The sequence below is a fragment of the Azospirillum halopraeferens DSM 3675 genome (assembly GCF_000429625.1).
Taxonomy (GTDB): Bacteria; Pseudomonadota; Alphaproteobacteria; order Azospirillales; family Azospirillaceae; genus Azospirillum; species Azospirillum halopraeferens.
Genome location: NZ_AUCF01000013.1, coordinates 56,489 through 169,831 on the forward strand (window position 1 = coordinate 56,489; position 113,343 = coordinate 169,831).

Genomic DNA, 113,343 nt, shown 5'->3' on the forward strand with positions numbered 1-113,343 from the left:
ACGATGGCGCAGGCGCTCGGCCGGATCGGTGGGCATGTCCACCAGGAAATGGCAGACCAGCCCCTGCACCAGTTGCACCAGCGTGTCGCCCGACGGCGGCAGCGCCATCAGGCGTTCCAGCTCCTTGTCGCCATCCAGGCAAGTCCGGAAGATCGCCTCGTAGAGCGCCGCCTTGCTCGGGAAGTGCTTGAAGATCAGCGCCTCCGACACACCGGCCGCCTGCGCGATCTCCTTCGTCGTCGTCGCCGTGAAGCCCTTCTGCGCGAACAGGGGCAGCGTGGCGTCGATGATCGCGGCGCGGCGTTCGGAGCTGTCGAGGCGCTGACCGCCGGCACCCGGCTTTTGCGCTTGCTCAGTCAGTAAGTGCTTACTCACCATGCAGGGAGATGTATGCCGCCGCAGCCGCTCTGTCGACCGGAAACTCAGACCCTTTTTTCGCAGGCGGTATGCGAAAGGGGCATGGCAGCGGCAATCCGTCGCACCCCCGAGTGCCATAGCGGGTCTCGGGCCGTTGTCACCCGCAGCCCCTCAGTGAACGCCCGCCCCATGCCAGGGATCGGGCCAGCCTTCGGAAACGCCGCATGGAGCGCATCAACAAGACCGTCTCGTTCACCGCCGGCGGCATCATCCTGTTGTTCGTGGTTCTGGCCGCCGCCCTGCCCGACCGACTTGGCGGCGCCATTGCGGCGTTGCAGGACATGATCGTCGGAACCTTCGGGTGGTTCTACATTCTTTCGGTCGCCGGCTTCCTGGTCTTCGTCCTGTGGCTGCCGCTCAGTCCCTACGCCGGCGTGAAGCTGGGCAAGGATGCCGACGAGCCGGAGTTCAGCTACCCCACCTGGTTCGCCATGCTGTTCAGCGCCGGAATGGGGATCGGCCTGCTTTTCTATGGCGTGGCGGAGCCGGTGCTGCATTTCGCCAACCCGCGCATCGGCGAATCCCGCTCGGTGGAGGCGGCGCGCGAGGCGATGAACATCGCCTTCCTGCACTGGGGCCTGCACGCCTGGGGCATCTACATCGTGGTGGGGCTGGCGCTGGCCTATTTCGCCTACCGCCACGACCTGCCGCTGACCATCCGATCGACCCTGTACCCGCTTCTGGGTGAACGCATCCACGGCTGGGCCGGGCACACGGTCGACATCTTCGCCATCTTCGGCACGCTGTTCGGCGTCGCCACGTCCCTGGGGCTGGGCGTCATGCAGATCAACGGCGGGCTGGAGTATCTCGGCCTGATGGAGGTGGGGCTCGGCAACCAGCTTATCCTGATCGCCGTCATCACCGCCGTCGCCACCACCTCGGCGGTCAGCGGCGTCGGGCGCGGCATCCGGCGGCTCAGCGAGCTGAACATGCTGGCCGGGGTGGCCCTGCTGGTCTTCGTGTTCGCACTGGGTCCGACCGTGTTCCTGCTGGCGGCGTGGGTGGAGAGCGTGGGGCGCTATCTGTGGACCCTGCCCTTCACCAGCCTGCGCACCCTGCCCTTCGCGGGAGCCGAATGGCAGGCGAGCTGGACCATGTTCTATTGGGGCTGGTGGATCTCCTGGGCGCCCTTCGTCGGCATGTTCATCGCCCGCGTCTCGCGCGGGCGCACCGTCCGCGAGTTCGTCGCAGGCGTGCTCCTGGCGCCCGTCCTGCTGACCTTCGTGTGGTTCGTGGTGTTCGGCGACACGGCCATCCACATGGAGCTGTTCGGCACGGGCGGCATGGTGGAGGCGGTGGAGGACAACGTGCCGACGGCGCTGTTCGTCATGCTCGACCGGCTGCCCCTGGCGACGCTCACCTCCGCCATCGCCACCTTGATGGTGGTGACCTTCTTCGTGACCTCAGCGGATTCGGGGGCGCTGGTCATCGACATCATCGCATCCGGCGGCGACCCCGATCCGCCGGTCGTCACGCGGGTGTTCTGGGCCGTGCTGGCCGGGGTCGTGGCGGCGGTGCTGCTGGTGGCGGGCGGGCTGAACGCCTTACAGACCGCCGCCATCACCACCGCCCTGCCGTTCTCCCTGGTGATGATCCTGATGTGCCGCAGCCTGGTGGTGGGGCTGCGGGCCGAGCGGCTGGGCGGCGTGCGCCGGGACCGTCCGGCCGGAGCGGTCCTGCCGGACGGCGGCGGCCCGCCGGGCAGTGCGCTCGCCCACCTGCCCGACACCGACTGGCGCAACCGCCTGTCCGCCATCGTCGGCCGCAAGGAGGCTGCGGCGGCGGCCCGGCACACCGGCAGCGCCGGGGTGCGCGGCGACGTCGCCGCTTTCCTGTCCGGCGTGGTCGTCCCCGCCTTCCGCGACATCGCGGCGGAACTGGAACGCCACGGCCGCACGGCGGAGATCGAGGCCAACCCCTACAACGCCACCCTGACGGTGCTGCGCGGCGGCGAGGAGGAATTCTCCTACACCGTGCGCGGCCGCATCCACCGGCCGTGGACCTTCGCCTTCCCCGAGATGCAAGGCGGGGACGGCTGGGAACCGCGCGCCGAGATCCTCGTGCGCGCGGGTCTCCAGCGCCAGTTCGATCCCCGCCGCTTCACCGCCGACCAGGTGGTGGAGGATTTCGTCCACGAGTATGCGAAGTGGATGGGGTGGTGAGAACGGCGCGCTGCCCTTCCGTTACGACTGCGGCATCGCGCCGGTCACCCAGTAGTCGATGCGCTGCGGGTTGTTGGCGACATAGGCGTCCACCGCCTGCTCGTACGAGGTGTTGCTGGCCTCCAGCATGATGGCCTCCAGGTCCTCCAGCGGCAGGTGCATGCGGGCCAGGAACTCGGCGACGCGGGGATGGTCCTGGTAGAAGTTCCGGCGCGCCATGACATGGACGCGCTCCAGGCCGCCCAGCACGCCCTCGGGGTCCTCCAGATAGCGCAGGTCCCACTTGGCGAACTTCCAGTGCGGGCTCCACGCCGTCACGACGATCCAGTCGTTGCGGTCCACGGCGCGGCTCAGCGCCGCCGTCATGGCGGCACCGCTGGCCGACACCAGCTCGTAACGGTCCAGGTCGTAGGCGTCCATGGCCTTCTCCGACGCCTGCATCAGGCCGGCGCCGGGGTCGATGCCCTGGATGCGCCCGCGCAGCTTGTCGCGCACCTCGGGCTTCTTCAGGTCGGCGATGGTCTTCACCTGGTCCTCGGGCACATAGGCCGGCACCGCCCAGCCCAGGCGGGCGCGGGTGTAGAGGATGCCCAGCGGCACGATGTCGCCGCCGACCTTCTCCAGATAGGCGCCGTGGGTCAGCGGCAGCCAGGACATCATCATGAAATCCAGATCGCCCTTGGCCAGGCCCTGGTACTGCAGGCCGATATCGGCGAGCACCAGTTCCACGTCGGTGTCCAGACGCTCCCTGATGATCTTCTCGGCCAGCTTGGTCACCGCCTCGGCGTCGGACCAGGCGGTCCAGCCGATCCGCACCGGTCCGCGGGGGTCGGCGGCCGATGCCGGCGCGGCGGTCAGGGCCGCTCCGACCACCACCGCGGCGCCGATGGCCAGCATCCTGAGAAATCCACGTCGCATAGCGCTCTCCTTGTTCGGAATTGAATAACGGCCGGGGTCACCGCGCCGGCGTGACACCGCCGGCGGTCGGCCGGGAAACGGCCGTCGGGATCGGTCGCCCGGCCAGGCCAAGCCGCTCGCGCAGGCTCGGCCGCACGCGGCCGGTACCGAAACTCTGGGTGATGCGGTCCAGCAGGACGGCGAGGATCACCACCGCCAGCCCGCTCTCGAAGCCGAGGCCGATGTCGAGGCGCTGGATGCCGCGCAGCACCTCGTTGCCCAGCCCGCCCGCTCCGATCATCGAGGCGATCACCACCATCGACAGGGACAGCATGATGGTCTGGTTGACGCCGGCCATGATCGACGGCAGGGCCGTCGGCATCTGCACCTTGAACAGGAGCTGGCGCCCGGTGCAGCCGAAGGCGATGCCCGCCTCCACCAGTTCGCGCGGCACCTGCCGTATCCCCAGGCTGGTGAGCCGCACCGCCGGCGGCATGGCGAAGATGATCGTGGCGAAGGTGCCGGGCACCCGCCCCAGCCCGAAGAACATCGCCGCCGGGATCAGGTAGACGAAGGCCGGCATGGTCTGCATCAGGTCGAGGATCGGCCGTACCGCCGTCTCCACCCGGTCGCTGCGCGCCGCCCAGATGCCGAGCGGCAGGCCGATGGCCAGGGCCAGCCCGGTGGCGGTCAGCACCAGGGCGAGCGTGTCCACCGTCTGCTTCCACAATCCCAGACCGGCGACCAGCAGCAGCGAGGCCGCCGCGAACAGAGCGAAGCGCCAACCCAGGCGCCAGAAGCCGATGAACACGATCAGACCGGCCAGTGCCAGGCCCGGCATCGACGACAGCATGGTCTGGACGCCGTCGGCCAGCGCCCCCACCACGGTGTCGATGGCGTCGAACACCCCCTGCCCGTGCGTCAGCAGGAAGGAGACGACGGCCTCGGCCCAGTCGCCGAGAGGAATGCGGAAGTCCATGGCTCAGCGTGTCCGTCCCAGGGTTTCCAGATAGGCGGTCTTGGAGATCGCCCCGACATAGGCGCCCGCCTCGTCCACCACCGGCAGGGGATAGGGCGCCGCGGTCAGGCGGGTCAGCACCTCCTCCATCGCCATGGCGGCGGGCAGCGGCTCGACCCCCGGCAGCAGGGCGTCGTCCAGCGTCGCCCCGCCGTTGCCCCGGTCGATGGCGGCCAGCAGGGATTCCACCGACACCACACCGTGGAACCGCCGCTTGCCGTCGCGGACGTAGCCGAACTCCCGGTCGCGTTCACGAAGCTGGCGGACCGCGGCGCGCGGTCCCTCGCCGGTGTGGCGGATCAGCGTCACCTGGTCACCGCGGGCGATGTCACCGGCCGTCAGGCACTTGGTGACATCGATGTTGCGGAAGAACGAGCGGACGTAGTCGTTGGCCGGGTTCTTCAGGATCTCGTCGGGACGGCCGATCTGCACGATCCGCCCGCCCTCCATGATGGCCAGGCGGTCGCCGATGCGGATCGCCTCGTCCAGGTCGTGGCTGATGAAGACGATGGTCCGCTGGCGCTCCGCCTGCAGGCGCAGCAGCTCGTCCTGCATTTCCGTGCGGATCAGCGGATCCAGCGCCGAGAACGCCTCGTCCATCAGCAGCACGGCGGGTTCGTTGGCCAGCGCCCGGGCCAGCCCGACCCGCTGCTGCATGCCGCCCGACAGCTCGTGCGGCCAGCTTTCGGCGTGGGCGCCCAGCCCCACCGCCTCCAGCGCCGCCTGCGCCCGGTCGCGCCGGGTGCGGGCGTCGACGCCGGCGACGTCCAGCCCGAAGGCGGCGTTCTGCCAGACCCGCAGGTGGGGCATCAGCGCGAAGCTCTGGAACACCATGCCCATGCGGCGCCGGCGCAGATCGATCAACTCGTTCCGGTCCATGCGGTTGATGTCGCGGCCGTCGATCAGGATCTCGCCGGACGTGGCGTCGATCAGGCGGTTCAGCAGGCGGATCAGCGTCGATTTGCCGGACCCCGAAAGCCCCATGACGACGAAGATCTCCCCCGCCTCCACATCGAAGCTGGCGTCGTGGACACCGACGGTCATGCCGGTCCGCGCGAAGATCTCGTCGCGCCCCAGCCCGTCGGCCAGCATGGCAAGCGCGGTGTCCGGCCGGTTGCCGAAGATCTTGGTGACGCCCCTGGCGGCGATTTGAATGGCCATTCGCAGTCGCTTTCCCTCGGCCGGAACGGGTCCGGCTCCGGAGCCCCCCGACGGCCCCGGCTGTGTGTCATCAGTTGGTTCGAAAAAGCGGGCCGCCGGGCACGGCTGAGGACCGGAGTCCCAATGCGGCGCGCACGAGCGGTCGCGGCGCCACGAAGTCCCGCATAGTTCTTCCGGCCGAGCCAATCAAACAAAGGCTCACGCCAAACAGGATGTACCGACTCCGCATCCGCCGGGATGGAAGATCCGTGAGTCCAGAATTAAAGGAAACCAATGATCGGTTCCGGTATTCCTCCTTCCAGTTGGCGACCGGCGAAGCGCCGACAGCGCACAATGGACGCCGGAGTGGCGCCGGAACGGGCAAGTCATGCCCGATTCGGAGATCACACTACCAAAGCCGGACGGGGATTTGAAGCCTTTTATCCCAAAAGGGGCAGAACCACCACAAACGGGGAAGAGGCGAGCCTATTTAAAGGCCAAAAATCCTTTTTCTAAGACTTTGATCCGGTATTTGCGGAGGTGTTGGGTGCAGGGTCCTCTTCCTCGGGAGCGCTCCGCGGGTCCAGGGGGGCGGCGACCGGCGTGGTACGGGTCAGCACATGGAACGGCCCCTGCCGCTCCGCCGGGACAGGGTCGCGGGCGGCCATCCGCCACAGGCCGAACGCGACGGAAGCGACGGCGACGATGGCGCAGAACAGGAACAGACCCGGCGGCCCGGCAAGCGTCATGGCGATGGACGCGCCGAACGGGCCGGCGGTGGCACCGATGGAATAGCCCAGCACCAGGCCGCCGCTGGCCGACACCATGTCGGCGGGATCCAGGTGGTCGTTGGTGTGGGCGACGCACAGGGGATAGAGGGCGAAGGTGATGCCGCCGAACAGCGACACCAGCACCAGCAGCCACGCGAAGCCGATGCCGCCGGCCAGCGCCATGGCCGCGCTGACCGCCACCAGGGCGGCGAACAGGACCACCAGCACCTTGCGCCGGTCGAACACGTCCGACAGGCGGCCCAGCGGCCATTGCAGCAGCACGCCCCCGAGGATGGCAGCACTCATGAACAGCGCGGTGTCGGCGGTGTCGTAGCCGAGCTGGCGGGCGTAGGCCGGCGCCAGGCTGTAGAGCGCGCCGGTGACCAGACCGCTGATCAGGGTGCCGAAGACGCCCAGCGGCGAGGCCGCGTAGAGGCGGGCGAACCCGAACGACCGCACGTTCGGCAACTGAGGCGGCGTCTGGCGGGTCAGCGCCACCGGCACCAGGGCCAGGGCCAGCACTATGGCGATGATGGTGTAGAGCAGCCGCCCGGTCTCGTCCTGCAGGTTCAGCAGGAACTGCCCGCCGCCTTGCCCGCCGTAGACGCTGATCATGTAGAAGGACAGGATCTGCCCGCGGGTCTGCGCCGTGGCGTTGTGGTTCAGCCAGCTTTCGACGCAGACGAACAGCCCGGCCATGCAGAAGCCGGCGATCAGCCGCAGCACGCCCCACAGCACCAGGTTGCCGCTGATCGAGTGGCCCAGCGTCGCCGCCGCCAGGATGGCGGCCAGCGCGCTGAAGGCACGGATGTGCCCGACCGCGCGGATCAACGTGAAGGCGCGCAGCGACCCGATGGTCAGCCCCGCGAAATAGCCGGCCATGACGACGCCGATGGCCAGCGGCGGCTGTGCGGCGTCGGACATGCGCACGCTGAGCAGGGTGCCCAGCGTGCCGGTGCCGGCCATCATCATGGCCATGGCCACCAGAAGGACGAGAACGGGGCGGACCAGGGCAGCCATCGCCGGATCACCCGCCGCCGGAAGACGCTGCGGCCCGGGCCAGATCGGCCCAGCGGGTGCCGACGGTGCGGGCGAAGGCCTGCTGAGCCGGCAGGTGGCGGGGAATCTGATCGGCGATGCCGGCGACATGGCGGGTGTCGTCCTCCCGGTGCTCCTCGCCATAGCGGTCGACCCAGTCGCGGATCACCGCCTCGGTCGCCTCCAGGTGGAACTGGAAGCCGTACACGCCGCGCTCCATGCGGAAGCCCTGGTGGAGCCCGCCACCCTCGGCCAGCAGGACCGCGCCGCCGGGCAGGTCGAAGGTGTCGTAATGCCACTGCATCACCACCGCCCCATCGCCCAGCCCGCCGAGCAGGGCGTCATCGCGGGCCGCCGCGGTCAGGCGCACGGGGTGGAAGCCGATCTCCGGTTCGTCATGGCGGTACACCCGGGCCCCGCGGGCGCGGGCGGCAAGCTGGGCTCCCAGGCAGACGCCCAGCACCGGACGGTCCTGCGCCGCGAAGGCGCGGATCAGGTCGAGAAGCGGCGGGAACCACGGGGCCCGCCGGTCGTCCCAGGCGTCCTGCGGGCCGCCCAGCACGACCAGGCCGGCGTAGCCGCCGGGATCGGCCGGCAGCGGTTCGCCGCCGTCGGCGTGCAGCAGGACCGGCTCGGCCCCGCGCTCGGCCAGTGCGTCGCCGAGAACGCCGAGGGGGGAGGTGTGATGGTTCTGCACGACGAGGATACGCATCGCTCTCCAACCGGCCGGGGGCTGCGGAGATGCACAGATGAAGGCCGGTGGCCGCCAAGGTCAACCCCGTGCACCACGCATGCGCCGTCCGGCCCCTTGCGCTACACTCCCGCGGCGTTGCCCATCCCCCGGAGATCGTCCGCATGGTCCGCCCGCTCCGCGCCCTCGCCGTCGCCCTCTGCGCCGCCCTTGCCCTCGCCGCCGGGACGGTGCGAGCCCAGGACGGCACCCTCACCTTCCTGCACATCAACGACCTCCAGGAGGTCACGCCCGTGCAGGGCCACGGCGGCTTCGCACCGCTGATGACCCTGCTGCGGGCCGAGCGGGCGCGCAACCCCGATGCCATCACCACGCTGGGCGGCGACTTCCTGTCGCCGTCCCTGCTGTCGGGCATCACCCGCGGCGCCCACATGGTGGATCTGCTGGGGGCTATGGGCACCGATGTGGCGGTGATCGGCAATCACGAGTTCGACTTCGGTCCCGAGGTCGCCCGCGCCCGCTACGGCGAGTCCGCCTTCCCCTGGCTGGCCACCAACGTGACGGGGGCGGACGGGCGGCCCTTCGGCGGTGCACCGGTCACCTGGACGCGCACCGTGGGCTCCGTCACCGTCGGCGTCTTCGGGGTGACGACGCCGGACACCGCTGACCTGTCCAGCCCCGGTCCGGCGGTGCGCTTCGCCGACCCGGTGGAAACCGCGCGCGACGCGGTGGCGGCCCTGCGCGCCGCCGGCGCCCACGTGGTGGTCGCCCTCACCCACCAGAGCATCGCCGAGGACCGGGCTCTGGCCCGCGCCGTCCCCGGCATCGCCCTGATCCTGGGCGGTCACGACCACGAGCCGCTCACCCTCTATGAAGGCGGCACGCTGATCCACAAGTCCGGGTCCGACGCCCATTTCCTCGGCGCCATCGACCTGGAGGTGCGCACCCGGACCACCGACAAGGGGCCGGTCACCACCACCGTGCCGGCGGGCTGGCGCATGCTGTCCACCGCCGGCGTCGTCCCCGATCCGGAGATTGCCGCCCGGGTCCGCACCCACACCGACCGCCTGGACGCAGAACTGGCCGGCGTGATCGGCCGCACCGCCACCGACCTGGACAGCCGCCGCACCGCCGTGCGCGCCGGCGAGGCGGCCATCGGCAACCTCATCGCCGATGCCCTGCGCGAGGCGCTGAAGGCCGACGCGGCGCTGATCAACGGCGGCGGCATCCGCGGCGACCGCACCTACGCCGCCGGCAGCGAACTGACGCGCCGCGACATCCTGGCCGAGCTGCCCTTCGGCAACGTCGGCGTGCTGGTGGCGCTGAGCGGTGCCGACCTGCTGGCGGCGCTGGAGCACGGCGTGTCCCGCGTCGGGGAGATGGCCGGCCGCTTCCCCCAGGTGTCCGGCCTGCGATTCACCTATGATCCGAAGGCACCGGCCGGCCGCCGCGTGGCCGACGTGACGGTGGGCGACCGGCCGCTCGACCCGGCGGCCGTCTACCGGGTTGCCACCAACGACTTCATGCTGAAGGGCGGCGACGGCTACACCATGATCGCGGCGGGCGGCATCCTGGTGGACCGCAAGGACGCCGTCCTGCTGGCCACCACCGTGATGGACCACGTCGCGTCCGCCGGCACCGTCGCCCCGGCTCCCGAGGGGCGCATCCGCACGCGCTGAGCCCGGAGCCGCCCCGCCTCCATCCATTTCCGAGAATAACTCATGCCGCGAACACGTTTCGCGGCATGAGCGCGCATGGACGCGATTGAGAGGTGGTATATCCTCTCGGGTCGTGGTAAGTAAAGAAGGGCGTCAAGTCGGTTCTCAGGAGTGATAATTGTAGTTCCTGGACTGACTACATTGGTATTTCGAGCTGGGACATTGCTACCGGGGCCATTGGCCATCCGGTACCGGGGGCCGTGGGATCATCGATCTCTTCACGGAACGGACCGGTATGCGCGCGCCACCATCAGGGGAGACAAGGGGCCGTGTACATTCCATTCGTAAATGTGCGTGAGTTCACGCCCAACACCCGCATCAACTGGGTTCCGGTCGGCACCATCGGGTCCGTGCAGCGGTCGGGGGACCGCTTCACGCTGGCCCTGGACGGTTCCGCCGGGCTGACCGTCGAACTGTCGTTCCTGTCGGCCACCTGCTTCCGGGTCCGCTTCGACCCGACCCGGCCAACTGCGCAGGCGCCGGACGTCTCGCCGGCAGTGGTTGCCGCGTCCCTCGGCCCGGTGTCCCTGTCGGTGGTGGAGGAATCCGCCACGGCGCTGGTGATCGACACCGGGGCCATGGTGGTGCAGGTCGACCTCCGTCCCTACCGCCTGCGCGTCTACCGCGGCGGCCAGCTCGTCTCGGCCGATCCGGACGGGTTCAATCTTGTCTACATTCCGGGCCAGCAGGTCATCGCCAACTTCAAGACCATGCCGCCGGGCGCCCTATACTGCGGGTTCGGGGAGAAGGCCGGGGCGCAGGTCCTGAAGAACCACTTCACGATGACGCAGTTCAACTTCGACAATTTTTCCTACACGCAAGCGCCGCTGCCGCCCGATAATGAGCCAGGACCGCTCAACCCTTCGGAAGCGCTGTACGCCTCGATCCCTCTGCTGATCGAGATGAACCCGCAACCGTCGGGTGACTACGCCGGCGCGCCGTTCGCCTGCGGCATTTTCTTCGACAATATATCCCAGTCCTACTTCAACATCGCCACCAACGACTACTCGGACATGACGGGCCTGTATTATTACGGGGCGCTGTTCGGGACGATGAACTACTACTTCTTCCTGGGCGACGGGGCGCCCGACGTGCTGGAGCAGTACACCGCGCTGACCGGCCGCGGGCCGATGCCGCCGAAGTACGTCTTCGGCTATCACCAGGGCTGCTACGGCTATTTCGACCGCGCGACGCTGGAGTCCGTGGCCGACGCCTTCCGTCAGGCCCGCATCCCCTGCGACGGACTGCACATCGACGTCGATTTCCAGGACAACTACCGCACCTTCACCCATTCGGAGAAGAAGTTCCCCGACGCCCGCGGCATGCTGGACGGGCTGCGGGCCAACGGCTTCAAGTGCTCCACCAACGTCACGCCGTTGCTGACCGACAACAGGCTCGACGAGAACGGTGCGTACGCGACCTACTCCCAGCGCGACGCGCTGCTGTCGGCGGGCGGCCTGATCTACGCGACCTATGCCGGCCAGGGACCCAACCCCGGCCTGTTCCAGGGCCGCATCAGCTACGGCATGTGCAACCGCAGCAATCCCTATCAGTATGAGCCGCACAACGCCTATCCGCCGCTCACCCCCAACCAGGACGGGGCGGTGCCGCTGAACGCCACCGGCAACTACTGCGACTACGGGCGCGCCGACGTCCGCCGCCTGTGGGGCGACCAGTACGAGCACCTGGTCCGGGACCTGGGCATGGACATGATCTGGCAGGACATGATGGACCCGGCCCAGGACCGTGCGGTAGCCGGCAACATCCTGACCTTCCCGCTGAACCTGATGATGAACGACGGCGCGGCCTACGTGCCCCACGGCTACATGCACAACGCCTACGCCCAATACCTGCTGGAGGGGACGTGGGAGGGGCTGAAGCGGCTGCGGCCGGACCGGCGCAACTTCATCATCGCCCGCGGCGGCTATGCGGGCATGCAGCGCTACGCCGCCCTGTGGACCGGCGATTCGGCGTCGAGCTGGGATTTCCTGCGCATCAACATCCCGGAGGTGCTGAACATCGGCCTGTCCGGCGTGCCGATCTCCGGCTGCGACATCGGCGGCTTCGCCAACGGCAGCGGGTCGGTGGGTGACGTGGTCTATCCGTCGCAGGTCGGCGGCGCGGTGCAGGGCGGCGTCACCAATTACGAGCTGCTGACCCGCTGGATGCAGGTGGGCGCCTTCCTGCCGTGGTTCCGCAACCACTACAACGGCTACACCAAGGCGTTCCAGGAACCCTACGCCTATGGCGAGCCGGTGCCCGCCAACTGCCGCAAGGTGGTGGAACTGCGCTACCGCCTGCTGCAGTTGTTCTACGACGCCATGTACGAGTGGACGCAGACCGGCATGCCCATCGCGCGGGCGCTGTTCCTCAACGACCCCGGCGATCCCGGCGTCTACAGCCGCCTCGACGACCAGTTCTTCGTCGGCCGCGACCTGCTGGTGGCCCCGGTGCTGGGACAGTTCGACTCCCTGTCGCCGCCGCAGGTGCCGCGCCGCGACATCTACCTGCCGGCCGGCAGCGACTGGTACGCGTTCCGCGACGACGCCCCCCTGGACGCGCCCATCGCGGGCGGAACCACGCTGCGGGACGTGGTCGCCGGGCTCGACACGGTGCCGCTGTACGTGCGGGCCGGCGGCATCCTGCCGCTGCGCCGCCATGTGGAGCAGTATGTGGGCGAACGGGCGCAGAACCCGCTGGTGCTGACCTGCTACCCCGGCCCGGACCGGGAGTACCGGCTCTATCAGGACGACGGGATCACCACCGGGGCGGAAACCGCCGGCCTCTACCGGACGACCCGCGTCACGCAGCAGACGGTGGATGCCAGCCGGACCGTGCGCCTTCAGCGCCTTCATGACGGCTACTCCCCGCCGGAGCCCTATGTGCTGGTGGCCCTGCCCGGCAGCATCCGTCCGGCGCGGGTGGAGGTGCAGGGAGAGGCCGTGCCGGATGCGGGCAGCCTGGATTCCCTCGAACGTTCGTCGGTGGCCGGCTACGTCACGGATGGCGCGACCGGCACGGTCTACGTCAAGCTTCCGGACACCGACGCCGACGCGACCGTCGTCGTGACGGTCTGAGCCGCGATGCCCCGCGCCGCGGCGCCGCATCCCGACGCCCCCGTTCCGTTGCAAGGAAGACACCGATGAATGCGCGCCATTACCTGGACAAGCCCGCCCGCATCACCTTCACGTCGGACGGGCACGAACTGTTGACCGGCGATCTGGTTCCCGGGCGTTCCCTGCACATCCACTACGATCCCCGCCGCATCGCCTCCGCCGGCGAGGCGGAGCTGCCGGGCCGCTGGCTGTCTCAATTGGAAGTGCACGCCCGCTTCCACCCCGACGGCGCCGTCCGGACCGTCCCCATGACGTCGCCCGCCGGGCATTTCGACGTCTACATCGACGAGACCACAACGCGCGCGGCGGTGCTGTGCGCCGAGATCGACATTCCCGCCGACGCCGTGCAGGTCAGCCTGTGGTTTTCCGCCGTGACCGCCGACGGCAATGCCTGCGTCGACGACGACGACGGCCGGACGTACCTGTTCCGCTTCCCCTCCCGCGACCTTGCGCAGGTCACGGGCTCGGTCGTGCCGGCCAAGGGGCCGAACGGCGCCGGCGTGTTCCTGGTGGATGTCACCACCGCCCCCGGGGTGGACCGGGTGCAGGTGAACTACCGCGTGGTGAACGCCCGCGAGCGGCTGAAGGAGGTGATCGAACTGACGCGTGCCGCCGGCGGCGAGGGCAGCGATACGTGGCACGGCCGTGCGCCGGTGCCGTCCACCCGGTCGGTGGTGCGCTACAAGGTCTACTATTGGATCGCCGGCGTCCGCTTCAAGGAGGACAACGCCAGCGCCTATTTCCTGGCCCCGGAACCGCCGGAGGAGCGGGTGCCGCCCCCGCCGGCCGAACTGCTGGCCGCGGCGCGCGCCTTCGAAGCGCCGCCGGCGGCACCGTCCGAGGACGATCTGCTGCGCGGCCGCGCCTACGAAATCTGGCAGGAGGAAGGCCACCCCGAGGGGCGCGCCGCCGAGCACTGGCACGCCGCCCGCGAGGAACGGGCGCACAAGGCGCTGGGCGATGGCACCTACTCAGCCTGGCAGGTCGGTGACACCGTCACCGTGCGCGCCACCGGCACCCTGCCGCGCCGGGGCATGCGGGCGACGCTGGAGGCCGACCATGGCGGGCCGGGCCTTGGGTTCATGCTGCTGTTCCGCACCTACGCCCCGGCCGGCGCCGCCGTCCTGACGCCGTTCACCGTCGAACGCCGGTTCGAGCACCGCAGCCCGGTGGCGGAGGTGACGGTGCACGACCGCACCGGCCCGCACCGCGTGACGGTGGCCGACGGGCCACCGCGCTGACCCCCGCACCGGGACGGCCGCGCCCGGCCGTCCCGTTCCTGCCCAAACGGATTCTGGCTGACCGAGAGGACATCCCCATGGCTTCACCGCCGCATCTCCGGCCGACGCGGCCCGGCCGGGCCCTGGCGCCCGCCGCGCTGCTCGCCCTGGCGCTGGCCGCGCCGACCGCCGCCCTGGCCGACACGGCCGAGCGCCTGCTCGCCAACCCGTCGGAGATCCCGATCGAGCGGCCGACGCGCCCCCGCATGACCACCAACGCCGAAGGCGAGGCGGTGGTCCGCATGGTGCCGGGCGGCGAGGCGCTGCTGGATCTCAACGTCGTCCTGTCCAATCCGGAGACGACGCGGATCTTCAACCCCTCCACCAATTCCTACGACAAGGTCAGCCTGCGCACGTACAACGGCAAGCTGGTGGCCCCGACCATCCGCGTGCAGCCGGGCGAGACCGTGCGCATCAACCTGAACAACCGCCTGAAGGCGGAGACCTGCGTGGTCCCCGACGGCAACATCAACACGCCGCACTGCTTCAACAACACCAACCTGCACGCCCACGGCCTGTGGGTGTCGCCGACCGGCAACAGCGACAACGTGCTGCTGACCGTCGAGCCCGGGGTGTCCTTCCAGCACGAGTACAACATCCCGGCCGATCACCCCGCCGGCATCTATTGGTACCACCCGCACGTCCACGGCTCCACCGCGCTCCAGGTGGCGGGCGGCATGGGCGGCGCGCTGATCGTGGAGGGCAACCGGCCGCCGACGGCGTCGACGCCCGGCGACATCGACACCATCCTGAAGTACGGCCGCGGCGAAGCGTTCCCCGAGCGCGTCCTGCTGATCCAGCAGATCCAGTACGCCTGCCGCGACGCCGAGGGCAACATCAAGAAGAAGGTGGTCGACGGCAAGACGATCGCCTGGATCTGCGACCCCGGCGACGTCGGCACCATCGAGGGATACGACCAGTTCGGCCCGACGTCGTGGCAGGAATCCAACCGCTTCACCACGCTGAACGGCGAGGTCCAGCCCGTATTCGCCGATGTGCGGGCCGGCCGGATCGAGCGCTGGCGCATGGTGCACGCCGGCGTGCGCGACACGGTCAACCTCGCCGTCGTCAAGGCCAGGGCCGGCGCCGCGCCGATCAGCCCCGGCATGGGCCCGGCCCAGACCCTGTGGATGCAGGAGAACTGCGCCGACCCCGCGGCCGCGATCAACACCCCGGCCGATCCGGCCCTGGTGCAGTGGGAGGTGGCCTCCGACGGCCAGACCCACAGCCGCATCATCGGGCTGAAGACCAACGTGATGCAGCCGGGCTACCGCAGCGACTTCCTGATGGTGTTCCCGGAACCCGGCCTCTATTGCGTCGTCGACCGCGGCGCCAACGCGGACAGCGTCGTCAACAATCAGGCCAAGTCCGACCGCCTGCTGGCCCTGGTGCGGGTGACCGGCAAGCCGATCAAGGGCGACACCGGCACGGTGGTCCTCAACGCGCTCAAGGCCGCCGCCAAGCGGCTGCCCAAGGAGGTGCGCGCCGATGTTCTGCGGGACCTGGACGACGGGATGAAGACCACCCGCTTCGCCCCGCACAAGCCGGTGTCCGATGCCGAGGTGAACGGCCGGAGCCAGACCATGACCTTCTCCATCGGCGACCCCAACGGCAAGACCGAGTTCATGGTCGACGGTAAGCCCTTCAGCATGGACAACGTGCGCACGGTGATCCTGGGCACCGCCGACGAATGGACGCTGTCGGCCGCCAATCAGTTCTCTTCGCCGCCCACCAGCAACGCCGTGATCTCCCACCCCTTCCACATCCACGTTAACCCGTTCGAGATCGTCAGCATCCTCAACCCGAAGGGTGAGGACGTCACCGACCCGCGCATCCCGCGCGACCGGCGCCTGGCCATGGAGAACGGCGACCCGCAGTACCTGGACCTCTGGGGCACCTGGCGCGACACGGTGTTCGTGAAGCAGGACTACAAGGTGATCATGCGAACCCGCTACGAGCGCTACATCGGCGACTTCGTCCTGCACTGCCACATCCTGGACCACGAGGACCAGGGCATGATGCAGATCGTCCGCGTCGCCCTGCCCGCCTCGGGCGGCGGCGTTGCGAGCGCCGGCCACACGGGTCACGCCACGCACTGAGACGGCAACGGGGGCACGCACGCGCCCCCGTCCGCCACCGCCGTTAACGCCCCGTAAAGCCTGCCGCAGGCAGGCTGGCCCCGCCCGGCACCGAACCGCCGGGAGGTGCGAGCGGGGGATGACGGCATGGCGTGCAAAGGCCCGGTGGGTTGGCTGGCGGGGCTGGCGGTGGCCGCCGGACTGGCGGGACCGGCAGCGGCGGACACCGGAACGCTCGCACCCTGGAACCCGCAGTGCACCGGCGACGGCGGGGCGCGCCGGTGCAGCGTAGGCACCACCCTGACCGCCTCCGGCCCCCGCGGCGACGGCGCTCTGTCGCTGCGGCTGGTCAGCGACGGGGACTGCACCACGCTGCACGTGGTGTTCGACGGCACCATCGCGGTGGACCGCCCGGTGTCCCTGGCGGTGGACGATGACGACCCTCAGCACTTCTACACCGGGGCGGAGCTGGAGACGCTGGCGGCGGCTCTCGACGGAGGCGACGCCCCGGCGGAACTCCCGCCGGAGTTCCGCCTGTTCCTGGCCCGCGCCGGCAGCGGGGCCTTCGGCGCCGCCGCGCCGGCGGACGTGATGATGGACCGCTTCGCCGCCATCAAGGAGCCGTGGCGGCTGGGCGTCTCCTGCGGCCCCATGGAGCGGCTGATGCCGCGCATCGCGGCGGGCCGCACCCTGCACCTGGAATATTCGGCCACCCCCGCAGGCACCACCGAGTTCTATCACTGGCCGGCCCTGCTGCAGCGCCGCGTCGCCGTCGACCTGGCGGGGGCGGCGGCGGCGTTGGACAAGGCGTTGCACAACGGCACCGCATCGGCCCCGCGCGCGTCCGCGCGCTGACGGCATCTCGCAACCGCAGCGCCGGCTCCCCAAATCCTCGCGGATGACGATCGGATGACACGGAGGGAGCGGGTGCTGTTCGGTCTGGGACGCCGGGGATGGACGAAGGACAGTGTGGCCGGCGGTGCCGCGGCCGCCGTTCCGCGCGGCCTGCGGGTCTACGCCGTGGGCGACGTGCACGGTCGGCTCGACCTGCTGGACCGTCTGCTGGCCACCGTGGCGGATGATGCCGCATCCGCGCCCGAACTGGTCAAGTATCTGGTCTTCCTCGGCGATTACGTGGACCGCGGACCGGAATCGGCGGGCGTGATCGACCGCCTGGCGGCCGGCCCGCCGCCCGGCTTCGGTGCCGTCCACCTGAAGGGCAACCACGAACAGGCGCTGATCCAGTTCCTCGATGACGTGTCCGTCGGGCCGGGCTGGCTGAAGTTCGGCGGGCGCGAGACGCTGGCCAGCTACGGCGTGCCGCCGCCGCCGGCCACCGCCCCCCGGGAGGTGCTGGGGGTGATCCAGCGGCAGTTGAGCGCCCGCCTGCCCGACACGCACCGGCGCTTCCTGGCCGACCTGCGACCTTACGTCGCGATCGGCGACTACCTCTTCGTTCACGCGGGCATCCGCCCCGGCGTTCCTCTGGCCGACCAGGGGGAGCGGGACTTCCTGTGGATCCGCAAGGACTTCCTGGACAGCGACGAGGATCTGGGCGCGGTGGTGGTGCACGGCCACACCATCCGCGAGGCCCCGGAGGTGCGGCACAACCGCATCGGCATCGACACCGGCGCCTACGCCTCCAACCGCTTGACCTGTCTGGTGCTGGAAGGTACGGAACGGCGCTTCCTCAGCACCTGACGGGATGATCATGTCCGAGAGCTTCCAGGCGGTTCACGAGCGGGTGGCGGCGGCGCTGGAGCGCGACCTGTTCTTCATCGCCGGCGCGCCCCACGCCGGCACCACGGCGGTGCAGCTCGCCCTCGACGCCCATCCGGAGATCCGCTGCGCCGGCGAAGGACATTTCACCGACTGGATCGGCACCCCGCTGAAGGATCTGCTGGGCGCCTACAACGCCAAGCTGGAAGCCAACAACGCCGCCCTTTACGGCGGCGCCGGCGCCTATGGCGGCTTCACCACCGGCGACTTCCGCCACCTCCTGCGCACCGCCATGGGCCTCGCCCTCGCCCGGCTGGAGGTGCCGCCGGGCACCCGCCGGGTCGGCGAGGCGACGCCCGCCTACGCGCTGCGCCTCGACGTGCTGGAGGCCCTGTTCCCCACCGCCGGGGTGCTGCACGTGGTGCGCGACGGCCGCACCGCGGTGGCGGCGGCGCTGGCCGCGGTGGACGCGGTCCGGCCCGATTCGGAAAGCTGGTACGGCCTGGTCGAGACGGTTGCCCGCGACTGGACCACCGCCGTGCAGAAGTCGGTCGTTTTCGGCGCCAGCCGCCCCGACCGCTACCACGAGGTCCGCATCGAGGACCTGACCGCCGACCCGGCGCCGCACCTGGCGGCGGTGCTGCGCTTTCTCGGCGTGGACGACACCGTTCCTCTGCCGGTGCCCGCCCTGCCCGAGCCGCCGCCGCTGGACGACCGGGCCACCGCCATCGTCCTGCGCCACCAGGAACCGCTGCTGCGGCAGTTCGGGTATCTTTAGGGGGCCCGCCCCCTACTCAGCCGCGTCCCCGTACGTCTCCAGCCCGCGCACGCCCGCCTCCGTCAGGGTGTACGTGCCGCGCGCCACGCGCTCGAACCAGCCGTAGACGTTGCGCTGCAGGATCGCCGCCACATCGGCCGGCGCGCCGGCGGTGCGCAGGGCGCGCACCGGCGCCGGGCCGTCCCGCAGCAGGCGGGCGCAGCGCAGGGCGTCCTGGCGGTAGGCGGTGACGATGGGTACACGGGTCGAGCCGCCGCGGTTGGGGTCGCCGATGCGCCGCGCGTGCTCGCTTAGCAGACGGGCCGTCCGCTTGCGGTCCTTGCGCGGCGCGTACGGCACGGGATCGACCACCACCTCCACCGCCCGCTCCCCCGTACGCGCGGCATCCACGGTCAACAGGCCTAGGCCGAGACGGCGGCACAGGCGGCGCACCTCGGCACTCTCCGGCGAATGGGGGCCGGCGCGCCGGCCCGGCTTGGGCACGGCGACGTAGACCGCGTCGCTGAGCGCCAGGCGGTCGATGCCCTGAAGGACGAGGGCCAGGGTGAAGCGGGTCTTCAGCTCGACGATCACCGGCGGCTCGTCGCCGCGGACGCCGACGATGTCGCAGCCCTGCACCTCCCCCTTCACGGCGTAGCCCAGGGCTTCCAGGAACGCCTTGACGGGGAGGTACAGGTCGGTTTCGCGCAGGTCGGGCACCTCTCCCTTACGCCGCCGCCTTCTGCTTGCGCAGCATGGCCAGCACGTCCGCGGCGGCCTTGGGGATGTTGGTGCCGGGGCCGTAGATGGCGGCCGCGCCCGCCTTGTACAGGAAGTCGTAGTCCTGGGGCGGGATCACGCCGCCGCACACCACCAGGATGTCGCCCGCCCCCTGGCGCCGCAGCTCCTCGACCAGTTGGGGCACCAGCGTCTTGTGGCCGGCCGCCTGGCTGGACACGCCGACGACGTGCACGTCGTTCTCGATGGCCTGGCGGGCCGCCTCTTCCGGGGTCTGGAACAGCGGCCCGATGTCCACGTCGAAGCCGATGTCGGCGAAGGAGGTCGCAATCACCTTGGCGCCGCGGTCGTGGCCATCCTGGCCCATCTTGACCACCAGGATGCGGGGCCGCCGGCCCTCCTCCTCGGCGAAGGTCTCGATGTCCTTCTGGATCGCCCGGAAGCCCTCGTCCCCCTCATACGCCGCGCCGTAGACGCCGGAGACCGAGCGGATCTGCGCCACGTGGCGGGTGAACACCTTCTCCAGCGCCTCGGAGATCTCGCCCACCGTGGCGCGGGCGCGCGTCGCCGCGATGGACAGGGCCAGCAGGTTGCCCGACCGGTCGGCCGCGGCCCGGGTCAGCGCCTCCAGGGCGGCGCGGCAGGCCGTCTCGTCGCGGGTGCCCCGGACCGTGTTGAGACGGGCGATCTGCGACTCCCGGACGGCGGTGTTGTCGATGTCCAGCACGTCGACCATCTCCGGGTTCTCCGGGCGGTACTTGTTGACGCCGACGATCACCTCCTCGCCGCGGTCGACGCGGGCCTGACGGCGGGCGGCCGCCTCCTCGATCAGCAGCTTGGGCATGCCGCTGTCGACGGCCTTGGTCATGCCGCCCATCTCCTCCACCCGTTCGATCAGCTCCAGCGCCGCCTGCGCCAGGCTGTGGGTCAGGTGCTCGACGTAGTAGGAGCCGCCCAGGGGATCGACCACGTGCGGGATGCCCGTTTCCTCGGCGATGATGAGCTGGGTGTTGCGGGCGATGCGGGCGGAGAACTTGGTGGGCAGGCCCAGCGCCTCGTCGAAGGCGTTGGTGTGCAGCGACTGGGTGCCGCCCAGCACCGCGGCCATCGCCTCGACGGTGGTGCGGATGACGTTGTTGTAGGGGTCCTGCTCGGTCAGCGAGACGCCCGAGGTCTGGCAATGGGTGCGCAGGGCCAGCGAGCGGGCGTCCTTCGGATCGAACTTCTCCTTCATCAGCTTCGCCCACAGCAGGCGCGCGGCGCGCAGCTTGGCGATCTCCATGAAGAAGTTCATGCCGATGGAGAAGAAGAAGGACAGGCGCGGCGCGAACTTGTCCACCGGCAGGCCCTTGGACATGGCGGCGCGCACGTACTCCAACCCGTCGGCGATGGTGAATGCCAGTTCCTGCACCGCCGTGGCGCCGGCCTCCTGCATGTGGTAGCCGGAGATGGAGATCGAGTTGAACTTCGGCATGTTCAGTGCCGTGTACTCGATGATGTCCGCAATGATCCGCATCGAAGGTTCGGGCGGATAGATGTAGGTGTTGCGGACCATGAACTCCTTGAGGATGTCGTTCTGGATGGTGCCGCTCAGCTTGTCCTGGCTGACACCCTGCTCCTCCGCGGCGACGATGTAGCCGGCCAGAATGGGCAGGACGGCGCCGTTCATGGTCATCGACACCGACATCTTGTCGAGCGGGATGCCGTCGAAGAGGATCTTCATGTCCTCGACGGAATCGATGGCCACGCCCGCCTTGCCCACGTCGCCGACGACGCGGGGGTGGTCGCTGTCATAGCCGCGGTGGGTGGCCAGGTCGAAGGCCACCGACAGGCCCATCTGCCCGGCCTTCAGGTTGGCGCGGTAGAAGGCGTTGGACTCCTCGGCGGTGGAGAAACCGGCGTACTGGCGGATCGTCCAGGGCCGGTGGGCGTACATGGTCGCGCGGGGACCGCGGGTGTAGGGCGGGAAGCCCGGCAGCGTGTCGGTCTCCAGCCCTTCCAGGTCGGCGGCGGTGTAGAGCGGCTTTACGGCCAGTCCTTCCGGGGTCTTCCAGGTCAGGTCCCCGAGCGAGCCGCCGGCGCCGATGTCCTTCGCGGCCAGCGCATCCCAGTCGGCCATGGTTTTCTTCGGAAAGTCGGTCATGAAACCCTCACTCGACACCGGATGGAGCCGGAGATGCCCCCAGCCGTGATGATGTTACTCGGCCCCGCGGCGCTTCGCCAGTGACCACGCCGCCTGCATCAGCGCGGCACCCAGCACCGTCTTCAGCAGGGACGCCGCCCAGAACGGGGCGAGGCCGACGGCGACCGCCTTTTCCGTCCCGAACAGCACGGCCAGCCAGGCCACGCCCGGCACGAACAGCAGCGCATGCCCCGCCGCCATGGCGGCCAGCGCCGTCAGGGGCGAACGGTCCCAGCCCCGCTCGGCCAGCAGGCCGGTGGCGTAGGCCCCCAGCACGAAGCCGACGAGATAGCCGCCGGTCGGGCCCGCCATGTAGGCGGGACCGGCGCCGGCACCGGCGAACACCGGCAGGCCGGCCAGCCCCTGGGCCAGGTAGAGCAGCACGGTCGCCGCGGCGAGGCGGCTGCCGTAGGCCATGCCCAGCACCAGCACGACCATGGACTGCATGGTCATCGGCACCGGCCAGAACGGCACCTGCACCTTGGCCGAGGCGGCCAGCAGCAGGCTGCCCAGGACGGCCGCCGCCACCGCCCTGGCCACCCCGCCCTGCGGCAGGACGGTGTCAAGCAGCGACACCGGGCGGCCGCCGGTCATCGAAGCATCACAACCCATGGTTCAGTATCCCTTGCTGGCGCCGCTCACGCGAACTCGACGATCTTCTGGTCCACCGCCAGGCTGGCGCCCGGGGTGGCGTGGATCTTGGCCACGATGCCGTCGCGGGCGGCGCGCAGCACGTTCTCCATCTTCATGGCCTCGACCACGGCCAGCACTTCGCCCGCCTTGATCTCCTGGCCCTCGGCCACGGCCAGCGAGACCAGCAGGCCGGGCATCGGCGACAGCAGGTACTTCGACATGTCCGGCGGCGCCTTGACCGGCATCAGCGCGTCGAACTGCGCCGCGCGCGGCGTCAGCACCTTGATCAGGGCCTGCGAGCCGTTGTGGATCAGCTTGTAGCCGATGCCCTCGCGGTCGATCTGGACGCACACGTGGTGGCCGTTGATGGTGCCGCGGAACAGCGGCTGGCCGATGCACCAGTCGCTCCACACCGTGTGCTGCCGGCCGTCGACGCTGACCAGATAGCCGATGCGCCGCGGGCTGTCGGAGGTGGGCTCCACATGCACGGGGTGCTGCGTGCCGTCCAGCACCACCACCCAGTCGGACCGCACCCGCGCCGTCGCACCCGGCATCCGGCCGCTGATGGCGATGTTGCGGTCGTACAGGCAGCGGTGGATCACCGCGGCGATGGCGACCAGATAGGCGGGATCCTCGGGCGGCAGGTCGCCGGCGTGGAAGCCGTCCGGATACTCCTCGGCGATGAAATTGGTGGTCAGCCGGCCCTCGACGAAGCGCTGGTGCGCCATCAGCGCCGCCAGGAAGGGGATGTTGTGGCTGACGCCGCGGATGTAATACTGGTCCAGCGCCTCGCGCATGCGCAGGATGGCGCTGTCGCGGGTCGACCCCCAGGTGCACAGCTTGGCGATCATGGGGTCGTAGAACATGGAGATCTCGCCGCCCTCGAACACGCCGGTGTCGACGCGCACGTGCGGGTCGTCGGTCGGCGGGACGTAATGGGTGAGGCGGCCGGTGGACGGCAGGAAGTTGCGGAACGGGTCCTCGGCGTAGACGCGGGCCTCGATGGCCCAGCCATTCAGGCGCACGTCCTCCTGGCGGATGGTCAGCGGCTCGCCGGCGGCGATGCGGATCATCTGCTCCACCAGGTCGAGACCGGTGACCAGCTCGGTCACGGGATGCTCCACCTGCAGGCGGGTGTTCATCTCCAGGAAGTAGAAGTTGCGCTGGGCGTCGACGATGAATTCCACCGTCCCGGCCGACTTGTAGTCCACCGCCTTGGCCAGCGCCACCGCCTGCTCGCCCATGGCCTTGCGGGTGGAGGGGTCCAGGAAGGGCGAGGGCGCCTCCTCGATCACCTTCTGGTGGCGGCGCTGGATCGAGCACTCGCGCTCGCCCAGGTAGATGGCGTTGCCCTTGCCGTCGGCCAGCACCTGGATCTCGATGTGGCGCGGCTGCTGGACGTACTTCTCGACGAACACCCGGTCGTCGGCGAAGCTGGAGCGCGCCTCGTTCTGCGCCGAGACGAAGCCCTCGCGGGCCTCCTCGTCGTTCCAGGCGATGCGCATGCCCTTGCCGCCGCCGCCCGCCGACGCCTTGATCATCACGGGGTAGCCGATGTCACGGGCGATGGCGGCCGCCTCGTCGGGATCGGCGATGACGCCGAGATAGCCGGGCACGGTCGACACGCCGGCCTGCTTGGCCAGCTTCTTCGACTCGATCTTGTCGCCCATGGCGTGGATGGCGTGGGCGTCGGGGCCGATGAAGGTCACCCCCGCCTCGGCCAGCGCCTTCTGGAACTCCTGCTTCTCGGACAGGAAGCCATAGCCGGGGTGCACCGCCTGCGCGCCGGTGCGGCGGCACGCCTCGACGATGCGCGCGATCTGCAAATAGCTCTGCGCCGAGGGCGGCGGGCCGATGTGGACGGCCTCGTCGGCCATTTCCACGTGCAGGGCGTTCTTGTCGGCGTCGGAATAAACCGCCACCGTCCTGATGCCCATGCGGCGGCAGGTGCGGATGACGCGGCAGGCGATCTCGCCGCGGTTGGCGATGAGAATCTTGGAGAACATGGTCGCCGACCTCACAGCGGGATGTTGTCGTGCTTGCGCCACGGGTTCTGAAGAGCCTTGTTCTTCAGCATGGCCAGCGCCTTGCAGATGCGCCGCCGGGTGCCGTGCGGCATGATGACGTCGTCGATGTAGCCGCGCGACGCCGCGACGAAGGGATTGGCGAACTTCTGCCGGTACTCCTCGGTGCGCGCCTCGATCTTGCCCGGGTCGCCGATGTCGGAGCGGAAGATGATCTCCACCGCGCCCTTCGGGCCCATGACCGCGATCTCGGCCGACGGCCACGCGAAGTTGACGTCGCCGCGCAGGTGCTTGGACGCCATCACGTCGTAGGCGCCGCCATAGGCCTTGCGGGTGATGACCGTGACCTTGGGCACCGTCGCCTCGGCGTAGGCGAACAGCAGCTTGGCGCCGTGCTTGATGATACCGCCGTACTCCTGCGTCGTGCCGGGCATGAAGCCGGGGACGTCGACGAAGGTGACGATGGGAATGTTGAAGGCGTCGCAGAAGCGCACGAAGCGCGCCGCCTTGCGCGAGCTGTCGATGTCCAGGCAGCCCGCCAGCACCATCGGCTGGTTGGCGACGAAGCCGACGGTGGAGCCGTTCATGCGGCCGAAGCCGATGATGATGTTCTTCGCATAGTCGGGCTGCAATTCGAAGAAGTCGCCCTCGTCGACCACCTTCAGCAGCAGCTCCTTCATGTCGTAGGGCTTGTTCGGGTTCTCCGGCACCAGCGTGTCGAGCGAGGCGTCGTCACGGTCGAGCGGGTCGGTGCAGGGCAGCTCCGGCGGCTGCTCCTTGTTGGACGCCGGCAGGAAATCCACGAAGCGGCGCAGTTGCAGCAGCGCCTCCACGTCGTTCTCGAACGCCAGGTCGGCGACGCCGGACTTGCCCGTGTGGGTGACCGCACCGCCCAGTTCCTCGGCGGTGACGACCTCGTGGGTGACGGTCTTCACCACGTCCGGGCCGGTCACGAACATGTAGGAGCTGTCCTTCACCATGAAGATGAAGTCGGTCATGGCCGGCGAGTACACCGCACCGCCGGCGCACGGCCCCATGATCAGCGAGATCTGCGGGACGACGCCCGACGCCATGACGTTGCGCTGGAACACCTCGGCGTAGCCGCCCAGCGACGCCACGCCCTCCTGGATGCGCGCACCGCCGCTGTCGTTCAGGCCGATGACGGGGGCCCCGACCTTCATGGCCTGGTCCATCATCTTGCAGATCTTCTCGGCGTGCGCCTCGGACAGGGAGCCGCCGAACACCGTGAAGTCCTGGCTGAAGACGAAAACGAGGCGGCCGTTGACGGTGCCGTAACCGGTGACGACGCCGTCGCCGGGCACCTTCTGGGTCTCCATGCCGAAGTCGATGCAGCGGTGCTCGACGAACATGTCCCACTCTTCGAAGGACCCTTCGTCGAGGAACAGCTCGATGCGCTCGCGCGCCGTCAGCTTGCCCTTGCCATGCTGCGCGGCGATGCGCTTCTCGCCGCCGCCCAGGCGGGCGGCGGAGCGCATCGCGTCCAACTTCGCCAGAATCTCTTGCATCAGCGGATTCCCAAGATTGAAGACCTGCCGCAGGAGCATCCGCGCCCCCGTCTTGTCGCGGGGTGACGCGGACGCACACGGCGATTCCCCCCGGAACGCGCGAATTATTCACAAGATTCGCAATGGGGCAACGCTGGTCCCGGCAAAAAAGTGCGAAGTTGCAAATTCCTTCGCAAACGCGGAATATGGTTTGCAACGGTTGCGAAGGGGACGATGCAGAAGAAGCTCTATCTCGGGTACAAGCTGCGCCGCCTGCGCGAGCAGCGCGGCCTGACTCAGGCGGCGCTGGCCGCGACGCTGGGGCTGTCGCCCAGCTACCTCAATCAGTTGGAGAACAACCAGCGGCCCCTGACGCTGGCGGTGCTGCTGAAGGTGACCAACACCTTCGAGGTGGAGCTGACCAACTTCATCGAGGACGAGGAGGCCCGCCTCGTGTCCGACCTGCGCGAGTCCCTGGCCGATCCGCTGCTGGGGGGTGCGCCGCTCGGCAGGTCGGAACTGCGCGGCGTGGTCAACGCCTCACCGGAGCTGGCGCGCCGCGTGCTCGTGTTGCACCAGGCGTACCAGAAGCTGCACGAGCGGGTGCAGTCCCTGGCCGATAGCCTGGCCCACCCCGATCCCGGCGGCGACCTCACCGGGGCGCAGTTCCCCTACGAGGAGGTGCGGGACTACTTCCATTACTGCAACAACTACGTGGGTCCGCTGGACGAGGCGGCGGAACGGCTGTGGGAGACCGAGGGGCTGCGCTCCGGCGAACTGGCGGCCGACCTCGCCGCCTACCTCAAGCGCCGCCACGACGTGCGGGTCAAGGTGGTGGCCGACGGCGGGCCGGACGACACCGCCATGCGCCGTTACGACGAGACGACGGGGACGCTGCGCCTGTCCGCGCTGCTGAACGGGCCGAGCCGGGCCTTCCAGCTCGCCCACCAGATCGCGCTGCTGGGGCACGGCGAGATCATCGAGGACATCGTCGCCAGGGCCAGCTTCTCCAGCGAAGACGCCAAGTCGATCTGCCGGGTGGGGCTGGCCAACTACTTCGCCGGGGCGCTGGTCATGCCCTACCGGCCGTTCCTGCACGAGGCGCGGGCCCTGCGCCACGACGTGGAGCAGTTGCAAAGCCGCTTCGGCGCCAGCTTCGAACAGGTGTGCCACCGGCTGTCCACCCTGCAACGGCCGGGGGCGCGCGGCGTGCCCTTCTACTTCGTGCGCGTGGACATGGCGGGCAACATCACCAAGCGCCACTCCGCCACCCGCTTCCACTTCGCCCGTTTCGGCGGCGCCTGCCCCTTGTGGAACGTGCACGAAGCCTTCGCCCAGCCGGGCAAGATCCTGGTGCAGTTCGCCCGCATGCCCGACCGCACCACCTACATCGGCATCGCCCGCACGGTGACCAAGCGGGCCGGCGCCTATCGCCTCCCCTCGCGCCGCTTCGCCGTCGGTCTCGGCTGCGAGGCGAGCCATGCCCACGAACTGGTCTATTCCGCCGGCATCGACATCTCCGACGAGGACGCCGCCGAACCCATCGGCGTCAACTGCCGCATCTGCGAACGCACCGACTGCCAGCAGCGCGCGTTCCCGCCCATCGGCAGCCAGATCTCGGTGGACGAGCGCCACCGCAGCTTCGTGCCCTACCTGTTCAACCGGCCGGGCAAGCCGGACGCGGGGTGACCCGCTCATGGAAGCAGCGCTTAAATTGCCCTCCCTTGCCTATGACGGGAAAGGGAGGAACCCGCAAAGCGGGCGCGTGGGGCAAGGTCTCGCAAGCATTGTGCGGCCTCGACCCCGCCTTCTCAACCTGCGGTCCGGCCCTTTCCTCCCCCGCCATAGGCGGGGGAGGAGTGCGTCGACGCATTGCCGCAATGCGGCACGCCCCGTATTACTTCGGCAGCTTGCCGACCACGCCCTCGACGAACCAGTCCATCTTCAGGATCTCCTCGTCGCTGGCGTGCTTGCCCTCGGCGATGACGACCTTGCCGGACTGGTCCTTGACCGGACCGTCGAAGGAATGGCGGCGGCCCTCCATGATGTCGACGCGGGTCTTCTCGACCATCTCCACCACGTCGCCGGGGATGGCGGGGTTGTAGGGGGCCATGAACAGCATCTTGTCCTTCAGGCCGCCCCAGGTGTCGATGGGCTGCCAGGTGCCGTCGAGCACCGCCTTGACCCGGTCGATGTAATAGCCGTTCCAGTCGTCGACGATGGCGGTCAGGTGCGCCTTCGGACCGAAGCGGGTCATGTCGGAGGACTGGCCGACCGCCCATTTGCCGGCTTGCTCGGCCACCTGGATGGGCGCCGGGCTGTCGGTGTGCTGGACGATCACGTCGGCGCTCTGGTCGAGCAGCGCCTTGGCCGCCTCCGCCTCCTTCGGCGGATCGTACCAGGAGTTCACCCACACCACGCGCACCTGCGCCTCGGGGTTCACCTTGCGCAGGGCGATGGTGAAGGCATTGATGCCGCCGACCACCTCGGGAATAGGGAACGAGGCGATGTAGCCGATGACGTTGCTCTTCGTCATCTTGCCGGCGATCTCGCCGGCGATGGTGCGGCCCTCGTAGAAGCGAGCGGAATAGGTGGCGACGTTGGCGTCGCGCTTGTAGCCGGTGGCGTGCTCGAACTTCACGTTCGGGTAGCGCTTGGCCACCTTCAGCGTCGGGTTCATGAAGCCGAAGGAGGTGGTGAAGATCAGGCCGTGGCCCGAGGCGGCAAGCTGGTCGATGACGCGCTCGGCGTCCGCGCCCTCGGGCACGTTCTCGACGAAGGTCGTGGTCACCTTGTCGCCCAGCGCCTCCTCCACCGCACGGCGGCCGACGTCGTGCTGATAGCTGTAGCCGTGGTCGCTGACCGGCCCCACGTAGACGAAGCCGACCTTCAGCTTGTCCTGAGCCGCCACGGCGCCGGCGAAGCCGCCGATGCCGAACGAAAGCGCGACCGCGGCCGCCGTAAGGCCGAGGATGGTCTTCCCGAACGTCCGTCTGTTCACGGTTGTGCTCCCTGATTGTTCGGTCCCGAAGGTCCGATTGACACCCGTTGTGTAACCGCCGGACGCCGTCAGGCGTCCGGATGGAATATCTTGCCCAGGCTGGCCGGCGCGTTCAGGCGGATGCGGGTGACATCCCGCGAGATCGCCACCAGGACGACGACGGTAGCCAGATAGGGCAGCATGGACAAGAGTTGCGACGGAACCGCGAACCCCAGCCCCTGGACGTGGAGCTGCATGATCGTCACGCCGCCGAACAGCCAGGCCCCCACCAGCACCCGGCCCGGCCGCCACGTCGCGAACACCACCAGCGCCAGCGCGATCCAGCCGCGCCCCGCGGTCATGTTCTCCGCCCACATGGGCGTATACATAAGCGACAGGTAGGCGCCCGCAATACCGCTCATTGCGCCCCCGAAAAGAATGGCCAGGAACCTGATGCGCAGCACCTTGTAGCCGAGCGCGTGGGCGGCCGCGTGGTTCTCGCCCACCGCCCGCAGCACCAGCCCGGCGCGCGTGCGGTAGAGGAACCAGGCGACCGCCGGGACCGCCAGCAGCCCCAGATAGACCAGCGCGTCGTGGGCGAACAGGGCCGGCCCCAGGATCGGCAGGTCCGACAGCACGGGGATGCGGATCACCCCGGCCTTCGACATGGGAATGCCCACATAGCCCTGCCCGATCAGCGCCGACAGCCCGACCCCGAACAGGGTCAGGGCCAGCCCGGTCGCCACCTGGTTGGTCATCAGGAACAGGACGAGCAGCCCGAACAGCGCCCCCAGCAGCGCCCCGGCCAGCGCGCCCCCGACGACGCCGACGACCAGGCTGCCGCTGGAATAGCCGGCGGCGAATCCGCACACGGCACCGGTCAGCATCAGCCCCTCGACGCCCAGGTTCAGGACGCCCGATTTCTCCACGACCAGTTCGCCCAGCGCAGCGTAGAGCAGCGGCGTGGCGGCGACGATCATGGAGCCGATCACCGGCCCGAGGATCAGCAGGTCGGTCATGCCGCGGCCCTCCGCCGGCCGAAGCGCACGCGGTAGCGGATCAGCACGTCGCAGGCCAGCAGGAAGAACAGCAGCATGCCCTGGAACACCCCGGTGATCGCCTTGGGCAGGCCCATGGCGATCTGCGCCGCCTCGCCGCCGATGAAGGACAGGGCCATCAGCAGCGCGGCCAGCAGGATGCCCACCGGGTGCAGCCGCCCCAGGAAGGCGACGATGATCGCCGTGAAGCCGTAGCCGGGCGACACCGTGGGTGTGATCTGGCCGATGGGCCCCGCCACCTCGCCCAGCCCGGCCAACCCGGCCAGCCCGCCGGAGATCAGCAGGGTCAGCCAGATGATGCGCTTCTCGTTGAAGCCGGCGTAGCCCGCCGCGGCGGGCGTCAGACCGATGACGCGGATCTGGAAGCCGATGAAGGTGCGGGCGATCAGCACCCAGCCCGCCGCCACCGCCAGCAGGGCGAACAGGGCGCCGAGGTGGATGCGCGTGCCCGACACGATCACCGGCAGCAGCGCGTCGTCCTCAAACAGCCGTGATTCGGGGAACGAGTAGCCGTCCGGGTCCCGGTACACGCCGTGCACCAGGAATTGCAGCAGCAGCACCGCCACGTAGGTCAGCATCAGGCTGGTCAGGATCTCGCTGGCGTTGAAGCGGGTGCGCAGCAGCGCCGGGATGGCCGCCCACAGCATGCCGCCGGCGATGCCGGCCAGGATCATCAGCGGCAACAGCCACCAGCCGCCGTCCCCGTAGAAGGCCAGCGCCACCCCGCCGCCGGTGACGGCGCCGAGCGTGAGCTGCCCCTCCGCCCCGATGTTCCAGACGTTGGCACGGAAGCCGATGGCCAGCCCCACCGCGATCAGCACCAGGGGAGTCGCCTTGACCACCAGCTCGCCGATCCCGCGCACGCTGCTGACCGGCTGCACGAAGAAGGCATGGAGGGCGCGCAGCGGGTCGAAGCCCATCAGGCCGAACAGCACGAAGCCGCTGGCCAGGGTCAGACCGACCGCCAGCAGCGGCGTCAGATAGACCATGGCCGGCGACGCGCGGCCGCGCGCCTCCAATCGCACGAGGCTCATGCCCGCGGCTCCGTCATCGTTCCTCCTCGTCCGTGGCGGTGCCGAACAGGCCGCCCATCAGCAGGCCGATCTCCTCCACCGTGGTGCTGTGGGTCGGCCGGCTTTCCGACAGACGGCCGTGGAACAGCACGGCGATGCGGTCGCTCAGCACGAACAGTTCGTCCAGGTCCTGGCTGACCACCAGCACCGCGGTTCCGCCGCGCGCCAGGTCGATCAGCGCCTGGTGGATGGCCGCGGCCGCACCGGCGTCGACGCCCCAGGTGGGCTGGCCGACGACCAGCAGCTTCGGCTTCTGCAGGATTTCGCGGCCGATGATGAACTTCTGGAGATTGCCGCCCGACAGGGACCGCGCCTCCGCCCGGTGGCCGTGGGCGACCACGTCGAACAGGTCGATGATGCGTTCGGCGAAGCCGCGGGCACGGCCGAAATGGACCAGGCCCCGGCGCACCAGCCGCTCGCGCGCATAGCCCGACAGCAGCGCGTTCTCCGACAGGCTCAGCTCCGGCACCGCGCCGCGGCCCAGCCGTTCCTCCGGCACGAAAGCGAGGCCGAGGTCGCGCCGCCCGCGCGGCCCCAGGTGCCCGACGGCGCGGCCGTCGATCAGCACCGCCCCCTGGTCGGCGGCGGGCAGCTCCCCCGACAGGGAGGCCAGCAGCTCCGCCTGGCCGTTGCCGGCGACGCCGGCGATGCCCAGGATCTCCCCCGGCCGCACGGCGAACGACACGTCCTTCAGGTTTGTGGCGAAGGGATTGTCGGTGGTGGTGGAGAGGTGACGCACCTCCAGCCGCAGCGCCGTCCCGTCGGCCCCGGCGACCTGCGGCGCGCGCTCCGGCGCGGTCAGCTCCTCGCCGATCATCATCTCCGCCAGTTCGCGGGCGGTGCGGGCGCGCGGGTCGCAGGCCGCCACGACCCGGCCGCCGCGCAGCACCGTGGCGCCGTCGCACAGGGCGCGGATCTCCTCCAGCTTGTGGGAGATGTACAGGATGGTGCGCCCTTCCGCGGCAAGGCGCCGCAGCGTCTCGAACAGCTTGCCGACCTCCTGCGGGGTCAGCACCGAGGTGGGCTCGTCCATGATGAGAAGGCGGGGATCCTGCAGCAGGCAGCGCACGATCTCCACCCGCTGCCGCTCGCCCACCGACAGGTCGAAGACGTGGCGCTGCGGGTCGAGGGCCAGGCCGTAGCGCTCCGACACCGCGCGGATTCGGCCCTCCAGCGCCTTCATCGGTCCGGCGTCGTCGAGGCCGAGTGCGATGTTCTCAGCCACCGTCAGCGTGTCGAACAGCGAAAAGTGCTGGAACACCATACCGATGCCCAGGCGGCGCGCCGCCGCCGGGTCGGCCACCGACACCGGCGCACCTTCCCACAGCATGGACCCGGAGTCGGCGTGCTGGATGCCGTAGATGATCTTGACCAGCGTGCTCTTTCCCGCCCCGTTCTCGCCGAGCAGGGCGTGGATCTCGCCGGGCAGCAGCGTCAGGTCCACCGCGTCGTTGGCGAGGCAGCCGGGAAACCGCTTGGTGATGCCGCGGAGCGCGAGCCGGGGCGTGACGGTGTCTGTCAAGGGGCGGCAGGGGTCCGGAGGATGGCGGGCGGGCTGCGGCGACGCCGGCGGCGTGCCGGTGCGCGTGTGCACAGTAGGCCGGGGCGCGGGGCGTCCGTCAACACCCACGCGCAGCGCGCGTGCGCGCCGGGGGGCAAGGGCGACACGCCCCTTGTCCCGGCGCCGGCCGTCGCACACCTTTGGGCGCGGAGTCATCCTAATGAGGGAGAGAACGATGGGCACGGCGGCCGGCTACACGATCCTGGATCAGCGCGGCGTGCTGGCGGTGGGCGGCGAGGACCGGAGCGGTTTCCTTCAGGGGCTGGTGTCCAACGACGTCCGCCGGGTGGCGCCGGACCGGGTGATCTACACCCTCTTCCTCACCGCCCAGGGCAAGTACCTGCACGACTTCTTCCTGGCGGCCGGCGACGACGCCCTGCTGCTGGACGTGGAAGCGGCGCGACGGGACGACCTGCTGCGCCGGCTGAAGATGTACAAGCTGCGGTCCAAAATCACCCTGGAGGATCGCACCGACCGCCTCGCCGTCGCCGTGGCCTTCGGGGATGGCGCGGCGGAGCGCCTGGGTCTGCCGGCCGAGGCGGGGGCGGCGCGCCCCTTCGCCGGCGGTCTCGTCTTCACCGACCCGCGCCTGCCGGCGCTGGGGGTGCGCGCCCTGCTGCCCCGCGACGCCCTGGACGCCCTGGCCGACGCCGGGTTCGCACCGGCGCCCTTCACCGTCTACGACACCCTGCGGCTGCGCCAGGGCGTGCCCGACGGCAGCCGGGACCTGGAGATCGAGAAGGCCATCCCGCTGGAGAACAACCTCGACGCGCTCAACGCCATCTCCTGGGACAAGGGTTGCTACATGGGTCAGGAACTGACGGCGCGCACGCGATACCGCGCCCTGATCCGCAAGCGCCTGTTCCCGGTTGTCCTGGAGGGCACCCCGCCGGACCCCGGCACGCCGGTGACGCTGGGCGACAAGGCGGTGGGCGAGATTCGCAGCACCTGTGACAATCGTGCGCTCGCCCTTCTGCGCCTGGAAGACGTGGACACTGCCACACAAGAAAAGATAAGCCTGAGCGCCGCCGGCACGATAGTCGTGCCGGAGCAACCCTCCTGGCTCGCGTCTTGACCGTTTCTTGTGCATCACAAGGAGGTGCCCCCAAAGAGACGGGCTGCGCGGTGAATGGATCGGCTTCCGACGGTGTTGTTCCCCGTGCCACTGGCAACGCTCAAGCACACCGAAAGGAGTTTACGATGCGGAGGGAACTGATCACGGCGGCGTCCGTGCTGGCGCTCATGACCGGCGCCGCCTATGCGCAGGCCACCGGGACGGATACGATGGCGACCGACCCCGCCGCCCAGCCGCAGGTGATCGAGAACGAGGCGGATTCCGCCCGCAATGATGCCGACGTGAACGTCCAGGTCGAAGAGGGCGCGGACGTGACGGTGGAGCCGATGGACGACACCGCCGCCACCGGCACCGTGACCACCGACAGCCCGACGGCCGGCACGGACACCATGGGGACCGGCACCATGGCCACCGATTCCGCCGCCACGGCGGGCGCCGGCGCGGCCAGCGCCGACCAGATGCTGGGTGCCAACGTGGTCGGCGCCGATGGCGAGGATCTGGGCGAGGTGGAGGACGTCATCCTCGATGCCTCCGGCAACGCCCAGCAACTCGTCATCTCCTCGGGCGGCTTCCTGGGCATCGGCGAGCGCCAGGTCGCCGTCGATTACTCCAGCGCCACCTGGGATGCGGCCGAGGAGCGCGTCATGCTCAGCGGCGTCACCCGGGACCAGTTCCGCGAGATGGAGCAGTTCGAGTACTCGGACACCACCACCTCGCTGAACCGTCAGCGCGACGCCGCCCCGGCGGCCCCGGGCGCTTCTCCGGGCGCCGTCCCGCCGGCCGGCGCGCAGTAACCGTCCCTTCGGGAATCGGTGGGCGACACCCCCGCGGGGCAACCCGCGGGGGTGTCGTCGTGCGCCGTCAGTGTTTGCCGCCGGTCAGCGCCTTGCGGATGCGGCGCACGCCGATCCACACGAACCCCAGCACCACCGGGATCATCAAGCCGACCAGCAGGTCGGGATCGACCTTCCAGCCTGCCCCCTTCAGTGCCTTGGCGGCATAGCCGACGATGCCGATCAGGTAATAGCTGATGGCGACCACCGACAGGCCCTCGACGGTTTCCTGCAGGCGGAGCTGAAGGTCGGCGCGGCGGTCCATGGACTTCAGCAGTTCGGCGTTCTGGCCTTCCACCGCGATCTCCACCCGGGTGCGCAGCAGGTTGCTGGCGCGTGCCAGGCGCTGGGACAGCGACTCCAGCCGCAACTGCACCGCCTCGCAGGTGCGGATGGCCGGGGCGAGGCGGCGGTCCATGAACTCGGCAATGGGCGGCGTGCCCTCGATGCGCGCTTCGCGCAGTTCAGCGATGCGGCGCTCCACGATGTCGTAGTAGGCGCGCGCCGCGCCGAAGCGATAGGACGTCTCGGCGGCGATCTGCTCGGTCTGGGCCGACAGGCGGGTCAGCCGGTCGAGCACGTCACGCTCGTCCTCCAGCCCCTTCAGGGCCGGGGTGCGGGCGGTCAGCGCCGCCAGTTCCGTTTCGATGGTCCCGATGCGCGGCAGCACCTCGCGCGCCACCGGCAGGGCCAGCAGCGCCATCACCCGGTAGGTCTCGATCTCCAGCAGGCGCTGGACGACGCGGCCGGTCTGCCGCACGGTCAGCGACCGGTCGTGCAGCAGCACCCGCGAGAAGCCGTCGCCGTGGATGCGGAAGTCGGTCCACGCCGCCCCCGCCCCGCCGGAGATGCGGGCACCCACGTAGTTGTCGGAACCGAACAGGGCGGCAAGCTGGCCGGGCGACGGCTCGGCCGTGTCGCGATCGAGGACGGCGATGTGGACGCCGACCATCAGTTCGCCGGGCAGCCCGGCCAGCCAGTCGTCCGGCAGGGCGTCCAGGGCGGGCTCGGCAAAGGGATCGCCGACGGCGCCGGGGCGGAACACCGTGTAGGTGGAGAACTCCGTGTGGCGTTCCCACTTCAGGCGGAAGCTGCCGAAATCGCCGCTGTGGTGGGTGGCGCCGCGCGACGGCGGCGGTGCCCCGGCCCATTCGCACAGGCGGGCGAGGTAGCGGCGTTCCAGCTCCCCCGCTGTTTCGCCCGACAGCATGGCCAGGGTGGAGGCCCGCACCGGCGCGCTCAACGCCTCGGGCGGGCGGGCGTGCACCTCGTTGGTCAGGGTCACCCGCAGGGTGTGCTCGCGCAACGGGCGGCGGGTGGCCGCCAGGGGGGTGATCCGGCCGGGAAAGGCCGTCGTTTCGGTCGTGTCGTCCGCGCTCACCCCCGCCCCCACCCTGTTCCTTCGGTTACCCCGGCCTTGCCGGGCCGGCATCGGCACGCCACACTATAGACCACATCCCGGCGGCGGGTGCGAGCGCATCGCCCGCGTCTCCCCCGCACGCGGATCTTTCGTCGAGCCCGAGACTCCGGAGCAAGCATGAGCGCCCTCGCCGTCACCGATGACCTGTTCTTCAACCGCGCCGGCCTGGACCGCCCCCGGGTCGAGGGGCTCGTCGCCGATGCGCTCAAGGGCGCCGACGACGGCGAACTCTATCTGGAATACGCCCAGTCCGAGAGCCTGGGCTGGGACGACGGGAAGTTGAAGGCGGCGAGCTTCGACACCACCCAGGGATTCGGCCTGCGCGCCATCGCCGACGAGGCAACGGGTTACGCCCATGCCTCCACGCTGTCGGAGGACGCCATGCGCCGCGCCGCCGACACCGTGCGCGCTGTTCGGTCCGGCCATGGCGGCACCGTCGCCGAGCCGCCCACCGGCACCAACCGCGCCCTCTACATTCCCGACAACCCGCTGCACGCGGTGGAGTTCGAGGCGAAGGTGAAGCTGCTGGCGGCCATCGACGCCTACGCCCGCTCCCGCGACCCGCGGGTGCGCCAGGTGAGCTGCTCCATCAGCGGGGAATGGCAGGCGGTGCAGATCCTGCGCGGCGACGGCGTGCGGGTGGCCGACCTGCGGCCGCTGGTGCGCCTGTCCGTGTCGGTGGTCGTCGCCGACGGCGACAAGATGGAGCACGGCAGCTACGGCGGTGGCGGCCGCGTGCGCTACGACCACTACATGCAGCCGGAAACCTGGCAGGGCTTCGTCGACGAGGCGCTGCGCCAGGCCCTGGTCAACCTCGACTCCGTGGCCGCGCCGGCCGGCGAGATGACCGTGGTGCTGGGTCCGGGCTGGCCGGGCATCCTGCTGCACGAGGCCATCGGCCACGGACTGGAGGGCGACTTCAACCGCAAGAAGACATCGGCCTTCGCCGGCCTGATGGGGCAGCGCGTCGCGTCGCCCGGCGTCACCGTGGTCGACGACGGCACCATCGAGCATTCCCGCGGCGCCATCACCGTGGATGACGAGGGCACGCCCGGTCAGTGCACGACCCTGATCGAGGACGGCATCCTTGTGGGCTACATGCAGGACCGCATGAACGCCCGCCTGATGGGCATGCGCCCCACCGGCAACGGCCGGCGTCAGAGCTTCGCCCACCATCCGATGCCGCGCATGACCAACACGGTGATGCGCTCGGGCAGCCACACGCCGGAGGAGATCATCGCCTCGGTCCGCAAGGGCCTTTACGCCAAGAACTTCGGCGGCGGCCAGGTGGACATCACCTCGGGCAAGTTCGTCTTCTCCGCCTCCGAGGCGTACCTGATCGAGGACGGCAAGCTGGGAGCGCCGGTCAAGGGCGCCACGCTGATCGGCAACGGCCCGGACTCGCTGACCCGGGTCGCCATGATCGGCAACGACAGCCGCCTGGATCCGGGCATCGGCACCTGCGGCAAGGACGGCCAGGGCGTGCCCGTGGGCGTCGGCCAGCCCACGTTGCGCCTGGATGGCCTCACCGTCGGCGGCACCGCGGCCTGACCCGCGCCGCCGACCGTATCATACGGCTTCCGGCAGATCCGTAGGATCTGTTGGAAGCCGTTGAACCCGACAGATGAAGGCCGCAGGCCTTCATTGAAAGGGGCATTCGGTTGAAGCCTTCAGGCGGAAACCGTATCACTCCACCGGGCACCCCGCCCGTTCCACATAGTTCATGAAAAGCCGGCGTTCGCGGTCGCCGAGGTCGGGGCCGGCCTCGGAGCCGGCCAGGCTCTCCAGGGCGGCGGCCGAGGCGACCAGGTCGAGGCCGACACTGGCCAGCGCCAGCTCCAGCGAGATGAAGCTCAGCGCGTAGGTGGAGCCGAGCATCACCGTCAGCGCGGCGGCGGTCACCGTCAGGGTGGACGGGCCGACACCGGGCACCACCAGATAGGGCCCGGCCGGAACCCCCAGCGCGCACACGCCTTCGGAGAAGTACCGCTTGTTCCGCGGCACGCCCATCGCATCGGCCACGTCGAAGGCGCCCAGCAGGCCGGCGGTGGAGTTGACGGTGAAGCGCAACAGCGAGCGGCCGGCGTTGGCCGCGTCGCCCGACAGACCCCAGCTCAGCGCGCTCACCGGTTCGGTGAGGTTGGCATGCAGGTTGCCCGCCACGGACCGGCCGACGGGCGGCAGGCTGCGCACCGCCTCCATCACCGGGGCGACGGCAAAGGTGCCGACCACGCGGTTGAAATCGTCCGCCCACACGTTGAAGCCGCGCAACGGGTCGGCGTCCTGCGCCGTCGCGGCGCCCGACGCCAGCCACATCATCCCGCCGAACACAACGCCGACCAGCGTGCGCCCCATCGTCGTTTCCCTTCCCCTTCATCCCGGATGATCGGTCGAATGCTGCGCCTGTGCCGCAGGCGTAGCAAGCGGCACGTATTCGCACCGGCCATGTGAATATTCCATGAATATGTCGTGACAGTTCACGATTATCCGCCGCGACAACAGGAAGCATCCGTTGCCGTCGCCCGCTGATGCCGCTGCCGCTATACTGCGGGCGTTCGGCACTTGCGACGGATGGAGACGTCCCCATGGCGACCATCGCCACCGGACCGCGGCCGGGACGGCGCGCGATCCTGCGCATCGCCCTCGGCCTGGTGGCCGCCGGCATCCTCGCCCCTCTTGCCCGGAGCGCCGCAGCCGCCGCCGACCCGCGGCTGAAGGAGCTCTGGCGCTGCCGGTCCGGCGAATGCCCCGGCTACACCTACGACCCCATGGAGGGGGATCCCGACAGCGGCGTCCCGCCGGGAACCGCCTTCCAGGACCTGCCCGACGACTGGTACTGCCCGCGCTGCGGCGCCGGCAAGGACGAGTTCAGCCGGTTGGGCGCCTGAACGCCCATCCCGGTCACGATTTAGAGGGGGTTGGCCACCGGCCCCGGCCGGCGTACCTTCCCCCTTTGAACGAACAGGCTGAGGGAGGCGGGTGTGGGAACGCTGGCGCAGGTGTCTACGATGGGACCCGACCGGGTCGGGCTGGTGTCGGCGATCACGGGAACGCTGTTCGACAACGGCGTCAACCTGCGCGACGCGTCGTTCACGGTGCTGGGTCGCGGGGCGGAGTTCACGGCGGTGTGCGAACTGCCCGGCACCCTCGACCTGGCGGCCTTGCAGGAGGACCTGGCAGACCTGCCGGAACTGGCGGACGCGCAGGTGCGGGTCACCGCCTTCGCCTTCGATCCGGCCCCCGGGCCGCTGGGCCGCGTCACCCACCGGGTGGAGGTCAGCGGCGGCGACCAGCCCGGCCTGATCGCGCGCATGTCGGAGATCTTCACCCAGTTCGACGCCAACATCGTGCGCCTGGACGCCCAGACGCTGCCGGAGCCCGACGGGGAGCGCTATGCCATCCGCTTCGCCGTGTCGATCCCCGAGGAACGCCGCACCCCCTGCCTGGCCGCCGTGTCCAACACCGCCGAAAGCCTGGGCCTGACCTGCCGCACTGAAGAGCTGTAGGGGCGGAGGCCTACTGCCCCGGAGACCGCGTGATCGACTTGATGGGGCCGCGGGGGTTGCCGGACATTTCGGCGACCTTGCGGTCCTGCTCCTCGATGAAGGCGCGGGCCGGCGCGTCGCCGTCAAGGCCGCCGAGTTCGCCGGCGGGCACCCGGCGGTTGGAACTGCGCGCCCCGTCCTCATAGATGACGTCGAACAGAATGAAGGCAGGCGCCGCCGCCGGTTTCTTGCGAGCCATCGGAATCTCCCTTTAAAACAACAGCAAAAGGGCACCAGTTTCCTGGTGCCCTCCCAAAATCCGGAAGTTCGGTCGATCAGACCGCCTTCAGATTCTCCGCCGAAGTCTTGCCGCGACGGGGGTCGCGCTGCTCTTCGTAGGAAATCTTCTGGCCTTCGTTGAGACCGTGCAGACCGGCGCGCTCCACCGCGGAGATGTGGACGAAGACGTCCGGGCCGCCGCTCTCCGGCTGAATGAAGCCATAACCCTTGGTGCTGTTGAACCACTTCACGGTGCCGACGGGCATCGTATCCCTCCATGTTGCGGGTTGCGCCGGCCGCCGGCCGACACGAAGACTGTGTCCAGGAGTAGCGTCGATCTGGGCACCCCAAGAGGGAGCAGGCCGGCAATCCGAATCACAACGTCCGTCAGAACATGGGTCGCCCCCCCGCCATTGCAAGACGGATTTTTTGCCGCAGCGCCCGGGATTTTTAGCCCCGCTCGGGCGAAGCGCGGAAGAATTCAGGATAAAATCCTTGTAACCGTCCATTGATCGGCATATTTTGCGGCCATGGACGACATTGACAGAAAAATCGCCGATATCGCTCAGAGGGACGGCCGCGCCTCGTACGCCGAGATCGGAGCGACCGTGGGCTTGTCGGTGTCGGCGGTGAACGAGCGGTTGAAGAAGCTGCAGGCGGCCGGCGTGATCACCGGATGGGGTGCCCGGGTGGCGCCGGGGGCGCTGGGCCTGGACGTGCTGGCCTTCGTCCAGGTGCTGCTGGAGCGGCCGGAGCACGACGCCCCCTTCCGGGCGGCGATGATGGCGGCCCCGGCGGTGCAGGAGTGCCATCACGTGACCGGGGAATGGTCGTACCTGCTGAAGGTGCGCGTCGCCGGCACCGCCGACCTCGAACGCTTTCTGGCCAACACCCTGAAGGCGCAACCCGGCGTCGTCCGGTCCCACACGGTGATCGCCCTGTCGTCGCCCAAGGAAACCCCGATCCTGCCGGTGGAGTAGAGATCATGGACATCGTCGCCCCGCTGGTGAAGGGGCTGGTCATCGGCCTGTCGATCGCCGCACCCGTCGGCCCGATCGGCCTGCTGTGCATCCGCCGCACGCTCGCCGACGGGCCGGTGCACGGCCTCGCCACCGGCCTGGGCGCCGCCAGCGCCGACGCGGTCTACGGCGCCATCGCCGGCTTCGGCCTGTCCGCCGTGTCCGACTGGCTGATCGGGCGGGAGGGCGGCTTGCGCCTGTTCGGCGGGTTGATGCTGCTGTGGATGGGCATAGCCACCCTGCGCGCCCGCCCCGCCCCGGCGGCGGCGGGTCCTGCGGTGGCGCGGGCGGTGGGCGACACCGGCGGCCTGCTGCGCGCCTATGGGAGCACGTTCATGCTGACGCTGGCCAACCCGGCAACGATCCTCAGTTTCGTGGCGGTGTTCGGGGCGCTGGGGCTGGCCGGCCCGGCGGGGGCGACGCACCTGGCGGTGGCGCTGGTGACGGGGGTGTTCCTCGGATCGGCCCTGTGGTGGCTGGGCCTCAGCACCGGGGTTGGTGCTGTGCGCCATCGCGTGACGCCGGCGGCCATGGTGTGGATCAACCGCGCCTCGGGCGCGGTGCTGGCGGGGTTCGGCCTGACGGCCCTGGCAAGCCTGCTCGCCTGACCCCCGCTCAGAGCAGGGCCAGCGTCACCGGTCCGCCCAGCGCGGCGGACGCGGCGAACAGCAGCATCACGGCCACCACCCGCTCGACCCGCGACCAGCGCTTCCAGTCTTTCTTCAGGCTGGTCTTCAAGCTCGTCAGTTCCCGGTCCATAGCCGGCCTCCACGACGAAGGAAAGTCAACACCTGCGACGATATTGCGCGTTGACCAGTTGATGACGGGTTAACGCGGCACCGGGACTGCCCGGCCTACCCCTTTTTCGTGATACTACCCTTGCTCCCGCGCTTCGCCGTTGATACGGATCAAATGTCAGACGTTTTTACTCCCTTTTGATTTCTTTTCGTCGCCGGGTGTGTCATCGGAACCATCCCGTTCCCGGCATCGCGCCCGCCCGCTCCAGGGCACGGATGGCGGCGAGCAGCCGCTCGTCATCGCCGGCGGGGGCGGACAGCAGCAGGCTGGTGGGCAGGCCGTCTGCGTCGGTTCCCGTCGGCAGCGCCACACCCGGAAGGTCGAGGTAGCTGCCGATCATGGTGTTGCGCAGGGTCAGCGCGTTGACCCGGGCGAACGCCTCCGCGTCCCGTTCCAGCGGTGCCCGCGGCGGAGCCGTGTGGACAACCGTCGCGCAGGCCAGCATCGCGCTGTCCAGATCCGCTGCCAGATGCCGGATCAACCCCTCCCGCTCCGTCAACAGATGGACGTAGGAGTCGGCCGGGATGTCCGCGCCGGCGTCCAGCCGCGCCCGGATGCGCGGATCGAGCCGTCCGGCATCCGGACCATCGAGGATGGCTCGGTGCAGCCGGTACGCCTCGGCGGCGACGATGGTCCCGTGCTCCCGCATGAGGGTGTGCGCCGTCTCGACGGCCGCCACCCGGCGCCGCACGATCCGGTGACCGGCCCGTTCCATGCGCCGGAGCGCCGCTTCCAGGTTCGCGGCGACTGCCGGCGCCATGCCGTCGGTCATGATGCCCTCCGGCACCACTACGTCGGGGCGGCCGGTGCCGGCGCCGGTCTCCCGGACGCCGCCGTACAACGCATGGTCCAGTGCGATGATGTCCGCAACACTTCGGGCGATGGTGCCGACGCGGTCGAGCGTGCGTGACAGCGGGAACACGCCACCCCCCGGATAGCGGCCGCGGGACGGGCGGAACCCGATCAGGCCGTTGAAGGCGGCGGGGACGCGAACCGATCCGGACGTGTCGGTGCCGACCGCACAGGGTACGACCCCGGCGGCGACGGACACCGCCGCACCCGACGACGAACCGCCGGGCGCCACCGGCGTGCCACGGGCGTGCGGGTTCGGCGGCGTCCCGAAATGCGGGTTGAGGCCGAGGCCGGAGAAGGCGAACTCGCTGAGGTTGGTCTTGCCGATGCACACCGTCCCGGCCGCGTCGAGCCGCACGACGCAGTCGCTGTCGCGGTCCGCCGGCGCCGCCCCGGCGCGCAGCGCCGCGCCGGCCGTGGTGACCGTCCCGGCGACGTCGAAGAGGTCCTTCCACGACACGGGAATGCCGTCGAGCGGACCGCGCGGCCGGCCGTCGCGGTACCGCCGGGCGCTGTCGCGCGCCGCGGTCAGGGCGCGTTCCGGGGTCAGGGTGATGAAGGTTGCGGCGAGCGCCGGCTCGGCCGCCCGCGCCAGGGCGGCTTCGGTCACCACGACCGGATCGAGCCCGGAGCCCGGATCACGGTAGGCGCATAGAAGGTCGCGGATGCCGGCCGGACCGGTGCCGTCGGGGCATGTCGGGGCCATGGGGCTCCTCCGGTGTGCGCGGTGTCGCCCACCTCATCGCCGCCGGGTCCGGTGAGCGCAATGGAGAAAAGGTCAACCGGCCTTGAGCGGCGCCCCCTCAACCCGGTTGCGAAAATTCTCAATTGTCCGCCGGGGCTCGGCGGAGCGACCGTTCGCCGGACAAGGTGCGGGACCCGCCCGACCACGGCGCCCGCGAGACGGACGGGAGGAAAGATCATGCACGGAACGGCACAATCCGGCCGCGGATACGGCAATGAGCCCGACGGGCTGAACGACACGATCACGTCGGCCATCGCGCCGGCCGGGATTCCGCAACCCGGCCACCGCTATCGTCTGCCGGCCCGTCAGGGCCGTGCGGTGCGGCTGGCGGCCGGACAGGTGCTGCGCCTCATCAACACTGCGGGAACGCAGGTGTGCGATCTCTGGGCCTTCAACGCCGACGACGACACGGAACACCTGTCGATGGAGCACCTGCGCACCGCACTCGGGCGCATCACCGTGCGGGAGGGTGACCGCCTGGTCACCAACCGGCGGCGGCCGATCCTGACGGTGGTGCGCGACACCTCGCCCGGCGTGCACGACACGCTGATCGCCGCCTGCGACCTGCACCGCTACCGCCAACTCGGCGTGGCGGGGTACCACGACAACTGCACGGACAATCTGCGCATGGCGATGATCGCCATCGGCACCCCGGTGCGCACGGTGCCCGCCCCGCTGAACGTCTGGATGAACACGCCCGTCCGGGCGGACGGCGGGATCGCGTGGCTGCCGACGGTCGCGCGGCCGGGCGACGTGTTCGAACTGCGCGCGGACATGGCGTGCACGGTGGCGATGTCCGCCTGCCCGCAGGACATCGTGCCCATCAATGGCGAGGGCCTCACCCCCGCCGACCTGAACTTCGAAGTCGTCTGAGGGAGGTCGGGATGAAGGAGATCCTGGTTTCCTATGGCATCGACCTCGACGCGGTGGCGGGCTGGCTCGGCTCCTACGGCGGGGAGAATTCGCCGCGCGACATCTCGCGCGGGCTGTTCGCCGGACAGGTCGGCGTGCCGCGGCTGCTGGAGCTGCTGCGGCGGCACGACATCCGCGCCACCTGGTTCATCCCCGGCCATTCCATCGAGACCTTCCCCGATCAGGTCCGCGCCGTCGCCGACGCCGGGCACGAGATCGGCCTGCACGGCTACTCCCACGAGAACCCGCTCTCCATGAGCCGCCGGCAGGAGGCGGACGTGCTCGACCGGTCCATCGACCTGGTCACCGCCCTCTCCGGCCGGCACCCGCGCGGCTACGTCGCTCCGTGGTGGGAGATGAGCGAGAACAGCGTGGACCTGCTGCTGGAGCGGGGCATCCGCTACGACCACAGCCTGATGGAGCACGACTGCCGGCCGTACTATCTGCGCACCGGCGACCGCTGGACGCGGATCGACTACTCCGGGCCGGCGGCGGACTGGATGACGCCGCTGGTGCGCGGCCGCGAGACCGGATTGATCGAGATCCCGGCGAACTGGCACCTGGACGACATGACGCCGCTGATGTTCATCCCCGCCATGGCGAACAGCCAGGGCTACGCCAGCGCCCGCCAGGTGGAGGAGATCTGGCGCGACCATTTCGACTGGATCTACCGGGAGCACGACTACGCCGTCTTTCCCATGACCATCCATCCCGACGTCTCCGGTCGGCCGCACGCGCTGCTGATGCACGAGCGGCTGATCGCGCACATGACGGCGCACGACGGGGTGCGGTTTGTCACCATGGAGGAGATCGCCGAGGACTTCGCCCGCCGCAGCCCGCGCGCCTGACCCCCGCCCGCACCGCGACGCCCGGCACCCCTTCCCGCGGGAGGGGCGCCGGGCAATCGCGCGCGTGTATTCGCCAAATCACCCTGATGAAAATCTCAAGCCGGCTTGAGAACCGGTCAATTGTTCGCATGATCAACCAGCGACATCCTGCCGGTGCGTCCCCGGCGGGACGCCGACAACGATCAGGGGAGGAGACGACGATGGGCGCGCAAGACAACCGGCAACCGGGCGGCATCAGCCGCCGCACGGTCCTCGGGGCGGGCGGAGCCGTGGCGGGCCTGGCGGCGCTGGGACCGTCGATGCCGCGGATCGCCGGCGCGAAGGAGCCGACCGAGCTGACCATGCTCGCCTGGTACGGACACGGCGAGCCGGACGCCGTGGCGGAGTTCGAGCGGACTTTCAACGTGAAGATCCGGCCGAAATATTACGTGGGCGGCGACCAGATGCTGGCCCTGATGGCGCAATCACCACCCGGCACCTACGACATCATCCACGCCGACGCCGAATACGTGGCGCAGCTCAAGGAGGCGGGCTTCCTGGAGCGCCTCGATCCCGCCGACTACCCGTTCGATGACTTCTGGCCGGAACTCCGGCGGTTCGACGGGCACTGGTTCGACGGCGAACTGTACGCGGTGATGACGCGATTCGGTTTCCTCGGCGTCTCGCACAACACCGACGCCGTATCGGAAAAGGAGGCGCGCAGCTACCGCGTTCTGTGGGACGCCGGCGTAAAGGGCCGTGTCGGTCATCTCGACTGGCATCTGCCGAACATCGCGTGCATGAGCCTGTACAACGGCAACACCGCGCCGTTCGACCTGACCGACGCGGCATGGGCGGAGACGAAGACGACCCTGCTGTCCCTGAAGCCGCAGATCCGCGGCATCTATGATTACGGCGGGCTGCTGTCGGCGCTGAAGACCGGCGAGGTGGCGGTGGTGCCCGGCATCGGCGACTGGATCACCGGCGTGCTCGCCCGCGACGGTGCCCGCGTCACCACCACCATCCCCGAGGAAGGCGGGTTGCAGTTCACCGAATCCTTCTCCATCGGCCGCGGCAGCCGGCGCGCCGAGCTTGCCCGGGAGTTCATCCGGTACGCGCTGTCGCCGGAGGGGCAGGTGCGCCAGGCCATGCTGAAAGCGTACCCCGCGCTGATCCCCAGCCGGAGCGGCTGGAAGCGTCTCAACGACCTTCACCCGGACGAGGCGAAGCGTCAGCGCATGGCGCTGAACGGCCCGAATGCGCTGGACGACATCCGCCGGGGCCGCATCCACGTCCGCCGCCTGCCCGTCCGGCAGTCGCTGGAGGACTGGAACGACCTCTGGTCCCGCTACAAGAACGCCTGATCCGCACAACCCGGCGGACGGCGCGAACACGGCTGCCGTCCGCCCGTCATCCGACCGGGACACACCATGACCAAAGGACCCCTTGCCCTGCCCGTCCGGCTGCGGCGGGCGCTCTACGGTGCGCTGTGGGCGGCGCCGATGCCGGCGTGGCAGCTCGTCTTCTTCGCCGCCCCCTTCGCCCTCCTGACGGCGCTGTCGTTCTGGAGCGTGCGGAACTTCCGCCTGGTGCCGGACGTGAGCACGGCCGCCTGGGACTGGTTGCTGACCACCGACTATGTTCGGGACACGCTGCTGCGCACGCTGGCCTATGCGGGTGGGGCGGCGGTGCTGGTGACGCTGCTGGCGTTCCCGGCGGCGCTCGCCATCGCCTTCGTGCTGCGTCCGCGGGCCCGGGCGGCCGTTCTGGCGCTGCTGGTGGTGCCCTTCTTCACCAGCTATCTGGTGCGCGTCTATTCCTGGCAGACCTTCCTGGCCGACAACGGCATCGTGAACGCCGTGCTGCGCCCGCTGGGGCTCGAGGTGGCGGGGATGCTGAACTCGCCCTTCGCCATGATGGTCGGCTACGCCACCCTGTGCCTGCCGCTGGTGGTGATCCTCCAGTCCATGTCGCTGCTCGCCATCGACCGGACGCTGATCCACGCCGCCCACAACCTGCGCTGCGGGCCGCTGCGCACCGTCGGCGCAGTGATCGTGCCGGCGGCGCGTCCGGGCATCGTGGTGGGTGCCGTCTTCGCCTTCATCCTGTGCTTCGGCGACTTCGTCACGCCCCTCTACCTCGGCGGCGGCAAGCACCCGACGCTGGCGATCCTCATCGCCGACACCGTCAAGGCCGGACAGCAGTGGCCACGCGCCGCCGTGGTGGCACTGGTGATGATGGCCGTCCTGCTGACCACGGCGCTGGCCGCGCTGTCCTTCGCCTACCGCCGGAGGGGATCATGATCGCCAACCGTTTCGTTCGCCGGGCGTTGCTGGCCTACCTGGGCCTGGTGCTGCTGTTCGCCTTCGCGCCGATCGCCGCCGGTTTCGTATTCTCCGTCAATTCCGACCGCTTCCCGTCGCTGCCGCTGGGCTCCTTCACGCTCGACTGGTACCGGGCGGTGTTCGAAGACGCGCTGGTGGTCGAGAGTTTTCGCAACTCTCTGCTGGTCGGTCTCGCCGCAGCGCCGCTGGCCACCCTGATCGGCTTCGCCGCGGCCTATGCCGACTACCGTTTCCGCTTCTTCGGCCAGCGGGCGGTGCTGGTGCTGGGCCTGCTGCCGCCGACCATCCCGGTGGTCATCCTCGGCGTGGCGATGCTGGCCTTCCTGGCGCGCCTCGGCCTGGCCGGCACGCTGACCGCGGTGATCGTCTGCCACGTGGTGGTGTGCGCGCCCTTCGCCATGGCGGTGGCCCGCCTGCGCTTCGCGCAGATCGACCCCGACCTGGAGATCGCCGCGCAGAACCTCGGTGCCAGCGACTGGCGCGCCTTCGCCGCGGTGATCGTGCCCATGGCGTGGCCCGCCCTGATGGCCGCCATGTTCCTGTCCCTGGCCGTGTCCTTCGACGAATACATGATCGCGTGGTTCGTCGGCGGCCTGAACGAGACGGTGCCGGTCCGGGTTCTGGGCTTCCTCCAGGGACAGGTCAGCCCGCGCATCCACGCCATCGGCGCCGTCAGCTTCCTCGTTTCCATCCTGCTCGTCGCGCTGGCGCAGATGCTGACCAGCCGCATGACCCGCCACTGACCGATCGGGGAGACACGATCATGGACACCAAGCCGCTCGTCGAACTGGACGGGGTGAGCAAGCGCTATGGCGCCGTCGCGGCCGTGGACGGCCTGGACCTGACCATCGACGCCGGGGAATTCGTCGCCATCATGGGGCCGTCCGGCTGCGGCAAGACGACCACCATCAAGATGCTGGCCGGCCTCGAAACGCCGAGCGCGGGGGAGATCCGCCTGGCCGGCCGCCGCGTCAACGACCTGCCGGTGTGGGAGCGCGACACGCCCCTGGTCTGGCAGTCGCTGGCCCTGTTCCCGTTCCTGACCGTGCTGGAGAACGTGGAGTTCGGCCTGAGGATGCGCGGCGTCGATCGCACCGGGCGCCGCCGCCGGGCGCTGTCCTGGCTGGACCGGCTGGGCCTGGCGGAGTTCGCCGGACGCAACGTCGCCGACCTGTCGGGGGGCCAGCGGCAGCGCGTGGCGCTCGCCCGTTCGCTGGTGACCGAGCCGCCGGTGCTGCTGCTGGACGAGCCGCTGAGCGCCCTGGACGCCCACCTGTCGGTGCGCATGCAGGCCGAACTGAAGCGCTTGCAGCGCGAGATCGGCATCACCTTCGTCTACATCACGCACAGCCACTCCGAAGCTTTCACCATGGCCGACCGGGTGGTCATCATGAACAAGGGCCGGGTGGAACAGATCGGGGCGCCCAAGGACATCTTCCTGCGGCCGGCCAGCCGCTTCGTCGCCCGCTTCCTCGGCGGCAACAACCTGTTCGCCGGCCGGGTGGCCCGCATGGAACGCGACGGCGCGGTGGTGACCACCGCCGACGGCAGCTTCCGCGTGGCGCGCGCCGCCGCCGCCGGTGTCCGGGTCGGCGACGCCGTGGACCTCAACGTCCGCTCCGACCGCATCTCGCTGACCCAGCAGACGGGATGGTCGGGCAACGAGGTCCATTGCCGGCTGGTCAGCGAGGAGTTCGTCGGCGCGCTCGTCAACCTGCACCTGGAGACGGCGGCGGGGACCGAGATCGTGGCGCAGCTCCAGCAGCGCGACCTGGAGATGCTGGACCTCTCCCCCGGCACCGGCTTCGTGGCGTCCTGGCATCCCGAGGACGGCCACCTGATCGTGCCCGAGGCGCCGCAGCCCCTCGCCCTCGCGGCGGAGTGAGGGCATCGGAAAGTGCTTTCCACACCAATGAAATCGGCGTTCCATAGCGGCGAGGCCCGCCACGGGGAGGAGGGGGATGAGGAAGCTGCCGCCGCTGAACGCCATCCGCGCCTTCGAGGCCGCGGCACGCCATCTCAGCTTCACGCTGGCGGCGAACGAGCTGAACGTGACCATCACCGCGGTCAGCCACCAGATCCGCCACCTGGAAGCGACCCTCGGCATGAAGCTGTTCGAGCGCAACGGCGGCTCCGTCACCCTGTCGGCGGTGGGCGAGCGGCTGTTCCCGGCGGTGCGCGACGGCTTCGACCGGCTGGCGGAGGCGTTCGAGGAGATCAACGACCGCCGCTCCGCCTCCACCGTCGCGGTGACCACCACGCGCGCCTTTGCGGATCGCTGGCTGCTGCCGCGCCTGGCGGGGTTTCAGCGTCTGCACCCGGACGTCACGGTGGACGTCGATGCCTGCGAGGACATTGTCGACCTGCGCAGCGAGGGCGTCGACCTCGCCATCCGCTATGGCCGGATGGCCGCGGACGGCGACGGTGCGGAGGCGCTGATCGAAGACCGCTACGGGGTCGTGGTGTCGTCGCTGGCCTGGACCGAGGAGCGGGACCCGACGGCGCAGGATGTGTCCCGCTTCCGGCTGCTCGGCTACCGCTGGCGCAACCGGACGCTCGGCGGGCCGGACTGGCCCGCCTGGCTGCACCTCAGCGGGCTGGGCGACGCGGCCGGCCACCGGATCAACTGGTTCAGCGAGGAGACGCTGGCCATCCGGGCCATGGAGCACGGACACGGCATGCTCCTGTGCAGCATGGTGCTGGTCGCCGACACGCTGCGCGCCGGGCAGGTCCGCCGCATCGCCGAGCCGACGCTGCCCGGTTTCGCCTTCCGGCTGGTGTCGGGGCCGCTGGCCCGCCGCAAGAAGGCGGTGCAGGCCTTCTCCGCCTGGCTGCGGGCGGAGGCCGAGGCAGAGAAGGCCGGCGCCATGGCACCGGCCGCGCCGCCGGTCGGCTGAGGTCAGGCGGCCGCGCCGCGTCGGGCGTCGGTGCCGGCGACCAGCCGGTCCACCAGCCGGTCCACCGCCGTTTCCGCGTCGGCGATCGAGCGGGCAAGACGGTCGTCGGCGAACTCGTCGTATTCGATGGCGACCTCGTGCACGTCGGTGATGCCGATGTAGCCGAAGGCGGTGCGCAGGTGCGGCTCCACATGGTTCATGGCGGCGATCCGCCCGCCCGTCCCGTAGCCGTAGTCGCCGCGCGACCCCAGCAGCACCAACGTCTTGCCGTACGGCGTCAGGAGCGGCCAGTAGGGCTCGCCCTCCCGCGCCCGGTCGAAGCCGAAGGTGCGGCCGACGCGCACGATGTTGTCGACATAGGCCTTCATCTGCGCGGGCATGCCGAAATTGTACATGGGCACGCCGGCGACGATCAGATCGGCGGCGAGCAGCTCGTCCACCAGCTCGTCGCTGACGCGCAGCGTCTCGCGCATGGCATCGGTGCGCGCCGCGGGCCTGGTGAAGGCGGCGTGGATCCAGTCGCCGGTCACCGGCGGCGGAGGGGCGAAGCCGACGTCGCGGCGCAGCACCGTGTCGTGCGGCCGCAGGGCGCACCAGCGCGCGACAAAGCGGGCGCTGAGGCGGCGGGTATGGGAGCCGTGGGGGTCGGTGCCGGAACGCCCGGCGCGAGCGCTGGAGTCGATGTGCAGGACGGTCGTCATGACGCGGGTGTCTCCCGGTTGGAGGCTGGTGTCGACACCGAGAGTCACCGTAACCGGTGCTTGCGACAAACTCGAACTCCTCAGCCTGCGGATGAACGGAATTCAGCCATGGAGGGGGCATGAGACGCCTGCCGCCGCTCGCCAGCCTGCGCGCCTTCGAAGCCGCGGCGCGGCACATGAGCTTCCGGCGCGCCGCCGAAGAACTGGGGGTGACGCCGACCGCCATCAGCCACCAGATCAAGCTGCTTGAGGCCACGCTGGGCGTGCGCCTGTTCGAACGGCTTCCGCGCCGACTGGTCATCACCGCCGCGGGGCTGGCGCTCCACCCCGGCCTGCGGGAGGGCTTCGAGGCGTTCGAGAAGGCGGTGCGCACCGCGACGGCGGCCCGTGGACGCCGCACCGTCACCCTGTCGGCCACCACCGCGTTCACGGCCATGCGGCTGGTGCCGATGGTGGCGGCGTTCCGCGCGATGCATCCGGACATCGACCTGCGGCTGCACGCCTGCGACGCGCCCGCAGACCTGCGCGGCGGCACCGCCGACATCGCCGTGCGCTACGGGCGGGGGCCCTATCCGGGGCTGCACAGCGAGATCCTGGCAGCCGATCGCTTCGCGCCGGTGTGCAGCCCCCGCCTCGGCATCCGCTCGGCGGAGGACCTGGCGCGGGCCACGCTGATCCATTTCGAGTGGCGGCATGTGGAGCCGGAGACTCCGGTCTGGCGCCGCTGGCTCGATCACGCCGCGATCGGCCGCACCGTCGACCCCGACGGCGGGCTGGTGTTCAGCGACGAGGGGCACGCCATCCAGGCCGCCGTCGCCGGCCACGGCGTGGCGCTGCTCAGTCTCGTGCTGGTCGCCGGCGACCTGGCGAACGGCGCGCTGGTTCAGCCGTTCGGCCCGGTGCTCGGCGGGTACACCTACCACCTCGTCCATCCCGTGGACCCGGCGGACGGCGACGCCGTCGCGGCGGTGCGGGACTGGTTGAGGACCGTCGTTCCGGACACCCCCGCCCCATCCCCACAGGCGTTAGCACGGAAAATCACCCCTTCCGCCGCCGCCGCGCGGGCCCCAGAATAGGGAGGAGTTGAACGGGTTGCCGGGGTGTGCCTTGTCGGGCTTGAAGATCGGACTGGCGCTGGGCAGCGGCGCCGCGCGCGGGTGGGCGCACATCGGCGTGCTGAAGGCCCTGTCGGAACTGGGGATCGAGCCGGACATCCTCTGCGGCACCTCCATCGGCGCCTGCGTCGGGGCGGCCTACCTGACCGACCAGCTCGACGAGTTGCAGAGCTGGGCGCAGAGCATGGGGCTGCTGGGCATCCTCGGCATCGTCGACGTCACCTTCCGCAAGGGCGGGCTGGTGGCGACCGACCGGGTGTACGAGCGGTTTCGCAACGACCGCACCAACGTGCGGATCGAGGAGTTGCGCAAACCCTTCGCCACCGTCGCCTGCGACCTTGCCACCGGCCGCGAGATCTGGCTGCGCGAGGGACCGCTGCTCGACGCGGTCTGCGCCTCGGCGGCCATGCCCGGCCTGTTCCCGGCGGTCCGCTCCGAACAGCACTGGCTGGTGGACGGGGCGCTGGTCAACCCGGTGCCGGTGTCCCTGTGCCGGGCGCTGGGGGCCGACGTGGTGATCGCGGTCAACCTCAACAGCGAGCTGTCGTCCCTGCCCCGCCCGGTGACGGTCGCCGAGGTGCCCGAGGCGGAGGAGGTGACCCGCAGCCTGCTGCCGCCCTCCATCTCCGCGTGGCTCGGCCGGCGGCCCGGCGACCGCACCCGCTTCCTGGCGGCGGAGATCGCCGGGCAGCCGGCACCGGCGCCGGGCGTGATGGAGATTCTCGCCGGGTCCATCGACATCATGCAGGACCGCATCACCCGCTCCCGCCTCGCGGGGGAGCCGCCGGACGTGCTGATCACCCCCCGCCTCGGCCACATCGGCATCCTGGAGTTCGACCGCGCCCACGAGGTGGTGGAGATCGGCTACCGCGCCGCCTCCGTCATGCGCTCCGCCATCGAGATCGCGCTGAAGCGGGCGTAGACATTACGACGCCACCGGCCACATCCACGTCAGTTCGTGCTTGTTGTGGTGGAGGTGCACCAGCCGGCCGCCGGGGATGGCGGCGAAGGCGGCGGCGGCGGCGTGGTCGGTCTCGCCCTGGAACTTCAGGGTGCAGACGAAGCGCCGCGCCAGGCCGCTGGCCATCCAGCCCTCCACCAGCCGCAGCAGGCGCTGCGGATAGCAGATCACGTCGCAGGCCAGCCAGTCCACCGGGCCGATGTCCTGCGGCCGCAGGCCGAAGGCGCTCTCCTGCCGCACGGTGACGCGGGGCAGCGCGGCCACGGCCGGGTCCAGGGGGGCCTTGTCGACGCTGATCACCGACGCGCCCAACTCGTGCATCACCCAGGTCCAGCCGCCGGGGCAGGCGCCCAGGTCGAGGCAGCGGTCCCCCGGTCCCGGATGCTCCCCGAAGCGGGTCAGCGCCTCCCACAGCTTCAGATAGGCGCGGTTGGGCGGCGCCGTGCGGTTCTCCACGAACGTCACCTCGCCGTGGCGGAAGGGGCTGGAGCAGCGGGCCGCCGCCAGCAGCGTGTGCTCGTCCAGCAGCGTCCAGGACCCCAGCGGCGCCGTCGGCGCCGGTGCCGGGAAAACCAGGGGCCGGGCCGAGACGTGCGGCAGGTTCTCCGCAATCAGCGCGGCGCGGCGGTGATGGCGCAGCGGCCACAGGGCCCAGTTGCGCTGGATGGCGCGCAGCGCCCGCGCCGCCTCCTTGATGGACGCGAAGGGGATGCGCACGGGGTCGTGCCAGACGTTCTGCGCCCAGGCCGCCGGCCGGGCCGGGCCGGGGGCGAAGACCAGCCGGTCCTCCACCGCCGACACCTCCCCCAGTTCGGCGACGAGGTCGTCGACGAAGCCCTCGGGGGCGAGGTAGATGGTCTGGCCAAGAGGTTCGGTCATCGCGGCACCGTCGATCCCGGAGGGCGTGGAAAGGCGCCCTTGTAGCGCTACTCCCGCCGGCGCGCAAACAATGCCCCCCACGGCCCCAGCCGCACCGCGCCGTCGTCCGGGGCGCCGTCCAGGCCGGGCACGGACAGCGGCAGCCAGCGGTCGGCGTCGGCAACGGCCGCCCGTGCCGGCTCCGGCGACGGGTTGAACAGGCACAGCAGCGCCTGTCCGTCGTGCTCCCGCTCGAACGCCAGCACCGGCGGCGCGACGTCGCGGAACCGGATGGTGCCCAGACGCAGGGCCGGCTGGGCCGCCCGCCACGCCAGGAAGACGCGGGTGAAGGCCAGCACACTGTCGGGATCGCCCTCCTGCACCGCCACCGCGCGGGCGCGGTGCTCGTCGGGGATGGGCAGCCAAGGCTCGACGTCGGAGAAGCCGGCGTGGACGCCGTCGCGGGACCACGGCATGGGCGTGCGGCAGCCGTCGCGCCCGGCCGCCTCCGGCCACAGGGCGATGCCGAAGGGATCGCGCAGCCGCTCGAACGGCACCTCCGCCTGGGGCAGGCCCAACTCTTCCCCCTGATAGAGGAAGGCGGTGCCGCGCAGCGCGGTCAGCAGGGCGATGTACAACCGGGCCGCCGCCGCCGGCGCGTCCGGTCCGCCCCAGCGGCTGGCCACCCGCGGCACGTCGTGGTTGGAGAAGGCCCAGGACGGCCAGCCCTGCCCCGGCTGCGCCTCGAACGCCTCCACGGCGGCGCGGATGGTGGCCGCCCCGTTCTCCGTCCCCAGCAGGGCGAAGTTGTAGGCGGTGTGCAGCAGGTCGGGGGCGGCCACGTACTCCGCCGCGCGCATCACGCTGTCGTCGTCGTGCACCTCCGCCACCGCCATGCGGTCGGGGTAGCGGTCGAGCAGGGCGCGCAGGCGCCGCAGGAACCACAGGGTTTCCGGCTGCGACTTGTCGTGGCGGTGGATCTGGCGACCATAGGGGCTGGCGGGCGGCACCCCGTCGGGCCAGCGTAGACCCGGCGGGCGCGGCGGGTTGTCGCGCAGCATCGGGTCGTGCAGGTAATAGTTGGCCACGTCCAGCCGGAACCCGTCGACGCCGCGGTCCAGCCAGAAGGCGCACTCGCCCAGCACCGCCTCTTGCACCTCGGGATTGTGCAGGTTGAGGTCGGGCTGGCAGGCCAGGAAATTGTGCAGGTAATACTGCTGCCGCCGGCCGTCCCAGGTCCAGGCGGGGCCGCCGAAGACCGACAGCCAGTTGTTGGGAGGTGTGCCGTCGGCTTTGGCGTCGGCCCAGACGTACCAATCCGCCCGCGGCCCCTCGTGGCCGGCGCGGCTGTCGCGGAACCAGGGGTGGCTGTCGGAGGTGTGGCTCAGCACCATGTCGATGACAACCTTCAGCCCCAGCCCGTGAGCCCGCGCGAGCAGGCGGTCGAACCCGTCCAGCGTGCCGAACAGCGGGTCCACGTCCCGGTAGTCGGCGACGTCGTAGCCGAAGTCCATCATCGGCGAACGGAAGAAGGGCGACAACCAGATCCCGTCGACCCCCAGACCGGCCACATGGTCCAGCCGGCTGACGATGCCCTCGAGATCGCCCACCCCGTCTCCGTCGGAATCGCAGAAACTGCGCGGATAGATCTGGTACAGGACGCCGCCGCGCCACCACTCGGTCATGCCGTTCTCCCCATCCCGACCGTTGCCACACGATAACGCCTCGCTGTGACAAAACGGCTCACACCCCGGTCCGTCCCGCCTGTTTCGAATTCAGGAGATTGACAATCATTCTCATCTCCCTTAGCTATAGGCCATAGGCACTCCGGGGATATCGGACATGTACGTGTGCATCTGCCACGCCTTCACCGACAAGCAGGTCAAAAAGGCCCTGGAGGGTGGTGCTCGCACCACGGCGGCCGTCTATCGCACGCTCGGCCACAAGGTCCAGTGCGGCAAATGCGTTCCCTATGTGCGCGGCATGGTCGAGGAACACCGGCAGGAAACCTTCGGCACCTGTGCGGGCGGCGGCAATTGCGGCGGCTGCGCCAACCACCACGACATCCCCGCCAACGATGAACCCGCGGTCGCCTACGCCATCGCCGCGGAGTGATGGCGACGCCCCCATAGTCCCCTATTCCGCCGCCCCCATCTGTTCTTCCAGCGCCGAGCCGAGCTGCCGGGGCGTTACCGGCTTGTAGACGACGCGCAGCCCGTGGCGGGCGGCGTCCTCCAGGCATTCCGGGCCGGTCTCGCCGGTCAGGATGACACCGGGGATGTCGGCGCCGGCCAGTTCGCGCACCCCCAGGATCACCTCGGTTCCCACGCGGCCTTCCCGCAGGCGGTAGTCGGACACGATGATGTCGGGCCGCCGGCCGTCGGCGCGCAGCCGCTCCAGGGCCTGTTCCGGCGTGCCGGCGATCAGCACGTCGTAGCCCCATTCCGTCAGGATGGCCCGCAGCCCCATCAGCACGATGGCGTCGTCATCGACCAGCACGGCGAAGCGCCCCCGCCCGGCCGCGGGAACCGCCGCGGCGGACGGGTCCGCGCCGGCGTCCCGGGCCTCACCCGGCGGCACGGTGATGGCGAACGCCGACCCGCCGCCCGGTGCGGAGCGGACGGTCACCGGGTGGTCCAAAAGCTGTGACAGGCGACGCACGATAGCGAGACCGAGGCCGAGCCCCTGGGCGCGGTCGCGTTCGGGGTTGGCGACCTGGTGGAACTCCTCGAAGATGCGTTCCAGTTGATCGGGCGGGATGCCGATCCCGGAGTCCTGCACGGTGATGATCACACCGGCGGGCTCGTGCTCACAGGTAACCGCGACCTCGCCCGCCGGCGTATAGCGGATGGCGTTCTCCACGAGGTTGCGCAGCATCCGCTGCAGCAGGGTGCGGTCGCTGCGCACCGTGGTGCGGCAGGAATCGACCCGCCAGTCGATGCCCTTCCCGCGGGCGATCGGGGCGTAGGCGGCCCCGATGTGATCGAGGATCTCGCCGATGGCGAAGTCCTCCACCGTCGGTTGGACCAGCCCGGCGTCCAGGCGCGAGACGTCCAGCAGGCTGTCCAGCAGTTCCTTCAGGGAGTCGAGCCCGCGCTCCACATGGCGCAGCACGTCGCGGCCCTTGCCAGCCCCCACATGGGGAGCGAGCGCCGCCACGAAGAAGAACAGCGACTGCAAGGGCTGGCGCAGATCGTGGCTGGCGGCGGCCAGGAAGCGGGTCTTGGCGCGGTCGGCCTGCTCCGCCTCCTCCCTGGCGCGGGTGACCGCCTCCTCCATGGTCCGGCGTTCGGTGATGTCCTCCACCACCGCGATGCGGTACGCCTCCTCCGTCCCGGTGATGCGCGCCAGCGACGAGGACACCCGCACCCACAGCAGGCGGCCGTCGGCGTGGCGGTAGCGCTTCTCGATGGCGTAGCTGGACAGCTCCCCGGCGAGCAGGCGGTCCAGCAGCGCGTCCTCCGCCGCGCGGTCGGCAGGATCGGTCAGATCCCGGAACCCGGTCCCCAGCAACTCCGCGCGCGACCGGCCGAGCATGGCACACAGCCGGTCGTTGACGTCGAGCAGCCGCCCGTCGAGCCCGATCCGCTCGATGCCGACGGCCGCCTGCTCGAAGACGGCGCGGAAGCGTTCCTCGCTGCGCCGGCGGGCGGCCTCGGCATCCCGCAGTTCGGTGATCTCCACCACCACCGCACCGACGGCGACGATGGCGTCGTCGTCGATGACCGGATAGAGGCTGGTCAGCCAGTGCCGCCGCGCGTCGGGTTCGGCAACGGTTCCGGTCATTACCTCCAGGTTCCGCACCGACGTGCCGGCGGCAAAGATCCGGTCGACGATGGGCCCCATCACCGCGGCCGCGTCGGGCAACACCTCGTCCAGCCGCCGGCCCACATGCGCCTCCGCCGACAGCCCGTTGAGCGCTGCCAGCGTGTCGTTGATGCGCAGGTATCGCCGGTCGCGGTCGAAGAAGGCGAAGCCGACCGGAGCGTGCTCCAGCAGGGCGTTGAGCTGGGCGAGCGCCGCGGCCCGCTCTCGGCTCGCCTCCTCGCGCAGGCGCGCCTGCTCCTGCAGGTCGGCGGCCATCGCATCAAAGGCGCGGGCGAGATGGCCGATGTCGGAGCGGGTGCGGTCCAGGCCGCTGCGCGCCGAGAGATCCCCGGCCCGCCACCGCTCGGTCGCGGCGATCAGGGCGGCCACCGGCCGGCGCAGGAAATGACGGCCGCCCCACCACACCACCAGCAGGGTGATCGCCGCGACCAGCGCGATGGTGGCCAGCGAGCGGAGCATGGCGTTGCGCAGGGGGCGGACCGCTTCCTCCTTGTCCAGGCCCACGGCCATGAAGGTCCCGTCGTCGCCGCCCAGCGGGCGGTAGCCGACGACGCGGGTGACCCCGTCCAGCCCGACGATCTCCGCCGTTCCCGGCGCGCCGGCCTCCAGGAAGCCGCGCAGCCGCTCCGGCACGGCGCCGCCGACGGCGCCCGGCAGTTCGGGCACGCGGGCGAACACGGTGCCGTCCCGATCGGCGATCGTCACCGACGTGCCGGGCGGCAGCGGCTTGTCGGCGAGATATCGGTTGAGCCAGTGCAGTTCCACCAGCGCGGTGACCACTCCGGCGACCTCCCCGTCCGCGTCGGCATAAGGCAATCCGAACGGCAGGGCGGGCCGGCCGTTGGCGCGCTGGCGGATGTGGCCGCCGGCGCGGAATCGTCCACTCTCCAGGGCGACGCGGACATGGGGGCGGTCGGCCACGTCGATCCCCATGGCACCGCGGTCCGTGGCGCACCGCACGCGTCCGTCCCGTCCGACCACATGGATGTGCTGGTGATCGGGATACTCCGGGCGGAGCCGGTCGAGAAGCCCCTGGCAGCGGGCATCGTCGCCACTGCGCACGGCGTCGGTCCCGGCCAGCGTGACCAGCACCTGCCGCACCCCTTCGACGAGGCGCAGATGCTCCGCCTCGACCAGGCCGACGAGACGGGCGGCGTCGCGGTGGATTTCCTCCTCGCGCACCGCGTGCAGGGTCAGTTCGTTGTCGATCTCGATGACCGTCGCCGGGATCAGCGCGACGATCACCAGCAGGATGAGGCGCTGCATCAGGCTCATGGCCGCGCCCCGGTTGCGGTTAATAAGGGATCACCGTCCGGTCCCGCGCTATCCATGTGCCCGCCTCGCCATGGACGCCGGCCTCACGCCGGCAAGTTGGCGCGCAACGCGTCGACCGGCGGAACCAGCGCGGCCAGGCGGCGGGAGCGCAGGCCGGCGCGGATGAACAGGGCGCCCACCACAACCGGCAGCAGCAGCACGCCGACGATCATCTGCCGCTTGGCCCGGTCGCGCGCCGCGGCGGCGAACAGGCGCACCAGCGACAGGTCCTGCACCAGACCGGTCGTCCCCTCCCCGGGCTCGCTCGCGGCGGCCTCCGCTCCGACGGGGCGGGCGGCGTAGATGATGCCGCCGCGGGTGCCGCCGCTCTCGATGGACACCACCCACAGCTCCACCGTAGCACCCTCGACCAGGCAGGCGGCAACGGCGTTGCCGGCGCTCATCTCCGTCAGGGTGGCGGTGCGGCCGTCGGCGTTGCCGATGGCGATGGATTCGAAGATCGTCGCTCCGGCCATTTCGTGCCGCCGCCCGACGCGGTCGACGCGGGCGACGCACGACCAGGTTCCTACCTCCACACCGGAGACCGCACCGCCCTGCGACACAGCACTCACCGCCCACCCTCCCTTCGTTCCCTCGCCCGGCGCGGCCCGGCCGGACTCCATTCCTCAGCCTAACAAACAATCAATCAACCTGTTAAGCCCGCCGTCAGGCGGCGATGACCTCGAACCGATCGACATCGACCAGCCCGCGGTCGGTGATCTTCAGGTGGGGGATGACCGGCAGTGGCAGGAAGGCCAGTTGCAGGAACGGCTCGGCCAGGGGACAGCCCATGGCGCGCACCGCGCCCCGCAGCGTGCGAAGCTGATGCTCCACCGTCTCGAACGGTTCCAGGCTCATCAGCCCGGCCAGGGGCAGAGCGATCTCGCCGATCACCCGGCCCTCCGCAACGGCGACGAACCCGCCCTGAAGCGCGATCAGACGGTTGACGGCGACGGCCATGTCTGCGTCGTCGGCCCCGACGACGCAGACGTTATGGCTGTCGTGCCCGACCGAGGAAGCGATGGCGCCGCGCCGGAACCCGAATCCGCGCACGAAGCCGCGCCCGATGTTGCGGTTGGTGCCGTGGCGGGCCAGCACGCAGACCTTCAGGATGTCGCGCTCCGGGTCTGCCACCGCCTGACCGCCGCGCTGCGGCACCGCCAGGGTCAGGTGCTCGGTGATGATCTTGCCGGGCAGGATGCCGATCACCGGGCGGCTGCTCCCGGCGACCGGCACGGCGAAGTCGGCGGCCTCCACCGGGTCCAGGCGGATGGACTCCAGCCCCACCGGCGCCACCGCCGGACGGCCGGCGAAGGTGTCCGGTCCGACCGGGCGGCCATCCTTGATGACGCGGGCGACGGCGCAGTCCTCCAGGTCGTGCAGCAGCACCAGGTCGGCGCGCTGGCCGGGGGCGATCAGGCCGCGGTCGTGCAGGCCGAAGCCGCGCGCCGCCGCCCAGGTGGCGGCGCGGTAGACGTGGGCCACCGGCGCGCCGCGGCGGATGGCGGCGCGGATGAGGTGGTCGAGGTGCCCTTCCTCGGCGATGTCCAACGGGTTGCGGTCGTCGGTGCAGAAGCCGAGGAACGAGGAGGTCTCCGGCCGGATGATTTCGGCCAGGGCGTCCACGTCCTTGGACACGGAGCCGTCGCGGATCAGCACCTGCATGCCCTTGCGCAGCTTCTCCCACGCCTCGTCGGCGCCGGTCGTCTCGTGGCAGTTGCGCACGCCGCAGGAGAGATAGGCGTTCAGCTCCCGCCCGCGCACCAGTGGGGCGTGGCCGTCGATGGGGCGGTCCTGGAAGGCGGCGAGCTTGTCCAGCACCTCCGGCAGCTTTTGGAACACGCCGGGGAAGTTCATGAACTCGGCCAGGCCCAGCACCTTGGGATGGTCGCGCCAGCGCACGAGGTCGGCGGCGTCCAGGCGGGCGCCCGACGTCTCCAGCTCCGTCGCCGGCACGCACGAGGAAAGCTGCACCCGCAGGTCGATGGCCAGTCCCCCGGCGCTGTCGAGCATGTAGCGCAGTCCCTGCTCACCCAACACGTTGCAGATCTCGTGCGGGTCGCAGATCGCCGTCGTGGTACCGCGGGGCAGCACGCAGCGGTCGAACTCGGTGGGGGTGACGCAGGTGGACTCGCAATGGACGTGGGTGTCGACGAAGCCGGGCACCACGGTCAGGTCCCGGCCGTCGATCTCCTCCACCCCCTCATAGCGGTCGTAGGTGCCGACGATGCGGTCGCCGCAGATGGCGATGTCGCTGTCCGCCACCTCGCCGGTGACGACGTTGAGGAACCGGGTGTTGCGAATCACCAGGTCCGCCTTGCCCCGGCCCAGCGCCTGGTCGATGCGCCGCGTCAGTTCGTCCCGCCCGATCGCCATGCCGCCGCTCTCCTGCCGTCCGTTCGGTTAAGGTGGCGGCCGCGGCCGGAGGCGTCAATCGGCGCGGAAGGTGGTAACGGTCGTATTCCCCGGCGCCCAGTCGTTGCCGTCGCAGGCGTCCTTCTCCTCCACGCGCAGCAGTTCCAGCGCCGCGGCCCCGGCGCGGAACACGGTCCGCAGACCGCAATCGCCGATACCGCGGTAGAGAGTCAGCACCGACACGCGGGTGCCCTCCACCACGACCATGCCGGTCGGCCGCCCCTGCGGATCGGCCGCGGGCGTGCCGCCGGCCGCCGGCACCTCCACCGCCGCGCGCACCGCCGTGCCGCCCGCGGGGTCCAGCAGGAAGGGAACGACGGTGCACTGGTAGGCGCCGCAGGAGTCCGGCACGGCCATCAGCAGCCGTCCGTCGGCGAGCGGCGCCACCAGCGTGAAGCCGGCGTAGCGGTCGTAGGTGGGCAGCCCCACCTCCTCGTCCTCGTCGGGCGGAGCGGGCCGGTCGAGCAGGGTGGTCAGGACGAAGGCGGCGAAGGCCGCTTCCTCCTCCCCTTCCGGCGTCGTCTCCGCCAGCGGATCGATGGGCCGGACCGTCGCCAGAGCGTCGGCCAGCGCCAGCGGCCCCGCCGCGGCGATCAGCGCCCGCAACCGGTCGCGGTAGGCGACGGTGAGCGGCCCGTAGTCGGTGGGATCGGCGGCCAGCAGCCGGTCCCGGCCCGCCAGCCAGGCCCGCTGCTCCGCCTTCACCGCGTCGGCGCTCGCGCCGCGCAGGGCCAGCCGGTAGGCTCGCGCCATCAGGCGGTCGACGCCGGCCAGCGAGTCATCGGCACAAACCGCCTTTTCCGCCGGCCGCGCCGCCCGGGCACAATCGAAGGACGGCCCGCGCGCCGCCTGCGCCGCGGCGGGCGCGGGCACGGCGGCGACAAGCGACAGGATCGGCAGGAGAACGGCGGCGGCGCGGCGCATGACCGGAGGTTCCGTGCGGTGGATGGGCGCCACCAGACACACCGGCGGGGACCGCGCTGTCAACGGGCGCGGCTTATGAACCGGATCGGAAGGAAAGCGGGGGGGGGGGGGGAGCGAGATGGTGCCCAGGGACGGAGTCGAACCGCCGACACGGGGATTTTCAGTCCCCTGCTCTACCAACTGAGCTACCTGGGCGCCGGACGCCGGGCCGGCGGGTGTGGCCCGCCGCGGCCTGTCGAGGCCGCCGCTTATACACACTCCGGCGGCCCCGTGCCAACCCCTTTTTGAAGCCCCCGAGAGCCGTCGGAATCAGTCAGTCAGCAGATGCTCGTAACGCCGGTCGGTGAGGGTCTTCATGAAGGCGACCAGCGCCTTGATGCGCCGGTCGTCCAGCGCCGGGCCGGTCTCCAGCTCGGTCATCGACAGGGTGCCGGACACCTCCGGGTCGCCCCAGGGACGGCCGGTTTCCGGGTTGATCCGGCTCGATTCGGCGATGCTGTTGTACTTGTTGTAGAAGCGCACCACCGTCTCCAGATCGGAGAAGACGCCGTTGTGCATGTAGGGGCCGGTGACCGCGACGTTGCGCAGGGTCGGCGTCTTGAACTTGCCGGCCTGCGCCGGGTCGCTCACCGCCGGGTTCTCCAGCAGACCGGTGTCGACGTGGCCCGCCCCCTTGCCGTTGCGCGCCCGCAGGTCGGCGTTCGGCGGCACGCCGATGTTGTGATACTCGTAGTTGGTGAAGGTCTCGTTCTTCGCCGCCGGCACCCGGGCAAGCTGGTGGCACAGGTTGCAGTTGGTGAACTGCTGCGAGAAAAACAGGGTCATCCCCAGTTCCTCCTGCGGCGTCATCTTGTACTCGCCGCGCAGGTGGCGGTCGTACCGGGAATCGAAGGGGGCGAAGAGATCCGTTTCCTCGAACCGGGCGATGGCGTCGGCCATGGCGTCGTAGGCGGCGTCGGCGTCGTCCATCACCTGCGGCCCGTAGAGCTTGGCGAAAGCGGCAACGTAAGACGGATTTTCCTTCAGCCGTTCCAGCACCTGCGCCCTGGACGCCATGCCCATCTCGTCGAGGTTCAGGGGCGGTCCGGCCGCCTGGTCCGCCAGGGTCGCCGCGCGCCCGTCGTGGAACTGGCCGCCGACCGCCTTGCCCTCGGGCGTCAGCGTGAAGGCCGGGCTGAAGCGGGCATAGGCGGCGGTGGGCGCGTTGCGGTCGCCCAGGGACGTACCGTTGTCCCCCAGCGACGCCGCCCCGCCCCGCCCGTCGGCGAATCCCGCCTGCGGATCGTGGCAGGTGGCGCAGGACTGGGTGCGGTTGGCCGACAGGTTGACATCGAAATACAACGCCTGCCCCAACGATTCCCGACTGGTGAGAGCCCCGCTCTCCCCCACCGCCGCCCCGGCCAACGCCACCAGGAGCAGACCCGCCGCCGCGCCGGAGCGCCCGATTTCCGACATCCGAAGCCGCACCTTCAGCACTCCCGTCCCTTCGCACACCGTAATAGCGAATCATTCTTATTTGCGCAAAGGATGCATTGAGGTGGATCAAGCCGGGCGCCGTTGGTTTCATACCTCATAAGGTGTGCAGATTCGGATGGCTGGCGAAAGGGTAGGTTGATGGGCCAACCCGCTCTGGTTAGGTTCCCACGCTTACGTATGAACTGGAGGATACCGGCCCGCCCGCCATGAATCGCACCCACCATCACGGCCAACCCCGGCGATGCCTGCCCCGGCGACGATGACCGGCAACGGGATGCCCGGCCGCCACGGAGTGCCGCCCGAGCGCACCGTCCTGCGCCGTGTCGCCCTGTCGCTGACCGGCGCTGTCGTGCTGGTGACGACGCTGCTCGGCATCGGTGCCTACTGGACCTACCACCTGGCCCATGCGGAGGCGCGGGCGACCACCCATGGCATGACCCGGCTGGTGGCAAGCCAGGTGGAACGGCTGCTCGACGCCGCCGACCTGATGTTGGGGCAGATGGCGGAAACCGCCGCCGCGACCGATTGGGCCCGTCCCGGCGCCGGCGTTGCGGCGCGGGACCGGTTGCGGCGATTGCAGGCATCCCTGCCCATCTCCTTCCGGCTGTTCGTCTGGGGGCCGGAGGGCAAGCTGCTGGCGACGACGCTGGACGGTGCCGGTGCAACACCCGATGCCACCGGGCGGGACTATTTCGAAGCGTTGCGGCCGACCGACCGGGGCCTGTACGTCAGCGACCCGCTGTACGCCCGGATCGACGGCCGGCCGATCCTGGTCTTCAGCCGGCGCGTCTCGGGCGTCGACGGCCGCTTCCTCGGAGCGGTCTCCTTCTCGGTGGAAAGCGCGGAGATCGCGCGGCTCTACAGCGCCACGGGGCTGCCGGAGCGCTGGGTCTTCGCCTGGGTGGACCGGGTGCGGCGCACCCTGCTCCTGCGTGAACCGGCATCACCCTCTTCCATAGCCGCGAATGCGGCGCTTCCGCCGGAGGTCATGGACGCCATCACGGCACCGCGGGCCGAGGGATGGGTGTCCTACCGCTCGGTGGTGGACGGCGAGGGCCGCACCGCCTTCTACGTCGCCCTCGACCAGCACCCCATCGCCGCGTTCGTCGCCATGTCCGACGCGGCGGTGCGGGAGCAGTGGCTGAAAAGCTCCCTGCCCTACTTCGCGATGGGACTGCTGGCCGCTGCGGCGCTCGCCGTCGCCGGTCGATTCGCGCTGCGCTGGGCGCAGGGGGAGGACGGGCGGCGCCAGGCCCTGGCCGGTGCCAACGCCGACCTGGAACGCATGGTGGCGGCCCGCACGGCCGAGCTGGTGACCCTGCTGGATGAACGCGATGGTCTGATCCGCGCGAAGGACACGCTGATCCAGGAGGTCAACCATCGGGTCAAGAACTCGCTCCAGCAGGTGGCGTCCATGCTGACGCTGCAAGCCGCCACCCTGCCGACCGGCCAGACGCGCCGGGCGCTGGAGGACGCCTGTTCCCGCGTCAACGCCATCGGCCTCGTCCACGGCCGGCTTTACGAATCCGACTTCACCGGGCGTGTGGAGGCCATGGGCTACCTGCGCGACCTCTGCGCCAACATTGCCCGGACCGCGTCCCCGGCCTGCCGGATCACGCTGGAGGGAAGCCCGGTGGAGCTGCCGCTGGCCCGCGCCGTGCCCCTGGCGCTGCTGTTGAACGAATTGCTGACGAACGCGATCAAGCACGCCTGCACGCCCGACGCCGCCGCGACCATCCGGGTCTTCCTGGAAGACGCCGACGACGGTACGCTAAGGCTGACGGTGGCGGACGAGGGGCCGGGCATCGACCCCGCCGTCGATCCGCTGACCACGAACAGCCTGGGGATGCGGCTGATCCGCACCTTCGTCCGCCAGCTCGGCGGCGCATTCACGGTCTCCGCCGCCGCGCGGGGAACGCACATCGTCGTCACCTTCCCGCGGGAGGCACCATGAAGGGGTTGCGCATCCTGATCGTCGAGGACGACCTGCTCATCGCCATGGGGCTGGCCGGCATGGTGGAGGAGCTGGGTCACCAGGTGTGCGGCCAGGCCGTCGACGCCCCCGGTGCCGTCGACGAAGCCGGCCGCCGGACGCCCGATGTGGTGCTGATGGACGTGCGCCTGGCCGGCGGCACCAGCGGCGAGACGGCGGCGGCGGAGATCCGCCGCCGGTTCGGCATCCGCTCCCTGTTCGTCAGCGGCAACCTGGACCGCGCCTTCGTCGAACGCACCGCCCCGCTGGACCCCGTCGGCTACGTCGCCAAGCCGGTGGACCGCGGCACACTGCGCATGGCGCTCAGCGTCGTCACCGACGAGGGGGAGCGCTGAGCGGCCGCTCCCTTGAGATGGCGGATGAGCGCCAGTGCGTCGGGCGGCGGCGTCCGCTCGACGCGGCGGTATTCCCGCCCGTCGCGCGTCCGGATGAGAAGCCCGCGGTCGACCAGCTCCCGCCGCAGCAGGGCATGGTCACCGAAGCCATGGTTGGCGTTCAGGATGCGGTTCACGCCGGCCTCGTCCATCACCCGGCCGGCGGGGATGCGGGACCACATCACCCACAGGCAAGGCAGGCGGTCTCCGAGCTTGCCGGGCCAGCGGGCAAGGACGCCGGCGGCGTCGAAGCACCGGGCGACCTTCAACACCCGCACCGGATCGGCGGGTGACGGCGGCGGCGGGGGCTCCCGGTCGAGAGCGGCCCGGGCGGCGGCCTCTTTCCGGTAATGCTGGAAGTTCCGGCAGCCGGCCGCCCTGGACAGCATGTTCAGCAGCTCCACATGGCCGGGCGGATCGCTGCGCCCGGCAAGCTGGGTGCGCAACGAGCGCGCGAGCGCGGACATGTCCGCTGCGCAGAAGGGCAGTGACGTTCTGGTCATCGATCGATCCTCACGGCGCGCCAATCCCGCCCGGGACTGCCGGTGGTCGCCGACTTCCGACGCGGCACGCGATGAGGTGGCCGACGAAGGGTAAGGATGGGCAGGTTTAGCTCCCCGTGAGGGGCGGCGACGCCTCGGTGAACTGCCGACCGGGGCGGACCATAGCGCGCCGCACCGCCGCCGGCAAGACCGTGCGTGGCGCCGTCACGGCAAGCCGCCCCCCGGTCACGCCGCCGCCCCCTCCCCCGCCTTGCGGCTGAGGCGGCGCAGGTCGAGGGCGGCGCGGTCGGCGATGCGCTGCGCCTCCACCAGAACCGACGCCAGATCGCCGACGTCGGGTGCCACCTCTCCGGCAGCGTCCGACAGCTCGTCCAGCGCCCTGGCGGCCGTCTCGATCAGCCTGATGACGAGCCCCTGCGGCCCGTCCGCGTCGTCGTACCCGGCCATGCCATAACCCTCCGGAAAGTGGTGGTAATGGCGCCAGTGTCGATCGGAACCGGGAGCCGCGCAACGGCTATGTTGCGGCGCAAGACGTGGCCCGGAGCACGACCGCCCGGCCCCGGGGTCAGCGGCGCGCGTCCGTCGCCATGCGCACGGCCAGCCCGGCCAGCACCGCACCCATCAGCCAGCGCTGCACCAGCAACCACATCGGACGGCGGGCAAGGAACCCGGCAATGGTCCCGGCGGTGATGACGATCAGGAAGTTGACTGTCACGCTCACGGCGATCTGGACGGACCCGAGGACAAGGGACTGGACCAGCACGTCACCCCGTGACGGGTCGATGAACTGCGGCAGCAGGGAGAGATAGAGCATCGCGATCTTGGGGTTCAGCAGGTTCGTTATGGCCCCCATCGCGAACAGTTTGCGCGGGCTGTCAGCGGGCAGGTTGGCCACATGGAACGGAGACCGCCCGCCGGGCCGCACGGCCTGCCAGGCGAGATACGCGAGATAGGCGGCCCCGGCCAGGCGCAGGGCATCGTAAGCGTAGGGCACCGCAAACAGCAGCGCCGTGATGCCGAGGGCGGAGCACAGCATGTAGAACACGAATCCCAGGGCCACGCCGCCCAGGGAGATCACCCCGGCGCCACGCCCCTGGCAGATGGAGCGCGAGATCAGATAGATCATGTTGGGGCCGGGCGTCAGCACCATGCCGAGCGCCACGAGAGCAAAGGCGAGGACCGTCGTCGAGGTCGGCATGGGGCATTCTCGTTCGGTGCAGCCGCAGGACAACGCATCCTACCGCTCGCCGAACAATGCGGATAGGGGTCAGCCGACCCGAAGATCCGGTGCACAGGGGAGAAGATGGTGCCCAGGGACGGAGTCGAACCGCCGACACGGGGATTTTCAGTCCCCTGCTCTACCAACTGAGCTACCTGGGCATCCGGCTGCCGCTTATCGAGCCTTTTCAAGGCCCCGCGGCGCGTCGAGGCCGTGCTTATAGGCAAATTCGCCGGGCCTGTCCAGCCCCTTCCTTCGCCTAAATGTCATCATTGCGCGGGTCAGCGCCGGGCTCCTCGGGCGGATCGTCGGTTTCCACGCGGTAGACGCCGCCCAGCCAGCGCGCCAGGTCGACGTCGGCGCAGCGTTTGGAACAGAAGGGGCGGAAGGGTGCGGCGGCGGGGCGACCGCAGATCGGGCAGGCGGCGCCCTTGGACGTGGCCGTGTCGCTCATGGCGTGCCTCCGGGTGCGGGGGTCAGCAGATCGGCCAGGGCCGTGCCGCGGCGGGCCCGCGTCAACTCCACCAGCCCCAGCTTCGACAGGCCGTACACCTGGGTCTGCGCGGGGTCGTCGGCGACGGCGCGGGACAGGGCGTTCAGCAGCCGCTCGCCATCGCTGCGGCCGCGCATGTTGACGAAGTCGACGACGACGATGCCGCCGACATTGCGCAGGCGGAGCTGGCGGGCGATCTCCGCCGCCGCCTCCAGGTTGACGTCCAGCGGGTTGCCGCGCTCGCCCGCGTTGACGTCCACCACGGTCAGCGCCTCCGTCCGCTCGATCACCAGGGAGCCGCCGGCCGACAGCGGCACCCGCGGCCCGCTCAGCGTCTCGATCTCCGCGTCAAGGTCGCGCAGCTCGAAGGGGCCGGGGCGGCCGTCGACGGCGGTGATCCGGCCGGCAAGATCCGGCGCCGCGGCGGCGCACCACGCCGCCAGATCCGCGGCCAGGGCGCGCCCGTCCACGGTGATGCGCTCGACGGGGCCGCCGCCATGCTCCAGCACCGCACGGCGCGGCGCATCGGGGCCGTCGTGCAGGCGGGCGGGCGGGATTGCCGTCGCGGCGGCGGCGGCAATGCTGCGCCAGGCAACGGCCAGCGAATCCGCCTCGGCGGCCAGCGGCTCGGCCGCGGCGGCGGCGGCGCCCGAGCGGGCGATCCACCCCTCCCCCACCAGCACCGCTTCCAGCCGGCGCAGCAGATCGCCGCGCGCCGCCCCCTGCGCCAGCCGCTTCGACACGGCGATGCCCGCGGCGAGCGGGGCGTGCACCAGGAAGCGGCCGGGCAGCGTCACGTCCATGGTCAGCGTCGGCCCCTTGGCGCCCGCCGCATCGGCCTTCACCTGCACCATCACGGTCTGGCCGGTGCGCAGCAGGGTGCCGATCCGCTCGGGCTTGCCGCGGCGCCCGCCCGCTTCGGCGCGGACGTCGGCGGCCCCCAGCAAGCCGGAGACACCGCCGCCCAGATCGACGAACGCGGCGTCGAGGCCGGTGGCGATGCGCTCCACCCGGCCGAGGAAGACGGCGCCCAGCAGCGACGGGCGCCCGGTGTTGTCGACGTACAGGTCGGTGAGGCGGCCGGCCGTCAGAACGGCGGCGCGGGTCAGCGGCCCCGACCGGTCCACCAGGATCTCGACTCCGCCGCGGGTCCCGGTCATGGCAGCCGGAAACCGGCCCCGCGCAGCAGGCCGGCCACCTCGAACAGGGGCAGCCCCACCACGTTGGAGTAGGACCCCCCGATCCAGCGCACCAGCGCCGCCGCCCGGCCCTGGATGGCGTAGCCGCCGGCCTTGCCGTGCCATTCACCGCTGGCCAGATAGGCTGCGACCTCGTCCGGCCCCAGCGCCTTGAAGGTGACGTCGGTGCGCACCAGCCGCGTCAGACGGCGGGGCGGGCCGCCATCGGCGGCGGGGACCAGCAGCGCCACGCCGCCGATCACCCGGTGGCGGCGGCCCGACAGCAGGTCGAGGCAGGCGCGGGCCTGCGACTCGGTCTCCGCCTTGGGCAGGATGCGGCGTCCCACCGCCACCACCGTATCGGCGGCGAGGATCGCGGCGCCGGGATGGCGCGCGAACACGGCCTCGGCCTTGGCGGCAGCAAGGCGCGCGGCATGGGTGGTCGGAAGCTCGCGCGGCAGCGGGCTTTCGTCAATATCGGCCGGGTCCACCGCGTCGGGGACCACGCCGATCTGGCGCAACAAATCGACCCGGCGCGGCGAAGCCGACGCCAGGATCAGACGTTGCGTCCGGGGCTCTTCCATGAGGTGCTGCCGTGCGACGGGACGGCGATCACTTGAAGCGGAAGGTGATCCGACCCTTGGTCAGATCGTAGGGAGTCATCTCCACGTTCACCCGGTCGCCTGCCAGGACGCGGATGCGGTTCTTGCGCATCTTCCCCGACGTGTGCGCCAGCACCTCGTGCTCGTTGTCGAGCTTCACGCGGAACATCGCGTTCGGCAGCAATTCGACGACGGTCCCCGAGAACTCGATCAAATCTTCCTTGGCCATATGCCCTTCGGTCCGATGTGGATTCAGCGCAATAACTGACGATCCCGAGCGCCCGGGTCAAGTGGGATTACCGATTCCGAAGTCCCCCATGCTTCCGCCGCATGGGAAAAATCACGCCAGGCCCGAGTCGGCTTCATCGTCGGGTGCCGATACCGCCCGGAAGGACCCCATGGGGGACGGCCCGCCGTCCAGCACGGTGCGCCCTTCCGCCGCCCGGTCCATGGCGGCGAACAGAGCGCGCTGCTCGGTGTCCATGCGGTGGGCCAGGCGGCCGATCGTCTCCGACGCGCTCAGCGCCCGGCCGGAGGCGCGGTCGTAGAACAGGTTGTGGTTGGCCTTGGCCGCGGCCGGCAGCAGTTCCGCCGCACGGGCGCCCGGCGTGGTTTCGGCGGCGCGGATCAGCTTGGCGGCGCCGGCCACGCCCATGACGTAGGCGATGCGGCTCTCGGTCTCGCTGACCGGACGCTTGAGGCGCGCCGTCAGCCGTTCCCGCCCCTCGGCCAGGTAGCGGGCGGCCATGCCGGCGGCCAGGTCGATGTCATGGCGCAGCTCCAGGATGCGCTTGCGCGCCGCGGCGTCCTTCACCACCGGCAGGCCGTTGCGGTTCTCGATCTGGCGCGCCAGGTCGCCCAGCCCGTAAGCGGAGCCGTGACGGCGAATCAGGTCGAGCCAGGTGCGCTCCAGGAACTGGAAGGCACCGGCGGCGCTGCTGGTGCGGCTCCTGGCGGCGGGGTTCAGGCCGCTCTCCTGCGACGCCTGGGCGAGGATGGCGGCCGGGCTGTGGCCCGACAGCCCCGACACCTGGCGGCTGGCCAGCGCCAGCCGTGCCGCCGCGGTCTCTCCCGGCGGCGGCGGAACCGCGGGCTTGGCCTCCGGCAGCGGCGCGAAGGCCAGCGCCGGCGCGGTCTCCGGCTTGCGCCCCGGCAGCGGCGGCGTTCCCGCGCCGGCGGTGTTGGCGAGGAACAGGGAGGCCACCGGCTTGGTGCCCGGAAGCGGGGGCGATGACGGCACCGGAGATGCCGGAGGCTCCGGCTTGCGGGCCGGCGGCGGCGGCGCCTTGCGGGAATCGGCCAGCACCGCCCGGAAGCCGCTCTCCGCAGCGGCCGCCTGCGGCAACGGCGGCGGTTCCGGCTTGCGCTCGGGAACGGGGGCTACGGGGGGCTGCACTACCTTCATGACACGCGCCGACAAGGAGGAAGCATCCGGCACCGCGGACGGGCCGCCGGCTCCGGTACGCACGAGTCGGACCGTATCACGGTTGGTTAAGGAAATCCTGAATGGAGATCACGGAACACCACCACCCCCGTGCCCGGGCCGGTGCCCGGCTTGCGCGCCGGCCGGATGTCGGCACCGAAGGGGCGCTTGCGCACCTCGGTGCGGGTCGGCCGGGAGGACCGCGCGGCGAACCCCGGGGGCACGATCTCCTGCACCGTCGCGGCAAAGGGGTCCAGGCAGTTCCCCCGCGTCTTCTCGAAGGCGAGCGCCGCCCCGTCGAGCCGCCAGCAATCGACCGTGCGCACCGCCGCACACCCCGAGAGCCCCGTCAGCACCACCGCCAGCACCACCAGCCGCATTCCGGCCCGCTCCCGCTCGTTCCCGCCCCGCGGTGAACATGGGGACCGGCCACCGGCGCCGGGAGGACGCGTTGCGCGAAGGTTCGGGCGACTGCGAGGTAAGCGGGACGCGGTGGGGTATCCGCTGCCGTCGGCATCACGGGGATGCGTCGGCAACCTCCAGCAGCGCCAGCAGGGCCGACAGCAGGTCCTCCGGCCGCGGCGGGCAGCCGGGAATGCGCAGGTCGACGGGAACGACGGCCTCGACGGGGCCGACGCACGCGTAGCTGCCGGCGAAGACACCGCCGCTGACGGCGCAATCGCCGCAGGCCACCACCCATTTCGGATCGGGCGTGGCGTCCAGGGTGCGGCGCAGGGCCTCGGCCATGTTCTTCGTCACCGGGCCGGTGACCAGCAGCACGTCGGCGTGGCGCGGCGAGGCGACGAACCGGATGCCGAAGCGTTCCAGGTCGTAGACCGGGTTGTTGATGGCGTGGATTTCCAGTTCGCAGCCGTTGCACGAGCCCGCATCCACCTCGCGGATCGCCAGGCTGCGGCCCAGGCGCACCCGGGCGGCGCCGGCGACGCGCTGCCCCAACTCCTCCAGGGCCGCGGGGGACGGCGCCGGCCCCGGCATGGTCACCGGCCCCTCGGTGAGTGCCTTCAGGATGTGCTTGAGCATGGGGCGGGGCTCCTCACAGGTCGTGCCCGGAGTAGGAACAGTTGAAGGACTTGTTGCACAATGGGAAGTCGGCAACGATGTTGCCCTCGATGGCGGCCTCCAGCAGCGGCCACTGGAACCACGACGCGTCGCGCAGATGGCAGCGGTCCACCGTGCCGTCGGCGCCCACCCGCACCCAGACCAGCATCTCCCCGCGGAAGGCTTCCACCAGCGCCATGCCCTCCCCCGCCCGATCCGCCGTGACGGGAACCAGCGGCAGCGGCGTGGTGCCGGCCACGTCGCGCGGCACGCCGGGCATGCGCCGGACGATCTGCTCCAGAAGGCCGAGGGACTGTTCCACCTCGCGGATGCGGATCCAGACGCGGGCGTTGACGTCGCCCTCGGTCAGCACCGGCACCTCGAACTCCAGATCGTCGTACGGCGGATAGGACGGGCTGCGCCGCGCGTCCCCGCCGCGGCCGGAGGCGCGCCCCACGTGGCCGCCGGCACCGAACCGGTTGGCCAGGCCGACCGACACCGTGCCGGTGCCCACCGTGCGGTCCTGCAGGGACGCCTTGTCGTCGTAGATGCGCACCAGCGGCGGGAAGCGGCGGCGCAGTTCCGCCGCCAGCTCCAGCACCCGCGCCGGGCCGTCGGGCGCGATGTCGACGGCAACCCCGCCGGGCACGATGCGGTCCATCATCAGCCGATGGCCGAAACAGGCATCGGCGGTGCTCAGCACCGCCTCGCGCAGCCGGCCCATCTCGGCCAGCATGAAGGCGAAGGCGGCGTCGTTGCAGATGGCGCCGATGTCGCCCAGGTGGTTGGCGATGCGCTCCAGCTCCGCCATCAGGGCGCGCAGCCAGACGGCGCGCGGCGGCGGCGTCACCTCCAGCGCTGCCTCCACCGCGCGGGCGTAGGCCAGGGAGCCCGCCACCGTGCTGTCGCCCGACAGGCGGGCGGCGAGGCGCGCCGCGTCGGCCACCGTGCGGCCCCGCATCAGCCCCTCGATGCCCTTGTGGACGTAGCCCAGCCGCTCCTCCAGCCGCACCACCGTTTCGCCGTTGGCGGTGAAGCGGAAATGGCCGGGTTCGATGATGCCCGCATGAACCGGGCCGACGGGGATCTGGTGCAGCCCCTCCCCCTCCACCGGCAGCACCGGATAGGGCTCCGGCAGCGGTGGCGCGGCGGCCGGCACCGGTGCCGCGGCCAGCGGCGCCCGCACGCCCCAGACGCCATGATCCAGCCATGGCCGTCCGTCGGGCGCGCCTTCCGGCACCAGGCCGAACAGGTCGCGGATCACGCGCTCCGGCCGGATCGCCGCGGGGCGCACCGCACCCACCGATGGAAAGCGCCCGTCCGGGCAGTCCAGCGACACCACGCCCAGGTCGCCCGACAGATCCTCGCGCAGGGCAACGTGCACGGCGCCCGGCTCGCCCCACAGGCCGACCAGCGTCCAGCGGTTGCCGGCCAGCGTGTCCAGCAGGGCGCGCCAGCCGTCGGGAGTCGTCGTGTAGCGCGGCCACGGCCGATGGTCCGCCACCGGCCGGCCGATGCGCCCGAGAACGCCGTGCAGGGAGTCCTCCTCGACGTGCATGGGGTCCCCCTTATCCGAGAATGGCGGCAACGGTCCGGAACCACGCCACCAGCGGCCCCGGCAGCCAGATGCCGGCGACCAGCACCAGGGCGAGGTGGGCGTACAGCGGCACCAGCGAGCCGTGGATCGGCCGCACCTCGCCGCTCGGCTCGCCGAAGCAGATCTGCTGGAGGCGCAGCACCAGCGCCCCGAAAGCGATGAGGATGCCCAGCACCAGCGGCACCGCCAGCAGCGGTTCGCGGGCGAAGGTGGTGGTGACCAGCAGGAACTCGCTCATGAAGATGCCGAAGGGCGGCAGGCCGGCGATCGCCAGCACCCCCACCAGCAGCCCCCAGCCCAGCGCCGGATGGCTGACCGTGAGGCCGCGGATCTTGTCGATGCTCTGGGTTCCCGTGGCCTGGGCGACGTGGCCGACGGCGTAGAAGATGGCCGACTTGGTCAGGCTGTGCATGGCCATGTGCAGCAGCCCGGCGAAGTTGGCCAGCGGCCCGCCGATGCCGAAGGCGAAGGTGATGATGCCCATGTGCTCGATCGAGCTGTAGGCGAAGAAGCGCTTGATGTCGCGCCGGCGGTACAGCATGAAGCCGGCCAGCAGCAGCGACCCCAGCCCCATGGCCATCATCAGCGGCCCCGGCGACAGGGCCTCGCCGTTGACCGCCAGCAGCATCTTGAACCGCAGCACGGCGTACAGCGCCACGTTGAGCAGCAGCCCCGACAGCACCGCGGAGATGGGCGTCGGACCCTCCGCATGGGCGTCGGGCAGCCAGGCGTGCAGCGGCGCCAGCCCCACCTTGGTGCCGTACCCCACCAGCAGGAAGACGAAGGCGAGGTTCAGGATGTCGGCGTTGATGGAGCCCATGTGGCGCAGCAGCTCCGTCCACGTCATCGCCGCCATGCCCGGCCCCATCACCGGCTGGGCCGCCAGATACATCAGGATCGTCCCGAACAGGGCCAGCGCGATGCCGACGCCGCAGAGGATGAAGTACTTCCACGCGGCCTCGATGCTCTCGGCCGTGCGGTACAGGCTGACCATCAGCACGGTGGTCAGCGTCGCCCCCTCCACCGCCACCCACATCACGCCCAGGTTGTTGGCGGACAGGGCCGCCAGCATGGTGAACATGAAGCCCTGGTACATGGCGTGATAGAAGCGCAGGCTGCGCGGGCTCAGTTTGCCCGATTGCAGCTCATGGCCGATGTAGGAGGCGGAGAAGACGCTGGTCGTCAGCCCGACGAAGCAGGTCAGCACGATCAGGTAGATGTTGAGGGCGTCGATGACGAACAGCGCCGTCGGCTCCGGCTCCGCCACGAACAGGAACAGGGACGCCGCCAGCGTCGCGGCCGACGCCGCCACGTTCAGCCACGCCCCCGTCCGGTAGCCGGGAACCAGCACCAGGACCGCGGCGGCGGCCAGCGGCAGGCCGACGATGGCGTAGACGGGGTTCACCGGTGCTCCCCCCGGAACGACTCGATCTCCTGCATGTCCAGGGTGTCGAAGCGCTCGCGGATGTGGAAGAGGAAGATGCCGAAGACGATGAACGCCACCATGACCGAAAAGGCCACGGACATCTCCACCACCAGCGGCATGCCGGCGACGCCGACCGCGGCCAGGATCAGTCCGTTCTCGATGGACATGAAGCCGACCACCTGGCTGACGGCGTTGCGCCGCGAGATCATCATCAGCAGGCCGAGCAGCACCACCGACAGGGACAGGGCCAGGTTCTCCCGCGTCAGCGCCGTGGCCTCGGCCGTCACCGGCAGCACCAGCAGGATCGACAGGGTCACCAGCGACACGCCCGCCACCATGGTCAGGCCGATCGACAGGGCCGGCTCGATGGCGCGCTGGATGTTCAGCTTGACGATGATGCGGTGCAGTGCCAGCGGCATGACGATCGCCTTCAGCGTCAGGGTCAGCAGCGCCGTGACGTAGAGGTGCGGCTCGCCGTGGGCGTAGCCCTGCCACGCCGCGGCGGCGGACAGCGCCAGCGCCTGCAGGGTGAAGACGTTGAGCAGCGAGAACAGCCGGCGCTGGTAGAGGAGCGCGAAGCTCATCAGCAGCACCACGGCTCCCAGCAGGTGCGAGGCGTCGTATGCGATATCCGGCACGGCTCTCAGACCCCCCGCGACACATAGAGGAAGATGGCGCCGAGCAGGCTGAGCAGCAGCGCGCCGCCCAGAAACTCGCTGACGCGGAAGACACGCATCTTGGCGATGGAGGTTTCGAACACCGCCAGCAGCACCCCCGCCACCCCCAGCTTGGCCGTGAAGGTGGCCATGCCCAGCAGCACCGCCCCGCCCCCGCCGCCCGGCCCGGCCATGCCCCAGGGCACGAAGATGCAGGCGATCAGCGCCGCGTACAGCAGCAGCTTCAGCATGGCCGCCGCCTCCACCAGCGCCAGGTGGCGGCCGGAATACTCCAGCACCATGGCTTCGTGGACCATGGTCAGTTCCAGGTGGGTGGCGGGGTTGTCGACGGGGATGCGGGCGTTCTCGGCGATGGCCACCATGACCAGGGCGATCACCGCCAGCGCCAGCGAAATGCGCAGCCCCACCGCCCCGGACATCATGAAGGTGGCGATCTCCGCCAGCGAGGTGGTGCGCACCAGGATCGACACGGAGAAGACGACCATCAGCATGGCCGGCTCCGCCAGCGCCGCGATCATCATCTCCCGCGACGAGCCGATGCCGCCGAAGCTGGTGCCGGTGTCCATGCCCGCCAGCGCCAGGAAGAAGCGCGCCGCCCCCAGCAGCGCGATCAGCGCGATCAGGTCGGCGGTGGGGGCGAGGGCGAGCTGCGTGGTGAAGGTCGGCACCAGACCCGCCGCCAGCCACAGGGCGGTGAACATCATGTAGGGGGTGGCGCGGAACAGCCAGGACGCGTTGTGAGCCAGCACGGCGTCCTTGCGCAGCAGCCGGGCCAGGTCGCGGTAGGGCTGCAGCACCGAAGGGCCGCGCCGGCCCAGCAGGCGCGCCTTCACCAGGCGGACGAAGCCGGTCAGCAGCGGTGCCAGGGCCAGCACCAGGGCCATCTGCACCATCTGAAGAAGGACGTCGGCAAGGGCGTTCATCGCTGGGTCACCGCAACCATGACCAGCAGCACCACCAGCGCCAGGAACATCAGCGTCAGGTAGCGGCGGATCGTCAGGAACTGAAGACGGTTGATGACGTCGGCGGCGCGGTCGACGGCCCGCCCGACGGGACGGAACAGCCAGCCCCATGCGGGGTCGATCATGGTGACCGTCAGGCGGGCCGGCCGCGTGTCGCCCGGCTCCGGCATGTCCACATGATCCTTCGCGGCGAACACGGTGGAGCCGAAGGCGCGCCGGATCGGCTGGGCGAAGCTGGAGGCGGTGTACTGCGACACCGCCTGCGGGTCGGGATCGGCGAAGCCGCAGCCCCACGGCTCCGACCGGCGCACCCGCGCCGACGCCCAGCGGTGGATCACCAGCACCAGCAGCACCGACAGGATGGCGATGGTCACCAGCATGACCAGCCCGTTGTAGGAGTTGCCGATGGCCGAGGTGGGGGCCAGCCGGATCCACGGCTGCAAGGCGCGGTCGTCGAAGGGCCCGGCCTCCACCAGCAGGCGGGTGGCCGGCTCGAACAGGCGGATCAGCGGGGTGGGCAGCACGCCGATCACCACGCACAGCGCCGCCGGCACGGCCATGCCCAGGGTCATGGCGCGGTTGGTCTCGTGCGCCTGCGCCGCGGCGGCGCTGCGCGGCCGGCCGAGAAAGGCGGTGCCGTAGAGGCGCACGAAGCAGGCGGCGGCCAGCGCCGTCGCCAGCGCCAGGGCGGCACCGACCACGGCGATGCCGATCTTCAGCGCCCACTGCGGCAGGGCCGGGGCGTTGAGAATGGCCTGGAACAGCAGCCACTCCCCCACGAAGCCGTTGAGCGGCGGCAGGGCGGAGATGGCCGCGGCACCGATCAGCATGAGGAAGGCGGTGGCCGGCATGCGATGGATCAGCCCGCCCATGCGGCCGAGGTCGCGGGTGTGGGTCGCCGCCAGCACCGACCCGGCGCCGTAGAACAGCAGGGTCTTGAACAGGCTGTGGTTGACCACGTGCAGCAGCGCCGCCGACATGGCGAGCGCCGCGATGACGGGAACCGAACTGGCCTTGAACACCAGGGCCAGCCCCAGGGCGATGACGATGGCGCCGATGTTCTCGACGGTGGAATAGGCCAGCAGGCGCTTCATGTCGTCCTGCATCAGGGCGTAGAGCACCCCCATGACCGCGGTCAGCGCGCCGAAGGCCAGCAGGATGCCGCCCCACCACCACTGCGGCTGGCCGATCAGGTCGAAGGTGACGCGGATGATGGCGTAGATCGCCACCTTGGTCATGACGCCGGACATCAGCGCCGACACATGCGAGGGCGCCGCGGGGTGGGCGAGCGGCAGCCACACGTGCAGCGGCACCACGCCCGCCTTGGAGCCCGCCCCCACCAGCACCAGCAGCACCCCGGCCGCCGCCGCCCCGGCCTCCGGCGCGTGGGCGCGGATGGCGGTGAAGCTATAGTCGCCGTGGGCGCCGGCCAGCAGCCCGAAGGCCAACAGCAGGCAGGCGGTGCCGAAGCTCGCCATCACCAGATAGACGCGCGCGGCGCGCGGCGTCTCCGCCTCCCGATGGGTGGACAGCACGAGCAGCCAGGAGGCCAGCGACATGAACTCCCACGACACCAGGAAGACGAAGGCGTCGTCGGCGATCAGCACCAGGTTCATGCCGGCCAGGAACAGCGGGAACAGCGGCAGCACCGGCCCCGCCCCGGGGTCGCGGTGCGCGTTCCCGTACCCCCAGCCGAAGAGACTGGCGGTGGCCCCGCCGAAATTGATCACCAGCAGGAAAAAGGCGGACAGGGAATCGACCCGCAGGTGCGCCGAGAGCCAGGGCAGCCCGACCGGCAGGACCAGGGTTTCGGTACCGCCGCCGCCCGCCAGATGAGCGACCGCCCACAGCGCGGCAAGGCCGCAGACGACACCGGTGCCGCCGTAGACCAGGGCCTCCGCGTGCGCCCGCGAGGACCGTGCGGTGGCAAGGCCTGCCGCGGCGAGCAGCAGGAGCAGGGCGATAGCCGTAACGACGAGGGCCAAGGCACGAAACCGTTCATCAAGGCGGGGTAACCAGTAAGGATCTTTCTCCTTCCCGGCGCAAGGGGGATTCCCGGAAAAATGTGACGGTTCCGCTTGACGGCATCGCGAAGTGTCGGATGCACAAACAAAAGCGGCTCGTCGAAGCCGGCGAGCCGCAGAACGAAGTTCGGGAGGAAACGCGTTGCGTTCCGGTTCGTTATAGGCCGTTTTGCGTAAAGAAGAGATTAAGTCCGACCGACTCGGGACGCGCCCCGGCGGTCCGTTTCGAATGGGTCCCGGACAAAAAGAAAGCGGCTCAGCCGTTTCCGGTGAGCCGCCGAGGTGATTTGGGAGGATACGCAACCAAGTTGCCGGACCATTTGTACGCCTGAAGGATGAATCCATGGTTAACGCCTTAACCAATTTCATAAACCATACGCATGGCCTTCATGCGCATAGGTCATGGGTCGACGCGGCGTCCTCGCTTCCGGTCCGGTGAGGCTGGCCAGGGCGGGCGGTTTGAGGGTATAGGGGCAGCCTTTCGGTCCACGACGCCCGAGACGGTCTCACGCATGCTCTCCATCACCCAGCGCATCGCCGATGAACTCCGGGTCCGCGAATCCAGGGTCGCGGCCGCGGTCAAGCTGCTCGACGAGGGGGCGACGGTGCCCTTCATCGCCCGCTACCGCAAGGAGGCCACCGACGGACTCGACGACACGCAGCTCCGCACGCTCGAAGAACGGCTGGGATACCTGCGCGAACTGGAGGAGCGGCGTACCGCCATCCTCCAATCGATCGAGGAGCAGGGCAAGCTGACCTCCGAACTGGCGGCGCAGATCCGCGAGGCCGACACCAAGACCCGGCTGGAGGACCTCTATCTCCCCTACCGGCCCAAGCGGCGCACCAAGGCGCAGATCGCCCGCGAGGCGGGGCTGGAGGCCCTGGCCGACGCGCTGCTCGGCGATCCCTCCCGCAACCCCGAGGCCGAGGCCGCCGGCTATGTGGACGCCGGCAAGGGCGTGGCTGACGCCAGGGCGGCGCTGGACGGCGCCCGCCACATCCTGGTGGAGCGCTTCGGCGAAAGCGCCGAGCTGGTGGGCCGCCTGCGGGCGCTGATCGCCGACCAGGGGAAGGTGATCTCCCGCGTGGTGGAGGAGAAGAAGGCCGAAGGCGCCAAGTTCTCCGACTATTTCGACTTCGCCGAGCCGTTCGCCAGGGTGCCGTCGCACCGCGCGCTGGCCCTGTTCCGCGGCCGGGCCCAGGGCGTGCTGGACCTGCGGCTCGACCTGGAGGTGCCGGAGGGCGAGCCGCACCCGGCCGAGCGCATCATCGCCGTCCACGCCGGCATCCGGGACCAGGGGCGCCCGGCCGACAAATGGCTGTCCGACGTCTGCCGCTGGACCTGGAAGCTGAAGATCGGTCCCCATGTGGAGACCGACCTGATGGGCACCCTGCGCGAACAGGCGGAGGACGAGGCCATCCGCGTCTTCGCCCGCAACCTGCACGACCTGCTGCTGGCCGCGCCCGCCGGACCGCGCGTCACCATCGGCCTCGACCCGGGCATCCGCACCGGCGTCAAGGTGGCCGTGGTGGACGCCACCGGCAAGCTGGTGGACACCGCCACCATCTACCCGCACGAACCGCGACGCGACTGGGACGGCTCCATCGCCGTGCTGGCGGCCCTGGCGCACCGCCACAAGGCGGACCTGATCGCCATCGGCAACGGCACCGCCAGCCGCGAGACGGACAAGCTGGCCGCCGATCTGATGAAGCGCCATCCGGAGCTGACACTCACCCGGATCATGGTGTCGGAGGCCGGCGCCTCGGTCTATTCCGCGTCGGAAACGGCGGCGGCGGAGTTCCCGAACCTGGACGTGTCGCTGCGCGGTGCCGTGTCCATCGCCCGGCGCCTGCAGGACCCGCTGGCCGAGCTGGTGAAGATCGAGCCCAAGTCGATCGGCGTCGGCCAGTACCAGCACGACGTGTCGGGGGGCAAGCTCGCCCGCTCCCTGGACGCCGTGGTGGAGGACTGCGTGAACGCGGTGGGCGTCGACCTCAACACCGCTTCGGTGCCCCTGCTGACCCGCGTGTCCGGCCTCAACGAGACGATCGCCCGCAACATCGTGGAGTTCCGCGACCGCAACGGTGCGTTCCGCACCCGCCGGCAGCTCCTCGACGTGGCCCGCCTCGGGCCCAAGACGTTCGAGCAGGCGGCCGGCTTCCTGCGCATCCGCGGCGGCGACACCCCTCTGGACGGGTCCGCCGTCCACCCCGAAGCCTATCCGGTGGTAGAGCGCATCCTGAAGACCACCGGCAAGGACCTGGGCAGCGTCATCGGCGACGCCCGCTTCCTGCGCTCCCTCAACGCCGGCGACTTCACCGACGCGCGCTTCGGCGTGCCGACGGTGGAGGACATCCTGAAGGAGCTGGAAAAGCCCGGCCGTGACCCCCGGCCCGAGTTCCGCACCGCCGAGTTCAGGGAGGGCGTCAACGAGCTGAAGGACCTGGTGCCCGGTATGGTGCTGGAGGGGGTGGTCACCAACGTCACGGCCTTCGGCGCCTTCGTCGATGTGGGCGTCCATCAGGACGGACTGGTCCACATCTCGCAGCTCACCAACAGCTTCGTGAAGGACCCCCACAGCGTGGTCAAGGCGGGCGACGTGGTGAAGGTCAAGGTGCTGGAGGTCGACCTGCCGCGCAAGCGCATCGCCCTGACCATGCGCCTTCAGGAGGCCGCCGCCCCCGCGGCACCCCGTGCACCGGACCGCGCCGCCCCCGACCGGTCGGCCCGCGACGACCGCCGCGGCCCGCCCCCGGCGAAGAAGGGGCCGGGCAAGCCCGCCCCACGTCCCGCCGCGGAGGCTCCGCCGGCCAACAACGCCCTGGCCGAGGCGTTCGCCCGGGCCAAGGCGAAGGGCAAGGGGTAGCCGGCGCCCCCTACAGCAGGCCGAGCGCCGTCAGGTCGCCGCGCAGCCGCGCGGCGCCCGTGAACGGCAGGGCGTGCATGCCCAGCGACCGGGCGGCTTCGACGTTGGGGAGCGAGTCGTCGATGAACACCGTGTCGGCCGGGGTGAGGGCAAAGTCCTCGAACAGCCGGTGGAAGATGGCCGGGTCGGGCTTCACCAGCCCGACCGCGCCCGACACCACCACCCCGTCGAACCGATTCAGGACATCGAAGCGCCGGCGCGCCAGCTCCAGCTTCTCCACCGAGAAGTTGGTGACGGCGTAGACGGGCGTGCCCCGCTCCTTCAGTTCCACCAGGATGTCGGCGGTGCCGGGGATCTCCCCCGGCACCATCTCCTCCCACCGCTCGTGATAGGCGCGGATCAGTTCGGCGCAGTCCGGATACTCGGCCGTCAGCGTGCGCACCGCCTCGTCCCACGGCCGGCCGCGGTCCTGCTCCAGGTTCCAGGCGGGCGTGCAGACCGTCTCCAGGAAATGCTCCATCAGGTCCTCGTTCCCGTCGAACAGGTCGCGGTAGAGGTGCCGCGGGTCCCATTCGATGAGGACGTTGCCGATGTCGAAAACGACGGTGCCGGGAGCCATGGGATCGCTCATCCTTCCTTGCGGACCTTGGCGACCAGCGCCTTCATCTGCTCCAGGCGGATGGCGCCGGGCACCAGTTCGTCACCGATGACGAAGGCGGGGGTGCCGCGGATGCCCATGGAGTCGGCCAGCGCGTGGTTGGCGGCGATCGCCTTCTCCACCTCGGCCGAGGCCATGTCGGTCTTCAGCTTCGCCGTGTCGAGCCCGACCGAGCCGGCCAGGCGCAGGATCGTCGCCTCGTCGTACTGCCCGCGATGCCCCATCAGGGCGTTGTGGAACTCCAGGTACTTGCCCTGGGACTGCGAGGCCAGCGCCGCCCTGGCCGCCACCAGCGATCCCGGGCCGAGGATCGGGAACTCCTTGAACACGAAACGCACCTTGGAGTCGCCGTCGATCAGCCGCTGGACGTCCCCCATCACGGTCTTGCAGTAGCCGCACTGGTAGTCGAAGAACTCCACCACCGTCACGTCGCCCTTGGGGTTGCCGGCGACCGGATCGGCGGGGTTGGCGATCAGCGCGTCGCGGTTGGCGGTGATCGCCTGCCGGGCCTTCTGCTGCTCGGCAAGCTGCTCGCGCTTCTGAAGCTCCTCCATCGCCTCGACGATGACCTCGGGATTCTTCATCAGGTAGTCCCGCACGATCTGCTCGACGGCCCGGCGCTCGGCCTCGTCGAAGCTCCGGGCATCGGAGTGGCCGGCCGGCGCGAGGGCAAGCAGGGCAACGGCCGCGGCGAAAAGGGCGGTGCGGATGGGGGGCATGGGGGGAACACTCCTGTTGACGGCACGGGCTACCATGGCGCGAGTGACCGGCGCGGGCAAGCGCCGGACGCGACGCCTGACGCGGTTGTGACGAGGCCGTGTGTCAGTTCCGGCCCGGCTCCTTGCGGCCGGCCTCGCCGCGGATGTCCTGGGCGCGCAGCCACGCCGGCGAACCCGCCGGCAGCATCCGCTCCGCCCGCTCGGCCAGCGCCAGAGCCATGGGCCGGTCGCCGCGGGCCAGCGCCTCTTCCGCCGAGGCGTAGGCGACCATCGCCTCGTTCCCCTTCATGTTCCAGGCCTGCGCCATCAGGCGCCACAGGAAGGCCGAGCGCCCCTCGGTGCGCGACGCGGTCTGCAGGTTGCGGATAGCCTCGTCGGCCACCGCCGGATTGTGCTGTTCCAGCAGGGCGTGGGCCAGGGACACCCGGATCGGGTTGGCGTCGGGCGCGTACTCCACCGCCTTGCGGTACGGGGCCACCGCTTGCACCGCCCGTCCGGTCTGCAGCAGCAGATCGCCCTTGGTTTCGTGGAAGAAGGCGTTGCGCGGCTCGTCGGCGATCAGCCCGTCGATCAGGGGCAGGGCCCGTTCGACCTCGCCGCGCCGCAGGAACGCGTACGCCCGCCCGTAGCGCGCGACCGAGGAGGTGTCCTCGGCCCGGTAGCGGCGCAGCGCTCCGCCCGGGTCGAGGTAGGCGTACAGCTTGGCCTGTATGCGCTGGTAGCGCTCCACCGTGTCCGCCGGCAGGCGGCGGTCGGAATAGCGCGACCGCTCCACATGGGCGCGTACGGCCTGCATGCGCTCCCGGCTCAGCGGGTGGGTGAGCTGGTAGGGGGTGTCGGCGTCGCGCTGGGTCAGCAGCGGTTCGCCCGCCCCCAGCTTCTCCAGGAAGTCGTACAGGCCGCGGGCGGAGATGCCCGCGTGCTCCATATAGGTGAGCGCCGCCTGGTCGGCCGCCGCCTCCTGCCCGCGCGAGAAGGACAGGAAGTTGCGCTCCGCAAGATGCTGGCCCAGCATGACGCCGGCCGCCCCCGCCCCGGCGTTGCCCGAGGCGATGCCCCCGACGATGCCCAGCCCCATGCCCAGCAGCGACGACAGCAGGGCGTTCTCCATCGCCTCCGACCCGCGCACCAGATGGCCGCCGGCGATGTGGCCGGTCTCGTGGGCGATGACGCCGATGAGCTGGTCGGCGTCGGCGCTGAGCAGCAGGCCGGTGTGCAGGAAGATGTTCTGCCCCCCCGCCACGAAGGCGTTGAGCGACGGGTCATTGACCAGCAGCACATGGACCGAATCCGGATCGACGGCCGCAGCCTCGAAGATTGGCCGTGCCATGCTGCGGATGGTATGTTCCGTCTCGGCGTCGCTGAGGAGTTGGATCCCGCCGCGGCGCTGCGCGCCGGCCGGCGCCGTCCCCGACACCAACAGCATGGCCACAATGGCAACGACTGAAACGAGCCTGCTGGGCTTGCGCACCTGTCCGACCTCCGTCTCCGGGTCTCGCGGGTTCTTCCCTGGACCGGAAATTTGGCGACGATTGGGCGCGATTGCGATAGCCGCGGCCGTCACGCAGGGCTGCGTCAACACGAAATTCCAGAGCAACGCCCCCGATCACGGGCTGGTGGTGGCCGACGAGCCGCTGGCCGCCGCGATCGGCCGCGAGGTGCTGATGGAGGGCGGCACGGCCGGCGACGCCGCCGCGGCCATGGCTCTGGCGATGACGGTCACCCTGCCCTCGCGCGTCGGCTTCGGCGGCGGCGGCGTCTGCGTCGTCCACGATTCGCGCACCAAGGAGGTGCGGACCATCGACTTCCGGCCCGGTCCCGCAGGGGGTGGCGGTGCGACTCCGGCCTTCCTGCGCGGCATCTACGCCCTGCACGCGCAGACCGGCACGCTGCGCTGGGAACAGGTTGCGGTGCGGGCCGAGGCGCTGGCGCGAGCCGCCACGCCGGTCAGCCGCGCCCTGGCCGAGGATCTGCGGGCCGCCACCGGCGGCCTGGACGGCCCGGCCCGCGCCCTGTTCGCCCCGTCGGGACGGCCGCTGTCCGAAGGCGCGCCGCTCGCCCGGCCGGACCTGGCGACGACGCTGTCGCGCGCGCGGCGGGAGGGGATTACTCCATTCTATATGGGCACCGGCGCCGAGAGCTTCGCCGCCGCCCTGGGCGTCGATGCCGGCGCGGTGCGCGGGGCGCGCCCGCTCTGGGGTGACACCGCCACGGTGCCGCTGGGCGGCGGTGTCGCCCTGCACTTCGCCGACCCGCAGCCGGGTGACACGGGCGCACGCCGGGCGGCCGCCTTCCGCGCCGGTGCCGACGCCCCGCGCGACCAGCGGGGCGCCCGCGCCGTTCAGTCCCTGGGGGCGGAGGGCGAGGCGCCACCCGCCGCCGGTTTCGCCGTCATCGACGGGAGCGAGGGGGCCGCCGCCTGCACCTTCACCCTGGGCGGGCTGTTCGGCACCGGCCGACTCGATCCGGCGACCGGCGTCGTCACCGGCCGGCCCGCCGGGTCCGCCGGTTTCGGGGCGCAGGCCCTTGCCACCAGCCGGCTGGGCCGCACCCTGTTCGCGGCCGCCGCCGGCGCCAACGGTGGTGGGTCAGGGGGCGGCGCCACGCTTCTGGAAACGGCGGTGCCCGTCATCACCGACCAGCGGCGCCCGAGTGAGGTGCTCGCCGAGCGCCCGGCGGCCGCGACGGCCGGCCGCGTCGCCATGGTCGGCTGCACGGTGTCCATGGACAGCGGTCTCAAGCAGTGCCAGCCTGCCGCCGACCCGCGCGGTCACGGCATCGCTTTCGACGTGGAACTCCCGCGGGAGGATTGACGGAGAGCGGAGCGGAGGGCATCGCGCGTTCGGCGCGGTCCCTCCCCACCTGCGGCAAGCCGAAGCGCAGCCGCACGAAGGCCATGCTGAAGATGGTGAGGACCAGGGCCGCGAAGGTCCACAGGGTCGGCACCTGGCGCAGCAGTGCCTCGACCGGCCATGCGCCCGACCGAAGCCTTCAGGCCGCGGACGTCCGATTCCAGACCGTCGAGCCGACCAAGTCAAGAAGGCACAGCCGAAAAGAAAGGGCCCGCCACGAGGGCGGGCCAAGGCTAGGGAAAAACGTTCCGAATTGGACGCACCCAATCGGCAGGACATACGGTAGGCGGCGACGGCACCCCCGGCAATCACGACACGGAACGGTTTCCGCATGGTGGAACCCGGCCGTCGACCGGGCCTGCGGGCGGTGAGATCCCGGGCCGTATCAATCGTCGCGCTGGGTGCGTTCCATGCGCTCGTGACGCTCCTGCGCCTCGAGGCTGAGGGTGGCGATGGGGCGGGCGTCGAGGCGGCGAACGCCGATCGGCTCCCCCGTTTCCTCGCAATAGCCGTAGGTGCCGTCCGAAATGCGTTCCAGCGCCGCGTCGATCTTGGCGATCAGCTTGCGCTCCCGGTCGCGGGTGCGCAGTTCCAGCGCCCGGTCGGTTTCGGCGGAGGCACGATCGGCGATGTCCGGTTCCTGGATTCCGCCCTCCTGCAGGCTGTGCAGGGTCTCGTTCGACTCCGCCAGCAACTCCGCCCGCCACCGCAGCAGCTTCTGGCGGAAGTATTCCCGCATGGACGGATTCATGAACGGTTCGTCTTCCGACGGCTTGTAGTCCGGTGGCACGAGCGGCGAGGACATCCGAGGGCTTCCAAACTCGATTAGGGTAATCAAAGCGGCGCGGAGTATATGGACGGCGCGCCCCCGCTGCAACCCTGCGGATGAATGCTGCAATGCGCAAAAAAAGCCGGACAAGGGCCCGGCCCGTGACATTTGGATGATCCCGCGGTGACCGGCGGGGATCAGGACTGCAGCTTAGCCAATTCAACCTGCGCGCGCAGGTCGATCTCGTCCAGGATCTCCGCCAGGCGCGGGTCGTCGACGTGGACCTTGCGCGTCTGCACGATGCGGGACAGTTCCATCACCTTGTCCCGCGGCAGCGCGCCGCCGAGGATGCCGAGACGGATCTCCTCCATCTTGTCCAGCATCTCCTGGGCGCGCATCTTCCCGCGCGAGGCTCGGGCGGCCGCATCATCCACCTCCTGCACGGCCAGGATGCCGGCCACGCCGTGAACCGATGCCGTGGGGGACACGCCCTGGGAGGGCGCGGTCTCGGCGGTCAGCTGCTTGGCGAAGGACGCGCCTCCGGTCCCCTCGGACCGGCCGGTGCGCCGGACCTGGGAGCTGCCGCGAAGATTGCCGGGGCCTTCGACTTTCATGGTTTGCGCAACCGAATCGCTGAAACACCGTACCGTAATGGTGGATAAACCTTAACATCCGGTCAAGGCTTGCCGCAATCGGGCAAATTTTGCCGGGCGGGCAAGTCAAACCGGTCCGGAGCTGCCGGCGAATTCGCGGTAAACCCTCACCTTTTTCGGTGATTCACGGCTTCGGCGGGCTCTGGCACGGGGATCGCATAGGACGGGTGACCGTTCGACAGGGACAGAACCGCCATGATGACCCAAGCCACCGTCCGACTGCTGCGCACCGTCCGCCGCGCCGCCTGCGCGCTGGGCCTGGCCGCGGCTCTGGCGCTGCCGCTTCCCGCCGCCGCCGCGTCCGCCCGCATCAAGGACATGGTGGACGTCGAGGGCGTGCGCGACAACATGCTGGTGGGGTATGGCCTGGTGGTCGGCCTGAACGGCACCGGCGACAGCCTCAACAACTCTCCCTTCACCGAGCAGAGCCTGACCGGCATGCTGGAGCGCATGGGCGTCAACGTGCGCGGTGCCAACCTGCGCACCAAGAACGTGGCGGCGGTCATGGTCACCTCCACCCTGCCGCCCTACACCGCCCAGGGCACGCGCATCGACGTGACGGTCAGCGCCATGGGCGACGCCAAGAGCCTGCTGGGCGGCACCCTTCTGGTGACGCCGCTGATCGGCGCCGACGGCGAGGTCTATGCGGTGGCCCAGGGGCCGATCGCGGTGTCCGGCTTCTCCGCCCAGGGCCAGGGGGCCAGCGTGACGCGCGGCGTGCCGACCTCCGGCCGCATCGCCTCGGGCGCCCTGGTGGAGCGGGAGATCGAGTTCTCCCTGGCGGAACTGCCGGTTCTGCGCCTGTCCCTGCGCAATCCGGACTTCACCACGGCGCAGCGGGTGGCCACGGCCATCAACATGCAGCTTCGCGGCAACCTGGCGCAGGCCACCGACCCGTCGTCGGTGCTGCTGACGGTGCCGGAGACGCGGCGCGGCGACGTGGTCGGCCTGGTCACCGAGATCGAGCAGCTCCGCGTCATCCCCGACCAGATTGCCCGCGTGGTGGTGGACGAGAAGTCCGGCGTCATCGTCATGGGCGAGAACGTGCGGATCTCCACCGTTGCCATCGCCCAGGGCAACCTGACGATCCGCGTCACCGAGACGCCGCAGGTCAGCCAGCCCGGCCCGTTCAGCGACGGCGAGACCGTGGTGGTGCCGCGCACCGACATCCAGGTGGACGAGCAGTCCGACCGCCGCCTGGCCGTCATGCAGTCCGGCGTCTCCCTGCAGGAGTTGGTACAGAGTTTGAATGCGCTTGGCGTGGGACCGCGCGACATGATCTCGATCCTCCAGTCGATCAAGGCCGCCGGTGCCCTGCAAGCCGCTATCGAGGTGATCTGATGGACGCCGCCCTTTCCCTTCCCGCGCTGCCCGCCCCCCGTCTGCCGCCGCTGGTGGAGCGGCTGCGCCACGGCGGTTCCCCGCGCGACGCCGCGGCCGCGGCCGCCGACGAGGGCCGGGTGGACCCGGCGGTGCAAGCCAAGCTGCGCCGCTCCGCCAGCGAGTTCGAGGCGATGTTCATCGGCCAGATGCTGACCCCGCTGTTCGACAGCCTGCCCGTGGACGACCAGTTCGGCGGCGGCAAGGGGGAGGAGATGTTCCGCGGACTGCTGGTCCAGGAATACGGCAAGCAGATCATGGCCCGCGGTGGCTTCGGCCTCGCCGACCAGGTCTATCGTGAACTTCTGCGCGCCCAGGAGGCCAGCCATGGACAAGGTTGATGTGCGCTTTCCGACGGCCAAACGGGCCGCCAAATCCGACGGTCCGGCGCTGCCGCGCACGACGGCCGAACGCGCCGAGGCGCTGGCCGGCCTGATGGAGCGGCTGTCCGCCCATCTGGACCGGGAAACCGCCGCCGTGCAGGGGCGTCTGTCCACCGCCGACCTCTACGCGCTGGCCCGCGACAAGCAGCCGATGGTGCTGGTCTACGAGGAGGTGGCGCGCCTGCTGCGCCTCGACCCCGACGGCATGCGGGCCCTGCCGCCCGAACTGAAGCAGCGTCTGGGGGATGCGACCCGCGCCCTGACCGCCAGCGCCCGGAGCAACGCCGAAGCCCTGGAGGTGAACAACGCCGCCCAGCAGCTTCTGGTGGACACCATGGTGGCCGCGGTCAACCGCGCCCGCCAGGTGCAGCCGGGCGTGGCCTACGGTCCCGCCGGTCCGGTCAAGGGCTATGGCCCGATCGCCCGCGGCTACGGGCCGCCGGCCCACGGCCCCGGCACCGCCGCGACGCTGAACACCCGCCTTTGATCCTTCGTCGGTTTCCGCACCTGCCATCCGAAACTCCGGGCCGCCTCGTGCGGCCCGCTTCTTTTGCGGACCACCGGCAAGAACGCCCGGGACCACCCGGCCAAAATTGCCGCCCGCCGGCCGCTTTTTCCCGCCGGAACCGCGCGGCGCGCGGGCGGGTGGGCGGCGGAGGGCCGAACCGGGCCGAGGGCGGTTGGCCCGCCTCTTGCTTCAGTTGTTGGCGGTCACCCAGTCAGGAATGCGTCCCATGGATATCCGGTCGATCCTTTCGTCCTCCCTGCCCGACGCCGTTGCCCCGGCCGCTCCGGCCACGGTGCGGGACGACGCGTTCGCCACGATGATGGACCGCCTGATCAAGGAGGCTGCCGACCGCCGGCGCGAGGCCGCCCGCACCGACGCGCGCGATCCGCTGCGCCCCGGCGCGGACAAGCCGCTGCTGCGCCCGGTCGCCGACCGCCCCGAACCGCCGCCCCGCGCCGAAGCGCCGGCCCGCCCCGCCGCGGAGCCGCGGCGCCCCGAGCGCGCCGCCGAGCGCACCTCCGACCGGCCGGCCGACCGACCGGCCGCCGCGAAGGACGGGGCCGCTCCCCGCGACCCGGCGTCCGGCCCTGCCGCCGCGGGCCAAACCGACACCCGCACCGCCCCGGCCGCGAAGGCCGACGGCGCCGCCGCCGCCAAGGCCGCGACGGAGTCGACCCCCGCGACGACCGCCACGCCCGCCCCCTCGACCGCCCCGACCGGCGACGCCGCCGCGGCGGCCGGCGAGGGGACCACCGACGGTCAGGCGCAGGCGCAGCCCGATCCCGGCGAAGGCGAGGGCGAGAGCACCGCCGGCGACGGCGAAACGGACGCCCTGCCGGTCGTCGAGATCGCGGCGGCGACCGAAGAGCCGCTGCCCGAAGAGACGGACCCCGCCACCGTCCCGACCCTCCCCCGGCCGGAGGCCGCCGGCGCCCCGCCGCCGGCAGAGCCCACGGAGCCCGTGGAGGATGACGCCGCCGCCGTCGCCGCTGTGCAGGCCGCGGCCCCCGTCGCCCCGCCGGCGCCGGAGGAGGACTCGGACGCCGCCGCCGCGGACCGCGTCCGCGCGGCGTCCGGCGACCCGGCCGCGGCCGCGGCGGCTGTCGCCGGCCGCGACCTGCCGGCCGGCGAAACTCCGGCCGACGCCCCGGCGGATGATGACGAGCCCGGCCTGCGCGCCATGGCCGGCGTGCCCTCCGACGACGCGGCAAGCCGCGGCGCGGAGCGGGCGTCGGGCCAGGGCGCCGACTCCGGCAGCGACGGCCGCGGTCAGCCCCGCGATCAGGGTCAGCCGCAGACGCCCGTCGCGGATGACGCGGAGTCGCGAGCCGCCGTTGCCGCCGCCAAGGCGGCCGTCGAGGCGATGAAGCCGGCGGCGGAGGCCGTGGCCCCGCCACGCGACGCGGACCCGGCGGCGCTGCGGGCCGCGGCGGCGGGCGACGCCCTCGCCGGCGATCCCGCCCAGAACCCGTTGACCGGGCTCGACGGGCTGCGCGGCCTGAACGGCGCCGACCCGACGGCCTCGCTGGCCCATCTGCGCGCCACCCGCGCCCACCCGCACCTTCCCATGGGCGTGCCCGACCAGGTATCGATGCACATCCAGAAGAACGTGAAGGACGGCGTCGACCAATTCACCATCAACCTTCGGCCCGACGAGCTGGGCCGCATCGAGATCAAGCTGGAGTTCGGGCAGGATGGCCGCGTCCACGCGATCGTCGCCGCCGACCGGGCTCAGACCCTCGAGCTGCTGATGCGCGACTCCCGCGCCCTGGAGCGGGCGCTCCAGGAGGCCGGGCTGAAGGCCGACTCGAACAGCCTCAGCTTCAACCTGCGCGGTGAGGGCGGCCGCGACGGCAGCGACGGTGACGGCCGCGGCGGCAAGGGCCGGCGCGGTCGCAACGGCGGCGACGGGCCGGACGGGCCGGAGCACGCCGCCCCCCACTACTCCCTGACCCTGGCCCCCGGACGGGTCGATTTCCGCGTCTGATCAACGACCCCGACCCCCGAACCGGCACCCCCCGTGCGATAAGGACCCGGACCATGAGCGTCGATACCAACAACGGCCTTTCCCAGTACGGCCTGACCCCCTACGGCACGGCCCGGCAGAACACCACCGGCGCGTCTAAGACCACCGACACCCGGACCGACGACGAGAAGAAGACCGACGTCGCGCTGAAGGGGCTGGGCGACAACTTCACGAGCTTCCTGCGCCTGCTGACCACGCAGATGCAGAACCAGGACCCGCTGAAGCCGATGGACACGAACGAGATGACCAACCAGCTCGTCCAGTTCGCCAACGTCGAGCAGAACATCGCGACCAACAGCCGCCTGGACAAGCTGATCAAGTCGCAGCAGACGGCGGCGACGGCCAGCAACCTGTCCTACCTGGGCCGGGTGGTGGAGTATGAGGGCGACGTCTTCCCCTACATCCAGGGAATGGAAAAGGCGGAGCTGAGCTACGAACTGGACCGCGCGGCGGAGAAGGTCCGCATCGACATCCTCGATTCCAAGGGCCGCATCGTCCGCTCCATGCCCGGCGCCACCGACGCCGGGAAGCAGAACGACGTGGTCTGGGACTTCAAGGACGACCAGGGTATCGCCGTGCCGCCCGGCAATTATCGCATCAACGTGGCGCCGTCGGGCAAGTCCGCGGATGATCACATCAAGGCCACAACGACCACCTACGGCTATGTGGCCGGTATCGACTATTCAAAGTCCGGCGAACCGATGCTCGCGGTGGCGCAGGACCTCCAGGTGCCCGTCTCCAGCATCAAGCGCATCCACTGAGGGCCGGCAGCGGGACGCAAACCGGTTTTCCCGCCGCCCCGCCCCGCCGCCCCCGGAAACCGGCCGGCCGCGCGGCCATCCCAACCGGGATCGGGATATTTTATAGTTAAAGCATTAACCCTATCGATTAGGTATTTTTTAAGCGGCCGCCCGTACACTCCTTTCCGTCGAAGACACTTGGAAGTGGTGGAGCGTCCGCGCATGTCCTCTCACGATAAGGAGCTGAGCGACGATGGCTCCGGTGGAGCGTCGGTCGTCGGTCCGGTCGGTCGGCCCCTGACGGAGAACGACCTGCCCCCGCCGGACACCAAGCGCTGGGTCATGCGCCGCAAGGCGGAGGTGGTGGCGGGCGTGCGCTCCGGCCTCATCAGCCTTGAGGAGGCGTGCCGCCGCTACACCCTGTCGGTGGAAGAGTTCCTGTCCTGGCAGCGGCTGATCGACAGCCACGGTGTGCGCGGCCTGCGGGCGACGCGACTCCAGGACTACCGGCAGAACGAGCCGGCCCTGCCCCAGCGCCAGCGCGCGATGAGCGGCCCGGTCGGGTGACGGCGCTCCCCCGACTCCGGGGGACTGCGCGATTCGCGACCCGCGGCTGACGGATCGCAATGCCGATCGCGTCCGGGCGCGTAGGGTATCGGGAACCAACCCCTGTCGAAGGTGGAGCGTTCCCATGGAATCGACCGGTGACACCCTGACCGCCCTGGTTCTGCTCGTCCTGGCCGTCGGCGCCATCGTCGGCAGCCTGCTGATCGACCCCGCGCTGACCGTGTGGCTTGTCGTTCTCCTCACCGCCATCAACGGCGCGATCCTGGTGAAGCTGACGCTGCTGTCCCGGAAGGAATGACGGCCGCGGCGGGACGGCGGTAAGGGACGATAAAGCAGGGGACGGTTAAGGTACGCCCCGGTTCCGCGTCCGAATCCCGGGGGTTTCATGCCGTCGCCCTTCGCCGCCGCCCGCCTGTCCGCCCCCTGCGCCTGCCCCACCTGCCGTCCCGCCGGCGACGGTGCCGCGGGCGCCCTGCCGGGGGACGCCTTCCAGGGGGACGCGGCCGGGCGCCCCGGCGGCCTGCCCAACCACATCGACGCGCTGCTGATCGACCCGCACGGGACGGCGTACGGCAACACCTGGCACGCCGTGCCGGGCACCGTCGGGCAGCCGGTGGCGTTGACCTACAGCTTCCTCCAGGCGGCCCCCGCCTACGCCGCCACCTATGGAATCCAGGATGTTCGCCCGTTTTCCGAGGTGCAGATGGCGGCGGCGCGCGAGGTGCTCGGGCTGTGGGCCGAGGTTGCCAACGTCACCTTCACCGAGGTGGCGAGCGGCGGCGACATCGGGTTCGCCACCGCCGGGAACGGCCCGTCGGGATTCGCCTTCGCCCCCGGCCGTTCGGCCGAGTCGGGCGACGTCTATCTGAACCAACTGGTGGGCGAGAACACCACGCCGATCGCCGGCTTCACCGCCTATCGCCGGCTGATGCACGAGGTCGGCCACGCCCTGGGGCTCAAGCACCCCGGCCCCTACGACGTCAACGAGCCGCCGTTCCTGCCGACGGCGCAGGACACCTATCAATACACGGTGATGTCCTACTACGCCCACCCCACCACGGGCTTCAACCCGACGGGGCCGCAACTGTTCGACATCGCGGCGGTGCAATACCTGTACGGCGCCAACCGCGCGACTCGCGCGGGTGACGACACCTACAGCTTCAGCGCCACGCAGGAGCAGATGCGGACCATCTGGGACGGCGGCGGGATCGACCGCTTCGACCTGTCGAACCAGACCGTCAACCTGTGGGTCGACCTGCGCGCCGGGCATTTCAGCAGCATCGGCGTGGAACGCGGCGGCAGCCCCAGCGAGGCCAATGTGGCCATCGCCCACGGCGTGACCATCGAGCACGCCACCGGCGGCAGCGGCTGGGACATCATCTTCGGCAACGACGCCGACAACGAGCTGCGCGGCAATGTCGGCAACGACTCGCTGACCGGCTTCGACGGCAACGACGTGCTGTACGGCAACCAGGGCGACGACCGTCTGGAGGGCAACGTCGGCAACGACACGCTGTTCGGCGGCCAGGACTCGGACATGCTGTGGGGCGGCCGGGGCAACGACCTGCTTTACGGCAACCTCGCGTCCGACATCGCGTGGGGTGGCGAGGGCGACGACACCCTGTTCGGCGGCCAGGGTGACGACACGCTGGACGGCGGCCCCGGCGACGACGTTCTGGCCGGCAATCTGGGCAACGACGTCCTCACCGGCGGGGCCGGGGCCGACCGGTTCCTGGTGGGCTACGGCACCGGCCACGACACCATCACCGACTTCGACGCCGCCGCCGGCGACCGCATCCAGCACCTTCCCGGCCAGACCTGGTCGGTGACCGCCACCACCGCCGGGGCCCGCATCGACTTCGGCGGCGGCACGACCGTCACCCTCTCCGGCATCGACGCCGACCGCGTCGCGGCGTGGTGGTTCGTGTAGGGGGTGAGGTCGGCTTTCGCCGGGAAAGAAACCCAGATGATAGGGCTGCTCTTTCGCTCCCGGTGGGTCGGCGCGGCCGGTGGGAAACCCGAAACGCCGGGCAGGCCGTCCGGATTTGGGACGAATGGTGCGTCCCGCCACAGACGACTTATCATCGGCCGTCATGAGATGCTATAGCATGGTTTGCCTTTGACGATCGTTAGTCATGTTCGCAGCCGCCTGGCAAATCGCTTGGCCAAAAGGTTGCCAAACGACTTTGAGGGAAAAGACATTGCAGACGGATTTCCTGAATGCGCACGAACGGCACTTGGATGATGCCGAGCGTCTTTTCCAGGCAGGCCGTTTAGCAAATGCCGATCATCTCTATGGCATGGCCTCGGAATGCGGTCTCAAGCGGCTGATGGCAGCATTCGGTATGGCCGTTGACTCCTCCGGAAGCCCACGGAATACGAACGATCGCAAACACGTCGAATCGATATGGATGCGTTTCGAAAGCTACAGGAGCGGCCATCATCATGGCACGGGATACCCGTTATCCGGTTCCAACCCCTTCAACAATTGGAAAGCGGAGCAACGCTATGCCCACCAGGGGAGTTTCGATGCGGCTCGGGTGGATCCCCATCGAACTGGCGCGCTGGAGGTTCGTGATCTGATCAGAAAGGCACTTCGGGAGGGGCTGATATGATCACATTCGACCGGATTCTGCCCATTACCATCGAGGTGCTGCGGACACACCGCGACGTGATTGCCCGGCTGGAATGGTTATTGGTGAACCGCGACCTCAACGGACGCGTGCGCCTGATCCTACCGGACAGCGCGGCCTCGGATACTGATCTTGAGCAACAACTTAAGGCCGTGTACGGGGAACTGGCCGAACGTATCAAACCTCATGCGCATTCGACGGAAGCGGGGCTTCTCTATGAAGCCTCGCGCGATGGGGCTTGCCATGGGACATCGGCGTTTCCGCTGGGTGATATCGAAAAGGTTTGGGTCATCGACCGCCTGGCAACCGAAAGCCGCTGGGAAACGATAGCGGAGGTATCCTCCGGCGCACCGCGCATCGTGTTCTTTTCCATCAAGGGTGGGGTCGGCCGATCGACAGCCCTTGCTGCCAGCGCATGGTCTCTGGCGATGCAGGGAAAGAGGGTGCTCGTCCTGGACTTGGACCTCGAGTCGCCCGGACTTTCCAGCGCATTGCTTCCACCGGACAGACAACCTGCTTATGGCATCACCGATTGGCTGGTTGAAGATCTGGTCGACAATGGAGATGCGCTGCTGGCCGATATGTATGGGACCAGCGATCTCCCGACCAGTGGTTCAATTTATCTCGTGCCGGCCCATGGGCGGGCAATGGGGGAGTATGTATCAAAGCTGGGCCGCTGCTGGATGCCGAAACGCAACCACCGGGGAGCGCCGGAATCCTGGTCTGTGCGCCTGAATCGGCTGGTCGAGCACCTGGAATCTCTTCATCGGCCGGATGTTATCCTCATCGATTCGCGCGCCGGCATCGATGAAGTGGCTGCGGCTTGTGTGACCGACCTGGGGGCGCACACGGTGCTGATGTTTGCAATCCAGGGCCAGCAGACCTGGACAGGATATCAAGCACTGTTTTCTTATTGGATGCAGCGCGGTGTCATCACCGACATTCGGAATCGGCTGCAATTGGTTGCGGGCCTTGTGCCGGATGACGAGCGCAGATTGGAGTATCTGACAGCTTTGCGAGGAGATTCCTACGCATTGTTCGAGGATACCTATGACGAAGTCGAGCCGGGTGAAATCAGCCACTGGAATTTCGAGGAAGACGACGATGTCGCCCCCCATTCACCCCTGGCCATTCGCTGGAATCGCGGCTGGTACGGCATGATGAGCTTGCAGCAGCGAATGGTTCACGTGGATCAGACTGAAGTTACATCCGCATTCGGAATGTTGCTGGATTTCCTGGATCGCGCTGTCGGCCAAGGGAGGCCAACGTGAATAATCCCCAAGCAATACGGCAGGCAATCCAAGAGGCCCCGTTTGAGCTGGACAGCACGGGTGATGTTCCCAAACCGGGTACGCTTCACATTCCACCGGCTCATCGCAAAGCGCTGTCGCGGGAAGCCGTGCTGGTCATCGGCGCGCGTGGGGTTGGCAAGTCGTTCTGGACCGCTGCGTTGGGCGCCCGTGAACTGCGTTCGCAGATTGGTGCGACCGTGCCGGAACTGATCGACACAACCATCCACATCGGTCATGCGGCGAAGCCGAACCTCCGGTCCTACCCGGACCCCGACACTTTCAGGTCCATGGTTAGCCAGGGGCATGAACCTTATAGCGTCTGGCGGGCGGTCGTTCTGAGATGGCTGGCGGAGATTGCCGGTCATCAGGTTCCGGTCACGACATGGATGGACACGGTGGCATGGGTGAAGGGGAACCCGGAACCCTTTGCCCGGATTGTCGAAGCCGCCAATCAGAAGCTGGTCGGTGAGGGTCAGTTCGGTCTCATCATCTTTGACGCTCTGGACCGTACGAGCCATGATTGGGGAACGATGAACCTCATCGTCCGCGATCTGCTCCGGGTCGCCTTGTGGCTGCGCGATCTTTCGAGGGTCCGTGCGAAAATATTTCTGCGCCCCGATCAGATGGAACGTACCGTCACCTCTTTCCCCGATGCATCGAAAATCACATCCACGACCGTCAATCTCACCTGGGATCGGCATGATTTGCATGCCATGCTCTGGCAACGGCTCATAAATTCCCCTGCTTCGCACGGCGCATGTCTGCGATCCGTCGTGTCATCGGTCTTGCCACCACCCGATGGATTGATCGAACATAAGGATTACTGGTCGCTGCCCCCGGTCCTGACGTCGGACTCGCCCTATCAGCGGCGTCTGTTCGAGGCTTTGGCCGGAGACAAGATGGGCAAGGATGCTCGCCGCGGCGTGCCTTATGTTTGGAGCGTCGGTCATCTGGCCGACGGTCATGGCTGGACGTCCCCTCGCTCATTCCTGGCCGCTATTGCCGGTGCTGCGGAGGATAGCGCTCAACGCTATGCCGACTACCCATTGGCGCTTCACTACGAGAGCTTGAAGCGCGGCATTCAGAAGGCATCACAGATTCGCGTCGAGCAGGTCGCGGAAGATGACCCCTGGGTACCGGAAGCAATGAAGCCGCTAAAAGGAAAAAACGTTCCTTGTGATTTTCAAACAATATTTGAAGCTTGGTCGGAAGCTTTTCCGGGAGGAGCTGGCGCAATTCCATCGGATCACCTACCTCCCCAGCATGCCGAAAGCTGGGATGGGGTTCGGAAGGATCTGGACCGTCTCGGTATTCTTGTAACCCGGAAAGACGGGCGCATTGACATGCCTGATCTTTATCGCGTGGGTTTTGGCTTGGGGCGTCGCGGCGGTGTCGCGCCTCGAAAGTGATTATTTTCAGAAGTTGTAACTGCCCGGATGGCCCCGACGCAAAAGCTGGTTGGCGCGGGGATGGGGGTGTGGGTCAACTTTCCATGACTCGCGCCGGTCTCCCCCGGCGTCGCCTCAATCTCGGCGATCTGCGCCAGCATCTGGAAGATCATCGCCGCCTGCGCCAAGATGGGTGCATCCCGTCAAGAAGCGGGGTCTCCAGCATATCCGGGGCGGTTCAGCCACAGGTGGCTCCACCGATGAAAGATTGGATCTCAATGAGCATGCAGCCATGGGAAGGACGTGACCGGCTGGTCGCAATCGATATCGAGACGACCGGACGGCGCCTGCCGAGCCTCCGGGACATCCGTAAGGCGCCCAAGGGCCTGCGTCAGCCCGGCATCATCATCGAAATCGGGTGTCTTGAAATAATCCGTGAGGGCGATGGCTGGGGGAAAGCGCGCAGCTGGGAGTCGCGGGTCAACCCCGACGCCCCTCTCCATCCCGACGCCATCAAGGTGCACGGCATCAAGCCCGCCGACCTGAAGGCGGCGCCCCGCTTTTCCGAAGTGGCCGACGCGTTTCTAGCCTTTCTGGGCGAGGATCTTCTGGTGGCGCATGCCTATGAGAACGAGATGGACTTCCTGAACTACGAGTTCGCGCGCTGCGGACGCGCCGCATGGGGTGCCGACACGTTCCCGGCGGATCGGTTCATCTGTACCAAGGAGATGTCGCACGCGGTCTTCCCCGGCGCTTCTGGCTCGCTCGATGCCCTGTGTGATCGGCTGTGGCTCGACCGGAGTGATCGCTTCGCCCACCATGGTGCGCTGCTCGACGCAGACCTGACGGCTGACGCCTTCGTCAAGATGGCGTTGGGAGATACCGGCCCGCGCGACGCCGTGTATGAGTGAGGCACAGCGCCAGGCATTCGGATATCGTCCCGCGCGCCACTGACGGGTGGAAGGCGTCAAGGTCGCGATCGGGCCGGCTTGCGCCGAACGGCGCTGGCTGCTCCTGGCGCAAAGCAGCCCTTTCCACCTCTCCAACGTCCCCACCCCCCAACGCGAAAAGCCCGGCACAAGGCCGGGCTTTGCGGTGTCGCCGGAGCGGGAGGGGCGGCGATGGTGGGTGCACAAGGACTCGAACCTTGGACCCGCTGATTAAGAGTCAGCTGCTCTACCAACTGAGCTATGCACCCATCGCCCGCCGTCGTCGCCCCCTTGGGGGCGCCCCGTCCGGGGAGGGCGGCTGTATAGCAAAGGGGTGCGGGGCTGTCGACAGGAAAAATCAGCCCCGCTCACCCGCACCGCCGCCTCATTCCGCCACCTCATTCCGCCGCCAGGGACGCGCCGCCGGCGGAGCGGTTCGACGGTGGTCCGTCCGCCGCTCCCACCGCCGCGGCGGCCGGGGCCGGGACGCGGTACCAGGCGGCGTAGAGGGCGGGCAGGAAGAAGATGGTCAGCACCGTCGCCCCGGTCAGGCCGCCCATGATGGCCACCGCCATGGGGCCCCAGAACACGCTGTGGGTCAGCGGGATCATGGCCAGGATGGCGGCGGCGGCGGTCAGGACGATGGGGCGGGTGCGGCGCACCGTCGCCTCGATGATGCCGGCCCACCGGCTGTGGCCGGCCCGCACGTCCTGCTCGATCTGGTCCACCAGGATGACCGAGTTGCGCATGATGATGCCGGCCAGCGCGATGACCCCCAGCATGGCCACGAAGCCGAACGGCAGGCCGAACAGCAGCAGGGCCGAGGTCACCCCGATCAGCCCCAGCGGCGCCGTCAGCAGCACCAGGATGAGCTGCGAGAAGCTCTGCAACTGCACCATCAGCGTCACCACCATGATCAGCAGCATCACCGGCAGCATGGCCTTGATGGACGACTGGCCCTTGGCGCTCTCCTCGATGGCGCCGCCCATGGCGATGCGGTAGCCGTCGGGCAGCCGCGCCCGCAGCCCGGCCAGGGAGGCGTCCACCTGCTGGCTCACCACCGGCGCCTGCACCCCGCCCGCCACGTCGGCCTTCACCGTCATGGTCGTGTGGCGGCCGCGGCGCCACAGCACCGGCTCCTCCATCTCGTGGTGCAGCGTCGCCACCTGGCTCAGCGGCACCACGCCGCCGTGGCCGGTGCGGATCGTCAGCTCGCCGAGGTTGGCGAGGTCCAGGCGCTCGGAATCGGGGGTGCGCACCACCACGTCGATCAGCTCGGTCCCCTCCCGGTGCTGCGTCACCGTGATGCCGCCCAAAAGAAGCTGGAGCGCGTCCGACAGGTCCTGCTTCGACACCCCCAGCGCGCGCGCCTTGGCGATGTCCACCTCCAGCCGGATGCGCCGCGCCAGCTCGTCCCAGTCCAGGTGCACGTTGGCCAGGTTGGGGTGGGCGCGCATCAGGTCGCGCATCTCGTACGCAACGCCGCGCAGCACCGCGGGGTCGCTGCCGCTGACGCGGAACTGCACGGGATAGCCGACGGGCGGCCCGTTCTCCAGCCGGCTCACCCGCACCCGCGCCGCGGGAAAGTCGCTCTCCGCCCGCCCGGTCAGGTCGGCCATCACCCGCTCGCGCGCCTCCAGGTCCCTGGTCATCACCACGAACTGGGCGAAGTTGGCGGTGGGAAGCTGCTGGTCCAGCGGCAGGTAGAACCGCGGAGCCCCGGCCCCGGTGTAGGCGGTCCAATAGGCCACGCCCTCGTGGTCCGCCAGCAGGGTTTCCATGCGCGCCACCTCCGCCTCGGTGGCGGCGAAGGACGAGCCCTCGGCCAGGCGGATGTCCACCAGCAGCTCCGGCCGGCTGGCGGAGGGGAAGAACTGCTGCTGCACCAGGCCGAACCCCACCAGCGAGGCGACGAAGGCCGCCACCGTGACGCCGATGGTGATCCGGCGCCGGCGCACGCACACCGTCACCGCCGCGCGCAGCAGCCGGTAGAACCGGGTGTCGTAGACGTCATGGTGCCCGGCCGCGGCGCGCCGGGGCACCGGCAGCAGCACGTAGCCGAGGTAGGGGGTGAACACCACCGCCACGATCCACGACAGCAGCAGGGCGATCCCCACCACCCAGAAGATGGCGTTGGTGTACTCGCCGGCGGCCGAGCGGGCCAGCCCCACGGGGACGAAGCCGGCGGCGGTGACGATGGTGCCGGTCAGCATGGGAAAGGCGGTGGAGGTCCAGGCGAAGGCGCCGGCGCGCAACCGGTCCCAGCCCTGCTCCATCTTCACCACCATCATCTCCACCGCGATGATGGCGTCGTCCACCAGCAGTCCCAGGGCGATGATCAGGGCGCCCAGCGAGATGCGGTGGAGGTCGATGCCCAGCAGCAGCATGGCCACCAGCGTCAGCGCCAGCACCAGCGGCACCGCCAGCGCCACCACGATGCCGGTGCGCCAACCCAGGCTGATGAAGCTGACCAGCATGACGATGGCCAGCGCCTCGCCCAGCGCCTTCATGAACTCGCCCACCGAACGGTCGACGACGCGCGCCTGGTCGGCGACGTCGGCGATCTCCGCCCCCACCGGCAGGTCGGCGCGCACCTCCGCCATCGCCGCCGCCAGCGCCTCGCCCAGGGCCAGCACGTTGCCGCCCCTGGCCATGACGACGCCCAGCCCGACGGCGTCGCGGCCGTGGTGGCGCATGGTCTGGCGCCGCGGCTCCACATAGCCGCGCTTGATCTCCGCCACGTCGCCGATGGTCAGCAGGCGGCCGCCCGCCTCGATGGGAATGGCGCGCACCTGCTCGGCCGTGTCGATGCCCATGTCCACGCGCACGCGGATGCGCGCCGGCCCGCTGTCCACCTCGCCCGAGGAGACGACGGCGTTCTCCCGCTGCAACGCGGCCACCACCGTGTCCACCGGCAGGCCGAAGCTGGCCAGGCGCTGCGCCGACAGCTCCACATAGACGCGCTCGTCCTGCGGCGCGATCAGGTCCACCTTCTGCACGCCGGGCAGGCGCAGCAGGCGGTCGCGCACCGCCTCGGCGATGCGTTTCAGCTCCGCCGGGGTGAAATCCTCGCCCATCACCGCGTAGATGGCGGAGTAGACGTCGCCGAACTCGTCGTTGAAGAACGGCCCGCGCACCCCCTGCGGCAGGGTGTGGCGCATGTCGCCGATCTTCTTGCGCGTCTGGTACCAGACGTTGGCCACCTCGCGCGGCGGGATGCTGTCCTTCAGGGTCAGGAAGACGACGGACTCGCCGGGTTTGGAGTAGCTGCGGGCGAAATCGTAATAGGGCACCGACTCCAGCGTCTTCTCGATGCGGTCGGTGACGAAATGCTCCACCTCCGACGCCGTGGCGCCCGGCCAGTCCGTGCGGATGGTCATCACCTTGAAGGTGAAGGAGGGGTCCTCCGCCCGCCCCAGCGACCCATAGGCGATGGCGCCGGCGGCGATGGAGACGATGATCAGGAACAGCACCAGCGTGCGGTGCTCCAGCGCCCACGCCGACAGGTTCACGCCCCGCCGCCGCCGGCCCCGTTCGGAGGCGGCGCTCACCGGCCGGGCTCCGTCCAGACGCGCACCTTCACCCCGGCGTCCAGCTTGTGCACGCCGGCGCTGACCACCGCCTCACCGTCCTTCAGCCCGTCGGCGACGATGATGCGGTCCCCGGCGTAGGCGGCCACGCGCACCGGCCGCAGCTCCAGCCGGCCCTCCCGCGGGTCGACCACCCACACCGCCGGGGCGCCATCGCTGTGGGCCAGCGCGGTGGCCGGCAGGCGCGCCACCGGTCCGCCGCGCGGCAGCGTCGCCACCAGCGTGGCGGTCATGCCCAACTGCACCGCCGCCGGCGGGTCGGCCAGGGTGATGCGCGCCTGGAAGGTGCGGGTGGCGGCATCGGCGCTGGGCGACAGCTCCCGCAGCGCCCCGCGGATGGAAACGCCGGGCAGCGCCCACAGCTCCACCCCCAGATCCCGCGTCTCCAGCCCGCCCACCTGATGCTCCGGCACGTTGGCCACCGCCTCCAGCTCGCCCAGACGGGCGATGCGGAAGGCGGTGCGGCCCTGGGCCACCACCTGTCCCGGCTCCACCAGCACCTCGGTGACCACACCGGGGCCGTCGGCCGTCAGGGTGGCGTAGAGGGCGGAGTTGGTGACGACGCGAAGCTGCGCCTCCACCTCGCGCACGCGGGCCTCCGCCTTATCCAGGGTGGCCTTGCGGCGCTCGTATTCCTGCTGGCTCGCCCAGTCGCCGGCGCGCAGGCGGCCATAGCGCGCGAACTCCGCCCGGGCGTTGGCGGCATCGGCCCGGGCGGAGGCAAGCTGCGCCTCGCTGGCGCGCACCTGCAACTCAATGTCGGCGGGGTCCAGGCGGGCCAGCACCGTGCCGGCCTCCACCCGCGCGCCGACACCCACCAGCCGTTCCACCACCTTGCCGGCGATGCGGAACCCCACGTCCGCCTCCACCCGCGGGCGGATCACCGCGGGGTAGCGCACCACGTCGGCCGCCGTCTCCAGCACGACCGTGGCAACGCGCACCGGCCGCACCGCGTCCGCAGCGGCAGCGTCGGCCGGAGCCGCCGATTCGGCGCGGCAGCCCGCGACGGCCAGCGCCGCCGCCATCAGCATGCCCGCCGTGCCAACACCCCGGCCCCTACCCCGCATGCGCCGCGTCGTCATGGCCACCCTCCGCCCCCAACACTGGACTGGACTGTATCGTATCGCTATCCTGTACGCCGACACCCGCTCCGGGTCAAGATAGAACGATACGGTTCAGTACAGATTCAGCATGACGGACACCTCCTCTCCCCCGCCGCGCGACGACCCCAGGACCGACAAGATCCTGGCTGCCTCCAAGGCCATGTTCCTGGAACAGGGGTACGACGCCACCTCCATGGATCAGGTCGCCCAGGCGGCGCGGGTGTCGAAGACGACGCTCTACACCCGCTTCCCGTCGAAGGAGGCGCTGTTCTCCGCCACCATCGGGGCGGAGTGCGAGCGGCGCGGCATGCGCTTCGGTCCCGGGGAACTGGACCATCTGCCCATCGAAGAGGGGCTGGTGCGCATCGGCCTGCGCTTCGTCGACCTGATCTGGTCGGATGAGGCCCTGCGCATCTTCCGCCTGGCGGCCGGCGACGCCGGCCGGTTCCCGGAAGTGGCGCGCCTCTACTTCGCCGCCGGCCCGACCCACGCGGTGCGGTCCGTGGCAACGTTCCTGGAGCGCGCGCAGGAGAGGGGCGTCCTGCCGCGGCTGGACGATTCCCTGTTCGCCGCGCGGATGCTGCTGTCCATGCTCCAGGCCGGCCCCTGGTTCGAACTGGTGCTGGGCATCGGCACGGTGCCGACGCCCGAGCAGCGCGACGCCTTCGTGCACCGGGTGGTGCGGGTCTATCTGGCGGGAATCACCGCGGAAGCCGCACAGGGGTAAGGGTTAGGGTGAAGGCGCCCGCCCTTACCCCATCACCCGCCACCGCCCGTCCGATTGCAGGCAGGCGGTGCCGTTGACCGACTGCCGCCGCCCGTCGATGACGGCGACGGTGCGGTACTCCCGGCAGGCGCCGCCACGGTCCTGCCAGGCGCGCAGCGGCGTCACCTCGTACTGCGCCGCCGGCGAGGCCCAGCGGATGGGCTGGCCGACCGGCCCGTACTGCAGCGCCTGCCCGACGCACGCCTGGTCCGCCCCGTCCATGGAGCGGCCGAGCGAGCCGCCGACCAGCGCCCCCAGCACCGCCCCGCCGATGGTCGCCGCGGTGCGCCCGTCGCCCTTGCCGAATTGATTGCCGATCAGCCCGCCGGCGGCCCCGCCCAGCAGGGCGCCCACCACGTCGCGGTTGCAGGCCAGCCCCGGCAGGCCGGCCGACGGCGCCAGCGTGTTGGGCATGCGGCCGAAGAAGACGTCCGGGCCGGGATCGACGTAGACCGGGTACGGCGCGACGGTGCGCGGACCGCCGCCCTTGCACTTGCGCTCTTCCTTATAGTCGCCGTTGCGCTTCCATTTGCGCTCCACCTTGCAGGGGCCGTCCCAATACACGTCCTTCCACTCCCCCTTGCCGTGCCCGCGCGCATGCCACGGCGGATCGGCCGCCACCGGCCCCGCCGCCAGCACGGCGGCCACCGCCGCCCCGACCATCGACACGGTCGCACGCTTCATCGCTGTCCCTCCCTCCACGAACGATCGGGAGATGGAACGGCCCCGCCCCGGCTTTATTCCGTGACAGAAAGGGGGCGAAGGGGGTGCCCCCCGCGAGGGGGCGTGCGGGTTTGCCTTTGGTCGAATGGCCCGGTCGCGTGTAGTATCCATGGTCTTCGTTGCACCATCGGCTCCGCCATCATGCGAACGAACATCGACATCGACGACGACCTCCTTGCAGAGGCCATGAAAGCCATGGGACAGCCGAACAAGCGCGCAACGGTCGAAGAAGCGTTGCGCATGGTGGTTCGGCTTCACCGTCAACGTCTGGCGATCGCGGACATGGCCGGCCTCGGTTGGGACGGTGATCTCAACGCCAGCCGCGAAGGCCGTGCATTGTGATCCTTGTCGACAGCTCGGTCTGGATCGCCAACCTCCGGGGCCTTGAGACGCCGACCGTTCGCACGCTGCGGACACTCACCGATCCCGATCGCCTGCTCGTCGGTGATCTGATCCTGATCGAGGTCCTCCAAGGGGCCAGGAGCGACGCACACGCGGAACGGATCGAGCGCAACCTTCGACAGTTCACGCTCGTGCCGTTGCTCGACGGCAACGTCCCCGTTCGCGCTGCAAGGAACTACCGCGCCCTTCGCGAGCGCGGAGTCACGGTGCGCAAGACCATCGACGTGATCATCGGCACGTATTGCATTGAAAACGGCTGCGCGCTCCTGCACGACGATCGCGATTTCCTGCCGATGCAGGAGCATCTCGGGCTGCGGTCGGCCTGATCGACCCTACGGCCGCTTGAACAGCGCCTCGGCGGCGTTCTTGTGGGACTGCTTGGCGTCGATGGCGGCACGGGCGCGGGCGATCTCGGCTTCCAGTTCGGCGATGTAGTCGTTCAGCTCCGCCACCGACAGGATGCCCAGGTCCCTGGGCGCCGGCTTCACCTTGCGCGGTTCGAGATCGTCGAGGTTCATGGGCTGGCCCTCCCTTTGGCCGGGGCGGCGGCGCTTGTCAGGCCGCCGGGGCAGTTCTACCCTTTGCCCAACCATCAGTGAAGGGGGGAAGCCATGGGCATCGCTCTGCCCGAGAGCATGAGGTGCGTGGAGATCACCGCGCCCGGCGGTCCGGAGGTGCTGCGCCCGGCCGAGCGGCCGGCGCCGGTGCCGGGACCGGGAGAGATCCTGGTGGAGGTGGCGGCGGCCGGCGTGAACCGGCCGGACGTGCTGCAACGCCTGGGCCGCTACGACCCGCCGCCCGGCGCGTCCGACCTGCCGGGGCTGGAGATCGCCGGGCGTGTGGTGGCGCTGGGTGAAGGGGTGACGGAGTGGGCGGCCACCGACCCGGTGTGCGCCCTGGTGGCCGGCGGCGGCTATGCACAGTACTGCGCGGTGCCCGCGGGCCAGGCCCTGCCCGTGCCGAAGGGCCTGACCATGGTGGAGGCCGCGGCCCTGCCGGAAACCGTCTTCACCGTGTGGACCAACGTGTTCGAGCGCGGCGCGCTGAAACCGGGCGAGGTGTTCCTGGTGCACGGCGGCTCCAGCGGCATCGGAACCACGGCGATCCAGCTTGCCGGGGCGCGCGGTGCCCGGGTGTTCGCCACCGCCGGCTCCGCCGACAAGTGCCGCGCCTGCGAGGGGCTGGGGGCCGAGCGCGCCATCGACTACCGGACCGAGGACTTCGTCGCCGTCCTGAAGGAGGCAACCGGCGGCAAGGGCGTGGACGTGGTGCTGGACATGGTGGGCGGCGACTACATCGCCCGCGACATCGAGGTCATGGCCCCCGACGGGCGTCACGTCTCCATCGCCTTTCTCCGGGGGGCGAAGGTGACGCTGAACCTGTTCCCGGTGATGACCAAGCGGCTGACGCTCACCGGCTCCACCCTGCGCGCCCGCCCGGCGGCGGAGAAGGCCCGCATTGCCCGCGCCGTGCGGGACGAGGTGTGGCCGCTGGTGGAGGAGGGCCGGATGAAGCCGGTGGTGCACGCCACCTTCCCGCTGGAACAGGCGGCGGAGGCGCACCGGCTGATGGAATCCAGCGCCCACATCGGCAAGATCGTGCTGACCGTCGGACCCTGATACCGGGTTCGGACAGTCCAGACGTCCGAACCCGGTATCGGCCGCGACGGCGGCCGCGGCCCGATCGGGCCGAAGCCTGCGTGGCGTTTGAACGCAGCGGTCAGGATTGTCCTGACCGCGTATGACGCAAACGCCCCGCCCCCGTTGCCGGGGGCGGGGCGTTTCAGGTTCCCGCCGAAGAGTCCGCCGAACGGTCCGCCGACCGACCGACCGTCAGCCGGCGCTGCCCACCGTCTGGGCGACCGTGGCCGGGGCCGGGGCAACCGGCACCGCGCCGGCGGTGGTGGTGGGCGGCAGGGTGCCGCGGGCGTTCAGGATGGCCAGGGCGCGGGCGAGCGGCTGGTCGGTCGCCGCGTCGGGGCGCTCCTGCCAGTCCAGGTTCGCCTCGGTGTCGGGGCCGATCTGCTCGTGCGGCTGGATGCCGACCTCGTGGATCGAATGGCCCGCCGGGGTGAAGTAGCGCGCGGTGGTCAGCTTGATCGCCGCCCCTTCCTTCATGGGAAGGATGCTCTGGATCACCCCCTTGCCGAAGGTCTTGGAGCCGATCACCGTCGCCCGCCCGTGGTCCTTCAGGGCGCCGGTCAGGATCTCCGACGCCGAGGCCGAGCGGCCGTTGACCAGCACCACCACCGGAGCGCCGCCGGTCTCGTCGCCGGCGGTCGCGGTGTAGGTGCGGTTCGCGGCACGGTCGCGGCCGCGGGACGTCAGGATGGTGCCGTCCTCCAGGAACGCGTCGGCCACGTCGACGCTGGCGCGCACCAGCCCGCCGGGGTTGTTGCGCACGTCGATGACGAAGCCGCGCAGCGCCGGCCCGATTTCCGCCCGCAGTTCCCGGATCGCCTTGTTGACGCCCGGATAGGTCTGGCGGTCGAAGCGGCCGATGCGGATGTAGCCCACCTGGCCCACCGCCGCGTGCTTCACCGACGGAACCGTCACGGTGCCGCGCACCACCGCCAGGTCCATGGGGTTGGCGGCGTCGCCGCGCAGGATCGTCAGGGTGACCGAGGTGCCGTTGGCGCCGCGGATCAGGCGGTTGACCGACGCCTGGTCCTGCTCGGACACGGAATGGCGGTCGACGGCCAGGATGACGTCGCCGTGGCGCAGGCCGGCCTGCTCCGCCGGCGACCCCTCGATGACCTCGATGATGCGGTAGCGGTTGCCGTCAGGGGCATAGCGCACGCCGATGCCGGCGAAGACGCCGCGCGTGGTCTGCTGCATCTCCTGATAGTCGGCGGCGTTCATGTACTTGGAATATTTGTCGCGGCCGGCCATGGCGCCGATGGCGATCTCGGCCAGTTCGCGGTTCGACATGGGCTCGACGTAGCTGGACCGGACGCTGCGCAGCGCCTGGATGAACAGATCCACGGCCTCCCGCTCGCTGTCGCGGACCGACTGCTGGGCGGGTGCGGCCTGCGCGTGCTCGTCGGCGGGCTGAGCGAAGGCCGGGACCGGCAGGGCGAGGAAGGCGCAGAGCGCGATGGCGGCGGCGTAGGGCACTTTCACGGCGGCTCTCTCCGGCGGTGGAGCGTGACGTTCGACTGCCCCCGGGACAGCGGCAATCACCCCGAGGTGTGCCCAGCATCTCTGACTTTAGTTAACTCATGGTTAACTATAACTTGGCCGTATGGAGTGGGGTGAGATGGCCACCGCCTACTGACCGCCCCGGGGAAGCAGGCCGATGTCCCGCAGCACGCTCTGCACCCGCCCGCGTTCGACGCGGAGGAAGGCCGCGAACTGGTCCGGCGTCTGGTAGAGATCCAGCCACCCGTGCCGTTCCAGCGTGGCCTTCCAGGCCGGGCTGCGCGCCATGGCCTCCACCGTGTCGGCCAGTGCGCGCTTTTGCTCGTCGGTGATGCCCGGCGGGGCGACGACGCCGCGCCAGTTGACCAGATCCAGGTTGACGCCCTGCTGCTTCAGTGTGGGCACGCCGATGTCCGCCACCGGGGCCGGCGCGCTGATGGCCAGCGCGCGCAGCGTGCCGGCCCGGACCTGCGACGCGAACTCTGACCAACCGGATACGCCGACCGTCACATGACCGCCGAGGATGGCCGCCAGCGCCTCGCCGCCGCCGGAGAACGGAACGTAGTTGACCGACGCCGGGTCGACCCCCACCGCCGTTGCCAGCAACCCCACCAGCATGTGGTCAGCCCCGCCCGCCGAACCGCCGCCCCAGGACACCGCGCCGGGATTCTCCCGGAACTGCGCCAGCAGATCCTCCATCGACCGGATCGGGGATGCGGCGGGGACGACGATCACTTCGTATTCCCCGGTCAGGCGGGCGATGGGGGTCACCTGGTCCAGCGTCGCCGGCGACCGGGCCACCTGGACGGCCCCGACCATCACCAGGCCGCTGACCATCAGCGTATCGGGGCTGCCCTTGAAGCCGCTGATCACCTGCGCCAGCCCGACGGTGCCGCCGGCGCCGGGAATGTTGACCACCTCCACCGCGCGGGCGGGGTCGACGGATTCCAGCACGTCGCGCATGGCGCGCGCGGTCTGGTCCCAGCCGCCGCCCGATGCCGCCGGAGCGATGACCCGCAAGTCGCCGGCCGCCGCCGCGGCATGGGCGGCGGCCGTTGCGATCGCGAGGGCGGCAAGAACCGCGAGGAAAGGCTTGAACGGGGCCCGCAGGTAGGGTATGCGCATCCTCGACTTCCCTTTCATGCTTCGCTTTTTGTGGTCTCGTTTGCGGCGGGGGCCGTAAACAAGGCGAAGCGTGTGCGGGAGTGTAACAGAGGACCGGTTCACCACGATCCGCGGAACGTGTGTTCCGGTGCGCTTACAACCGTCGACGCCGCACCCAATATGGTGTGAACGTCCGGATCATCGGAGATAGCCGCCGGAGTCCGCCCGTCGCAGGGAAGGCGGACCCGGTCACGAGTTTGTCAGGAGGGACGATGGCACTGCCCTTGATGCCGAAAGCGACGGCCGTCTGGCTGGTGGAGAACACATCCTTGTCGTTCGAGCAGATCGCGGCCTTCTGCGGCCTGCACTCGCTGGAGGTGCAGGCGATCGCCGACGGCGAAGTCGCGGTGGGCATGGTCGGCCTCGACCCCATTGTCAACGGCCAGCTCACCAAGGCCGAGATCGAGCGGTGCGAGGCGGACGCCAACGCCAAGCTCCGCCTCCTGGTGCCCGACCTGCCGCAGCCGGCCGCCCGCTCCAAGGGGCCGCGCTACACCCCCATCACCAAGCGCGGCGACAAGCCCGATGCCATCGCGTGGCTGCTGAAGCACCATCCCGAGCTGTCGGATGCCCAGGTCAGCCGGCTGATCGGCACGACCAAGCCGACCATCTCGGCGGTGCGCGACCGCAGCCACTGGAACGCCGCGAACATCAAGCCGCGCAACCCGGTGCTGCTCGGCCTGTGCACCCAGCGCGAGCTGGAGGAGGCGCTGGCCCAGACCGTCCGCCGCGTGCCCGTCGAGGGCGCGGACACCGGGCAGGAGGACGCCGACCGGGACGAGGCCGGGCACGACGGGGACGACGACACTCCCTACCGCTACCAGGAATCGTAAGCCGGCGCCGGGACTCCCCCTCCCCCGCGCCGGTCCGCCGGCGGAGGGAGGGGAGCGGATCACGCCCGCGCCAGGCGGATCATCTCGTCCTTCAGGCGCAGTTTCTGTTTCTTGATCCTGACAAGGACACTGTCGTCCGGATACGGCCGCAGGGCTTCGCGCTTCAGTTCCTGTTCCAGAGCCTGGTGTTTCATGCGCAGGGATTCGATCCGGTCCTCGCAGGCCATGAACTCCCTCCTACGGATTCTGGTCATATGTTGCGCGGTATGACGCCGGCATAGATAGTTTGTTGTCTTGACCCCGGCGATGCAAGAGTCCCGGGGTCGCACTGGACGAAAGACAGGGCGCGCGCTACATCTTCGGCCATGCCCGCTCCTCGCCGCCTCGTCGTCGGAATCAGCGGCGCCTCCGGGGTCATCCTCGGGGTCCGCATGCTGGAAACCCTGCGTTCCCTGTCCGTCGAAACCCACCTGGTGATGAGCCGGGCGGCGGAAGTAACGCTTGCCCACGAAACCGACCTGAAGGTCGCCGACGTGCGGGCGCTGGCCGGCACGGCCTATGCCGCCACGGACATCGCCGCCGCCATCGCCAGCGGCAGCTTCCGCACCATGGGGATGGTGGTCGCCCCCTGTTCCATCCGCTCCATGAGCGAGATCGCCACCGGCGTCACCTCCGGCCTGCTGACGCGCGCCGCCGACGTGACGCTGAAGGAGCGCCGCCCGCTGGTGCTGATGGTGCGCGAGACGCCGCTGCATCTGGGCCACCTGCGCACCATGACACAGCTTGCCGAGATGGGGGCGGTGATCGCCCCGCCGGTGCCGGCCTTCTACGCCCGCCCCCGCGGCATCGACGACCTGGTCGACCATGCGGTGGGGCGGGTGCTCGACCTGTTCGGGCTGGACAGCGGCCGCCTGCGCCGGTGGGGTGAAACCGGGGACTCTCCGCCGCAGCCATAGCCTCCGCATGGGTTCCCCGCGGACAGACCTCTTGGAGCGCACGCACACTTGCTCTAAACCTGCGCACGCGAAGTCTTTCCGGGATGGACATCATGGCGCAGACCGTTCGACACGAGGCCATCCGCCGGCTGCTGGCGGGCGTGAAAGGCTTTCGGGCCCGATATTACGAACGCAATCCCGAAAGCATGCGCGACCTGGTGGCGCACGGCCAGCACCCCGACGTGCTGCTGATCGGCTGCTCCGACAGCCGCGTCGACCCGGCGCTGCTGACCATGGCCGAACCGGGTGAGCTGTTCGTGGTGCGCAACGTCGCCAATCTGGTGCCGCCCTACCAGCCCGACGGCTCCTACCACGGCACCTCCGCCGCCATCGAATATGCGGTGCGCGAGTTGAAGGTCGCCAACATCCTGGTGCTGGGCCATGCACGCTGCGGCGGTATCCAGGGGCTGATCCGTCTGCGCTCGGGCGAGGGGTTGCAGAGCGACTTCGTGGCGCCCTGGGTGTCGCTGGCCGGCGAAGCCTGCGACCGCTACCTGGACGAGGTCGGCGCCGACGACTCCGGAGATTGCGCCACCGACCTGCGCGACCGGCCGCACCTGGTGGAGCGCGCGGCCATCCGTGGATCGGTCGAAAACCTGCTGACCTTCCCCTGGGTGCGCGAGGGTGTGGACGCCGGGGAGTTGCAGGTGCACGGCTGGTGGTTCGACCTGGACTCCGGCGACCTCTGGGCCATCGACCCCGACACCAAGCGGTTCGAGCGGGTCGAATAGGTCAGCCGGCGAGCGCGCGCAGCGCCTCCGCCACCCGCCGCGCCACCCCCTGCCAGTCGCCGACCCGGTCCTGCCGGAACAGGCGTGCGGTCGGATACCACGGGCTGTCGTCGCGGCCGAGCATCCAGCGCCAGTCCGGCGCGAGGGGCAGCACGACCCAGACCGGCACCCCCAGTGCCCCCGCAAGGTGGGCCGGGGCGGTGCAGGACGTGATCACCAGGTCCAGCCCGGCCATGACCGCTGCGGTCTCGGCGAAATCATGCAACGCGCCGCCAAGGTCGGTGAAGGTCGGCGGCAGCGCCGCCCCCTCCAGGTCCGCCCGCCCCTCCCCCGCCTGCAAGCCGAAGAACCGGACCCCCGGCACCTCC

106 protein-coding genes and 3 tRNA genes (2 of these 109 only partly in view) are annotated in these 113,343 nt (G+C 70.2%); 49 read left to right on the top strand and 60 right to left on the bottom strand.

Features of this window, described 5'->3' with window-relative positions:
• Positions 1-378 carry the 5' portion of a TetR/AcrR family transcriptional regulator gene (locus G472_RS37170; protein ID WP_051340795.1) on the bottom strand. The gene continues 378 nt to the left of window position 1, outside the view, so only the first 378 of its 756 coding nucleotides appear in the window; it begins with the start codon at positions 376-378; the stop codon falls past the left edge of the window.
• A gap of 203 nt (positions 379-581) precedes the next feature.
• Between G472_RS37170 and G472_RS33085 the strand changes: the two genes are divergently transcribed.
• Complete coding sequence (locus tag G472_RS33085; protein WP_035692380.1) at positions 582-2,579, top strand: BCCT family transporter; 1,998 nt, start codon at positions 582-584, stop codon at positions 2,577-2,579.
• Between the two features lie 21 nt (positions 2,580-2,600).
• Here G472_RS33085 and G472_RS0113800 read toward each other — a convergent pair whose 3' ends face one another.
• The 5 genes from G472_RS0113800 to G472_RS0113820 all read right to left on the bottom strand — a co-directional run bounded on the left by G472_RS0113800 (position 2,601) and on the right by G472_RS0113820 (position 8,154).
• Positions 2,601-3,497 (bottom strand): glycine betaine ABC transporter substrate-binding protein, encoded by an 897-nt coding sequence (locus G472_RS0113800; RefSeq protein WP_245593490.1) that lies wholly within the window; start codon positions 3,495-3,497, stop codon positions 2,601-2,603.
• A 37-nt stretch (positions 3,498-3,534) separates the two neighbouring features.
• The gene (locus tag G472_RS0113805; protein WP_029008881.1) at positions 3,535-4,455 is read right to left on the bottom strand and encodes an ABC transporter permease; all 921 of its coding nucleotides are present in this window, start codon (positions 4,453-4,455) and stop codon (positions 3,535-3,537) included.
• A 3-nt stretch (positions 4,456-4,458) separates the two neighbouring features.
• Positions 4,459-5,655: a glycine betaine/L-proline ABC transporter ATP-binding protein ProV gene (proV, locus tag G472_RS0113810; protein WP_029008882.1), complete on the bottom strand. Its 1,197-nt coding sequence runs from the start codon at positions 5,653-5,655 to the stop codon at positions 4,459-4,461.
• 491 nt (positions 5,656-6,146) lie between these two features.
• The gene (locus G472_RS33090) at positions 6,147-7,424 is read right to left on the bottom strand and encodes an MFS transporter (protein ID WP_051340796.1); all 1,278 of its coding nucleotides are present in this window, start codon (positions 7,422-7,424) and stop codon (positions 6,147-6,149) included.
• A 7-nt stretch (positions 7,425-7,431) separates the two neighbouring features.
• Entirely contained in the window at positions 7,432-8,154 is a 723-nt protein-coding gene (locus G472_RS0113820) for a type 1 glutamine amidotransferase (protein WP_029008883.1), read from the bottom strand.
• Positions 8,155-8,297: 143 nt separating this feature from the next.
• Between G472_RS0113820 and G472_RS0113825 the strand changes: the two genes are divergently transcribed.
• The 7 genes from G472_RS0113825 (at position 8,298) to G472_RS0113855 (ending at position 18,822) form a co-directional block, all read left to right on the top strand.
• The gene (locus G472_RS0113825; protein WP_029008884.1) at positions 8,298-9,812 is read left to right on the top strand and encodes a bifunctional metallophosphatase/5'-nucleotidase; all 1,515 of its coding nucleotides are present in this window, start codon (positions 8,298-8,300) and stop codon (positions 9,810-9,812) included.
• 308 nt (positions 9,813-10,120) lie between these two features.
• Complete coding sequence (locus G472_RS0113830; RefSeq protein WP_029008885.1) at positions 10,121-12,928, top strand: TIM-barrel domain-containing protein; 2,808 nt, start codon at positions 10,121-10,123, stop codon at positions 12,926-12,928.
• A gap of 65 nt (positions 12,929-12,993) precedes the next feature.
• Positions 12,994-14,208, top strand: a complete 1,215-nt coding sequence (locus G472_RS33095) for a DUF6209 family protein (protein WP_035692382.1) — start codon at positions 12,994-12,996, stop codon at positions 14,206-14,208.
• 77 nt (positions 14,209-14,285) lie between these two features.
• A complete protein-coding gene (locus G472_RS33100) occupies positions 14,286-16,346 on the top strand; it encodes a multicopper oxidase family protein (protein WP_051340797.1) in 2,061 nt (686 codons plus the stop codon).
• Between the two features lie 126 nt (positions 16,347-16,472).
• Positions 16,473-17,180, top strand: coding sequence for a hypothetical protein (locus tag G472_RS0113845; RefSeq protein ID WP_029008886.1), 708 nt, complete (start codon positions 16,473-16,475; stop codon positions 17,178-17,180).
• Between the two features lie 54 nt (positions 17,181-17,234).
• Positions 17,235-18,026, top strand: a complete 792-nt coding sequence (locus tag G472_RS0113850; protein WP_084536636.1) for a metallophosphoesterase family protein — start codon at positions 17,235-17,237, stop codon at positions 18,024-18,026.
• Positions 18,027-18,036: 10 nt separating this feature from the next.
• A complete protein-coding gene (locus G472_RS0113855; protein WP_169732813.1) occupies positions 18,037-18,822 on the top strand; it encodes a sulfotransferase family protein in 786 nt (261 codons plus the stop codon).
• Between the two features lie 12 nt (positions 18,823-18,834).
• On the opposite strand, the gene G472_RS0113860 is transcribed toward G472_RS0113855, so the two are convergent.
• The 5 genes from G472_RS0113860 to G472_RS0113880 are packed head-to-tail and all read right to left on the bottom strand — an operon-like array spanning position 18,835 to position 25,904.
• Positions 18,835-19,521: a DUF2161 domain-containing phosphodiesterase gene (locus G472_RS0113860; RefSeq protein ID WP_211100190.1), complete on the bottom strand. Its 687-nt coding sequence runs from the start codon at positions 19,519-19,521 to the stop codon at positions 18,835-18,837.
• Between the two features lie 7 nt (positions 19,522-19,528).
• A complete protein-coding gene (scpA, locus tag G472_RS0113865) occupies positions 19,529-21,682 on the bottom strand; it encodes a methylmalonyl-CoA mutase (RefSeq protein ID WP_029008890.1) in 2,154 nt (717 codons plus the stop codon).
• A 54-nt stretch (positions 21,683-21,736) separates the two neighbouring features.
• Complete coding sequence (locus G472_RS0113870) at positions 21,737-22,333, bottom strand: biotin transporter BioY (RefSeq protein ID WP_211100191.1); 597 nt, start codon at positions 22,331-22,333, stop codon at positions 21,737-21,739.
• Positions 22,334-22,359: 26 nt separating this feature from the next.
• Complete coding sequence (gene accC / locus G472_RS0113875) at positions 22,360-24,360, bottom strand: acetyl-CoA carboxylase biotin carboxylase subunit (protein WP_029008892.1); 2,001 nt, start codon at positions 24,358-24,360, stop codon at positions 22,360-22,362.
• Between the two features lie 11 nt (positions 24,361-24,371).
• Positions 24,372-25,904: an acyl-CoA carboxylase subunit beta gene (locus G472_RS0113880; RefSeq protein ID WP_029008893.1), complete on the bottom strand. Its 1,533-nt coding sequence runs from the start codon at positions 25,902-25,904 to the stop codon at positions 24,372-24,374.
• A 213-nt stretch (positions 25,905-26,117) separates the two neighbouring features.
• Between G472_RS0113880 and G472_RS0113885 the strand changes: the two genes are divergently transcribed.
• Positions 26,118-27,572: a helix-turn-helix domain-containing protein gene (locus G472_RS0113885; protein ID WP_029008894.1), complete on the top strand. Its 1,455-nt coding sequence runs from the start codon at positions 26,118-26,120 to the stop codon at positions 27,570-27,572.
• Positions 27,573-27,780: 208 nt separating this feature from the next.
• Here the strand turns inward: G472_RS0113885 and G472_RS0113890 are convergent, their stop codons facing one another.
• From G472_RS0113890 to G472_RS0113905, 4 genes are all read right to left on the bottom strand, one after another.
• Positions 27,781-28,884, bottom strand: a complete 1,104-nt coding sequence (locus tag G472_RS0113890) for a BMP family ABC transporter substrate-binding protein (protein WP_211100192.1) — start codon at positions 28,882-28,884, stop codon at positions 27,781-27,783.
• A gap of 68 nt (positions 28,885-28,952) precedes the next feature.
• The gene (locus G472_RS0113895) at positions 28,953-29,882 is read right to left on the bottom strand and encodes an ABC transporter permease (RefSeq protein ID WP_029008896.1); all 930 of its coding nucleotides are present in this window, start codon (positions 29,880-29,882) and stop codon (positions 28,953-28,955) included.
• A complete protein-coding gene (locus tag G472_RS0113900; RefSeq protein ID WP_029008897.1) occupies positions 29,879-30,955 on the bottom strand; it encodes an ABC transporter permease in 1,077 nt (358 codons plus the stop codon). Before G472_RS0113900 ends, G472_RS0113895 begins: the two co-directional genes overlap by 4 nt.
• Before the next feature lie 13 nt (positions 30,956-30,968).
• A complete protein-coding gene (locus G472_RS0113905) occupies positions 30,969-32,516 on the bottom strand; it encodes an ABC transporter ATP-binding protein (protein WP_029008898.1) in 1,548 nt (515 codons plus the stop codon).
• A gap of 214 nt (positions 32,517-32,730) precedes the next feature.
• Here G472_RS0113905 and ygfZ point away from each other — a divergent pair, with 214 nt between their 5' ends.
• A complete protein-coding gene (gene ygfZ / locus G472_RS0113910; RefSeq protein WP_029008899.1) occupies positions 32,731-33,630 on the top strand; it encodes a CAF17-like 4Fe-4S cluster assembly/insertion protein YgfZ in 900 nt (299 codons plus the stop codon).
• A gap of 125 nt (positions 33,631-33,755) precedes the next feature.
• Positions 33,756-34,424, top strand: coding sequence for a PRC-barrel domain-containing protein (locus G472_RS33105; protein ID WP_035692384.1), 669 nt, complete (start codon positions 33,756-33,758; stop codon positions 34,422-34,424).
• Positions 34,425-34,491: 67 nt separating this feature from the next.
• Here the strand turns inward: G472_RS33105 and G472_RS0113920 are convergent, their stop codons facing one another.
• Positions 34,492-35,844: a DUF3422 family protein gene (locus tag G472_RS0113920; RefSeq protein WP_342667948.1), complete on the bottom strand. Its 1,353-nt coding sequence runs from the start codon at positions 35,842-35,844 to the stop codon at positions 34,492-34,494.
• A 156-nt stretch (positions 35,845-36,000) separates the two neighbouring features.
• On the opposite strand from G472_RS0113920, the gene tldD reads away from it, so the two are divergent.
• The gene (gene tldD / locus G472_RS0113925; RefSeq protein WP_029008901.1) at positions 36,001-37,434 is read left to right on the top strand and encodes a metalloprotease TldD; all 1,434 of its coding nucleotides are present in this window, start codon (positions 36,001-36,003) and stop codon (positions 37,432-37,434) included.
• A 135-nt stretch (positions 37,435-37,569) separates the two neighbouring features.
• Here the strand turns inward: tldD and G472_RS37175 are convergent, their stop codons facing one another.
• The gene (locus G472_RS37175) at positions 37,570-38,238 is read right to left on the bottom strand and encodes an MlaA family lipoprotein (protein WP_051340798.1); all 669 of its coding nucleotides are present in this window, start codon (positions 38,236-38,238) and stop codon (positions 37,570-37,572) included.
• 230 nt (positions 38,239-38,468) lie between these two features.
• On the opposite strand from G472_RS37175, the gene G472_RS40580 reads away from it, so the two are divergent.
• Positions 38,469-38,771 (top strand): rubredoxin, encoded by a 303-nt coding sequence (locus G472_RS40580; protein WP_035692385.1) that lies wholly within the window; start codon positions 38,469-38,471, stop codon positions 38,769-38,771.
• 120 nt (positions 38,772-38,891) lie between these two features.
• Complete coding sequence (locus G472_RS0113940; protein WP_051340799.1) at positions 38,892-39,389, top strand: glycine cleavage system transcriptional repressor; 498 nt, start codon at positions 38,892-38,894, stop codon at positions 39,387-39,389.
• 10 nt (positions 39,390-39,399) lie between these two features.
• Here the strand turns inward: G472_RS0113940 and G472_RS0113945 are convergent, their stop codons facing one another.
• A complete protein-coding gene (locus G472_RS0113945) occupies positions 39,400-39,627 on the bottom strand; it encodes a hypothetical protein (RefSeq protein WP_029008903.1) in 228 nt (75 codons plus the stop codon).
• A 76-nt stretch (positions 39,628-39,703) separates the two neighbouring features.
• A complete protein-coding gene (locus G472_RS0113950) occupies positions 39,704-39,913 on the bottom strand; it encodes a cold-shock protein (protein ID WP_029008904.1) in 210 nt (69 codons plus the stop codon).
• A 264-nt stretch (positions 39,914-40,177) separates the two neighbouring features.
• Here G472_RS0113950 and G472_RS0113955 point away from each other — a divergent pair, with 264 nt between their 5' ends.
• Positions 40,178-40,627, top strand: a complete 450-nt coding sequence (locus tag G472_RS0113955) for an Lrp/AsnC family transcriptional regulator (RefSeq protein WP_029008905.1) — start codon at positions 40,178-40,180, stop codon at positions 40,625-40,627.
• Positions 40,628-40,632: 5 nt separating this feature from the next.
• Positions 40,633-41,274, top strand: coding sequence for a LysE/ArgO family amino acid transporter (locus G472_RS0113960; protein ID WP_029008906.1), 642 nt, complete (start codon positions 40,633-40,635; stop codon positions 41,272-41,274).
• A 7-nt stretch (positions 41,275-41,281) separates the two neighbouring features.
• Here G472_RS0113960 and G472_RS40585 read toward each other — a convergent pair whose 3' ends face one another.
• Both G472_RS40585 and G472_RS33120 read right to left on the bottom strand, forming a co-directional pair.
• Positions 41,282-41,404: a hypothetical protein gene (locus tag G472_RS40585; protein WP_281173338.1), complete on the bottom strand. Its 123-nt coding sequence runs from the start codon at positions 41,402-41,404 to the stop codon at positions 41,282-41,284.
• A gap of 223 nt (positions 41,405-41,627) precedes the next feature.
• Positions 41,628-43,022, bottom strand: a complete 1,395-nt coding sequence (locus G472_RS33120; RefSeq protein WP_084536638.1) for an amidase family protein — start codon at positions 43,020-43,022, stop codon at positions 41,628-41,630.
• Between the two features lie 216 nt (positions 43,023-43,238).
• On the opposite strand from G472_RS33120, the gene G472_RS0113975 reads away from it, so the two are divergent.
• The 7 genes from G472_RS0113975 to G472_RS33125 all read left to right on the top strand — a co-directional run bounded on the left by G472_RS0113975 (position 43,239) and on the right by G472_RS33125 (position 50,042).
• The gene (locus tag G472_RS0113975; protein ID WP_029008907.1) at positions 43,239-43,934 is read left to right on the top strand and encodes a DUF1989 domain-containing protein; all 696 of its coding nucleotides are present in this window, start codon (positions 43,239-43,241) and stop codon (positions 43,932-43,934) included.
• Positions 43,935-43,945: 11 nt separating this feature from the next.
• Positions 43,946-44,821 (top strand): polysaccharide deacetylase family protein, encoded by an 876-nt coding sequence (locus tag G472_RS0113980; protein WP_035692386.1) that lies wholly within the window; start codon positions 43,946-43,948, stop codon positions 44,819-44,821.
• Positions 44,822-45,021: 200 nt separating this feature from the next.
• Entirely contained in the window at positions 45,022-46,164 is a 1,143-nt protein-coding gene (locus G472_RS0113985; protein ID WP_035692388.1) for a polyamine ABC transporter substrate-binding protein, read from the top strand.
• A gap of 66 nt (positions 46,165-46,230) precedes the next feature.
• Positions 46,231-47,103: an ABC transporter permease gene (locus tag G472_RS0113990; RefSeq protein WP_051340800.1), complete on the top strand. Its 873-nt coding sequence runs from the start codon at positions 46,231-46,233 to the stop codon at positions 47,101-47,103.
• Positions 47,100-47,888 carry an ABC transporter permease gene (locus G472_RS0113995; protein WP_029008911.1) on the top strand — a complete coding sequence of 263 codons (789 nt, stop codon included), beginning with the start codon at positions 47,100-47,102 and terminating at the stop codon, positions 47,886-47,888. The genes G472_RS0113990 and G472_RS0113995 overlap by 4 nt, the downstream gene beginning before the upstream one ends.
• A gap of 20 nt (positions 47,889-47,908) precedes the next feature.
• On the top strand, positions 47,909-49,030 hold the full coding sequence (locus G472_RS0114000; RefSeq protein WP_029008912.1) for an ABC transporter ATP-binding protein: 1,122 nt from the start codon (positions 47,909-47,911) through the stop codon (positions 49,028-49,030).
• Positions 49,031-49,106: 76 nt separating this feature from the next.
• Positions 49,107-50,042, top strand: coding sequence for a LysR substrate-binding domain-containing protein (locus tag G472_RS33125; protein ID WP_051340801.1), 936 nt, complete (start codon positions 49,107-49,109; stop codon positions 50,040-50,042).
• Positions 50,043-50,044: 2 nt separating this feature from the next.
• Here G472_RS33125 and G472_RS0114010 read toward each other — a convergent pair whose 3' ends face one another.
• On the bottom strand, positions 50,045-50,743 hold the full coding sequence (locus G472_RS0114010) for an FMN-dependent NADH-azoreductase (RefSeq protein WP_029008913.1): 699 nt from the start codon (positions 50,741-50,743) through the stop codon (positions 50,045-50,047).
• A 119-nt stretch (positions 50,744-50,862) separates the two neighbouring features.
• Here G472_RS0114010 and G472_RS33130 point away from each other — a divergent pair, with 119 nt between their 5' ends.
• A complete protein-coding gene (locus G472_RS33130; protein ID WP_084536639.1) occupies positions 50,863-51,819 on the top strand; it encodes a LysR substrate-binding domain-containing protein in 957 nt (318 codons plus the stop codon).
• Between the two features lie 31 nt (positions 51,820-51,850).
• On the top strand, positions 51,851-52,780 hold the full coding sequence (gene rssA / locus G472_RS0114020) for a patatin-like phospholipase RssA (protein ID WP_029008914.1): 930 nt from the start codon (positions 51,851-51,853) through the stop codon (positions 52,778-52,780).
• Positions 52,781-52,783: 3 nt separating this feature from the next.
• Here rssA and G472_RS0114025 read toward each other — a convergent pair whose 3' ends face one another.
• Together G472_RS0114025 and G472_RS33135 are read right to left on the bottom strand one after the other, a co-directional pair.
• Positions 52,784-53,698 (bottom strand): SAM-dependent methyltransferase, encoded by a 915-nt coding sequence (locus G472_RS0114025; protein WP_029008915.1) that lies wholly within the window; start codon positions 53,696-53,698, stop codon positions 52,784-52,786.
• 47 nt (positions 53,699-53,745) lie between these two features.
• Positions 53,746-55,362, bottom strand: a complete 1,617-nt coding sequence (locus G472_RS33135) for an alpha-glucosidase family protein (protein WP_051340802.1) — start codon at positions 55,360-55,362, stop codon at positions 53,746-53,748.
• A 157-nt stretch (positions 55,363-55,519) separates the two neighbouring features.
• On the opposite strand from G472_RS33135, the gene G472_RS33140 reads away from it, so the two are divergent.
• Positions 55,520-55,792, top strand: coding sequence for a (2Fe-2S)-binding protein (locus tag G472_RS33140; protein WP_084536640.1), 273 nt, complete (start codon positions 55,520-55,522; stop codon positions 55,790-55,792).
• Between the two features lie 21 nt (positions 55,793-55,813).
• Here G472_RS33140 and G472_RS38075 read toward each other — a convergent pair whose 3' ends face one another.
• From G472_RS38075 to G472_RS0114065, 6 genes are all read right to left on the bottom strand, one after another.
• On the bottom strand, positions 55,814-58,780 hold the full coding sequence (locus G472_RS38075; RefSeq protein ID WP_084536641.1) for a hybrid sensor histidine kinase/response regulator: 2,967 nt from the start codon (positions 58,778-58,780) through the stop codon (positions 55,814-55,816).
• 83 nt (positions 58,781-58,863) lie between these two features.
• Complete coding sequence (locus G472_RS0114045; RefSeq protein ID WP_156927117.1) at positions 58,864-59,391, bottom strand: hypothetical protein; 528 nt, start codon at positions 59,389-59,391, stop codon at positions 58,864-58,866.
• A 94-nt stretch (positions 59,392-59,485) separates the two neighbouring features.
• Positions 59,486-61,195, bottom strand: a complete 1,710-nt coding sequence (gene ade, locus G472_RS0114050) for an adenine deaminase (protein ID WP_029008917.1) — start codon at positions 61,193-61,195, stop codon at positions 59,486-59,488.
• Positions 61,196-61,249: 54 nt separating this feature from the next.
• Positions 61,250-62,158 (bottom strand): DUF1176 domain-containing protein, encoded by a 909-nt coding sequence (locus G472_RS37180; RefSeq protein ID WP_051340803.1) that lies wholly within the window; start codon positions 62,156-62,158, stop codon positions 61,250-61,252.
• Between the two features lie 119 nt (positions 62,159-62,277).
• Positions 62,278-62,353: transfer RNA gene (locus G472_RS0114060), tRNA-Phe, on the bottom strand.
• 114 nt (positions 62,354-62,467) lie between these two features.
• Positions 62,468-63,613: a cytochrome-c peroxidase gene (locus G472_RS0114065; protein WP_029008918.1), complete on the bottom strand. Its 1,146-nt coding sequence runs from the start codon at positions 63,611-63,613 to the stop codon at positions 62,468-62,470.
• Positions 63,614-63,908: 295 nt separating this feature from the next.
• Here G472_RS0114065 and G472_RS37185 point away from each other — a divergent pair, with 295 nt between their 5' ends.
• Both G472_RS37185 and G472_RS33160 read left to right on the top strand, forming a co-directional pair.
• Positions 63,909-65,588 (top strand): sensor histidine kinase, encoded by a 1,680-nt coding sequence (locus G472_RS37185; RefSeq protein WP_211100193.1) that lies wholly within the window; start codon positions 63,909-63,911, stop codon positions 65,586-65,588.
• Positions 65,585-65,962, top strand: coding sequence for a response regulator (locus tag G472_RS33160; RefSeq protein WP_035692392.1), 378 nt, complete (start codon positions 65,585-65,587; stop codon positions 65,960-65,962). Before G472_RS37185 ends, G472_RS33160 begins: the two co-directional genes overlap by 4 nt.
• Here G472_RS33160 and G472_RS33165 read toward each other — a convergent pair.
• The 16 genes from G472_RS33165 to hyfB all read right to left on the bottom strand — a co-directional run bounded on the left by G472_RS33165 (position 65,887) and on the right by hyfB (position 79,125).
• A complete protein-coding gene (locus G472_RS33165; protein WP_084536643.1) occupies positions 65,887-66,504 on the bottom strand; it encodes a DUF2087 domain-containing protein in 618 nt (205 codons plus the stop codon). The two genes, G472_RS33160 and G472_RS33165, sit on opposite strands and share 76 nt — an antisense overlap.
• 225 nt (positions 66,505-66,729) lie before the next feature.
• Positions 66,730-66,951, bottom strand: coding sequence for a hypothetical protein (locus G472_RS0114085; RefSeq protein ID WP_029008919.1), 222 nt, complete (start codon positions 66,949-66,951; stop codon positions 66,730-66,732).
• A gap of 118 nt (positions 66,952-67,069) precedes the next feature.
• Positions 67,070-67,702 carry a LysE family translocator gene (locus tag G472_RS0114090; protein ID WP_029008920.1) on the bottom strand — a complete coding sequence of 211 codons (633 nt, stop codon included), beginning with the start codon at positions 67,700-67,702 and terminating at the stop codon, positions 67,070-67,072.
• A gap of 106 nt (positions 67,703-67,808) precedes the next feature.
• Positions 67,809-67,884 (bottom strand) — tRNA-Phe (locus tag G472_RS0114095).
• A gap of 98 nt (positions 67,885-67,982) precedes the next feature.
• Positions 67,983-68,177: a DNA gyrase inhibitor YacG gene (locus tag G472_RS0114100; protein WP_029008921.1), complete on the bottom strand. Its 195-nt coding sequence runs from the start codon at positions 68,175-68,177 to the stop codon at positions 67,983-67,985.
• A complete protein-coding gene (locus G472_RS0114105) occupies positions 68,174-69,376 on the bottom strand; it encodes a ribonuclease E/G (RefSeq protein WP_029008922.1) in 1,203 nt (400 codons plus the stop codon). Before G472_RS0114105 ends, G472_RS0114100 begins: the two co-directional genes overlap by 4 nt.
• A complete protein-coding gene (locus G472_RS0114110) occupies positions 69,373-69,978 on the bottom strand; it encodes a Maf family protein (RefSeq protein ID WP_029008923.1) in 606 nt (201 codons plus the stop codon). Before G472_RS0114110 ends, G472_RS0114105 begins: the two co-directional genes overlap by 4 nt.
• 28 nt (positions 69,979-70,006) lie before the next feature.
• Positions 70,007-70,225 (bottom strand): translation initiation factor IF-1, encoded by a 219-nt coding sequence (gene infA / locus G472_RS0114115; RefSeq protein ID WP_014198195.1) that lies wholly within the window; start codon positions 70,223-70,225, stop codon positions 70,007-70,009.
• A gap of 111 nt (positions 70,226-70,336) precedes the next feature.
• Positions 70,337-71,401, bottom strand: a complete 1,065-nt coding sequence (locus G472_RS37190) for a hypothetical protein (protein ID WP_051340805.1) — start codon at positions 71,399-71,401, stop codon at positions 70,337-70,339.
• A gap of 86 nt (positions 71,402-71,487) precedes the next feature.
• Positions 71,488-71,799 carry a hypothetical protein gene (locus tag G472_RS0114125; protein ID WP_029008924.1) on the bottom strand — a complete coding sequence of 104 codons (312 nt, stop codon included), beginning with the start codon at positions 71,797-71,799 and terminating at the stop codon, positions 71,488-71,490.
• A 136-nt stretch (positions 71,800-71,935) separates the two neighbouring features.
• Entirely contained in the window at positions 71,936-72,460 is a 525-nt protein-coding gene (locus tag G472_RS0114130; protein ID WP_029008925.1) for an NADH-quinone oxidoreductase subunit B family protein, read from the bottom strand.
• A 13-nt stretch (positions 72,461-72,473) separates the two neighbouring features.
• On the bottom strand, positions 72,474-74,036 hold the full coding sequence (locus G472_RS0114135) for a hydrogenase large subunit (RefSeq protein ID WP_029008926.1): 1,563 nt from the start codon (positions 74,034-74,036) through the stop codon (positions 72,474-72,476).
• A gap of 10 nt (positions 74,037-74,046) precedes the next feature.
• Positions 74,047-75,480: a hydrogenase 4 subunit F gene (locus G472_RS0114140; protein ID WP_029008927.1), complete on the bottom strand. Its 1,434-nt coding sequence runs from the start codon at positions 75,478-75,480 to the stop codon at positions 74,047-74,049.
• Entirely contained in the window at positions 75,477-76,139 is a 663-nt protein-coding gene (locus tag G472_RS0114145) for a hydrogenase-4 component E (RefSeq protein ID WP_029008928.1), read from the bottom strand. The genes G472_RS0114140 and G472_RS0114145 overlap by 4 nt, the downstream gene beginning before the upstream one ends.
• A 5-nt stretch (positions 76,140-76,144) precedes the next feature.
• Positions 76,145-77,101 (bottom strand): respiratory chain complex I subunit 1 family protein, encoded by a 957-nt coding sequence (locus G472_RS0114150; RefSeq protein ID WP_029008929.1) that lies wholly within the window; start codon positions 77,099-77,101, stop codon positions 76,145-76,147.
• Positions 77,098-79,125, bottom strand: coding sequence for a hydrogenase 4 subunit B (gene hyfB, locus G472_RS0114155; RefSeq protein ID WP_035692394.1), 2,028 nt, complete (start codon positions 79,123-79,125; stop codon positions 77,098-77,100). Before hyfB ends, G472_RS0114150 begins: the two co-directional genes overlap by 4 nt.
• Before the next feature lie 551 nt (positions 79,126-79,676).
• Here hyfB and G472_RS0114160 point away from each other — a divergent pair.
• The gene (locus tag G472_RS0114160) at positions 79,677-82,031 is read left to right on the top strand and encodes a Tex family protein (RefSeq protein ID WP_029008931.1); all 2,355 of its coding nucleotides are present in this window, start codon (positions 79,677-79,679) and stop codon (positions 82,029-82,031) included.
• 10 nt (positions 82,032-82,041) lie between these two features.
• Here the strand turns inward: G472_RS0114160 and G472_RS0114165 are convergent, their stop codons facing one another.
• The 3 genes from G472_RS0114165 to G472_RS33175 form a co-directional block, all read right to left on the bottom strand.
• The gene (locus tag G472_RS0114165) at positions 82,042-82,650 is read right to left on the bottom strand and encodes an HAD family hydrolase (RefSeq protein ID WP_211100194.1); all 609 of its coding nucleotides are present in this window, start codon (positions 82,648-82,650) and stop codon (positions 82,042-82,044) included.
• Between the two features lie 8 nt (positions 82,651-82,658).
• Entirely contained in the window at positions 82,659-83,408 is a 750-nt protein-coding gene (locus G472_RS0114170; protein WP_029008933.1) for a DsbA family protein, read from the bottom strand.
• 103 nt (positions 83,409-83,511) lie between these two features.
• On the bottom strand, positions 83,512-84,879 hold the full coding sequence (locus G472_RS33175; RefSeq protein ID WP_035692396.1) for a M48 family metalloprotease: 1,368 nt from the start codon (positions 84,877-84,879) through the stop codon (positions 83,512-83,514).
• Between the two features lie 61 nt (positions 84,880-84,940).
• On the opposite strand from G472_RS33175, the gene G472_RS0114180 reads away from it, so the two are divergent.
• Positions 84,941-86,221 carry a gamma-glutamyltransferase gene (locus G472_RS0114180; protein ID WP_029008934.1) on the top strand — a complete coding sequence of 427 codons (1,281 nt, stop codon included), beginning with the start codon at positions 84,941-84,943 and terminating at the stop codon, positions 86,219-86,221.
• A 424-nt stretch (positions 86,222-86,645) separates the two neighbouring features.
• Here the strand turns inward: G472_RS0114180 and dksA are convergent, their stop codons facing one another.
• Positions 86,646-87,065 carry an RNA polymerase-binding protein DksA gene (dksA, locus tag G472_RS0114185; RefSeq protein WP_029008935.1) on the bottom strand — a complete coding sequence of 140 codons (420 nt, stop codon included), beginning with the start codon at positions 87,063-87,065 and terminating at the stop codon, positions 86,646-86,648.
• Positions 87,066-87,226: 161 nt separating this feature from the next.
• Entirely contained in the window at positions 87,227-87,643 is a 417-nt protein-coding gene (locus G472_RS0114190) for a flagellar assembly protein FliX (protein ID WP_029008936.1), read from the bottom strand.
• Positions 87,644-87,877: 234 nt separating this feature from the next.
• Here G472_RS0114190 and G472_RS0114195 point away from each other — a divergent pair, with 234 nt between their 5' ends.
• From G472_RS0114195 to G472_RS0114245, 12 genes are all read left to right on the top strand, one after another.
• Complete coding sequence (locus tag G472_RS0114195) at positions 87,878-89,023, top strand: flagellar basal body P-ring protein FlgI (protein WP_035692397.1); 1,146 nt, start codon at positions 87,878-87,880, stop codon at positions 89,021-89,023.
• Positions 89,023-89,403 carry a rod-binding protein gene (locus tag G472_RS0114200; RefSeq protein WP_084536646.1) on the top strand — a complete coding sequence of 127 codons (381 nt, stop codon included), beginning with the start codon at positions 89,023-89,025 and terminating at the stop codon, positions 89,401-89,403. The genes G472_RS0114195 and G472_RS0114200 overlap by 1 nt, the downstream gene beginning before the upstream one ends.
• Positions 89,390-89,932 carry a hypothetical protein gene (locus G472_RS0114205; protein ID WP_029008939.1) on the top strand — a complete coding sequence of 181 codons (543 nt, stop codon included), beginning with the start codon at positions 89,390-89,392 and terminating at the stop codon, positions 89,930-89,932. Before G472_RS0114200 ends, G472_RS0114205 begins: the two co-directional genes overlap by 14 nt.
• Positions 89,933-90,179: 247 nt before the next feature.
• A complete protein-coding gene (locus G472_RS33180; RefSeq protein WP_035692398.1) occupies positions 90,180-91,940 on the top strand; it encodes a flagellar hook-length control protein FliK in 1,761 nt (586 codons plus the stop codon).
• Positions 91,941-91,993: 53 nt separating this feature from the next.
• Complete coding sequence (locus G472_RS0114215; RefSeq protein WP_029008940.1) at positions 91,994-92,740, top strand: flagellar hook assembly protein FlgD; 747 nt, start codon at positions 91,994-91,996, stop codon at positions 92,738-92,740.
• A 201-nt stretch (positions 92,741-92,941) separates the two neighbouring features.
• On the top strand, positions 92,942-93,286 hold the full coding sequence (gene sciP, locus G472_RS33185; protein ID WP_156927118.1) for a CtrA inhibitor SciP: 345 nt from the start codon (positions 92,942-92,944) through the stop codon (positions 93,284-93,286).
• Positions 93,287-93,410: 124 nt separating this feature from the next.
• Positions 93,411-93,584, top strand: a complete 174-nt coding sequence (locus tag G472_RS38835; protein WP_156927119.1) for a hypothetical protein — start codon at positions 93,411-93,413, stop codon at positions 93,582-93,584.
• 87 nt (positions 93,585-93,671) lie between these two features.
• Entirely contained in the window at positions 93,672-95,216 is a 1,545-nt protein-coding gene (locus G472_RS40590) for a M10 family metallopeptidase (protein WP_051340807.1), read from the top strand.
• Between the two features lie 205 nt (positions 95,217-95,421).
• Entirely contained in the window at positions 95,422-95,901 is a 480-nt protein-coding gene (locus G472_RS38080; protein ID WP_245593491.1) for an SAM-dependent methyltransferase, read from the top strand.
• Complete coding sequence (locus G472_RS0114235) at positions 95,898-97,190, top strand: ParA family protein (RefSeq protein WP_029008941.1); 1,293 nt, start codon at positions 95,898-95,900, stop codon at positions 97,188-97,190. The genes G472_RS38080 and G472_RS0114235 overlap by 4 nt, the downstream gene beginning before the upstream one ends.
• The gene (locus G472_RS38085) at positions 97,187-98,620 is read left to right on the top strand and encodes a hypothetical protein (protein ID WP_084536648.1); all 1,434 of its coding nucleotides are present in this window, start codon (positions 97,187-97,189) and stop codon (positions 98,618-98,620) included. Before G472_RS0114235 ends, G472_RS38085 begins: the two co-directional genes overlap by 4 nt.
• Positions 98,621-98,859: 239 nt before the next feature.
• Positions 98,860-99,510, top strand: a complete 651-nt coding sequence (locus G472_RS0114245) for a 3'-5' exonuclease (protein ID WP_245593492.1) — start codon at positions 98,860-98,862, stop codon at positions 99,508-99,510.
• A 211-nt stretch (positions 99,511-99,721) separates the two neighbouring features.
• Here G472_RS0114245 and G472_RS0114250 read toward each other — a convergent pair.
• From G472_RS0114250 to G472_RS0114260, 3 genes are all read right to left on the bottom strand, one after another.
• Positions 99,722-99,797 (bottom strand) — tRNA-Lys (locus tag G472_RS0114250).
• 129 nt (positions 99,798-99,926) lie between these two features.
• Entirely contained in the window at positions 99,927-103,079 is a 3,153-nt protein-coding gene (locus tag G472_RS33195) for an efflux RND transporter permease subunit (RefSeq protein ID WP_245593493.1), read from the bottom strand.
• Positions 103,076-104,200 carry an efflux RND transporter periplasmic adaptor subunit gene (locus tag G472_RS0114260; RefSeq protein WP_051340808.1) on the bottom strand — a complete coding sequence of 375 codons (1,125 nt, stop codon included), beginning with the start codon at positions 104,198-104,200 and terminating at the stop codon, positions 103,076-103,078. The genes G472_RS33195 and G472_RS0114260 overlap by 4 nt, the downstream gene beginning before the upstream one ends.
• A gap of 109 nt (positions 104,201-104,309) precedes the next feature.
• Here G472_RS0114260 and G472_RS33200 point away from each other — a divergent pair, with 109 nt between their 5' ends.
• Entirely contained in the window at positions 104,310-104,948 is a 639-nt protein-coding gene (locus tag G472_RS33200; protein WP_035692401.1) for a TetR/AcrR family transcriptional regulator, read from the top strand.
• A gap of 24 nt (positions 104,949-104,972) precedes the next feature.
• On the opposite strand, the gene G472_RS39785 is transcribed toward G472_RS33200, so the two are convergent.
• On the bottom strand, positions 104,973-105,671 hold the full coding sequence (locus G472_RS39785) for a glycine zipper 2TM domain-containing protein (protein ID WP_051340809.1): 699 nt from the start codon (positions 105,669-105,671) through the stop codon (positions 104,973-104,975).
• 180 nt (positions 105,672-105,851) lie between these two features.
• Between G472_RS39785 and G472_RS0114275 the strand changes: the two genes are divergently transcribed.
• Positions 105,852-106,052: a type II toxin-antitoxin system VapB family antitoxin gene (locus G472_RS0114275; RefSeq protein WP_029008945.1), complete on the top strand. Its 201-nt coding sequence runs from the start codon at positions 105,852-105,854 to the stop codon at positions 106,050-106,052.
• The gene (gene vapC, locus G472_RS0114280; RefSeq protein ID WP_029008946.1) at positions 106,049-106,438 is read left to right on the top strand and encodes a type II toxin-antitoxin system VapC family toxin; all 390 of its coding nucleotides are present in this window, start codon (positions 106,049-106,051) and stop codon (positions 106,436-106,438) included. The genes G472_RS0114275 and vapC overlap by 4 nt, the downstream gene beginning before the upstream one ends.
• A gap of 6 nt (positions 106,439-106,444) precedes the next feature.
• Here the strand turns inward: vapC and G472_RS0114285 are convergent, their stop codons facing one another.
• On the bottom strand, positions 106,445-106,630 hold the full coding sequence (locus G472_RS0114285) for a DUF1192 domain-containing protein (RefSeq protein WP_029008947.1): 186 nt from the start codon (positions 106,628-106,630) through the stop codon (positions 106,445-106,447).
• 93 nt (positions 106,631-106,723) lie between these two features.
• On the opposite strand from G472_RS0114285, the gene G472_RS0114290 reads away from it, so the two are divergent.
• Positions 106,724-107,731 carry an NAD(P)H-quinone oxidoreductase gene (locus G472_RS0114290; RefSeq protein WP_029008948.1) on the top strand — a complete coding sequence of 336 codons (1,008 nt, stop codon included), beginning with the start codon at positions 106,724-106,726 and terminating at the stop codon, positions 107,729-107,731.
• A 213-nt stretch (positions 107,732-107,944) separates the two neighbouring features.
• Here the strand turns inward: G472_RS0114290 and G472_RS33205 are convergent, their stop codons facing one another.
• Entirely contained in the window at positions 107,945-109,234 is a 1,290-nt protein-coding gene (locus G472_RS33205) for a S41 family peptidase (RefSeq protein ID WP_051340810.1), read from the bottom strand.
• A gap of 147 nt (positions 109,235-109,381) precedes the next feature.
• Positions 109,382-110,377 (bottom strand): tripartite tricarboxylate transporter substrate binding protein, encoded by a 996-nt coding sequence (locus G472_RS0114300; RefSeq protein ID WP_051340811.1) that lies wholly within the window; start codon positions 110,375-110,377, stop codon positions 109,382-109,384.
• A 251-nt stretch (positions 110,378-110,628) separates the two neighbouring features.
• On the opposite strand from G472_RS0114300, the gene G472_RS0114305 reads away from it, so the two are divergent.
• The gene (locus G472_RS0114305) at positions 110,629-111,249 is read left to right on the top strand and encodes a DUF1013 domain-containing protein (RefSeq protein ID WP_029008950.1); all 621 of its coding nucleotides are present in this window, start codon (positions 110,629-110,631) and stop codon (positions 111,247-111,249) included.
• Between the two features lie 59 nt (positions 111,250-111,308).
• Here the strand turns inward: G472_RS0114305 and G472_RS38090 are convergent, their stop codons facing one another.
• Entirely contained in the window at positions 111,309-111,476 is a 168-nt protein-coding gene (locus G472_RS38090) for a YdcH family protein (RefSeq protein ID WP_084536649.1), read from the bottom strand.
• Between the two features lie 138 nt (positions 111,477-111,614).
• Between G472_RS38090 and G472_RS0114315 the strand changes: the two genes are divergently transcribed.
• Both G472_RS0114315 and G472_RS0114320 read left to right on the top strand, forming a co-directional pair.
• On the top strand, positions 111,615-112,205 hold the full coding sequence (locus G472_RS0114315; protein ID WP_029008951.1) for a UbiX family flavin prenyltransferase: 591 nt from the start codon (positions 111,615-111,617) through the stop codon (positions 112,203-112,205).
• Between the two features lie 92 nt (positions 112,206-112,297).
• On the top strand, positions 112,298-112,975 hold the full coding sequence (locus G472_RS0114320; RefSeq protein WP_035692464.1) for a carbonic anhydrase: 678 nt from the start codon (positions 112,298-112,300) through the stop codon (positions 112,973-112,975).
• 1 nt (position 112,976) lies between these two features.
• On the opposite strand, the gene G472_RS0114325 is transcribed toward G472_RS0114320, so the two are convergent.
• Positions 112,977-113,343, bottom strand: partial view of a tetratricopeptide repeat protein gene (locus G472_RS0114325; RefSeq protein WP_029008953.1) — the 3' portion only. 1,388 nt of this gene lie beyond the right edge of the window; only the last 367 of its 1,755 coding nucleotides appear in the window; its start codon lies off the right edge, out of view; its stop codon occupies positions 112,977-112,979.

Excerpts from the sequence above, each read along its gene's own strand:
- G472_RS33085 (WP_035692380.1), top strand. The coding sequence starts at position 582 with ATGGAGCGCATCAACAAGACCGTCTCGTTCACCGCCGGCGGCATCATC.
- G472_RS0113800 (WP_245593490.1), bottom strand. The coding sequence starts at position 3,497 with ATGCGACGTGGATTTCTCAGGATGCTGGCCATCGGCGCCGCGGTGGTG.
- G472_RS0113805 (WP_029008881.1), bottom strand. The coding sequence starts at position 4,455 with ATGGACTTCCGCATTCCTCTCGGCGACTGGGCCGAGGCCGTCGTCTCC.
- proV (WP_029008882.1), bottom strand. The coding sequence starts at position 5,655 with ATGGCCATTCAAATCGCCGCCAGGGGCGTCACCAAGATCTTCGGCAAC.
- G472_RS33090 (WP_051340796.1), bottom strand. The coding sequence starts at position 7,424 with ATGGCTGCCCTGGTCCGCCCCGTTCTCGTCCTTCTGGTGGCCATGGCC.
- G472_RS0113820 (WP_029008883.1), bottom strand. The coding sequence starts at position 8,154 with ATGCGTATCCTCGTCGTGCAGAACCATCACACCTCCCCCCTCGGCGTT.
- G472_RS0113825 (WP_029008884.1), top strand. The coding sequence starts at position 8,298 with ATGGTCCGCCCGCTCCGCGCCCTCGCCGTCGCCCTCTGCGCCGCCCTT.
- G472_RS33095 (WP_035692382.1), top strand. The coding sequence starts at position 12,994 with ATGAATGCGCGCCATTACCTGGACAAGCCCGCCCGCATCACCTTCACG.
- G472_RS33100 (WP_051340797.1), top strand. The coding sequence starts at position 14,286 with ATGGCTTCACCGCCGCATCTCCGGCCGACGCGGCCCGGCCGGGCCCTG.
- G472_RS0113845 (WP_029008886.1), top strand. The coding sequence starts at position 16,473 with ATGGCGTGCAAAGGCCCGGTGGGTTGGCTGGCGGGGCTGGCGGTGGCC.
- G472_RS0113850 (WP_084536636.1), top strand. The coding sequence starts at position 17,235 with ATGACACGGAGGGAGCGGGTGCTGTTCGGTCTGGGACGCCGGGGATGG.
- G472_RS0113855 (WP_169732813.1), top strand. The coding sequence starts at position 18,037 with ATGTCCGAGAGCTTCCAGGCGGTTCACGAGCGGGTGGCGGCGGCGCTG.
- scpA (WP_029008890.1), bottom strand. The coding sequence starts at position 21,682 with ATGACCGACTTTCCGAAGAAAACCATGGCCGACTGGGATGCGCTGGCC.
- G472_RS0113870 (WP_211100191.1), bottom strand. The coding sequence starts at position 22,333 with ATGGGTTGTGATGCTTCGATGACCGGCGGCCGCCCGGTGTCGCTGCTT.
- accC (WP_029008892.1), bottom strand. The coding sequence starts at position 24,360 with ATGTTCTCCAAGATTCTCATCGCCAACCGCGGCGAGATCGCCTGCCGC.
- G472_RS0113880 (WP_029008893.1), bottom strand. The coding sequence starts at position 25,904 with ATGCAAGAGATTCTGGCGAAGTTGGACGCGATGCGCTCCGCCGCCCGC.
- G472_RS0113885 (WP_029008894.1), top strand. The coding sequence starts at position 26,118 with ATGCAGAAGAAGCTCTATCTCGGGTACAAGCTGCGCCGCCTGCGCGAG.
- G472_RS0113895 (WP_029008896.1), bottom strand. The coding sequence starts at position 29,882 with ATGACCGACCTGCTGATCCTCGGGCCGGTGATCGGCTCCATGATCGTC.
- G472_RS0113900 (WP_029008897.1), bottom strand. The coding sequence starts at position 30,955 with ATGAGCCTCGTGCGATTGGAGGCGCGCGGCCGCGCGTCGCCGGCCATG.
- ygfZ (WP_029008899.1), top strand. The coding sequence starts at position 32,731 with ATGGGCACGGCGGCCGGCTACACGATCCTGGATCAGCGCGGCGTGCTG.
- G472_RS33105 (WP_035692384.1), top strand. The coding sequence starts at position 33,756 with ATGCGGAGGGAACTGATCACGGCGGCGTCCGTGCTGGCGCTCATGACC.
- tldD (WP_029008901.1), top strand. The coding sequence starts at position 36,001 with ATGAGCGCCCTCGCCGTCACCGATGACCTGTTCTTCAACCGCGCCGGC.
- G472_RS37175 (WP_051340798.1), bottom strand. The coding sequence starts at position 38,238 with ATGGGGCGCACGCTGGTCGGCGTTGTGTTCGGCGGGATGATGTGGCTG.
- G472_RS40580 (WP_035692385.1), top strand. The coding sequence starts at position 38,469 with ATGGCGACCATCGCCACCGGACCGCGGCCGGGACGGCGCGCGATCCTG.
- G472_RS0113940 (WP_051340799.1), top strand. The coding sequence starts at position 38,892 with ATGGGACCCGACCGGGTCGGGCTGGTGTCGGCGATCACGGGAACGCTG.
- G472_RS0113945 (WP_029008903.1), bottom strand. The coding sequence starts at position 39,627 with ATGGCTCGCAAGAAACCGGCGGCGGCGCCTGCCTTCATTCTGTTCGAC.
- G472_RS0113950 (WP_029008904.1), bottom strand. The coding sequence starts at position 39,913 with ATGCCCGTCGGCACCGTGAAGTGGTTCAACAGCACCAAGGGTTATGGC.
- G472_RS0113955 (WP_029008905.1), top strand. The coding sequence starts at position 40,178 with ATGGACGACATTGACAGAAAAATCGCCGATATCGCTCAGAGGGACGGC.
- G472_RS0113960 (WP_029008906.1), top strand. The coding sequence starts at position 40,633 with ATGGACATCGTCGCCCCGCTGGTGAAGGGGCTGGTCATCGGCCTGTCG.
- G472_RS33120 (WP_084536638.1), bottom strand. The coding sequence starts at position 43,022 with ATGGCCCCGACATGCCCCGACGGCACCGGTCCGGCCGGCATCCGCGAC.
- G472_RS0113975 (WP_029008907.1), top strand. The coding sequence starts at position 43,239 with ATGCACGGAACGGCACAATCCGGCCGCGGATACGGCAATGAGCCCGAC.
- G472_RS0113980 (WP_035692386.1), top strand. The coding sequence starts at position 43,946 with ATGAAGGAGATCCTGGTTTCCTATGGCATCGACCTCGACGCGGTGGCG.
- G472_RS0113985 (WP_035692388.1), top strand. The coding sequence starts at position 45,022 with ATGGGCGCGCAAGACAACCGGCAACCGGGCGGCATCAGCCGCCGCACG.
- G472_RS0113990 (WP_051340800.1), top strand. The coding sequence starts at position 46,231 with ATGACCAAAGGACCCCTTGCCCTGCCCGTCCGGCTGCGGCGGGCGCTC.
- G472_RS0113995 (WP_029008911.1), top strand. The coding sequence starts at position 47,100 with ATGATCGCCAACCGTTTCGTTCGCCGGGCGTTGCTGGCCTACCTGGGC.
- G472_RS0114000 (WP_029008912.1), top strand. The coding sequence starts at position 47,909 with ATGGACACCAAGCCGCTCGTCGAACTGGACGGGGTGAGCAAGCGCTAT.
- G472_RS33125 (WP_051340801.1), top strand. The coding sequence starts at position 49,107 with ATGAGGAAGCTGCCGCCGCTGAACGCCATCCGCGCCTTCGAGGCCGCG.
- G472_RS0114010 (WP_029008913.1), bottom strand. The coding sequence starts at position 50,743 with ATGACGACCGTCCTGCACATCGACTCCAGCGCTCGCGCCGGGCGTTCC.
- G472_RS33130 (WP_084536639.1), top strand. The coding sequence starts at position 50,863 with ATGAGACGCCTGCCGCCGCTCGCCAGCCTGCGCGCCTTCGAAGCCGCG.
- G472_RS0114025 (WP_029008915.1), bottom strand. The coding sequence starts at position 53,698 with ATGACCGAACCTCTTGGCCAGACCATCTACCTCGCCCCCGAGGGCTTC.
- G472_RS33135 (WP_051340802.1), bottom strand. The coding sequence starts at position 55,362 with ATGACCGAGTGGTGGCGCGGCGGCGTCCTGTACCAGATCTATCCGCGC.
- G472_RS33140 (WP_084536640.1), top strand. The coding sequence starts at position 55,520 with ATGTACGTGTGCATCTGCCACGCCTTCACCGACAAGCAGGTCAAAAAG.
- G472_RS38075 (WP_084536641.1), bottom strand. The coding sequence starts at position 58,780 with ATGAGCCTGATGCAGCGCCTCATCCTGCTGGTGATCGTCGCGCTGATC.
- ade (WP_029008917.1), bottom strand. The coding sequence starts at position 61,195 with ATGGCGATCGGGCGGGACGAACTGACGCGGCGCATCGACCAGGCGCTG.
- G472_RS37180 (WP_051340803.1), bottom strand. The coding sequence starts at position 62,158 with ATGCGCCGCGCCGCCGCCGTTCTCCTGCCGATCCTGTCGCTTGTCGCC.
- G472_RS0114065 (WP_029008918.1), bottom strand. The coding sequence starts at position 63,613 with ATGTCGGAAATCGGGCGCTCCGGCGCGGCGGCGGGTCTGCTCCTGGTG.
- G472_RS37185 (WP_211100193.1), top strand. The coding sequence starts at position 63,909 with ATGCCCGGCCGCCACGGAGTGCCGCCCGAGCGCACCGTCCTGCGCCGT.
- G472_RS33160 (WP_035692392.1), top strand. The coding sequence starts at position 65,585 with ATGAAGGGGTTGCGCATCCTGATCGTCGAGGACGACCTGCTCATCGCC.
- G472_RS33165 (WP_084536643.1), bottom strand. The coding sequence starts at position 66,504 with ATGACCAGAACGTCACTGCCCTTCTGCGCAGCGGACATGTCCGCGCTC.
- G472_RS0114085 (WP_029008919.1), bottom strand. The coding sequence starts at position 66,951 with ATGGCCGGGTACGACGACGCGGACGGGCCGCAGGGGCTCGTCATCAGG.
- G472_RS0114090 (WP_029008920.1), bottom strand. The coding sequence starts at position 67,702 with ATGCCGACCTCGACGACGGTCCTCGCCTTTGCTCTCGTGGCGCTCGGC.
- G472_RS0114100 (WP_029008921.1), bottom strand. The coding sequence starts at position 68,177 with ATGAGCGACACGGCCACGTCCAAGGGCGCCGCCTGCCCGATCTGCGGT.
- G472_RS0114105 (WP_029008922.1), bottom strand. The coding sequence starts at position 69,376 with ATGACCGGGACCCGCGGCGGAGTCGAGATCCTGGTGGACCGGTCGGGG.
- G472_RS0114110 (WP_029008923.1), bottom strand. The coding sequence starts at position 69,978 with ATGGAAGAGCCCCGGACGCAACGTCTGATCCTGGCGTCGGCTTCGCCG.
- infA (WP_014198195.1), bottom strand. The coding sequence starts at position 70,225 with ATGGCCAAGGAAGATTTGATCGAGTTCTCGGGGACCGTCGTCGAATTG.
- G472_RS37190 (WP_051340805.1), bottom strand. The coding sequence starts at position 71,401 with ATGAAGGTAGTGCAGCCCCCCGTAGCCCCCGTTCCCGAGCGCAAGCCG.
- G472_RS0114125 (WP_029008924.1), bottom strand. The coding sequence starts at position 71,799 with ATGCGGCTGGTGGTGCTGGCGGTGGTGCTGACGGGGCTCTCGGGGTGT.
- G472_RS0114130 (WP_029008925.1), bottom strand. The coding sequence starts at position 72,460 with ATGCTCAAGCACATCCTGAAGGCACTCACCGAGGGGCCGGTGACCATG.
- G472_RS0114135 (WP_029008926.1), bottom strand. The coding sequence starts at position 74,036 with ATGCACGTCGAGGAGGACTCCCTGCACGGCGTTCTCGGGCGCATCGGC.
- G472_RS0114150 (WP_029008929.1), bottom strand. The coding sequence starts at position 77,101 with ATGAACGCCCTTGCCGACGTCCTTCTTCAGATGGTGCAGATGGCCCTG.
- G472_RS0114160 (WP_029008931.1), top strand. The coding sequence starts at position 79,677 with ATGCTCTCCATCACCCAGCGCATCGCCGATGAACTCCGGGTCCGCGAA.
- G472_RS0114165 (WP_211100194.1), bottom strand. The coding sequence starts at position 82,650 with ATGGCTCCCGGCACCGTCGTTTTCGACATCGGCAACGTCCTCATCGAA.
- G472_RS0114170 (WP_029008933.1), bottom strand. The coding sequence starts at position 83,408 with ATGCCCCCCATCCGCACCGCCCTTTTCGCCGCGGCCGTTGCCCTGCTT.
- dksA (WP_029008935.1), bottom strand. The coding sequence starts at position 87,065 with ATGTCCTCGCCGCTCGTGCCACCGGACTACAAGCCGTCGGAAGACGAA.
- G472_RS0114190 (WP_029008936.1), bottom strand. The coding sequence starts at position 87,643 with ATGAAAGTCGAAGGCCCCGGCAATCTTCGCGGCAGCTCCCAGGTCCGG.
- G472_RS0114195 (WP_035692397.1), top strand. The coding sequence starts at position 87,878 with ATGATGACCCAAGCCACCGTCCGACTGCTGCGCACCGTCCGCCGCGCC.
- G472_RS0114200 (WP_084536646.1), top strand. The coding sequence starts at position 89,023 with ATGGACGCCGCCCTTTCCCTTCCCGCGCTGCCCGCCCCCCGTCTGCCG.
- G472_RS0114205 (WP_029008939.1), top strand. The coding sequence starts at position 89,390 with ATGGACAAGGTTGATGTGCGCTTTCCGACGGCCAAACGGGCCGCCAAA.
- G472_RS33180 (WP_035692398.1), top strand. The coding sequence starts at position 90,180 with ATGGATATCCGGTCGATCCTTTCGTCCTCCCTGCCCGACGCCGTTGCC.
- G472_RS0114215 (WP_029008940.1), top strand. The coding sequence starts at position 91,994 with ATGAGCGTCGATACCAACAACGGCCTTTCCCAGTACGGCCTGACCCCC.
- sciP (WP_156927118.1), top strand. The coding sequence starts at position 92,942 with ATGTCCTCTCACGATAAGGAGCTGAGCGACGATGGCTCCGGTGGAGCG.
- G472_RS38835 (WP_156927119.1), top strand. The coding sequence starts at position 93,411 with ATGGAATCGACCGGTGACACCCTGACCGCCCTGGTTCTGCTCGTCCTG.
- G472_RS40590 (WP_051340807.1), top strand. The coding sequence starts at position 93,672 with ATGCCGTCGCCCTTCGCCGCCGCCCGCCTGTCCGCCCCCTGCGCCTGC.
- G472_RS38080 (WP_245593491.1), top strand. The coding sequence starts at position 95,422 with ATGTTCGCAGCCGCCTGGCAAATCGCTTGGCCAAAAGGTTGCCAAACG.
- G472_RS0114235 (WP_029008941.1), top strand. The coding sequence starts at position 95,898 with ATGATCACATTCGACCGGATTCTGCCCATTACCATCGAGGTGCTGCGG.
- G472_RS0114245 (WP_245593492.1), top strand. The coding sequence starts at position 98,860 with ATGAAAGATTGGATCTCAATGAGCATGCAGCCATGGGAAGGACGTGAC.
- G472_RS0114260 (WP_051340808.1), bottom strand. The coding sequence starts at position 104,200 with ATGACGACGCGGCGCATGCGGGGTAGGGGCCGGGGTGTTGGCACGGCG.
- G472_RS33200 (WP_035692401.1), top strand. The coding sequence starts at position 104,310 with ATGACGGACACCTCCTCTCCCCCGCCGCGCGACGACCCCAGGACCGAC.
- G472_RS39785 (WP_051340809.1), bottom strand. The coding sequence starts at position 105,671 with ATGAAGCGTGCGACCGTGTCGATGGTCGGGGCGGCGGTGGCCGCCGTG.
- G472_RS0114275 (WP_029008945.1), top strand. The coding sequence starts at position 105,852 with ATGCGAACGAACATCGACATCGACGACGACCTCCTTGCAGAGGCCATG.
- G472_RS0114285 (WP_029008947.1), bottom strand. The coding sequence starts at position 106,630 with ATGAACCTCGACGATCTCGAACCGCGCAAGGTGAAGCCGGCGCCCAGG.
- G472_RS0114290 (WP_029008948.1), top strand. The coding sequence starts at position 106,724 with ATGGGCATCGCTCTGCCCGAGAGCATGAGGTGCGTGGAGATCACCGCG.
- G472_RS0114300 (WP_051340811.1), bottom strand. The coding sequence starts at position 110,377 with ATGCGCATACCCTACCTGCGGGCCCCGTTCAAGCCTTTCCTCGCGGTT.
- G472_RS0114305 (WP_029008950.1), top strand. The coding sequence starts at position 110,629 with ATGGCACTGCCCTTGATGCCGAAAGCGACGGCCGTCTGGCTGGTGGAG.
- G472_RS38090 (WP_084536649.1), bottom strand. The coding sequence starts at position 111,476 with ATGGCCTGCGAGGACCGGATCGAATCCCTGCGCATGAAACACCAGGCT.
- G472_RS0114315 (WP_029008951.1), top strand. The coding sequence starts at position 111,615 with ATGCCCGCTCCTCGCCGCCTCGTCGTCGGAATCAGCGGCGCCTCCGGG.
- G472_RS0114320 (WP_035692464.1), top strand. The coding sequence starts at position 112,298 with ATGGCGCAGACCGTTCGACACGAGGCCATCCGCCGGCTGCTGGCGGGC.